Genomic DNA, 106,317 nt, shown 5'->3' with positions numbered 1-106,317 from the left:
TGGAAAATAATCTGGCCGCCTTTCGCGCATGCCGGCCATCGTACATGCGGGCCTTGCGGAACAAGGAACGGGACGGCTGGAGCGGCCCCGATCCCACTTATAATCGCGGGTTTTGATGACGCGTATTTTGTCCATTTTAATGCCTAGCCGCTCCGCCGCCGCCAACCCGCCGCCTTCGGGCGCCCTGCCGGCCGCCTCCCGCTCGCGCGGCTGCCCCGCATGCTGAAGCGATTCGGCAACCCGGACGTCGCGAAGGCCGTCGCGAATCTCGTCTGGCTGGGGCTCGAACGGCTCACGCAGATCGGCGTCGCGATCGCGATCAGCGGTCTTCTGGCCCGTTATTTCGGGCCGGACGTGTTCGGCAAATGGCAGTATGCGAATACGCTTCTCCTCGTACTGGCGCCGCTCACCTGGGTGTGCGGCGCCGAAATCCTGGTTCCGACCATCGTCCAGCGCCCGCCCGCGCAACTGGGCGCGGTGCTCGGCAGCGCCTTCGTGCTGCGCATCGGCGTGTCCGCCGTCGCGCTCGTCGCGACCTGGATCGCGATCGGCGCCGGCGCGTTCGACCCGCTGGTCGGCGCGATGCTCGCGGGCCTCGCGGTCACGATGGTGTTCCGCGAGCCGTTCGTCGGCGTGATCAACGCGTGGCTGCAGAGCCTGACCTACAGCAAGCCGCAGCTCGTGACCAGCATGCTCACCGCGCTGGCGAAGGCGCTGCTCGTCTGGCTGCTGGTCCGCGCGGCCGCCGGCCCTGCCCGCTTCGCGTGGCTGTGGGCGCTGGAGGCCGCCGTGATCGGCTTCGCGCTGCTCCTCTACTTCCGCCATCGTAACGGCGGCGCGCTCGGCTGGACGTTCGACAAACCGCTGTTCAGGCACTTTGCCACCGCCGGCACCGTGTTCTGGCTCGGCCTGATCTGCATGTACCTGTTCCTGAAGCTCGATCGCCTGATGCTCGAGCGTCACGTGTCGTTCGCCGACCTCGGCCGCTACTCGGCGGCCCAGCAGCTCAACGAGAACTGGATCACGCTCGCGCTGATGCTCGCGCAGACCATCGCGCCCGCGTTCGTGTACCGCGTGCAGGACGTCGCGCGGCTGCGCCGCAACATCGTCCGGCTGATCGCGATGACCGCCGGCCTGATGACGGCCGGCGCGCTGGTGCTGGACGCGGCCGCGCCGCTCATCGTCGGCAAGGTGTTCGGCCGCGGTTACGAGGCGTCCGTCGACATCTTCCGCTGGGCGGTCTGGCTGTCCGTGCCGGCCGGCATCGAGGCGATAGGCAATCTTATCGTTCTCAAATATCAAGCAAAATTCGTGTTGCTGGCGAAATGGGTGCTCGCGCTCGCGATCGCCGCGCTCGTCAACGTGTTCGCCATCCCCCGGTTCGGCCTGTACGGCGCGCTCGTCGGGCTGGCGGCCGGCTATGTCGCCGCCGCCGCCGTTAATTTTTATTACATTCGTTTCAAGCTGCGCCCATGACGTCTCCCGATTGCCCGCCCCCGCTCGACGACGTGGCCGTGCTGATGCCGGCCTACAACGGCCACGACGACGTCGTGCGCACCCTCGCGTCGTTTCGCGAGGACGCGCCGGTGCACGTGCTGATCGTCGACGACGGCAGCACGCCGCCGATCGTGGCGCCCGACCTGCCCGGCCTTGCGGTCGAGGTGCTGCGCATGCCGCGCAACGGCGGCATCGAGCGCGCGCTCGAGGCCGGCATCGACGCGCTCGCGGCGCGCGGCTTCCGCTTCGCGGCCCGCATCGACGCCGGCGACCTCGCCGCGCCGCGGCGCCTCGCGAAGCAGCGCGCGTATCTCGATGCGCAGCCGCGCGTGGCCTGCGTCGGCATGTGGACCCAGGTCGTGTCGCGTGCCGGCGAGCCGCGCTTCATGCTGACCCCGCCCGCCGACCCGCGCACGCTGCGCCGCACGCGCTTCCTGCGCTCGCCGCTCGTGCATCCGTCGGTCATGCTGCGCATCGATGCCGTGCGCGAAGTCGGCAATTACCGCGCGAAGTATCGTGCGGCCGAGGATCTCGATCTTTTTTTACGGTTAATGCAACGCTACGATTGCGCGAACCTGCCCGAGCTCGGCCTCTACTACGAGCTCAACGAGGGCGGGATCAGCGCGACCAAGCGCCGCCGCCAGCTGATATCGACGCTATCGCTGCTGCTGCGGCACTTCAACGTGCTGAACCCGTACGACTGGGCCGGCCTCGCCAAGAACCTGCTGCATTTCGTGACGCCGTACCGTACGCTGCAGCGGATCAAGCAGACGCTGTTCGCGGCGCGGCCGTCCGCGTAGCCCGCCTCCGGCATTTTCGACGCTTTATTTTTTGCTTTTTTTCATGTCCGCTACCTCCTCGCTGCGCATCGCGCTCGTCTGCAACACGACCTGGGCGATCTACACGTACCGCCACGGGCTGATCCGTGCGCTCGTCGCGCGCGGCGCCGAGGTCATCGTGATCGCGCCGCACGACCGCACGGTGCCGCTGCTCGAGCAGATGGGCTGCCGCTACGTCGCGCTCGCCGTCGCGTCGAAAGGCACGAGCCCGCGCGAGGATCTCGGCACGCTTGCCGCGCTGGTGCGCCATTACCGCGCGCTCCAGCCCGATCTCGTGTTCCATTACACGATCAAGCCGAACATCTACGGGTCGATCGCGGCGTGGCTCGCGCGCGTGCCGTCGATCGCGGTCACGACCGGCCTCGGCTACGTGTTCATCCAGAAGAGCCGTGCGGCGAGCGTCGCGAAGCGCCTGTACCGGTTCGCGTTCCGCTTTCCGCGTGAAGTCTGGTTCCTGAACCGCGACGATCTCGCGACTTTCACCGACGAGCAGTTGCTCGCGCACCCCGAGCGCGCGCGGCTGCTGCACGGCGAAGGCGTCGATCTCGACCAGTTCGCGCCGGTGCCGCTGCCCGCCGGCCGTGGCCCCGTGTTCATCCTGATCGGCCGGCTGCTGTGGGACAAGGGCGTGCGCGAATACGTCGAGGCCGCGCGCGTCGTGCGGGATCGCTACCCGGACGCGCGCTTCCAGCTGCTCGGGCCGCTCGGCGTCGACAATCCGAGCGCGATCGGCCGCGCGGACGTCGACGCGTGGGTCGGCGACGGTGTCGTCGAGTATCTCGGCGAGGCGCACGACGTGCGCCCGCACATCGCGGCGGCCGACTGCGTCGTGCTGCCGTCGTACCGCGAGGGCGTGCCGCGCACGCTGATGGAAGCATCCGCGATGGGCCGCCCGATCGTCGCGACCGACGTGCCGGGTTGCCGCGACGTCGTCGCCGACGGCGAAACCGGCTTCCTGTGCCGCGTGCGCGACAGTGCGAGCCTCGCGGAGCAGCTGATCCGCATGATCGAACTCGGGACCGCCGGACGCGACGCGATGGGCGCGCGCGGCCGCCGCAAGGTGAGCGCGGAATTCGACGAGCAGCAGGTCGTCGAACGCTACCGGCAGACCATTCATACATTGACCGGCATCACACTCTGAAGGAGCGCATCAGCATGACCGCTAAAGGCACCATCCTCGTTACCGGCGGTGCGGGCTATATCGGCTCGCACACGGCCGTCGAGCTGCTCGACAACGGCTACGATGTCGTGATCGTCGACAACCTCGTCAACAGCAAGGCCGAGTCCGTCCGGCGCATCGAGCGGATCACCGGCAGGACGCCCGCGTTCCATCAGGTCGACGTGTGCGACGAAGCCGCGCTCGCGAAGGTGTTCGACGCGCATCCGATCACGGGCACGATCCATTTCGCGGCGCTCAAGGCGGTCGGCGAATCGGTCGCGAAGCCGCTCGAGTATTACCAGAACAACCTTGGCGGGCTGCTCTCGGTGCTCAAGATCATGCGCGAGCGCAACGTCCGGCAGTTCGTGTTCAGTTCGTCGGCGACCGTGTACGGCGTGCCGGAGCGCTCGCCGATCGACGAATCGTTCCCGTTGTCGGCCACCAACCCGTACGGCCAGTCGAAGCTGATCGCCGAGCAGGTCCTGCGCGATCTCGAGGTATCGGACCCGTCGTGGCGCATCGCGACGCTGCGCTACTTCAACCCGGTCGGCGCGCATGCGAGCGGGCTGATCGGCGAGGATCCGGCCGGCATCCCGAACAACCTGATGCCGTACGTCGCGCAGGTCGCGGTCGGCAAGCTCGAGAAGCTGCGCGTGTTCGGCTCCGACTACCCGACGCCGGACGGCACCGGCGTGCGCGACTACATCCACGTCGTCGATCTCGCGAAGGGGCACATCGCCGCGCTCGACGCGCTCGCGAAGCGCGATGCGAGCTTCGTCGTGAACCTCGGCACGGGCCAGGGCTACAGCGTGCTGGAAGTCGTGCGCGCGTTCGAGAAGGCGTCGGGCCGCCCGGTGCCGTACGAACTCGTCGCGCGCCGCCCGGGCGACATCGCCGAGTGCTACGCGAATCCGCAGGCCGCGGCCGACCTCATCGGCTGGCGCGCGACGCTCGGGATCGACGAGATGTGCGCCGACCACTGGAAATGGCAGGAGGGGAACCCCCGCGGTTTTGTATAATCCGCTGTCCATTTTTCGAGCGATCCCATGCTCAGCTTCGCGTCCGGCTTCATCGTCTCCCTGCTCGTCACGTTGTTCATCGTGCGCTATGCGCATCTGCACGAGAAATTCTCGGTCGACAGCGACCTGGCCGGCGTGCAGAAATTCCACGTACGGCCGGTGCCGCGTGTCGGGGGCATCGGAATCCTCGCCGGGGTCGTCATTGCCGCGCTGCTCGTGTCGCGGCGCTATCCGACGATCGCCGGCAGCATTCTCGGGATCGTCGCGTGCGGGATGCCGGCGTTCCTGTCGGGCCTCGTCGAGGACCTGACCAAGCGAGTGTCGCCGCGCGCGCGGCTGCTCTGCACGATGGGCGCGGCCGCGCTGGCGTTCTGGCTGCTGGGCATCGCGGTCAAGCGGATCAGCGTGCCGCCGCTCGACTTCCTGCTCGGCTACGTGGCCATTTCGGCGTTCATCACGGTGCTCGCGGTCGCGGCGCTGGCCAACGCGATCAACATCATCGACGGCTTCAACGGCCTCGCGTCGATGGTCAGCTTCATGATGTTCGCGTCGCTTGCGTATGTCGCATTCCACGTCAACGATCCGGTCGTGATGTCGGCGTCGATCATCATGATGGGCGCCGTGCTCGGCTTCTTCCTGTGGAATTTCCCCGCCGGGCTGATCTTCCTCGGCGACGGCGGCGCGTATTTCATCGGCTTCATGCTCGCCGAACTCGCGATCATGCTCGTGATGCGCAATCGCGAAGTGTCGGCGTGGTATCCGGTGCTGCTGTTCATGTATCCGATCTTCGAGACGTGTTTCTCGATCTACCGGAAGAAGTTCATCCGCGGGATGTCGCCGGGGATTCCGGACGGCGTGCATCTTCATATGCTCGTGTACAAGCGGCTGATGCGCTGGGCCGTCGGGACGAAGCATGCGCACGACCTCACGCGGCGCAATTCGCTGACGTCGCCTTATCTTTGGCTGCTGTGCCTCGTTGCGGTGATTCCGGCGACGCTGTTCTGGCGGCACACGGTGCATCTGTTCGTTTTTGTCGTGCTGTTCGCGCTGACGTATGTGTGGCTTTATCTCAGCATCGTCAGGTTCAAGGTGCCGCGGTGGATGGTGGTGAGGAAGGAAAGGCGCGGGCAGTGAGTCCAGCACCCAAAACGAAAAAAGCGCCTCGCGGGGCGCTTTTTTCATGCTCGGGGCCAACGTGGGCGGCGTCCGCGAGCGCTCATTCGTTCGATACGGCTCGCGCCTTTGGCACGCTCTGCAGCACCGGCGCGACGGTCGTCTGATATTCCGGCACCCAGCGCCGCAGATCCCGCCGCACCTCGTCGTCGCTCAGCACGCGGTGCTGCATCAGCCACGGCAACAGCTCGTCGAGCAGATGGTCCGGCACTTCCCGGGCCCGCGCGATCCGCAGCTTCGGATGCGGCGTGCGCGTGGTCGTCTCGTCATCCGCGAGCAGTTCCTCGTAGAGTTTCTCGCCCGGACGCAGCCCCGTGAATTCGATCCGGATCTGCCCTTCCGAGAAGCCGTAGAGACGGATCAGATCGCGCGCGAGATCCACGATCTTGACCGGCTCGCCCATGTCGAGAATGAAGATCTCGCCGCCGTGCCCCATGCTCGACGCCTGCAGCACGAGTTGCGACGCTTCCGGAATCGTCATGAAGAAGCGCGTGATCTCGGGATGCGTGACCGTCACCGGGCCGCCCTTCGCGATCTGCTGCTGGAACTTCGGGATCACGCTGCCGGCGCTGCCGAGCACGTTGCCGAAACGCACCGTCTCGAACTGCGTGCCTTCGCTCGTCTGCTGCAACGCCTGGCACGCCATCTCCGCGAGCCGCTTGCTCGCGCCCATCACATTGGTCGGATTGACGGCCTTGTCGGTCGAAATCAGCACGAAATGGCGCACGTTGTGGCGGATCGCCGAGCGGGCGACGCGATAGGTGCCCAGCACGTTGTTGCGCAGCGCCTGCCACGCGTTGTGCTCCTCCATCAGCGGCACGTGCTTGTACGCGGCCGCGTGGAAAACGATATGCGGCGCATAGCGCGACATTACCTGGTCGAGCAGCAGCGAATCCTTCGCATCGCCGATGATCGGTACGACAGGCTGGTCGGGGAAGCGCTCGCGCAGTTCCTCAGCGAGCCGGTACATCGCATATTCGGAAAGATCGAACGCAACCAGTTGCGCCGGCTTGAAGCGGAGGATCTGCCGGCACAGCTCGGAACCGATCGAACCGCCCGCGCCGGTTACCATCACGACGCGGCCGCGCAGCAGCGCCTCGACGTGCGGCGTGTCGATCGTCACGGCATCGCGTCCGAGCAAGTCCTCGAGATCGATATTGCGCACCTGCGACAGGAACCCCTGCCCCGGCATCAGCGCGGTCAGCGACGGCAGCACCATCGCCTTCACGCCGGCGCGCACACACAGCGTCGCGACGCGGCGCTGTGTTTCAACGGATGCCGACGGAATCGCGATGATCGCGTATTCGACCTTCATCGCATCGGTCCAGTGCTTCAGGTCGTTGAACGAGCCGAGCACTTTGTAGCCGTAGATCTCGCGCCCCTGCTTGGTCGGATCGTCGTCGAGGAGGCCCACCAGACGCCATTCCCCCGAACGCGACAGTTCGCGCGCGAGGCTCGCGCCGGCCGTGCCGGCGCCGAGCACGAGCACCGGCTTGCCCTGCCCGACGAGCCCGCCGTACAGGTAGAACTCCTTCGTTGCGCGGTACAGCGCGCGGGCGCCGCCCATCGCGAGGAACAGCATCAGCGGCGACACGAGCAACACCGAACGCGGGATGATCGGCGACGGCTGGAACATCACGGCGCCGATCATCACGATCACGCCGCCGCCAATCACCGCCTTCGAAATCCGAACCAGGTCCGGAAGGCTCGCGAACACCCACAGGCCGCGATACAGGCCGAACACATGGAACATCAGCGCGTAGACCGGCAGCACCCAGACGAGCGCCGTCAGCGCGCCGCCCATGAAATCGGACGGAACGCTGCCGTTGAATCGGACGAGATAGGCGAACAACCACGCGGCGGTAACCGCCGTCAGGTCAAACAGGAAAGCGCTCAGCGAAAGCCATGATGCTTTGGATCGCAACATCGGCAGGAAACCTCAAGAGTTATTTTCGGCGGCCGACTGAAACCGGCGCCAGCGCATGTCGATTATCAGTCCGATACATGCCAGGACGCCGTACCACGCGAAGAACGACAGCCACTGCTGCAGTTCCGGGCGGCCCTTTGCCCACACGGCGACGATTATGCCTGCGAGCATGATGAGGTACCAATAAAGAGCGGTCCGGCGGTGACCTACGCCCGCCCGGACCATCCTTTGATAATAATGCTCCCGGTGCGCTTGCCAGAACTTTTCGCCACGTAACAGACGTCTCAAAAGTGTTACAGATGCGTCGGCGATAAAGGGCGCGAACACCAGCGCCGGGAACCAGATCGGCCAGACGCCGGCCCGCCAGCCCCAATAGCCGAGCGCACCAGCCAGGAATCCGAGCGGAATCGAACCCGCGTCGCCGAGAAACAGCCGGGCCGGATGGAAGTTCAGCAGCAGAAAGCCGAGTGCGGCGCCGGCGACGGCCGAGCCGGCCACGGCCAGATCCGGTGACGGCATCGGGCCGGTCAGCGCGGCAACCGCATATGCGCCGAAGCCGAACAGCGCCATGCCGCCCGCGAGGCCGTCGGCGCCGTCCATGAAGTTGTACAGGTTCGTCAGCCAGACCATCGCGAAGCCGATGCCGACCAGCAGCCACCACGGTGCGTCGGCCGGGAACACGGCGATCAGCGCGACGACCGCCGCGAGGTGCGCCGAGAACCGCACGCGGGCGGGCAGCCCGCGCCGGTCGTCGATCTGCGACATCGCGGCGAGTCCGGCGGCGGCGATGGCGATCAGCCACAAGTGCGGCGCCAGCGCGAGCAGCGCAACGACGCAAACCGGGACGATGCCCCATCCGCCGACGCGCGGCGTCGGCAGTGTATGGAGCGAACGGTCGTTCGGAATGTCGGTGGCAAGGCGCCACGCGAGGCCGGTCGCGAGCAGCATGCGCAGGATGGCCGTGGACGCGACGGCTGCGGCCAGCGCCACCGCGGCCGCTTCGGGCCACGTGGATATCGGGAGAAACATGGCGATTATTGTTGTGTGTCGCGCGAACGATACCATGCGGCCGTCGCTTCGAGGCCTTGTCTTGTCGTATAAGGCGGATGCCAGTCCAGTACGCGCGTGATCCGACCCGTATCGAGCTGGAGGCTGCCGGTCAGACGGTCGATCGCCGCACGGCGGCCGGTCAGTGCGCCGAGCGCCCGCAGCACGGAAGAAGGGACAGCGATCAGGCGCGCCGGCTTGCCAAGCGCATCGCCGACCAGGCGCAACAGGCCCGTGACCGACGGCGCGTCGTCGTCGGCGACGTGGAAGCATTCTCCGGCCGCGCGCGGATCGATCGCGCATCGCAGCAGTGCGTCGGCCAGGTTGTCGACGTAGACGATGCTGCGGCGTGCCGGGATGGAACCGAGCGGCAGCGGCATCCCGCGCGCAACCGCGTCCATCATGCGCAGGAAGTTCGCACGCACCGCCGGACCGTAAACCAGCGGCGGCCGAACGACCACGACGTCGAGCCCGTTCGACGCACCGAACTGTGCCAGCTGCCGCTCCGCGCGCAGCTTCGAGCGGCCGTAGGCATCCTGCGGGTCGGGACTCGCCGCTTCCGACAGCGGTACCCCGCCGTCGCTCTCGCCGACCGCCTTGATGCTGCTCGCGTAAACGATGCGGCGCACGCCATGCTGGCGCGCGGCTTTGGCGAGACGCAAGGTACCGGCGACGTTGGTCGCGTCGAATGCGGCGTCGGGGTCTGGCGACTCGTCGCGCATCACGTGCACGCGTGCCGCGAGATGAATGACGCAGTCGGCGGCAAGATCCGCTGGCCATCCCTCGTCGAGGCCATCGAAATCGGTTGCGTCGTGCACCCATTCACACACGCCTTCGATGGTTGCGCCCGGACGCCTCACCAGGGCGGTCACGGTATGTCCGGCCTCCAGCGCGCGGCGGCATACCGCGCGGCCGACGAAGCCGTTCGCACCGGTCACGACGAGATGACTCACCACAGCCTCCAGCCGAAACGGTTGTAGAACTTGAACGCGGATGCCGCGAACATGCGGATGTGCGCGAAGCCCTTGCGAGACGCGCCACCGCCGTGATGGATCACTCGGACCGACGGCACATACGCGACGCGCGCGACATCGTGCGTGCGCAGGCTGAGATCGTAGTCCTCGAAGTAGAGGAAATAGCGCGGGTCGAAACCGCCCAGTTTTTTCAGCACTTCCGTGCGGAACAGCATGAAGCAGCCGCTGACGATGGGTGGATCCCAGACGATGTCGTGATCGTTGATCACGTCGCGCATTTCGTAGTGGGAGAGGCGGTCATGGAAAAGCTGCCGGATACGAGCAGGCAAAAAACCCCGCGCGAAAAGATCGAATAAGACCGGGAAACGGCGACACAAATACTGAATGTCCCCTCTCTCATCGCCGATGCGCGGCGTCAGCAATCCGGCGTCCGGATGCGAGTCGAGAAAGTCAAGCGCTTGGTCCAATGCATCGGGAGCCATGTCGATATCGGGATTGAGGACGAGATGATAGTCACCCCCAACCACGCCGATCGACAGATTATGTCCCCGTGCATAACCGATGTTGCCGTGACCTGTCAGCACGCTGCATTCAAGGCCCGCGTCAAGAAAGGTATTTCGAGTGGCTGTCAGTGTTGCCATGTCCCCACCGTTGTCGATCAGAAATACACGAACGGCAAGCCCAGGGCGCTTCTCGCGCAATTCGCGGCATGCGACGAGCAGGCTCGAGAAGGTCTGCACGAGCATCGCCGCATCGGAGTGAAAGGTCACTACGGAAATCGACAGTACCTCGTCTTTCGACGTAGGCGAACGGGGGAGAAGAGACTCGGAGGAAGGAGAAACCACGTTTTAGCAGGATCCATGAGGCCACGGGCAAGTGTGCCACATTCGTCGCCCCCTTGAGGTGGACATGTCCAATTTTCACAAGCCTGCCTGCCCGGGAGCCAACACGTTGACTCTCGTCCCGCGCGTATCCGGTGCCATTAAATCCGCCCTGCCGATGTCCACCACGGGACAACACGACATCCGTCAAGAGACGGTCCTGACGCAGGTCAGACATCGTAGCGGAAAACCGTGACGCTTGAATTTGAGCCGGTGATTGAACAGATCTGGACTTCCCCGCCATGTTCACGACAAGCCACTCACTATTTGATCGATGTGAATTTCCTTTCCAGTCTTTCCCACCAACTCAATGTTATCGGTCAACCACAATGCTCGCCGCCGTCATTTCGCATCGACTTTCCGGAAAATATATTTCGGGATACTTTACAATTCACCACTGAAGCATTCAGCGAGTGTTACTTCGCCAGAAGCATCAACACCTGCGGTCGACAGCAACATCCGCATAGGTGAGCTTCGGATCGACGTCCGGGATGAACGAGAAGATCATTCGCTCAGGACTGACCGCATCTGTCGAATTCCCTTCAATTGCGGGCCGGAATCTTCGACTCAATTCACCACCGTTCACGTAGAAGCCATTTCTCGCCACGAGGATAGGCCTGCCCCCATTCGGCCGCCGGATGACACGTGAGCGAGACTCTCCGGATTTCATCAGGGAAGCGACTACTCAGCCAATCGGCTGTCCGACACGCTCAAACAATGCGATGCCGAGCAACTCCGGACGCTGCTCACGTAACGCGCCGTAACGATTCGTTGCTAACCGGCCAACTCTCAGCTCGATCACCCGTAGACTGTTTATACAATGCACCGTTCGAGCACGATACGCGCCTGGCAGGCCGTCGGTATATGATTGCGCAGCTTGATTGATACAACGAAGCCGGCCGATTTCCGAATCGAGTCCATCCGATTCGTCGAAGGTCCAGGCTCGCCCCGCTACTCGATTACCCATTCTCGATTCGCCTCATGTCCAACGCAGCGTCGGTCACCGCCTCCGTCCAACCCACCTTGATTGTCGTGCTCGGCATGCACCGCAGCGGGACAAGCGTCCTTACGCGAGCGATGGAAACGCTCGGTGCCGATCTTGGTTCGCGGTTGATGCCAGCGGCGGCAGGAATCAACGACAAGGGGTTCTTCGAAGACCTCGATATCAACGAGATTAATATCGAGGTCATGCACGCGGCCGGTTATGACTGGGACACCATGGCGTCGATCGACTTGAGTGCGATCGACAGCCGTCGCTTGGCCGAACTTCGCGTCAAGGCCGCCTCCATCCTGCGCGCCAAGTGCAGCGGCCGAGTTTTCGCACTCAAGGACCCGCGCATCGCTCGACTGTCAGCGTTTTGGCAACCGATTTTCGCCACCCTTCAATCTCGCGTCGTATACGCCATAGCCGTACGCAACCCGATCAGCGTCGCGCATTCCCTGTCGAAGCGCAACGGCTTCGCTGACGAGAAGACTCACATCCTCTGGCTTGCCCATACGGTGGACGCGCTCGAAGCAACCATAGGCAGCACCCGGACGCTCGTCAGTTACGACACACTGCTAAACGCACCGCGTCAAGAACTGGAACGGATATCGTCCGAACTGGGATTGCCTTTGGTCGAATCCAAAATCGATTTGTTCGAACAGGAATTCCTCGATGAGGATCTTCGACACACGCGATTTGTCGCTAAAGATCTCGAACTACTGCACTCGTTGCCGCGGCAGGTTAAGGTGTTGTTCGCGTCGCTCGACGAATCCGTGCGAAACAAGCTCCCCCTGGACAATCCTGTGCTCGTCACGGCATTGGAAAGTGCACGTGCCTACCTCGACGACATCGCGCCGCTTCTACGCTATGAATGGCAGCTCGACAGACAGCTCCGCGCAGCACTGGACACAGCACGCGTGAACGACGAAGCGCTTCGGAACCGAACACACGAACTCGAAACACTGAAGGTGACGCTGACCTCGCTTGACGAGAGAGTCCGTGTATCCGAACAGCAGCAGTTGTCACTTACCGATTCACTTCACCGTACAAGCTCGGAGCGGGACGATTTGCGTCTGGAACGCGACAATGCACACTTGGAACGGGAGGACGCCTACCTCCAACGGGACGACGCCTACTTGCAACGGAATGATGCACACCGGGCACTGGCGACTGCCGAGTTGGAAAAGGTTCGGATGAAAACGGAAATCGACCGCCTGCACCGGTCACAGGCGGATATCCTTGCCTCCACGAGTTGGTACGTCACTGCACCGCTTCGCGCGGTCGGCCGCCTCCTGAAGCGGCGGTAGGTCGCCCACCGTCGACGCCCCCTACCCAGTTCGTCGGGCGATCGAGAGCTGCGAATCATGCTTCCTCAGACTCGGCCGTGATAAGCAAGGCCATTTGCGAACAGTTGCAACACTAGCACCATTGTGACATTTCCAGGAGCGTCGACTGTCCTCGCGTCGGAACCGCCTCCGACAACGCGCCCACGCCGTCATATCGGGGGCACGCCGCCAGATTTCACCGGCTCATGTCACACGAGGCGTAAGGTAAAATACGCAGCCTCACCGCTGTGTACCGCAGTTGATCCAGCCCCACGGAAACAATAGGCGTTATCTCGACGCTATCGCCTGAGAGTATCGAATGAATCCGGCCAAGTTCCGAATCGTCCTGCTTGACACGAAATATCGCAACCCGAACCATTACATCTATCTTGCGGTGCTGGGCGCACTTAAGCGCCATCCAGACGTGGAATTCGTGGCAAAAGCCGATCCTGTCGAAGCCATGTCTATCGCCGTCAAGAACCGATGCAATCTGTTTATTGCGTTCGATGGAGAAGAACTGGATACGACGTTGTGCGCACAACTCGGCCGGGCCTGTGGGCGGGCCGTTCTGTGGGTAACTGAAGATCCATACGAGATTAAGGTCAATGTTCGGAATGCCGAGCACTTCGATCTGGTGTTCACGAACGATTCAACCAGCGTTGACGAATACGGCGTCAAGGGCCATCATCTGCCACTCGCCGGCGCAACCGAATTTCATTCGATCCCTGTCTGCCCGGTCGATCATCCGTTACGGTATGAACTGTTTTTCGCCGGAACGGCATGGCCAAACCGAAGCGCTTTCCTTCGCTCGATCCTCAAGCGCTTTCCAACCGACTGGAAGTGCAAGATCGCGTTGCCCACGAACCAGTTCCTGCCACCGCATGGCGTCGATCTGCCGGAAAGCGCCCTCTCATGGCGCACCTCACCGGTCGACTTTGCGCGATTCGTCAATCGCAGTGCCATCACCCTGATGCTGCCTCGCGTTTTTTCCGCGTCAGGCGGACGAGAATTCGCGGAAACACCGCCACCACGCCTGTTCGAAGCCGCTCTGGCTGGCGGCGCACAAATGATTCACGAGTCGCTGGCGGAAGTCGACCATTCTTTCGAACCCGGCAAGGAAGTCATCCTTTTCTCGTCGGAACAGGATTTTCTGGAGAAAGCGACCGAACTCGTCAACAACCGACCGTACCGCAACACGATCGCCGAGGCGGCTCGCAAACGCGCACTTGAGCAGCATACGTACGACTGTCGAATCCATACGATGTTGATCCGCGCGGCCGCACTGCCGATCAGGCCTGTCACATCGAAACAGGATAAAACTCACACGCTGCTCTTGGTCACCCACAACATTCCTAGCCGCGGAAATTTCGGCGGAGTGGAAGTCTATCTCGATCGTCTAAAGCAATCGTTGGGAGGACACTGGAAGATCCTGTTTTACGCACCGGAAATGCGTGGGCGAAAAAATTCGGTCCGTGTACTTTCGGGTAGCTACGAAGAACTCGCGCGTTACGAGTTCAGCGCCGGCTACTCGCCCGCGCTACTTATATGCGATGAACGTGAACGTGCATTCCGCGAAGTGCTCCGCGATCACGGCGTCGATCTGGTCCATTTCCATCACTTCGTCGGACACACCCCGTCGCTCGTCCATGTTGCAAAGCATCTCGGCATTCCGACCGCATTCACGGCGCATGACTTCTTCGGCGCCTGCCACGAATTCAACCTGCTGTCGTACAAGCAGGAGTTTTGTGGCGCCCCCGACGTCTCGATTTCGCAATGCGATGTTTGCCTGAAGAGCAAACACAATATCGCCAGCGGATCGCAGGCCGTACGCCGGAATTTCTGGAACGACGTGCTGCGCCATCTGGACATGCTTGTATTCAATACCGAATATAGCCGGCAAACATTCGCGCGAATCTATCCAGCCGTCCGACAGCATCCGAACACGCGCATCCTGCCGGTCCCGATCCCCGACGGCAATATCCAGCGACAACACCGTGCGGCACGACCCCTGAAGATAGCGCTTCTTGGTAATCTCACCTTCCAGAAGGGTGGCGACGTGCTCGCCCGAGTGCTGCCCTCGCTCGCAACCGCTCCCGTCGAATTTCATATATTCGGGCGCGTGGATCCGCAGTACGAGTGGCTGTCGAACCAGAACAAGCACAAGAACATCATCGTTCACGGTGCGTACGACGCCGGCAAATTACCCGCCGCCCTTCGTGAATGCCAAGTATCCCTTCACGTTTCGATCTGGCCTGAAACGTACTGCCTTACCTTGTCCGAGGCATGGCAGTTCGGGCTGGTACCGATCGTAGCGGACATCGGTGCCCTAGGCGAACGCGTCACACACATGGTGAACGGTATCAAGATCAAGCCGAACGACGAAGGCGCACTCATCGATTCGATCCACGCCCTCGCAAACGCGCCGGACCTGCTTGAGTCGCTGCGGAGCGGCGCAACCGAAGAAAACTACTCGCAACTTTCCCGGCATGCCGAGTTGCTTCGCAAGGAATATTCGGCGTTGCTCGACGATACGCCTGGCGCACTAGCGAAGGATGTCCCGCTGACACACCCTCCGATTCGCGAGTTGGGCGTCGTTCTCGCATCGCCCATCTGGCAGATCGGAACCGCGCAATCGATCATCGGCCCGTCCTATCTGGCACAGATTCGACGTCTGCATCATTTCTACAGGACAAACGGACTTCGTCCGACCGTGCGCATCCTGGCCAATCGCATTCGAACCTCGCGGTGATCTACGCAATGAACGTACTCATTTCTGGCGCATCGCCTGACTCCGTCAATAACAACGCCACCTTACGCGGCTACGTTGCCAACGGGTTCGAGGGTCTACCCGGTGTGACGAGTGTTCAAGCATGTTCGCTCGAAAGCACCGCAACACTTGCACGTTCGACCCACCCCGATCTGATCGTCGTGTTCGGTTCGTGTATGCCTTCCGTTTGCCACTACCTCGATCTGAAGCAAGTCGCACTCGACACGGGCGCATGCGTTGCCTTCTGGCTGCATGACGACCCATATGAGTTTGACTATTCACAGAAGATCATTCCGCTTGCGGATATCGTGTTTTCGAACGACCGCTGGAGTTCAACACACTACGACCATCCGAACGTACATCATCTGCCACTGGCCGCGGATCTTGATGCTCATTTCCAAGAGCCAGGGCAAACGAAGTCTCGCGACGTATTCTTCTGCGGCGTCGGCTTTGCGAATCGCATCCAACTGCTGCGAGACTGTGCGAGCTCTCTTCGCGGATTCAAAGTGGAGGTCCTGGGTGCCGAGTGGCCAGACGATTTGCCCTTTGCAGACAATCGTCGAATACCGAACACTGACCTTCCGAAACTGCACGCAACGTCCCTCGTCACATTGAATATGGGCCGCCGGTTCGATCTGGCCAACGAGCGCTTCAAGTTGGACGCATCGACGCCCGGCCCTCGCACGTTCGAAGCCGCCGCCGCCGGCACCGTACAGTGCATGTTTGTCGAAGGATTCGAAATCGACGACTACTACAGCGAACAGAACGGGGAAATCCTATTGTTCGATTCGCCCGTGGAACTTCGCCGACATATCGAAATGCTGCGAGATGACGCAAAGCGGGCAACGGACATTGCACTAGCCGCGCAACAACGAACCCGCCGCGATCACACCTACAGAAACCGCGCCGAAACCATACTGTCTCTAGTCGCGCTCACCGTTGCACACCAGGCTCGATCAGTACCCGATTGAGCCCTTTTCAAGGATGACCGTCATTTGAAGTGAATCCACGGTCTGAATGAGACACCGCCGTCGCTATCCAGCATTGCAACGGTCTTCGTGGGGAACCTTCCCGAACCTGGTCGGACTCCAGCGCGGAGGGCCGAATAGCAGCGGATGTGGCAAGGTTCCCGCGCCCCTCCTCACCTTACTCGATAGCGCTTCTTTCGATATAACTCGCCAGTCTCATCCGCGCATTGCGTGTGCTGGCCCAAGCGTCGAAGTTTTCCACTTCGCCCAGCAACTCGAGCGATGCCTGATCGAGGCGCTCAACGTAATGAACGAGCGGCGCCACTGTATCGAGCGGATCTTCCTTCAGCCCCAGCAGCGCCCTGCTTGCCCTGAACTGCCGGCTGAAAGTCAGCATGCCGGCGACGATTTCGCTCGATATGTCACGCTGTCGCGGCATCGGATTTCGTCCCGGGTCTTCGACCGAACCGACTTGGCCATCTAATGCAGGTTCGTAACCAATCACCGCATCATGCGGCGCCGAGAAGAACAGCTCGACCGCCACACGGTTCGCATATACCTTGGCGAGACGTGCAGAGTCGATCGACGTTCGCGACAGCAGCGCGCTCATTCGCATCGTCCGTTCGCGTGCCCGCGTTTGCTCCGAGTCGTTCAGGCAGAAATAGTAGCCATGCAATTCAATATCCATTAGACCCTGCAGTGCACGTACGAGCATCTCTTGCGCGGTGCCGTTCCATCCGACATCGACGACGGCGACCCGCATGTGCGGTCTGATACCGAGTTCCACTAGATACTGAAATAATCCGCGACGATTACGGCGACACACGCGCAGGATGTCCGCGCGGCACGCGCGCAGCAGCCCCCGCACCTTCTGTAGGTTGCTATCGTCAACGACAACATTCGCGCCGAGCCCGATATCATTCATCACGGTGTCGGCGGGCGGTGTCACGCCAATCCGCTCGAACACCTCGATCGGTCGCAGACCGTGTGCACCAGCGATGAAGAAATCGGTCAGCTCGTCGAAATTCGCTTCGTTCGCGGCGGCCGTCGCAAATGCGACGCGCGACCCCTTGAAGTACGAGAATGGTGGCAGTACCTTTTCATTCAGGTCGCGCGCCATACGCTCGAGCACGTAACCGTCACGCGATACGAACAGCACGTGGTCGATGCGGTCCTGCCGCGACCGATCCACGATCCAATCGAGGAAACCGACAGCACCCGGCCCGCCGTAACGCAATCCAAGATCACCGAACGTGCCAACCGACGGCCCATCCAGGATCACTCGGGGCAACCCGCTTCCTAGTGAAGCAAGTGGCGTCGACAAGTCGACCTTGCTCGCCACGACCGTATCGACGTAATGAAACGTCGAGAAGCCGCGCTCCTGCGCCCGGGTGATGTCCGACATCGGGTTGTCACCGATGTGCAGGATGCGTGCAGGCGCGACGCCCAGCTCTCGAGCCACGATGTCGAACAGCGCACCGCGATCGCGTTTCGTCGCATTACGCTCCGATGACACGAACACGCCCGACGGACGCAGCCCGTGACGGCGGAACAGTTCATCGAAGAATGCACGTGGCAGGTACATGTCCGATGTGATCACGACCGGCTTGTCCGCGATGGCCGCGTTGAACACCTCAATCAGGCGCGGGTTCGGGACCGTGACGGTGAGTTCGAGATCAAGTTCGGCGTCGCGCAGCGTCGCGGCGGGCACGCCGACAGCGTCGAAACACGCGTAGATCCCGTCGAGCGTGATCTCCTCGTCCCCGGCTTCGTGCATTCGTTGAAACGCACGTTGTTGCGCCTGCTGGCGAAGCGCACGGAAATTCGCAATGCCGTACCGGTGTCCGAGCAGGTCAAAGACGTCTTCCGGATCGCGCAGCAGACGCACGAACAGCGTGTCGAAAATGTCGAACGAAATTGCCTCGGCAGAGGCGATCGAATCTTGCAGTCGGGTCAGCGGCAGATCAGGCAAGGCGCTATCAAGATTTTTGAGTTCCATGAAAGATCCTAATCGCGCTTACGCTACGGGAATCACGAAGTTGACATCCTGCTGATCCAGATTCGGGTTGTGAAACGGATCGAACATATAGAAGTCGGGATGCTTGAGGTACAGGCGTTCCTTGTCGCGCGCGAGGCGCTTGACTTTCTGCGCATTCGCGTCGTCGCGCCCCCGGCTCAGCGATTCGTAGTGAATCAGCTCGACGCCCGGACAGACGACGTTGTACAAACCGGCCTTGACGAGACGGAAGCACAGGTCGACGTCGTTGTATGCGACGGGGAATGCCTCATCGAATCCACCGATCCGGTCGAATTTTTCACGGCTCAACATCAGACACGCGCCCGTCACGCCAATCCAGTTGTACTCAAGCAGGTTCCGCGCGAAGTAGCCGGGAGAATCGGCGTGCTCCAATAGAAACGCGTGATTCGGACCGTCCGCGAGATTCACTAGGCCGGCGTGCTGCACCTGGCGTCCTCCCGGGTAGATTAGCTTCGCGCCGACGGCTCCAATGTGACTGAGCTGTGCATATCCGAGCATGTCAGAAAGCCACGTTTCGCTAACGACTTCGGTGTCGTCGTTCAAAAACACCAGAAATTCGCCGACCGATTCGCGAACACCCACATTGTTGATCTCGGAATAATTGAACGGCACGTCGTGACGAAGCACTTTCACGCCTTGCATCTGGGACATATCGCCAAATGACCGGAGTGTGTCCGCATCCCTCGATCCGTTGTCGATCAAGATGATTTCGAATTTGCGGTACGTTGACTTGTTCCTAATCGACTCAACGCACCGCTTCAATACATCGCCATTGTCCTTACTCGGAATGACGATTGAGATCGTCGGTTCGCCGCTGTACGCATAGCTTGCACGAAAATATCCAGGCAACTGCCGTACCGGCTCCATCGTCCCGGTCAAGCCGCGGCGTTCTATTGCTGCCTGGCGGGCACGACGTCCGGCATCAACTGCGTAAGGCTTTGCGTTTAGGTCGGAGGCAACCGACGCAGGGATCACCCGCCAGTGATAGAGCACTTTCCGGACGTGACTGATCTTGTTCGCTTGCTCCGTGACGCGTAGCACGAAATCCCAATCTTGACTGCCGTCGAACTCCGAACGCAAACCACCGATGCGTTGCTGCAGCGACCGACGCACGCACGACACGTGGCACGTATACATCGTGCTCATCATCGTATCCGGGGACCAGTCCGGCTTAAAGAACGGCTGACCGTAAGTCCCGTCGGGCTCGATCTTATCCTCATCGCTGTAAAGGAAGTCGGGATCCTCTGAAGCAATGCATTTCGCAAGCTCGAATAGACAGTCGCACGTTAGTTCGTCATCGTGATCGAAAAACACGATGTAGTCGCCCTGCGACGCTTCCAGACCTGCATTGGTTGCGCCGGAAATACCACGATTGTCATCGAGCAGAATGATCTTGATGCGCGGGTCATCGAGCTTGGCGAGACGCTCACGAACGACTGGTGACGGACTCTTGTCGTCGACCAGCACCAGCTCCCAGTGCGGATACCACTGTGCGAACACTGAGCCAATCATCGCGTCGAGCAAGTCAGGCGGCGTATTGTAAAGCGGTACGACAATAGAGAACGTCGGCTGCACGGCGAGCGCAGCAATGCGGGCGTCAATATCGTCGGGCTTGCGCGGCGGGATGTATACGTAACCACCCGCTGTGCCGGATAGATCGTACCGCCCACCGCGAGCGTCCGCGTCGCCCCCGCCCGTTGGTGTGTATACGAGATACTGGCCTTCGGAATAGCGTGCATGATCGGAAACGTTAACGTGCGCCGTGCTCGCGGCCCGTCTCGCGCGCAGAAAACGCAGACGCGCCGACATGCGGTGTGGCGTCGCGGCCCACCATGCGGCCTTCAGCATCTTGCGAACCGTCGTGCGAAGGCTGGGCGGCATCATCACGACCATCGCGCGCACCTTGAGGAATGCGCGCCACATCGTGCTGGCCCGAATAGTGTTCAACTCCTGTTCGGTTCGCATCGCACTCGCCTGCCATTCTTGCTTGCGAACCTCGGTTGCAGCCATTTCCTGACGCAACTCGTCAACCGCCAACACAAGCTCGTCGAGTTCGTGGCCCAGCTTGTTCAACACAATTTCGCGACTCTCTGACGAGGCAGTCGGACGCTGCTGCAACGTCGACGGAATATCGACACGGCCGCGTCCACGAGCAATCTCCTTAATCGATTCGATGCGTGCAGTGCTCTGGTCGATCACGTGCTGCTGTTTGCGCATCGCATTCACATGCTCGCTGAGTTGCGCACCCAATCGCCGCGCTTCGTCGGATTTTTTTGCGAGGTCGCGTGCTGTCTCGTGCAGCCGCTCCTCCAACTGCGCAACGGCCGCATCGCGCTCCTCAATCTGGTTGTTTGCGACCGCTAACTGATCGTGTGCGACATCCAACTGCTGATGCACCGCACCCAACTGGCTGTTTGCAGTATCCAGCTCTCGATGTGCCGCACCCAACTGGCTGTTTGCAGTACCCAGCTCTTGATGTACCGCACCCAACTGGCCATGCACAACGTCCAGCTGGTAACGAAGCGATACCGCCGCGCCCAAGCGAGCATACATCCGACGAATACTCTCCCGATCACTTTCAGCGGCCTCGATCAGCGGCCGTATTCCATCGGGAATTTCGGCGCCTGGACACAGCACGCCGAGTCCATGACCGTGAATGAATTCGAACGACGGAAAGCACGTCCGCAACTCTTCCCAGTAACGCCATACGCCAAAATCGCGCTCCCGCACATTGGTATCGTGAAAGAGCACGACACCACGTTCCGATAGCTTCGACTTCCACGTCGAATAGTCCTCGACGACATCTTCGTAGCGATGACGCCCATCCACATGAAGCAAGTCGATCGTGCCGTCGCCAAACCCGGAAAGCGCTTCGTCGAAACGTGCCCGTATCAGACGTGAGAAATCACCGAACTCCCTCGTTTGCACGGCACTGAGCGTATCGAACACGCTTGCGCCATAGAACCCCGCATGCTCGTCGCCCTGCCACGTGTCAATTGCGTAGCACGAGGTTGGCAGATCAAGTTGCTGAATTGCTTGGCAGAACGCGAGAAACGAAAAGCCCGTGTGCGTTCCGAGCTCAACGACAGTTCTGGGCTTCAGGACATCGATGAGCCAAAAGGCGAACGGTGCATGTTCGAGCCACGCGGATTCAACGACGTGTCGTGGCGTCCAGAACGAGACGGGCGAAATGCACGCGGAGGAACCTGAACTTAGGGCGGCGTCACGCGGCTTGACGGGTAACTCACGAGAATCAGGCATGTTTACTTTTTGCATAACTTACTATGGCGAAATCGGAAGACCGAGCGGGTCGTCATGCGCAAAATCCCGCTACGTATCAGCCCGCCATCTCCACTTCATAAACGGACAGAATTTCTTCGACCCCACCAAACGCACGCACCTGTCCGCGCTCCATCCAGAGTACCTTGTTACATACTTTCCGGATCTCACTGTTCGAATGCATCGCGAGCACGACGATTTCGGCTCGGCTGTGCAGATCGGCGAGACGCGTTTCCGCCTTATGCATGAACGATGCATCGCCCACGCCCATGACTTCGTCGAGCAACAGAATCTCGGCATCAACCGACGTCGACACAGCAAAGGCGAGTCGCATCTTCATCCCGCTCGAATACGTGCGAATCGGGAGATCCAGATAGTCGCCCAACTCACTGAACGCAGCGATGTCACTCTGCTTCTCGCGAATTTCCGCATCCGTCATGCCCAGCAACAAGCCTCGCAGACGGATGTTTTGCATGCCCGTCGAGTTCTCGTCCATGCCAAGGCTGATGTCGAGCAGCGGCACGACCTTGCCCTCACGCGACAACGTACCGGCCGTCGGAGGATAAATACCCGCCATTGCTCGCAGCAGCGTCGACTTCCCTGCGCCATTGTGCCCAATGAGTCCGACGCGGTCCCCGCGTTCAAAGCGAAAACTAAGGTCGTCGAGCGCACGTACCACGATGACCCCGTCGTTACCCTCAGCAATCCGGTTGCGCCGCCCCATGCGAAGCACCTGCTTCTTCAGCGAACGGCCCTGCACGTCGTAGATCGGCAGATCCAGTGTCACGTTCTTCAATTCGATGTGTGCCATGTCGTCCTCTTCAGATCCAGTACGGCAGACGTTTCAGATAACGACCTGTCATCAGCAGCGCGATCGGCCATCCGACGAGCGCCATGCCAACGGTCACTTCCCATGTCAACGCGCTGGGCATTTGTCCGATCAGCGGACCGCGCACGACATCGATCAGGTACGCAAGCGGATTCCATTCGACGATGAACGAAAACCGGTTCAGCGCATTGGGACGGAAGATAATGGGCGTGACGTAGAAGGCGACTTGAAGCAGCGCACCGATAATCTGTGGGAGATCGCGAAAGCGTGCCGACAACAGACTTGTCAGCATTGCGATCCACATCGCATTCAGCAGGTAGACGAACAACCCGGGAATGAACATCGGCAGCGTCTCCCAGTTCTTTACACCAAAAATGACCAGAAGACCAATGATGATGACAAAGTTATGAGCCAGTACGATCAGGTTCCGCCACACGACTTGAAGAATGTAGATTAGCTTTGGGGTGGGGACCTGACGGATATAGGACCCACTATTGATATATGCAACGCTCCCCTCCTGGATCGTCTGCGAGAACAACCCCCACAGCACGATGCTCGATGCGAGGAACGGCAGATATTCATTCATCTTCTGCCCGAACAACGTGCCATAAACAACGCCGAGCGAAGTAATCATCACGCCCATGCTGATCGTGAGCCAGAACGGCCCGACCCGCGAGCGCGCGTAGCGCTGCCGGATTTCGAGCCAGCCGAGCAGCGTCCACAACCGCCAGGACGCAATGCTCTGTTTGAGGTCAGCAAGTGAAAGAGTCAGCATGCGAGCTTTCTAATTGAGTGAAGATTGAAAAACAGCGTCCCATGCGCGTCATAGCGCGCCGGTACGACCGGTCAGGCCGTGCCAGATCCCCAGCAGCGACAACCGCAGGTGCGCGAGGCGAGGTTGCATGAACAGCGCGTAGATCGCAAGCCGGACCGGCATCTTGACGAGTTCCGTCGACTTCCAGCTCCATGGCACATAGGCGCGCCGAATCAGCGCGATCGCATTGCGGAACAGATAATAATGCCGAACCGGGCCGTGGCCGGGATAGCTTCGTCCGAAAACCTTGACCGGCTCGCCGCCCAGTTCATGCGTCAGCCGCAACGCCGGAGCCCCGAGCACGGAATAGCCTTTCGCCCGCGCCCGGACACACCATTCGAGATCGACGAAGTCGATGAACAGCGCGTCGTCCATCGGGCCGATGTCACGCCACACGTCGAGATTCACGCACGATCCCGACGTGATCAGGAAGTCGACGTCGATCGGTTGCACCCCTTCCGGCTGAATGCGGCGCAGCTTCAGGTAGCCGAAGCGGACGAACGGCGCCACACCGCCCAGTCGCGCATCCTCGTACGCGGGCCCGACCAGCGCCACGCGACGATTGCGCATGCGCTCGGCTGCCAGCGTCCGGGGCAACTCAATCAGCAACTCGTCCGAGGGTTCGCTGTCCTGATCGAACAGCAATGTCGACCGGCAGCCTGTTTCGATCAGCCGTTCGATGCCCTGGTTGAGCGCCGTCGCAATGCCGAGGTTCGCGCCGTTTGCGATGTAGTCGACGCGCGCGTCGAGCCCAAGCGCAGCCGGCGTGGACACGCTCTCCGTGTTGTCGACCACGACGCACGGCCATACTTTGGCAAGTCGATTCGCGCGCGCCACGCAACCGTGATCCGGTCGATAGAACACGATCACGACACCGGTGCGCTCCTGATGCGGGGGATGCGGGTCCAAGTTACTCACTCAGGCACAGCTTCAGCGCATCGGCCCAGTCCGGCAACCGCAGCCCGAACGTCTCGGTCAGCTTGTCGTGCGACAGTCGGGAATTGGACGGGCGCTTGGCAGGCACCGGATAGTCGCTCGCCGGGATCGGCACGACCTTGGGCGCACGCTCGCCCAGCGCATTCGCGAAGATGGCTTCGGCAAAGCCGTGCCACGAAGTCGCCCCGGCCGACGTGAAATGGTAGACGCCGGAACGCTGCGTCCACCAGTCCGCGCCCTCGGCCGCCAGCGCCTGAGCCACGATATGCGACGTTGCCGTTGCAATGGTTTTCGACCAGGTCGGCGCGCCGATCTGGTCCGCGACCACACGCAATTCCGGACGCTCACTGCCGAGCTTCAGCATCGTCAGCAGAAAGTTCTTGCCGCGCCGCCCGTAAACCCAGCTCGTCCGCAAGATCAAATGCGCACACCCGGTCGCAGCGATCGCCTGTTCGCCCTCGAGCTTGGTCAGACCATAGACGTTCTGCGGGTTGGTCGCATCCGTTTCGACATAGGCACCCTCTTTGGTGCCGTCGAACACGTAGTCGGTCGAATAATGAACCAGCGCCGCGCCGATGCGGGCTGCTTCCTCCGCAAACGCGCGCGGCACATCGGCGTTCAGCCGACGTGCCGCATCGACGTCCGTCTCCGCCTTGTCGACCGCCGTATACGCGGCCGGATTCACGATGATCGACGGCTTCAGCTCGCGAACGACGCCGCGCACCCGATCAAGATCGGACAGATCGAGCATCGAACGGTCACATGCCACGACGCGCCCCAGGCCTTGCAGCGAGCGCAGCAGTTCGAACCCGACCTGCCCGTTCACACCCGTCACGAGAATCGTCGGTTCAGGTTTCACACCCACCTCACGCATAGACTTCGGCTTCGCTCAAACGCTTGCCGGCCGCATCCTTCGCGGCCAGCAGCGGTTCGAAATCGATCGGCCACTCGATCCCGATTTCGGGATCGTTCCAGACGATGCTCCGCTCGTGCTCGGGGAACCAGTAATCGGTCGTCTTGTAGAGGAACTGCGCGGCCTCCGACAGCACGACGAACCCGTGCGCAAAGCCGGGCGGCACCCACAGTTGTCTATGATTGTCGTTCGACAGCACCACACCGACCCACTTGCCGAAGTTCGGCGACTGCTTGCGAATATCGACCGCGACGTCGAACACCTCGCCCTCGACGACGCGCACGAGCTTCCCCTGCGCGTGCTGGATCTGGTAATGCAGCCCGCGCAGCACGCCCTTCGACGAGCGCGAATGGTTGTCCTGCACGAATTCGATGCCGGGTTCGACCTGCTCGGCGAATTCCTTCCCGTTGAAACTTTCGTAGAAGAACCCGCGCGCGTCGCCGAACACTTTCGGCTCGATGATCTTGACTTCGGGCAGCGCCGTCGCCGTTACTTGGATGGCCATGCGACTTGATCCGTGAGAATGTTCTTGAGGTACTGCCCGTACGCGTTTTTCGAGAGCGGCTGTGCCAGCTTCAGCACTTGCTCCGCGTCGATCCAGTTGCGGCGGTAGGCAATCTCTTCCGGGCACGCGACCACGAGACCCTGCCGCTTCTGCAGCGTCGCGATGAAGCTGGCCGCCTCAATCAGCGAATCGTGCGTGCCGGTATCGAGCCACGCATAGCCGCGCCCCATGATCTCGACGTTGAGCGCACCGTCCTTCAGATACCGCGAATTGACATCGGTGATTTCCAGCTCGCCACGCGGCGACGGCTTGATGTCGGCCGCGATGTCGCACACCCGGTTGTCGTAGAAATACAGGCCGGTCACCGCGTAGTTCGAACGCGGCTGCGCCGGTTTCTCTTCGATCGACAGCGCGCGGAACGACTTGTCGAACTCGACGACGCCATAACGCTCCGGATCGTGCACGTGATACGCGAACACCGTCGCGCCGGCTTCCTGCGCGTGCGCACGCTCGAGCTGCTTCGCGAGATCGTGGCCGTAGAAGATGTTGTCGCCGAGGATCAGCGCCGACGGATCGTTGCCGACGAATTCCTTGCCGATGATGAACGCCTGCGCGAGGCCGTCGGGCGACGGCTGCACCGCATACTGGATGTTCATCCCCCACTGGCTGCCGTCGCCGAGCATCGACTCGAAGCGCGGCGTGTCTTGCGGCGTCGAGATGATCAGCACGTCGCGAATGCCTGCGACCATCAGCGTCGACAGTGGATAGTAGATCATCGGCTTGTCGTACACCGGCAGCAGCTGCTTCGAGACGACGTGTGTGATCGGATACAGCCGAGTGCCCGAACCGCCCGCGAGAATGATGCCTTTACGTGCCATCGCAAGTCTCCTCAAGCGCGTTTCGCGTAGTTGGTTTCGACCCACTTGCGGTACTCGCCCGACGCGACTTCGTCGGCCCAGACCTGATTGTCGAGATACCAGTCGACGGTCTTCGCGAGGCCGGTCTCGAACGTTTCCGCCGGCTTCCAGCCAAGTTCGCGCTCGAGCTTGCGCGCATCGATCGCATAGCGGCGATCGTGGCCCGGGCGATCCGTCACGTAGGTGATCTGGTCGCGATACGAACCGGCCGCCTTCGGGCGCGCCTTGTCGAGCAGATCGCACAGCGTATGCACGACCTCGAGGTTCTTCTTCTCGTTCCAGCCGCCGACGTTGTACGTCTCGCCCGGCACGCCGCGCGCGAGCACTTCACGGATCGCGCTGCAGTGGTCGCCGACATACAGCCAGTCGCGCACGTTCTGGCCGTCGCCGTACACGGGCAGTGGCTTGCCGGCGAGCGCATTCGCGATCATCAGCGGGATCAGCTTCTCGGGGAACTGGTACGGGCCGTAGTTGTTCGAACAGTTCGTCGTCAGCGTCGGCAGGCCGTACGTATGATGGTACGCGCGCACCAGATGGTCCGAGCCTGCCTTCGTTGCCGAATAGGGGCTGTTCGGCGCATAGGGCGTCGTCTCGGAAAACTGCGGATCGGTCGCCGACAGCGACCCGAACACCTCGTCGGTCGACACGTGCAGAAACCGGAATGCCGCCTTGTCGGCGTCGTTCAGGCCGTTCCAGTATTGGCGGGTTGCCTCCAGCAGCGTGAACGTGCCGACGACGTTGGTCTGCACGAAATCGGCCGGGCCGTGGATCGAGCGGTCGACGTGGCTTTCGGCTGCGAAGTGCAGGACCGCGCGCGGCTTGTGCTCGGCGAACAGTGCGTCGAGCGCGGTACGATCGCAGATGTCGACGCGTGCGAACACATGGTTCGGATTTCCGTCCAGCGACTGCAGCGTACGGAGGTTGCCTGCATAAGTCAGCTTGTCGACATTGAGCACTGCCTCGTCGGAATCGCGCAGCCAGTCGAGTACAAAGTTGGCACCGATAAACCCTGCGCCGCCCGTAACCAGAATCATGAGGTTCCCTCTCGTAGTGCGCGGCCCGCACTATCGGGCGCTGGCCGCGTCAAATTTGTCAGTATTGTGTTCGGTACATCAGACCGGGAATTTTAACCGTTCAACATGTCCGCCAAAGTCATGAAATGCTAATTTTGTTCGGGAAAACGACAATTATAGGGAGCCGCGCGGCGCAAAAGCCATGCTGCTAACAACTTGATACAGCGCTCCGCACCCTTGCCGGCAACGGAATTTCCCACCAAATCAAGCGAATTTCCGAGAACATCGACCCAAAAATCACGCTGAATTCCGATTATTTTTCTTTTTTCCGGGAAACCCGCAGGATCCGCCTCTCATGACCCGCACCCCCATCGCCATCGGCGACATCCAAGGCTGTCATTCAGCTTTCCAGTCGCTGTCCGAAAAGCTTTCAGCCCCCGCCGACACCCCGCTCTGGATCGCCGGCGACATCGTCAACCGCGGCCCCGACTCCCTTGCCGCGCTGCGCGTGCTGGTCGACCTCGGCCCGCGCGCGACCGTCGTGCTCGGCAACCACGACCTCCATCTGCTCGCGGTGTCAGCCGGCATCCGCACCGAACGCCCGGGCGACACGATCGGCGAAATCCTCGACGCCCCCGACGCCGACGCGTTGCTGGACTGGGTCCGCCACCGCCCGTTCGCGCACTTCGAAAACGACATGCTGCTCGTGCACGCGGGCGTACTGCCGCAATGGGACACATCGCTCGCGCTCGAACTCGCTGACGAACTCCAGCGGGCACTGCGCGCCCCCGACTGGCGCGACACGCTTCAAGGCCTGTACGGCAACGAACCGAATCAATGGAGTCCGAACCTGAAAAAACGCGACCGGATGCGTGTCGCGTTCAACGCGTTCACGCGCTTGCGGTTCTGCACGCCCGATGGCGCGATGGAGTTCAAGGCGAACGGCGGCCCCGACAGCGCGCCACCGGGCTACCTGCCGTGGTTCGACGTACCGGCGCGCCGCACCGAAAACGTAACGGTCGTGTTCGGTCACTGGGCCGCGCTCGGCCTGATGCTGCGCGACAACGTCGTCGCGCTCGATTCGGGGTGCGTATGGGGAAATCAGTTGTCGGCCGTGCGACTGACGGCCGACCCGGCACAGCGTACGGTCACGCAGGTGCAGTGCGACGCGTGCCGCACGCCGGGCGGCGAATGACCCGCACGCGCGGCGTGCGGGCGGAATGAAGCATCACCCCTCCCGCCCCGGCACCGGCTCCTCGGCCGCCGCCTCACCCGCCGCACCGCCACCGAGCTCGGTCGCCGGATACGCATGCTTCGCCAGCTCCGCGAGCGACTCGGCCGACGGCTTGCCGACCTTCTCCTGCAACGTCGCCAGCGCGGCGGCGATCGCATCGCGGGCCGCCGCCGACGTCGTGCGCCGATCACCGCCCGGCGCGATCGGCTCGCACACGTAGAGATGCGCGACGAGCGGGCCGCCGCGCAACACCATGTCGAGCGACGTCCCGAGCGACAGTTCGCCCGTGTAGGCCGGCGCGACCGACTGCCGCCGCTGCGCGTCCTCGTACATCAGGCAGACCGGCTGCACCGCGCAGCCGGCCGACACCGCGGCCTGGAACAGGTTCGCATGGAACGGCAGCAGCGCCTGCCCGTCCGACGTGGTGCCTTCCGGAAACACGCACATCAGCCCGCCGCCGCGCAGGCGCTCGGCCATCTCGTGCATGATCCGCATCGCCTCGGTACGCTTCTCGCGCTGCAGGAACACGGTATCGAGCTTCTCGGCGAGCCAGCCGACGACCGGCCACTGCCGCACCTCGGCCTTCGACACGAACGGCGTCGGCCGCCATGCGTTGATCGCGTAGATGTCGAGCCACGACACGTGATTGCCGACCACGAGCGCGCTCGCGTCGAGCCGCGCGCCGTCGTTGTGGACGACGAGGCGCATTCCGCAGATCCGCAGCATCTTGAGCGACCAGCGGCGCGTCATTTCGGCGCGGCGCGCGGGCGTGACATGCGAAAAGCGCAGCGCGACGATCGCCATGCCGCGCAGCAGGTGAAAGACGAGACGCAGCTTGCGAAGAGCGGTCATGGCGAAGATCCGGCTGGGTTCAGTGACGCTCGAACGCGACCTGCCCCGCCACGAGCGTCGCACGCACGCAGGCCGGCAGTTCGTAGCCGAGGAACGGCGAGTTGTGGCCCTGGCTCTTCAGCACGCGCGGCTCGACGCGCCAGTGCGCGCGCGGGTCGAACACGCACAGGTCGGCCGCGCCGCCTTCGGCCAGGCGGCCCGCCGGCAACTGCAGCACGTCGGCCGGCGCGGCCGTGATGCGGCGCAGCGCCTGCGCGAGCGGCGTGCCGGTTTCATCGGCCCACTTCACCGTCAGCGACAACAACAGTTCGAGCCCCGTCGCTCCGGGTGTCGCCTCGGCGAACGGCAGCAACTTCTCGTCGTCGTCGACCGGCGTGTGATCGGAGCAGATCGCATCGATCGTGCCGTCGGCGAGCGCCGCGCGGATCGCTTCGCGATCGCGCTCGCCGCGCAGTGGCGGGTCCAGCCGGAACTGCGAATCGAAGTAGCCGATGTCGACGTCGATCAGGTGCAGGTGGTTCACGCCGACGTCGCACGTCACGGGCAGCCCCTCGGCCTTCGCTTCACGCACGAGCGCAAGGCCGGCCGCGGACGACAGGCGCGCAAGGTGCACGCGCGCGCCCGTCACGCGCATCAGTTCGAAGATCGTGTGCAGCGCGATCGTCTCGGCCGCGACCGGCACGCCGGACAGCCCGAGCCGCGACGCGAGCGCGCCGCTCGCGGCGACGCCGCCGCGGCCGATGAACGCATCGAGCGGACGCAGCCACGTCGTGTAGCCGTAGGTGCTCGCGTATTGCAGCGCGCGCAGCAGCACCTGCGTGTCGCGCACCGGCACGTTCGCATGCGTGAAGCCGACGCAGCCCGATTCGGTCAGCGCGACCATCTCGGTGATCACTTCGCCCTTGAGGCCGACGGTGAGCGCGCCGAGCGGATGGACGTTCGCCTGGTGCAGGTTGCGGGCACGGAACTTGAGCATCTCGACGAGGCCCGGCTCGTCGAGCACGGGGTCGGTGTCCGGCGGGCACACGAGGGTCGTCACGCCGCCCGCGACGGCCGCGGCCATCTCGGACGCGAGCGTCGCCTTGTGCTCGTAGCCGGGCTCGCGCAGCCGCGCGCACAGGTCGACGAGACCGGGGGCGACGATCAGGCCCGACGCGTCGATCGCCTTGTCCGCGTCGAAACCGGCCGGTGCCGCACCTGCTGCCGCGAGCGCGGCGATCTTGCCGTCCGCGACGAATACGTCGGCCTGCCGCTCGGTGCCGGCGACCGGGTCGATCAGCGTGCCGCCTTTGATATGAATCTTCATGCGCTGTCTGTAAATGCGTTGATTGCGTGAATAAGGATGCGCGAAAGCGGGCTCAGTCGCTGTTGCCGGCGACGATGCCCATCACCGCCATCCGCACGGCGATGCCGAACGTGACCTGGTTGAGGATCACCGACTGCGGGCCGTCGGCGACCTGCGAGTCGATCTCGACGCCGCGGTTCATCGGGCCCGGGTGCATCACGATCGCGTCGGGTGCGGCGAGCGCGAGGCGCTCGGGCGTCAGGCCCCACGTCTTGAAATATTCCTGCGCGGACGGCAGCAGCGCGCCGCTCATCCGCTCGTTCTGCAGGCGCAGCATGATGATCACGTCGACGCCCTTCAGGCCTTCGTCGAGGTTGTGGAACACCTTCACGCCCATCTGCTCGAGGCCGCCCGGCAGCAGCGTGCGCGGGCCGATCGCGCGCACTTCCGGCACGCCGAGCGTGGTGAGCGCGTGGATGTCCGAGCGCGCGACGCGCGAATGCAGGATGTCGCCGACGATCGCCACGCGCAGCTTCGTGAAGTCGCGCTTGTAGTGACGGATCGTGTACATGTCGAGCAGGCCCTGCGTCGGGTGCGCATGACGGCCGTCGCCCGCGTTGATCACGTGCACGTGCGGCGCGCAGTGCTCGGCGATCAGGTACGGCGCGCCGCTCGACGCATGGCGCACGACGAACAGGTCGGCATGCATCGCCGACAGGTTGTTGATCGTGTCGAGCAGCGACTCGCCCTTGCTCGTCGACGACGCGTTGATGTTCAGGTTCAGCACGTCGGCCGACAGGCGCGTCGCGGCGATCTCGAAGGTCGTGCGCGTGCGCGTCGAGTTCTCGAAGAACAGGTTGAACACCGACTTGCCGCGCAGGAGCGGCACCTTCTTCACCTCGCGGTCCGTCACGCTGACGAACTGCTCGGCCGTGTCGAGGATGTGGTTGACGATCGAGCGCGGCAGGCCCTCGATCGACAGCAGGTGTTTCAACTCGCCGTTTTTCGTGAGCTGCGGGTTGCCCTTCAGGAAACCGTAGCGGAACCGCTCGGGGCTCGCGGCCGCGGCGGGATTGCCGGTGCGGCCAGTGGTGTCGGTGGTCATGGTGTGCGTGATTCCAACTATGCAAACGGGCCGCGGTACGAACCGGCGGCCCGGGATACGGTTGCGCGGTTCGCTCAGGCGCCGTGCGCCTCGATGCGCAGCGTGAGCTGCGCGGCTTCGTCGCGCGCGAGCACGAGCGTCGCATCGGTCGGCACGTCGACGGTGCCGCCCGCGAAACGCGCGGCGACCGGCAGTTCGCGGCCGCCGCGATCGGCGAGCACCGCAAGCTCGACCGCGGCCGGACGGCCGTAGTCGAACAGTTCGTTGAGCGCGGCGCGCACGGTGCGGCCGGTGTACAGCACGTCGTCGACGAGCACGATGCGCGCGCCGTCGACCTCGAACGGCAGCGACGTGGGGCTCGCCTGGCTGTGCAGCCCCTTCTTCGCGTAGTCGTCGCGATGCAGCGCGACGTTCACGACGCCGAATCCCGGCGCGCCGAGATCGCGCGCGAGGCGCTCGGCGAGCCAGGCGCCGCCGCTGTGAATGCCGGCGAGCCGCGGGCCGCCCGGCTCGGCGAAGGCCGTGCCGTATGCGTCGCGGATCTGATCGAGCAGGACGCGGTAGAGCGCGTCGGCATCAATGGTGCTCATGGTCGGACAATTGATCGAGATACTGTTGAAGGATCACGCGCGCGGCCTCGGCATCGAGTATCTCGGCGCGTGCGCGGCCGCGCACGTTGCGCTCGCGCAGCCCGGCCTCGGCCTCGACCGACGAATAGCGTTCGTCGACCCACGTGACGGGCAGCCCGAAGCGGCCGTTCAGCTGGTTGCCGAAACGCTTCGCCTGCTGCGTCATGTCGTGCGGCGTGCCGTCCGGATGCATCGGCAGGCCGACGACGAGCGCGTCCGGCCGCCATTCGGCCAGCAGTTCGCCGACCGCCTTGAAGCGGTGCTCGCGGTTCAGGTTGGGAATCACGACGAGGGCGCGAGCCGAGCGCGTCAGCGCATTGCCGATCGCGACGCCGATCCGCTTCTCGCCGTAATCGAACGCCAGGAGCGTCGCATCGCGCGCGCTCGCGCCGCTCATGCGTGCCCTGCTTCGCCGGACAGCATCGACGAGCTGACGCCGAGCAGGCCAAGTGCGGCTTCGAAACGCTCCTCGGCCGGCGTGTCGAACACGATGCGCGGATCGGCGGCGACCGTCAGCCAGCCGTTGCGGGAAATTTCTTCCTCGAGCTGCCCGGCGCCCCAGCCGGCGTGGCCGAGCGTCAGCAGGAAGCGCTTCGGGCCGGTGCCCGTCGCGACCGCCTCGAGCACGTCCTTCGACGTCGTCATCTCGAGCCCGCCCTCGACCGACATGGACGAGTTGTAGTTCGCGCCCTCGACCGGCTCGTGCAGCACGAAGCCGCGCTCGGTCTGGACCGGGCCGCCGAAGTACACGGGAATGTGCAGCAGCGGCTCGATGTCGAGCTTCAGGTCGATGCGGCTGAACAGCGATTCGAGGTCGATGTCGGTGGGCCGATTGATGACGAGGCCGAGCGCACCGCGCTCGCTGTGATCGCAAAGATAGACCACCGTTCCTGAAAACGTCGGATCCGCCATGTTCGGCATGGCGATCAGGAACTGGTTGGTGAGATTGATGCGATCGGAAGGCTTTGACATGGTTTGAATTTTAGCAAAGACGCCGCGGCCTGACCGGGCCGCGATCAACAAGCAACGCCGCACGACGCTGGCAACGACGCGCGCGGATCACATGGCACTCTAACACGCGCGCGGGCGCTGTCGGCAGCGTGTTGCCGGCCCGCGTGGCAAGGGCTGCCGCCGCGGTCGCGCCCCGTTGCGCATCAGGTCCGGGCGAGCGCCGCGCCGAGCGCCTCGGACGCCGCGGTCAGGTCCGGCGGCGCCACCCCTGCGGCGATCTTCAGCAGCGCGCCGCGCAGCAGGTCGGATGCCCGGCCGTGCGCGTCGAGCCCGCCGTCGGCGAGCGGCAGGCCGTGTGCGGCACGGCGCCACGCGAGCCCGAGCGTGTCGGCCAGCAGCGCCGCGTGACCGAGCCCGAGCGCCCATGCGGCCGTACCGACCCGGTAGGCGGCCGCGGATGCGCGCCATGCGGCCCCCGCATCGGCCGCACCCGCATCGACGGCCAGATCGGCCATCGACGCGTCGGCCGTCTGCAGGAAATCCTCATACGCATGCGCGTTGACGGTCACGACGCCGAGCATGCGGGTGGGTGCCGCCGCGACCGCCTCATGCTCGGCCTGCGCCGCGCCGGCTTCCCACAGCGCCTCGGACGCGGGCGTGCCGGCGACGTGCCAGTCCACGGTCAGCCCATAGTCGTGCAGCACGTCGACGAGCGCGACGTCTTCCGCGGCCGCGCCGAACAGCGCGAAATCGCGCCACAGCAACGCAACCGTCTCGCGCACGAGCGCCGGCGGCGCGCTGCGCCTGCCCTGCGCGTGCTCGCCGAGCAGCAGGTTGGTCCGTGCGAGGAAACGCTTCAATTCGGGCGCGGCGCAGGCGCGCAGTGCGCGCAGGCACGCGGCGGCGAGTCGCCAGAAGTCGTACGGCGCGTCGTCGGCCAGCGCGGTCAGGGTCGTGTCGAGCTCGTCGAGCGCCGCGTCCGGCGTGCCGTGCGGCGCGCGCAGCACGCCGAGCAGCGCCTGCTCGTAACGGGCCCGCGCGCGGCTCGCGAATGCGTCGGGCAGCGCGCGCAGCGTCGCCGGCGGCATCGCGCGCCCGACGAGTGCCAGCGCGTCGAGCGGCACGCTCGCGTGCAGGTCGGCCGAGCTTTGCGCACGCAGCGCACGGAAATGGTCGAACAGGACGGGCGAGCAGGCCAGCTCGCGCAGATTGTGGCGCCCGACCGCCGCGCTGAAGTCGCGCAACGCGAGGCGCCAGGCGGCGCAAGCCGGTTCGGCGGCGGCGAGCGGCGCCGCGGCGGCGAGTTGCCCCGCGAATCGGGCGGCCGGCAGCCAGCCGGCCTCCGCCAGCACGGCGGCAGCGGCCGACAGCGGCGCGGCCGCGTCGTCGCGACGCTCGAATGCGTCGGCGGCCGCCGCGAGCCACGCGTCGGCCGCGCGCACGGCCCCGCCGCGCGGGTTGGGTAATGCGTCAGGGTGGGGAACGTTCGCCGGATCGGCCGTCATGGACACGCGCGCCTGTCATCGTCAAGTCGCTCGCGCCGGCCGCGGTGCGCAAGCACCGGGCAACCGCGAGGCCGCAGCCGGGTGTCCGTTGGCCGAGGTCCGGTCAGATCTGGACCATCTCGAAGTCTTCCTTGCGAGCGCCGCACTCGGGGCACGTCCAGTTGATCGGGACGTCTTCCCAGCGCGTGCCCGGGGCAATGCCCTCTTCGGGCAGCCCGGCTTCTTCGTCATAAATCCAGCCACAAATCAGGCACATCCAGCTCTTGTATTCCATCTTAAGCCGCGTCGGGAAAAGTCGGTAAATTCGGGAGCCATGATGGTACCGTGTCGGGGCCGGACTGCCTAGCAATCGCGCTGGAGTACGGCGACTACGTTGCGCTGCGCTAAAAAATCCGTCGTGCGGGCCGGATTCCGCCGCATAATGGCTGGAAAGTGCGGCCTGCCGGGCAACACAGGGCCCAAACGCCCACTTCGCCTCGCCGTCCGCAGTTCCGTCGCTTCCCCGTTTTTTTCTTGCCCCATTTTTACATGTCCAGCAACGCCCCTCCGATCGTCCTCACCTTCGGCCTGTCCGATCCCACCGGCGGCTCCGGCCTCCAAGCCGATCTGATGACACTGGCGAGCATGGGCTGCCACGGCGTGTCCGTCCTGACGGGCTATACCGTGCGCGACTCGGCCGCCTGCGACGAAGTGACCGGTCTCGATCCCGATGTCGTCGCCGCCCAGGCGCGCATGCTGCTCGAGGACATGCCGGTCGCCGCGTTCAAGATCGGCGCGGCGACGCGCGCGGAAGTCGTGAGCGCGATCGCCGAAGTGGTCGCCGACTACGACGGCGTGCCGCTCGTGCTCGCGCCGGACTTCACGCTCGACGACGAACACGTGCTCGCCGCCGACGACCTGCGCGAATCGATCGCCGACCTGCTCGCGCCGCAGACGACGCTGCTGGTCGCCGACCACGCGACGCTGATCGCGCTCGCGCAGCCGGACGGCGATGCCGAGGCGCCGAATCTCGACGCGGCCGTGTCGCACCTGCTGTCGCAGGGCTGCGAGTACATCCTGTCGTCGGAGACGGGCTCGCACCGGCTCGTCAACACGCTGTACGGCGAGGAAGGCCAGCTTCGCGAAGACATGTGGGATCGCTCGCCGCACCGGTTGATGGGCATCACCGATACGCTCGGCGCGGCGATCGCGGCACTGCTCGCGAATGGCCAGGAGCCGCCCGAAGCGGTGCGCGAGGCGCAGGAATACCTGTACCAGGCCGTGCGCGACGCGTTCCGGCCCGGCATGGGCGCGTACCTGCCCGACCGGTTCTTCTGGGCCCGCAGCAACGATGAGGAAGGCGGGCGCCCGGTGACGGAAAGCAGCAAAAGCTCGCCGCGGATCGCCCGGCATTGAACCCGCACGGCGGCCCTGCGCCGCCGTTGCACCCGGCTCACCCTCGCGCCGGGGCGGCAGGTCCGCCCCCAAATGTCCGCCCCTTTTTGCGCGCACATAAAAAAAGACCCGCATCGCTGCGGGTCTTTTTCTTTGGCTGGAGCGCGCATCGCTGCGCGCCCCGGACACCATCGACCGAAGTCGATTACATGTCCATGCCCATGCCGCCCATGCCGCCCGGCATGCCGCCCGGCATCGGTGCGTCTTCCTTCGGCAGTTCTGCGACAGCTGCGTCCGTCGTCAGCAGCAGGCCAGCAACCGAAGCTGCGTTCTGCAGTGCGGTGCGCGTGACCTTGGTCGGGTCGACGACGCCGGCTTCAACCATGTCGACGTACTCGCCCGTTGCTGCGTTGTAGCCGTAGTTGCCCGTGCCTGCAGCCACTGCCGCCACCACGACGCTCGCTTCTTCGCCGCCGTTCGTGACGATCTGGCGCAGCGGCTCTTCCATTGCGCGCAGCACGATCTTGATGCCGGCGTTCTGGTCGGCGTTCGCGCCGGTCAGGCCTGCGATCGCGGTGCGAGCGCGGATCAGCGCAACGCCGCCGCCTGCCACGATGCCTTCTTCCACAGCTGCGCGCGTTGCGTGCAGTGCGTCTTCGACACGTGCCTTCTTTTCCTTCATTTCGACTTCGGTCGCAGCACCGACCTTGATCACTGCCACGCCGCCGGCCAGCTTGGCCACGCGCTCTTGCAGCTTTTCACGGTCGTAGTCCGACGTCGCTTCTTCGATTTGCGTGCGAACTTGCTTGACGCGCGCTTCGATGTTCACGGCTTCGCCTGCGCCGTCGATGATCGTCGTGTTTTCCTTGCCCACTTCGATGCGCTTCGCCTGGCCCAGTTCTGCCAGCGTTGCCTTCTCGAGCGTCAGGCCGGTTTCTTCCGCGACGACTTGACCGCCGGTCAGGATCGCGATGTCTTCCAGCATCGCCTTGCGACGATCGCCGAAGCCCGGCGCCTTGACCGCAACGGTCTTCAGGATGCCGCGGATGTTGTTGACGACCAGCGTTGCGAGCGCTTCGCCTTCGACGTCTTCAGCGATGATCAGCAGCGGACGGCCAGCCTTCGCGACTTGCTCGAGCACCGGCAGCAGATCACGGATGTTCGACACCTTCTTGTCGTGCAGCAGCACGAACGGGTTGTCGAGGACGGCGACTTGCTTGTCCGGGTTGTTGATGAAGTACGGCGACAGGTAGCCGCGGTCGAACTGCATGCCTTCGACGACGTCGAGTTCGTCAGCCAGCGACTTGCCGTCTTCGACGGTGATCACGCCTTCCTTGCCGACCTTGTCCATCGCTTCAGCGATGCGATCGCCGATCGACGTGTCGCTGTTCGCCGAGATCGAGCCGACCTGTGCGATTTCCTTGTTCGTCGTGCACGGCTTGCTGATCTTCTTCAGCTCTTCGACAGCCGCTGCGACTGCCTTGTCGATGCCGCGCTTCAGGTCCATCGGGTTCATGCCCGATGCGACGTACTTCATGCCTTCGCGAACGATCGATTGCGCGAGGACGGTTGCCGTCGTCGTGCCGTCGCCTGCGTTGTCGCTGGTCTTGGAAGCGACTTCCTTGACCATTTGCGCGCCCATGTTCTGGAGCTTGTCCTTCAGCTCGATTTCCTTCGCGACCGACACACCGTCCTTGGTGACCGTCGGGCCGCCGAAGCTGCGCTCGAGCACGACGTTGCGGCCCTTCGGACCCAGCGTGACCTTGACTGCGTTGGCGAGAATGTTCACGCCTTCGACCATCTTCGAACGGGCGGAATCGCCGAATACGACGTCTTTAGCTGCCATCTTCTAACTCCTTGAATTCTTGGGAATATGTACCGTCGGTGGACGCTTACTGCGCGTTGACCACGGCCATGATGTCTTCTTCGCGCATGACCAGCAGTTCCTGGCCGTCGACCTTGACGGTCTGACCAGCGTACTTGCCGAACAGCACGCGATCGCCGACCTTCACGTCGAGCGCGATCGCCGCGCCCTTGTCGTCGCGCTTGCCCGGGCCGACCGCGAGGATCTCGCCTTGATCCGGCTTCTCAGCAGCAGCTTCGGGGATCACGATGCCCGAGGCGGTCTTGGTTTCCTGATCCAGGCGCTTGACGATCACGCGATCGTGCAAAGGACGAAGGTTCATATTCACTCCTCTCTTGACTGAGATTGAAGAACGCTTAGGGAATCTGCCCGGCGGGTCGCCCGGCAGAGAATTGTTAGCACTCTCGTGCAGCGAGTGCTAATTATATGGACGGGTTTTGACAAATTCAAGAAGGGGAGCCGGAGGTTTTTTCGTGCGGGGCAGACCGGCGAGAAAACGGGGATAAATCAAAAAAGATCATTCAAAACAATCACATACACGTCAACCTCGCACACCGGGAGCGGACGGGATACGGGATATCCCGACCATCGCCCCAATTTGACACGGGGCAGGCACCGAGTTCCCGCGGTCGTCCGGTATCGCATGAAAAGGGCCGCTCGGACGCCAAGGAGGCCGGGACAGAACGCGAGATCGTCACATGTCCGGACAGCCGGCGACCGGCTGGAACGTCCGGCCGTCGGTCTCGACCGTCGCGCCCAGCCGGCGCGCGAGCCCTTTCGCGCCTTCGCGCATCACGACGTCGTGATTCCAGGCGAACAGCGGGCGCGCGACCGGCTCCAGCCAGTTCATCCAGCGCTCGCGCGCGCGGATGTGCCAGTCGTAGCGCACGACGGTGCGCGTGCCGTCGCCGGCGAACGACCAGCGGCCGTCGCCTTCGATCGCGCCGCTCGCGCGGCCTTCGAGCACATGCAGCCGCTCGACGCGCAGCACGCGCATGTCGAAGGTCAGCCGGTACGGCAACGCGCCTTTCCACGTGTAGCGCTGCAGCGCGCCGACGCCGCGCGCATCGCCGGGTTCGATCTCGACGGTCCGCACGGCGCTCTTCCACCAGTCGGGCCAGCGATCGACCTGGTAGATCGCGTCCCAGACCGCCGCGAGCGGCGCGTCCACGCGCCACGTCGTCGAAAACCGGTATTCCGCCATGCTGCCTCCGGCATGAGTCGTCGGGATCAGGAATCAGGGGGAGAAAAAGCGGGCGGGAAACGCGACGTCGATCTCGACGTCGTCGAGCGTGACCGTCTCGAGCGGCGCGCCGTCGTCGTCCGCGAAGCTGACCACCTTCAGCGGAAAGCCGTCCTCGGTGTCCAGCCACAGACGATAGCGATGCACGCCGTCGACCACGTGCGCGGGTGCGCCCGTCACCGACACGCGCAGCGTGGTGCGGCCGCCGACGGTTTCCTGGCCCTCCGTCACCGTCGCACCGCCCTGCTGCAGCGCATGCACGTTGCGCAGCAGCACGCCGACGTCCGACCGGTCGACGCGATGGCCGCTGCGATTGCGCAGGAGCGGATTGGACGGCGACAGCGTCAGCGCGGGCAGCGCATGCTCGCCGAACGGGCGCAGCCGGACCTTGCCGTCGCCGGGATCGTACGCGAGCACCGCGCCGTGATGCGGCGACACGAAGTCCATCCGGACGAAACCGGGTTTCAGGTACGCATAGTGGAATTCGGCGTGCTCGCCGCTTCGCGCCGACGAGCGGATCGTCGCGCGGTACGAGTGGACCTGGTCGAAATGCGTCTGCGCGACGGTCACGGGGTCGGCTGTCATGCTCGCTCCTATCAGGCTCGCGGCCAGCAACGCGGCGATCATGGCGCCGCCTCGACGTCGAGCACGCCTTCCATTCCGCGCTCGCGATGACTGCGCAAGAACAGCAGCCGATGCGTGCAATAGTAGGCGAAGCGGCCGGGCGCCGTCGGCGTGAAGCGCAACGTGCGCGGCGTTGTGCCAAGTTCGGTGCGCACCGCGATGCCGGCCTGCGGCGCGTCGATCGCGAAACTGTGCGGCACGACGCCCGGTTCGGCCGATACGGTCAGCTCCACCGGCACGTGCGCGCGGACGATCACGTGGTTCGGGCGAAAGAAATAGCTGCCGCCGACGATCGCCACCCGCTGCACGCCGTCGGCGTCGACCGGCACGCGCACCGGGGCATCGCCGTCCGCCCGCGCGAGCCCGGCGCATGCCGCGAGCGCCACCGTCACCATCGCCACCTTCGCGTTCATCATTGGCTCCCTGCCGATACCGCGTGCATCATCCCTTCCACGCGTCGGTCGGCCCGCCGAGCGCGCCGCATGCCTCGATCGCGAGCTCGCGCAGGCGTCGTTCGTCGGCGCGCCCGGAGAGCGCAAAACCCATGCCGCGATCCGACCAGAAATACGTATGGCGGCCGTCGGCCGACATCGCCTGGGGCGCGAAACGCCGCGCGTCGTAAGCCGTCATGTAGAGCGTCACGCGCTTGCCGTCCGCGCGCTGGTACATGAGTTGCGCCGCCGGCCCCGCGTCGCCCGGCAGCAGCCGGCCGCCCAGCAATGCATAGCCGTATTCGTCGAGCGACGGCGCGCGCACGGGCCGCCCGAGACGCGCGGACAGCCACGCGGCAAGGCGCGCCGGATCGCGTGCGTCGACCTCGACCGGATGCTCCCGCTCGGCCGCGTACACGGCGTAAGCGACGTCCGCGCGTGCGGCGAATGCCGGCTCGGCGCCGAACGTCGTCCAGCCCGCGTGCAGCGCGATGCCGATCACCAGCCCGGCCGCCAGCCCCGCGAACGCATAGGCAAGGCCACGCCAGCGCGGCGCGCGCCGCTGCACGAACAGCGCGGGTGCGGCAGCCGGCAGCGGGAACAGCGCGTGCAACGCATCGCGCTGCGCGCCGTAATGCGCGAACCGGTCGGCCTCCCGCGGATCGGCCCGCAGCCGCTCGAGCACCTCGCGGCGCTCCTGCCCGGACAGCTCGCCGTCGAGCAGCGCCGACAGCAGCTGGGCCGACACGGCATCGTCCCGATCGTTCGAAGGTTTGCGCGGATCGTCGTCGTCCATCATGTCTTCCCGATCACCCGTAACGCGGCCGCGCCGTGCGCCGGCGGCTCGCCGGACAACAGCGCACGCATCTGTTCACGCGCCCGTGACAGCCGCGACATCACCGTCCCCACCGGCACGCCGAGCACCTGTGCGGCGTCGCGGTAACTCAACTCCTCGAGCGCGACCAGCAGCAGCACCTCGCGCTGCTCGACCGGCAGCCTGTACAGCGCGCGCTGCACGTCGCGCAGCAGCAGGCCGCCGATCTCGTCGTTCGGCGCGGCCATCGTCTGCCATGGCGCGGTCGCATCGTCGACCGCGATCTCGCGCCGCGCGCGCAACTGGTCGATGAAGCGGTGGCGCAGCAGCGTCAGCAGCCACGCGCGCAGGTTGCCGCCGTCACGCGGCGGCCGGTTCAGCGCGCGCTCGAGCGTGTCCTGCACGAGATCGTCCGCCCAGGCCCGATCGCCCGTCAGCGCGCGCGCATACCGGGTGAGATGCGGCAGCCACACCAGCAGGTCCGATTCGTAGCTCATCCGGATGCCTTGCGCGTCGCCGCGCCGTCAGCCCGTCAGTCCGTTCTCAGGGGCGCGCAACGTGCCACATGCCGCCGACGCCGTCACCGCCCGCGTCACCGGCCTTGTGGTCCATCTTCCAGCGGTATAGCGGACGGCCGCGGTACGCCCATTGCTTCTTGCCGTCGTCGCGCGTGACGAGGCTCAGTGCGCCCGACGCCTTGTCGTATCCGTCGGCGAGCGCCGGCGGCCAGTTGGCCGCGCAGGTGCCGGTGCACGTGCTCTTGCCCGGCGCGTCGTGATCGAACACGTACAGCGTCATGTGATCTTCGTCGACCAGTTTCCCGTCACCGGCCTGCGGCGGCTCGGCGGCCGCGGGCCGCACGATCGCGGCCATCAGCGCGATGGCGAACAGCATCGTCTTCATTCCCGTTCTCCTTGGCATGGCATCGCGGCACGGCGGCGCCGGACGGGACGTCGACTACGTCATGACCATTATCCCGCTGTCCGGCTGCGCCGCGACTCGGTAAGTAAACGGACGAATCCGGCCGGTTATTCCATTCCGCCCCGCAATTCAGTGCCATTCCTCCCGTGAGACAGACCGGGAACCCCAAAAAAAAACGCGGCATGACATTGCTGTCATGCCGCGTTGTGCGACCCGTTGCGCGCGGCAGGCGATGAACCGTCGCCGCGCGCGCCGGCCGGTTACCTCGGCAATGCGCCCGTCACCGCCTGCAGCAGCGTCGACACCGGTGCGAGCGGGTTGTTCGCCGAGTTGTTGCCCGAGTGCGGCGTGACCGACAGGCTCGGCGTGGAACCCAGCGCCGTGCCCAGCGTCGTGCCGGCCGCATTGACGACCGTCGCCGTCGCGTTGCCGCCCGTCGACAGCAGCGAACCGGCTGCCCCCGCCGTGCTGCCCGCCGCGCTCGCGCCCGAGCCGAGCAGGCTGCCGCCCGCTGCAGCCGTCGAACCGGCCGCGCCCGACAACGCGCCGGCCGCCTGCCCGAGGGCCGCCGGACCGTTCGCCAGGGCCCCCGTCACCGAACCGAGCGCACCGGTCAGCGCGGCGGCCGGGTTGCTGCCGCCGGTCAGGCCGCTGACGAGGCTCGTGATCGGCGCGATCGGGCTGCTGCCGCCTGCGCCCGACAGCGTGCCGACGACCTGGTTCACGACGCCCTGCACCGGCGCCAGCGGGTTCGTGCCGCCGAGGCTGCCGAGTGCGCCCGTCACCGAACTGACCGCGTTGCTCAGTGCGCCGGCCGGGTTGCTGCCGCCGAGCGTACCGACCACCTGGTTCACGACGCCCTGTACCGGCGCCAGCGGGTTCGTGCCGCCGAGGTTGCCAAGTGCGCCCGTGACCGAGTTGACCGCGTTGCTCAGTGCGCCGGCCGGGTTGCTGCCGCCGAGCGTGCCGACGACCTGGTTCACGACGCCCTGTACCGGCGCCAGCGGGTTCGTGCCGCCGAGGTTGCCGAGTGCGCCCGTGACCGAGTTGACCGCGTTGCCCAGTGCGCCGGCCGGGTTGCCGCCCGTCGGCAGCGCGTTTTGCAGGCCGCTGACGAGGTTCGTGATCGGCGCGATCGGGCTGCCGCCGCCGGCGCCCGACAGCGTGCCGACGACCTGGTTCACGACGCCTTGTACCGGAGCCAGCGGGTTCGTGCCGCCGAGGCTGCCGAGCGCGCCCGTCACCGAGTTCACAGCGTCCGTCAGTGCGCTGGCCGGGTTGCCATTGCCGAGCGTGCCGGCGAGTTGCGTGACGGCGCCTTGCACCGGGGCCAGCGGGCTCGACGCGCCACCGATGTTGCCGAGCGTACCCGTGATCGTATTGACCGCGTTGCTCAGCGCACCAGCCGGATTGCCGCTGCCCAGCGTGCCCGTGACCTGGTCGACGACGTTCTGGATCGGCGCCAGCGGGTTCGTGCCGCCAACGTTGCCGAGTGCACCCGTCACCGTGCCGAGAGCGCCGGTCAGTGCGCCGGCCGGGTTGCCGCCGCCAACGTTGCCGAGTGCACCCGTCACCGTGCCGAGAGCGCCGGTCAGTGCGCCGGCCGGATTGCCGCCGCCGACGCTGCCGAGCGCACCCGTCACCGTGCCGAGAGCGCCGGTCAGTGCGCCGGCCGGGTTGCCGCCGCCAAGCGCACCTGTTACTTGATTCACCACGCCCTGAACCGGCGCCAGCGGATTCGCGCCGCCGCCGACGTTGCCCAGTGCGCCCGTCACCGTACCGATTCCGTTACTCAGCGTACCCGTCGCCGTATTGAGCGCGCCGGTCAGTGCAGCAGCGGGGTTGCCGCCACCGAGCGCTCCCGTCACTTGATTGACGACACCTTGAACCGGCGCCAGCGGGTTCGACCCGCCACCGACGTTACCCAACGCACCCGTGACCGTACCGAGGGCGCCGGTCAGCGCGCCGGCCGGGTTGCCACCACCGAGCGCCCCCGTCACTTGATTGACGACACCTTGAACCGGCGCCAGTGGGTTCGACCCGCCACCGACGTTACCCAACGCACCCGTGACCGTACCGAGGGCGCCGGTCAGCGCGCCGGCCGGGTTGCCACCACCGAGCGCCCCTGTCACTTGATTGACGACACCTTGAACCGGTGCCAGTGGGTTCGCCCCGCCACCGACGTTACCCAACGCACTCGTGACCGTACCGAGAGCACCAGTCAGCGCGCCGGCCGGGTTGCCACCACCGAGCGCCCCCGTCACTTGATTGACGACACCTTGAACCGGTGCCAGCGGGTTCGCACCGCCGCCGACGTTACCCAGCCCGCCCGTCACCGTGCCGACCGCATTGCTCAACGTCCCCGTCGCCGTATTCAGCGCGCCGCTCAATGCACCGGCCGGGTTGCCGCCACCGAGCGCTCCCGTCACCTGGTTCACCACGCCTTGTACCGGCGCGAGGGGCGTCACCGCGCCGCCACCGCCGCCGAGCGCGCCCTGCAGCGCGTTCACCGCGCCCGACAACGCCTGCGCCGGATTGCCCAGCGACGTCTGAATCGCGCCGGCCCCACCCGTCGCAACGGTGACCGAACCCAGCGGCGACGTGCCGGTCGCGGCCAACCCGATCGATACGCTGTTGGTCGGCGGATTCACGACGACTTGCGGAATCGGCAGCGCATCGAGCGGCCCGGCGACAGCCGAACCGGAAACCAGTACCCCGAACACCGTCGTGACCGACAGCGCCACACCCGTCAATTTAAAGTTTTGTCTCATCCTTACCCCATCTCGTTGGCACTACGTTGATAAAGCATGGGGATGGATTGCACGAAGTGTGCCATCCGGATAAAACGGATTGATTCGTTGGCCTATTGCAAGCCAATAACGGTTTTATATGGATTTCTGGGTAAATAAACGGGTCGCGCAGCCGCAATCATCTGACGATAAATGTGTCAGGAGCGCGGATGTAACGTAACGTTTGCGAGGCCGGAAGTAACGTGTTCCGGTACATCCCGGGTCACATCGGAACGTCCGTTGCGAAACGTCGCCGGATGACCCAGACGGACCGCCTGTGCTTCGCATTTCATCTTCATGAAAATGCATTAATAAATCGCGTGTTTTCTGTTTTGCTTATTTCGCGATTTCTTTCCGCTCAATTGCGCGGATCCTTTCCGGCTGCAAGACTTCACACAATACGGACAGCCGAATGAAAAACTATGACGGCCGCACACGCGGCGGCCGTCGTATCGCAACGGGTTCAGCCGAAGCGCGCGGGCCGGTACGGATGGGGATCGATGAAGGTCGGGGCGCCCGTCATCATCTCGGCGAGCAGACGCCCGGTCGCGGGGCCGAGCGTGAGCCCGTGGTGACAGTGGCCGAACGCGAACCACAGATGACGATGGCGCGGCGCAGGCCCGATCACGGGCCGCATGTCGGGCGTGCACGGCCGCATCCCGAGCCACGGCGCCGGATCGAGCCGCTCGCCGATGCCGAACGCGTCGCGCGCCAGCGGCTCGGCACGCGCGAGCTGCACGCTGGTCGGCGGCGCGCCGCGCAACGCGATCTCGACGCCGGTCGTGAGCCGCAGGCGGCCGCCTTCCATCGGCGCGACGACGAAACCCTCCTCGGTATCGCACACGGGCACGTTCAGCGGCGCGCGGGTCGGCCGGTAATGCATGTGATAGCCGCGCTTCGCGCGCAGCGGAGTCCGGTAGCCGAGCGGCGCGAACACGTGATCGGACCACGGCCCGAGCGCAACCACGGCCGAACGGGCCGCAATCGGCCCGTGCTCGGTATCGACCTGCCAACCGTCGCGCACCTGCGCGAGCGTCGTCGCGTCGCCGCGTACGAACGTGCCGCCGTCGCGCTCGAACAGCCGCGCGTACGCCTTCGTGAGGCCGCCGGGGCTCGACACCGTCTTCGGGTCCTGCCAGTGGAATGCGCCGCAGAACGCGTCGCCGATGCCGGGCTCGCGTTCGCGCAACGCGCGCGCGTCGAGCACACTCATCCGCAACCCGTGCGCGTCGGCTACCCGCTGCTGCGCGCGCGTTTCCGCGTCGAACAGCGCGGGCGAACGGAACGCCTCGATCCACCCGCCGTCATGTACGAGCGGCTGCGCGTCGGTGCGCGCGAGCAGCGCGTCGTGCTCGACGACGCTCGCCGCAACGAGCGGCAGCATGTCGCGTGCGGCGGCCGCGAGCCGCTGCGGCGACGATTCGCGCCAGAAACGCGCAAGCCAGCCCGCATACGCAGGCAATGCTTTGTAGTCCCAATAGAGATCGACCGAGCGGTTGCGTGCGTAGCGCAGCAGCGTGCCGAGCCGGCGCGGGAACGCGTACGGCACGACCGACGAGCGCTCGATCAGCCCCGCATTGCCGTGGCTCGTTTCCTCGCCGGGCGCGCGCCGGTCGACGAGCGCGACACGCAGCCCGCGATCCTGCAGATGCAGCGCCGACGACACGCCGACGATGCCGGCCCCCAGAACGATGACGTCGAAATCCATGCTTCCCCGTACTGCGTCGAGATTCGGTGCGACGCGCGCCGGCACCGCGGCCGGCGCGCGGCCTGGCTTACTTCGCGACGATGTCGCGCTTGAAATACTTCTGCGACAGCGCGCTCAGCGTGCCGTCCTTCTTCAGCGCGTCGAGCGCGCCGACGATCTTCGCCTGCAGCGCCTTGTCGCCCTTGCGCAACCCGAAGCCGGTGCCTTCGCCGAGCGTCGCGGGATCCTTCAGCGGCTCGCCGACGATCTGGTAGTCGCGGCCGGCCGGCTTGTCGAGGAAACCGTCCTGCGCGGTCTGCGCTTCCTGCACGGCCGCGTCGAGACGACCGGCGACGAGATCGGCATAGATCTGGTCCTGGTCCTGATAGGACACGACGTCCACGCCCGCATTGGCCCAGTGCGCCTTCAGGAAATCCTCCTGCGACGAGCCCTGCAGCACGCCAACGTGCTTGCCGCGCAGGCTCGCGGTATCGGGCCGCAGCGGCGAGCCGCGGTGCGCGACCATCACGATCGGCACCACGTAGATCGCCGGCGTGAAATCGATGCTCTGCTTGCGCTTCGCGGTGATGTTCATCGCCGAATTGATCGCGTCGAACTTGCGCGCCTGCAGTGCCGGGATCAGCCCGTCGAACGCATTCTCGACCCACACGCACTTCATGTTCAGCTTCGCGCAGACGGCATTGCCGACGTCGACGTCGAAACCCTGCAGCTGGCCGGCCGGCGTCTTGCTCTCGAACGGCGGATAGGCGGCTTCGATCCCGAAGCGCAGCGTGGTCTGTTCCGCGTGGGCGGTGACGGCCGCGCACGCAAGCGCCGCGACGGCGCAGAGGGAAAGCTTCCAGTTCATGACGATGTCCTTCGATTCCGGATTGAGGCGATGAAGACCGTTCGCGCGACGCCGTCGCCGGGCGCCGGATCGGCATGCGATGCATGCCGGCCGCCGGGCGGCAACATGTCGGTCCGCACGTGAAATATAGACTCTTAGTCTACTATAGACTATAGGGGATACGATAATCGCAGCCTCGCTGCTGCCCATCGAGATTCCGTCGATTCCGAAAAATGCCTTTGATTCATCGATGTTTTTTCGACTGACAGCGGCCCGGGCCAGCTCCGAAAAGAAAAATCCACCCGACTTCTTTTGTCTATATTAGACTTTTAATCCATCACGAACACCGCCGGACGACCGCTTTCGAGACTGTCCTGTCCGGCCCCGACCGGAGAAGTTCCATGACGCAACCCGCCCCGACCCTGCCGCTGACCGTCGACGAAGCCGCGGTGCGCGCGGCGCTGCCGTCGCTCGACGTGCTCGGCACGCTGCGCCGCATGTTCGCGTCGCTCGCATCGGCCCGCGCGGTGCAGCCGCCGCAAACCCTCACGCTGTTCCCCGAGCAGGCCGGCGATTTCATCACGTATCTCGGCGCGCTCGCCGACGAGCAAGTGTTCGGCGCGAAGCTGTCGCCATACGTCGTGACGGGCGGCAAACCGATCGTCACGGCGTGGACCGCGCTGATGTCGATGCGCACCGGCCAGCCGCTGATGTGGTGCGACGCGGGGCTGCTGACGGTCGAGCGCACGGCCGGCACGACGGCGCTCGCGGTCGACTGCCTCGCGCCGCGCGATGCGCGCCGGCTCGCCGTGATCGGCGCGGGCGCGGTGGGCCTCGCACATCTGCGCCATACGGCGGCATTGCGCGACTGGGCATCGATCAGCGTCCATTCGCCCGCGCTCGCCGGCGACCCGGCGCTGCAGGCGACGCTCGCGCGGATCGATCCACGCGCCCGTGCGGCCGCCAGCGTCGAGGCGTGCGTGCGCGACGCGGACGTCGTGATGCTGTGCACGTCGTCGGGCACGCCGGTGCTCGCCGACGGCATGCTCACGCGCCCCGCGCTCGTCACGTCGATCAGCACCAACGTCGCGCGCGCGCACGAGATCCCGCCGGCATGGTTGCCCGACATGGACGTGTACTGCGACTACCGGCACACGACGCCCGCGAGCGCGGGCGAGATGCAGATCGCGGCGGCCGGGCACGGCTGGACGCCGGAGCGGATCGTCGGCGACCTGCCCGCGCTCGTCGCAGGCACCTGCGCGGCGCCGTCGCGCACGCGTCACGCGTTCTTCCGCTCGATCGGCCTCGGGCTCGAGGACATCGCGATCGCACACGCGCTGTACATGCATCTGACGCGCGCATGAGCGGCACGCGCGCGCGGGGCCGATACAATGGCGCAACCGCCGCGGCGGCAGCGCGGGGGCGCACGGGCGAGCTGGTCGACGGCACGCCGGCGCGCCGTGCCGACGCACCGCCCGGCCCCCGCTCACCCGAGATGGCGATTCCGATGCGCAAGAAGCAATCCCCCGTCAAAGACCTGCTGCTCACCCGCTACGCACCGATCGCCGACGGCATCGCGGCGCTGTTCTTCCCGTACGCGGAAGTCGTGATCCACGACCTGCACGACCAGACCGTGCTGTACCTCGCGAACAACCTGTCGAAGCGCGAGGTCGGCGACGATTCGGCGCTCGAGGAAATCGATCATTCGGCGCGCGAGCGCGTGATCGGCCCGTACGAGAAACTGAACTGGGACGGCCGGCGCATGCGTTGCGTGAGCAACGTGCTGTTCGACGACGAAGGCCGGCCGGCCGGGATGATGTGCATCAACTTCAACATCGCGGTGTTCGACGACGTCCGCGCGACGCTCGACGTGTTCATCAAGGGCGCGGGCATCGTCGCGCAACCGGACGAGCTGTTCCGCGACGACTGGCAGGAGCGCATCAACACGTTCCTGCACGGCTGGCTGCGCGAGCGGCAGGTCGGCCTGAACGGCCTCACGCGCGAGCACCGGCGCGAGCTCGTCGAGGCGCTTTATGCGGAAGGCGCGTTCCGCGGCAAGAGCGCCGCGAACTACGTCGCGAACGTGCTCGGGATGGGGCGCGCGACCGTCTACAAGCACCTGAAGCATCTGAAGGAAACGCAGGGCGACGTGTGAGCGACGTGTGCTGCGGGCGTGGTTGCTTGGTCGCCTGGTCGCTTGGTCGCCTGGTCGCTTGGTCGCTTGGTCGCTTGGTCGCTTGGTCGCTTGGTCGCTTGGTCGCCTGGTCGCCTGGTCGCCTGGTCGCCTGGTCGCCTGGTCGCCTGGTCGCCAAGCTTGCGGCCTTCACTGCTCCCCGCTCGCCGTTCGCCGTTCGCCGTTCGCCGTTCGCCGTTCGCCGTTCGCCGTTCGCCGTTCGCCGTTCGCCGTTCGCCGCTCCCCGTTCACCGTTCACCGCTCCCCGTTCACCGCTCCCCGCTCCCCGTTCACCATCACTGACATCAGCCCCGCTACCGGTTCGCGCGGTCCGTGACTATGCTTCGTGATACGTCAGGGGCCGGCCCGTTCCACGCGGGCCAGCCCACGGCGAAGCGTCGAAGCACAAAATGCTATAGTCCCGGTTACATTTATTTGCCGCCCCGGACCACCCATGACGACCACCCCCGCCCCGACTGCCCGCCCGATCCTGACCGTCGAAATCTGGTCCGACCTGATCTGCCCGTGGTGCTGGATCGGCAAGCGCCGCTTCGACGAGGCGCTCGCCGCATTCGCGCACGCGGAGCACGTCGACGTCGCGTTGCGTGCGTACCGGCTGATGCCGGGCCAGCCGGTCGAACCGGTGGAGGCGATGCTCGCCGGCAAGTACCGGATGTCGCCCGCGCAGGTCGACCAGATGTTGCGCCAGGTGACCGACGCGGCAGCGAGCGTCGGGCTGAGCTACGACCTGCCCGGCACGTTCGTCGGCGACACGCTCGACGGCCATCGGCTCGTGAAGCTCGCGGAAGCCACCGGCCGCGCCCATGCGCTGACCGAGCGCCTGTACCGCGCCTATTTCTGCGAGCACGGCTCGCTGTTCGACCATGCGGCGCTGATCGACTTCGCGGTCGAAGCGGGGCTCGAGCGCTCGGCCGTCGAAGCCGTGCTGCGCAGCGATGCATACCGTGACGAAGTCGAGGCCGACATCGCGCGCGCCGCGCAGATCGGCGGACGCGGCGTGCCGCTGTTCGTGTTCGGCGGCCGCTACGCGGTATCGGGCGCGCAGCCGGCCGACGTGTTCGCGCAGGCGCTCGAGCAGGCATGGCGCGACGGCGCCATCGTCGAATTCGCCGGCGACGACGCCGCCGCATGCGGCCCCGACGGCTGCGAACTCCCGCCGCGCGGATAACGTCCGGCGCGGCGCGACACGCGCCGCCGCTACGCGTCGCTCCTGCCACAAACCGGCAGGAAGCGCACGCGAACGACGTCTACAATTCAGCCTTTCAAATAACGATCTGAGAGAAGGCTGCCAGCCCATGACCCACGGGATCCACGGCGAGAAGCGCTGGTACGCGCTGATCGTCCTCTGCCTCGGCGTGCTGATGATCGTGCTCGACAGCACGATCGTGAACGTTGCGCTGCCGTCGATCAGCACCGACCTCCATTTCACCGAGACGGCCCTCGTGTGGGTCGTCAACGCCTACCTGCTGACGTTCGGCGGCTGCCTGCTGCTCGGCGGCCGGCTCGGCGACCTGTACGGCCAGCGGCGCATGTTCCTCGCGGGCCTCGTCGTGTTCACGCTCGCGTCGCTCGCCTGCGGCCTCGCGCAATCGCAGACGATGCTGATCGCCGCGCGCGCGGTGCAGGGCTTCGGCGGCGCGATCGTGTCGGCCGTGTCGCTGTCGCTGATCATGAACCTGTTCACCGAGCCAGGCGAACGGGCGCGCGCGATGGGCGTCTACGGTTTCGTCTGCGCGGGCGGCGGCAGCATCGGCGTACTGCTCGGCGGGCTCTTGACGAGCACGCTGTCGTGGCACTGGATCTTCCTGGTCAACCTGCCGATCGGCATCGCCGTCTATGCGATGTGCATCGCGCTGCTGCCGCGCCTGCGCGCGCCGGCCGGCGCCGCGCGGCTCGACGTCGCGGGCGCGATCACCGTGACCGCGTCGCTGATGCTCGCGGTCTACGGGATCGTCGGCGGCAACGAGGCCGGCTGGCTGTCTACGCAAACCGTCGTGCTGATCGGCGCGGCCGTCGTGCTGCTCGCGCTGTTCGTCGCGATCGAGGCGCGCGTCGCGCATCCGCTGATGCCGCTCACGCTGTTCGCCGCGCGCAACGTCGCACTCGCGAACGTGATCGGCGTGCTGTGGGCGGCCGCGATGTTCGCGTGGTTCTTCCTGTCCGCGCTCTACATGCAGCGCGTGCTCGGCTACGGACCGCTGCAGGTCGGGCTCGCGTTCCTGCCGGCGAACCTGATCATGGCCGCGTTCTCGCTCGGGCTGTCGGCGCGGATCGTGATGCGTTTCGGCATCCGCGGCCCGATCGCCGCCGGCCTGCTGATCGCGGCGTGCGGCCTCGCGCTGTTCTCGTGCGCGCCGGCCGACGGCAGCTTCGTCTGGCACGTGCTGCCGGGCATGACGCTGCTCGGCATCGGCGCGGGCGTCGCGTTCAATCCGGTGCTGCTCGCCGCGATGAGCGACGTCGATCCGGCCGATTCCGGGCTCGCGTCGGGCATCGTCAACACCGCGTTCATGATGGGCGGTGCGCTCGGCCTCGCCGTGCTCGCGAGCCTCGCGGCCGCGCGCACCGATGCGCTCGCGGCGGCACACGCCTCGCCGCTCGACGCGCTGAACGGCGGCTACCACGCCGCGTTCGCGGTCGGCGCCGCATTTGCGGCCGCGGCCGGGCTGCTCGGCCTCGCGCTGCGCATCCGCCGCCAGGACGCCGTTGCGGGCGCCGGCCCCGCGATGCATTGACGGCCGTCCGGCCTGAATCGGGGAGAGTTCCGCCCCTCCGCGCCGCACCCGATGGCCCGCCATCGGCGTCGCAATCCGGCAACGCCGGCACGCCACCCCGCCCGGCCCGGCGCCTGTTCAAACGTTCGTTTGACGCGCCGCGAACGGCCCGTCCGGCGGGCCTCCCCGGCCGATTTTTAACGTAGTCGTACACCGAAGCGCCACTTTTGCGACAATGGCAGACTTTGATGCGCGCGCCGCGGCCGCGCGCCGCCGCCGAACGCCGCATAACCGCCTGCTTCCGATGTCGCTTCCCCATATCGATCTGCTGTACTCCCTGTCCGGCCTGTTCGTCGGCGTTCTCGTCGGCCTGACGGGCGTCGGCGGCGGTTCGCTGATGACGCCGATCCTCGTGCTGCTGTTCGGCGTCCACCCCGCGACGGCGGTCGGCACCGACCTGCTGTACGCGGCCGCGACCAAGGCCACCGGCACCCTCGTCCACGGACTGAAGGGGTCGATAGACTGGCGCATTACCGGCCGGCTCGCGGCCGGCAGCGTCCCGGCCGCGGCCGTCACGCTGTGGCTGCTGCACACGCACGGGATGAACTCTCCCGGCACCGCGCGAATGATCCAGCTGGTGCTCGGCATCGCGCTGCTGCTCACGTCGCTCGCACTGATCTTCCGGCCGCAGTTGACCGCGCTCGCCGCGCGCAACCCGCTCCCGCCGAATCCCGCGCGCACGTTCTGGTCGACCGTGCTGACGGGCGCCGTGCTCGGCGCGCTCGTGTCGATGACGTCGGTCGGCGCCGGCGCGATCGGCGTCACCGTGCTGTTGCTGCTGTACCCGCTGCTCGCGACCGCGCGCATCGTCGGCTCCGACATCGCGCACGCGGTGCCGCTCACGCTCGTCGCCGGCATGGGCCACTGGCTGCTCGGCTCCGTCGACTGGTCGATGCTGCTGTCGCTGCTGCTCGGCTCGCTGCCCGGCATCGTGCTCGGCAGCCTGTTGTCGGCGCGCGCGCCCGAGCGGCTTCTGCGCAACCTGCTCGCCTCGACGCTCGTCGCGGTCGGCGTGCGGCTCGTGCTCGCGTAAGCGGCACGGCTGCCGCCCACCACGGCAGACATCGCCGTCTTCCCGCCCCTGATGGAAGAGATCGGCACGATTTGTCGGTGGAGAATTTCCGGCAAATCCTCGATACAGGGACGTGCATCCCCTTTCGAGGATCAAGCCGCTGCGAATGTCACGCGGATCCGACAACGCCCCGTCGGTCGACGACTCACGGGCACCGTGGAAGATCACAGCATCGCGAGCCGCATGCGCGATGTGATGCATGACCGGCAGCACGCGACGCCGGCACCCCCGCCGCAAAAAACAGCCCGACCGGCCTACGCCGATCGGGCTGTCGTCCATCCGGGGCCTCGCGAACTCGGGCCGCCCGGCCCACGGCCGGGCAGCGCAAGTCGCTCGCGATCCTTACTGCCCCTGCTGCTTCAACTGTTGCTGCTTCATCTGCTGCGTGCGCGCCTGCAGTTTCAGCACGCGCTGCAGCGCGGTACGGTTCGCGAGGATCCCGTCGTAGAAGTTGCCGAGATCGCCCTTCAGCGCGGTCCGCGACGCGTCGTTCAGGTAGATCATGTGGCCCGACGGATAGTTCTTGATCGTCAGGTTCTGCGCCTTGAGCGTCGGATCGAGCGGCATCTGCGCGAGCGTCAGCTCGGTCTGGTGGAACGGCGTGACCGCATCGAAGTAGCCGTTCGCCGACAGCACCTTCAGGTCCGGGTTCACGCTCATCGTCGCCGCGAGGTCGCCGGCCGTGTACAGCGTATTGCCGCCGCCCCTGTTCGCGCCGGTCGGGTCGGTGTGGCTGAAGTCCCAGTTGTTGAAGACCTGGTCGTTCAGGTCCACGAACGACGACGTCGACGTGTACTTGAGGTCGGTGTTGATGTAGCTGTTCCACAGCACCGTGTAAGCACCGCCGACGTTCGTGATCGACGGATCGTTGCTGCCCGAGTTCGGCAGGATGTACGGCGCGATGCCCTTGCCCGTGAAGTTCGCGCGACCGTCGTACTGGCCGATCTGCGTGCCCGGCACGAGCGTCAGGAAGAACGTGTACGGCGGGTTGTCGTCCGACGACGGCACGTTGCCGAGCGCGGCCGGGTTGCCGAACGTCTGGATCAGCGACGTCGGATCCGTGCCGATGTACGAACCCATCTGCTGCGCGGTCTGCAGGTTCAGGTTCAGCCGCACGTTCACGAAGCCGCCGTCCTGCGGGTTCGGCTTCTGCGCGAGCGGCGCGAGCGTGTTGTCCGCGTAGTTGCGGGCCTGCACCATGTATGCGTCGAGATCGGTCGGCGTCGGGTTGAGCGTCGTCTTCTTCCAGTAGAACGCGTCGGCCGCGAGTGTCGGGAAGGTACCCGGCGCGGACAGCGCATTCGCATAGTCGAGGATCGACGACTGCAGCGTGATCCCGTTCAGGTCGATGCCGTCCTCATGCAGCACCCACGACACGACCGCGCTGCGCGCGGTGCCGTACGACTCGCCGTACAGGAATTTCGGCGAGTTCCAGCGCGAGTACTTGGTCAGGTAACGCTGGATGAAGCGGTCGATCGAGCGCGCGTCCTGGTCGGTGCCCCAGAAATCCTTGTTCTTCGCCGGGGCGATCGCCGCCGAGTAGCCGGTGCCGACCGGGTTGATGAACACGAGGTCGGTGCGGTCGAGCAGGCTGTCCGGGTTGTCGAGCAGCTTGTACGGGGCCGGCGGCGTGAAGTTCGGGAACGACGACTGCAGGCGCTTCGGCCCGTACGAGCCGAGCAGCAGGTAGACCGACGACGAACCGGGGCCGCCGTTGTAGAAGAACGTGACCGGACGCGGCTTCGACGGGTCCGGATTGTCCTGCGTGTACGCGACGTAGAACATCTTCGCGTTCGGCGCCGACGTGATCGGGTCGATCGTGGTCAGGTGCCCGGTGGTGGCCGTGTACTGGACGGTCTTGCCGCCGATCGTGACCTGGCGGTGCACGACTGCGGCCCCTTCGGTCGAATCCGTGACCGCGTCGTTCGGCCCGGTGCCGTACACGTCGTTGTCGACGTACGGCTGGTCGGCCGGGACGGCGGCCGTTGCATTGGTGCTCGCCGACGTGCTGCCGTTCGACGTCGTCGCGGCTGCCGCGGTAGCGGCGGTCGGGCCCGACCCGTCGTCGCCGCCGCATCCCGTGACGAGCAGCGCCGCGGCCGCGGCTGCGGCGAGCGGCACGCTCAGCGTCGTTCCAAATAGCGCGAAACCGTCTTTCAAGGACTTCAGTGTCGTCATTATTGCCTCTCGAACAGAACGATAAATACCGCCGGTCGCAAAGGATCATTTGCGCCGGCGCTCCGCACCGGGAGCGCATTCGTTTTGCGATGCACCCCGAGTTTTTTACCGGATCGGCGAATACCGACCGGCATGATTTACCCCACCCATATTCCGCGATCGCGCAATGGAATCAATTCCATTGCAAACGACGATTCAATAATGCGCGGCACTGCGAATTCGCCCTCGCCATCCGCACGCGCGAGAAACCGCAAGCAAAAGCAGCCCCTGCAAAGGCTGCCAGACAAGGCGCCTTCGCTTCGAACAGACGAACGATTCCCTCGGCGAAATGCCGGTCAATCGCGAAAGGGCGACCAACCGCAACTCGAGCCGATTTAATAAAATCGAAAGGATCGATTAACTATACGGAAAGGAATATTGTCTTTACGGGAATTTATTAAATTAAGTTAAAATATCGGCGCATAATAGATTCCGGATTTTCCGCCGTAAAGCGATAATTTGTTACAGCGCATGCCGTTCGAACCAAGTGCAATGCGGGACCGATTCCAGCGGCTGAAAATAAAAAAGCCGGACGAGCGTCCGGCTTCCGTATCGCGGTGGGGCGGGTGCCGTCAGAGCGGCACATCGATCGCGCCCGCGCCGGCCGTGATCGCGTTCGCGCCGGGGGACGCCGAGATCGGCGGCAGGTTCGCGCTCGTCAGCGCCGGCGCGGCGCCCGGCGTGCCGCCGCGCGGCAGCGTGCGGACCACCTGTGACGGCGGCAGCGCGGCACCGTTCTTCAGGTGCCGCCACATCAGGTTCAGCGCCTGCAGGTTGTAGTAGTGGACCGGCACGAAGCGCGTGTCGAAGCCCGCGACGGGCAGGAACGCATCGAAGTGCTGCCCGTTCGTCACCTCGTAGAACACGAGCTGGCTGCGGCCGCCTTCACTGATGCCGTTCTGCGCGACGTACGCGCGCGACGCGTGATTCACGGGCACGAGCGCGTCGCTGCGGCCCTGCACGATGATCGCCGGCTTGCCCTGCAGGTTCGCGTTCACGCGCACCGCATCGACATTCGCCGGCATGTCGAGCATCCCGTTGGTCCACAGCTGGCGCAGGCACAGCGCGCCCGCGAAACTCGCGTCGGGCGTCGCGAGCCGGTGGTCGACACCCGCGCCGGTGTTGAACACGAGATTGACGCCTGCCGTCGGCGGCACGCCGTTGCCGAGGCCGAACACGGCCGGCATCGGCGACGCGGCGGGCGGCGCCACCGCGCCCGTCGCCGCATTGGTGGTCGCGAAGCTGAAATTGCACAGGTTGTCGGTCACGCGCGAGCGCGTGTACGCGTTCGCATAGGTGACCGCGATCGCCGGAATCGCCTGCGAATCCCACATCGGCGCCTGCAGCAGGTCGGAATCCGCGAGATAGCCGGCCGCGTGCAGTTGCGCGAGCGCGTCGGCGGCCTGGCTCTGCGTATCGGCCCCCGACACGAACCCGGCCGCGGCGAGCGTCGCGCAGCGCTGCGTGCGGATCGACTGCGTGGTGGCGGCCGGCAGCGCGCTCAGGTACGGCGCGCCCGCGAGCGACGACGACGCGGCCGCACACGGCTCCAGCAGGTTCGCGAGCGTCGCGTAGTCGGCCAGCGGCCGGCCGAACGACGGCACCGGCTGGCCGCCCTCGCGCACGACCGCGTTCGGCGCCATCCGCACGTTGACTTGCGGCTCGCCGACCACGACCGCGGTAATCCAGCGGCGCGTGTCCTGCTCGGCCGCCGCGAGCGCCGCGCCGCCGCCGTTGCTGACGGACGCGGCGATCGTCGTGATGTCGCCCGGGCGGTAGCGCACGCCGTGATGCGAGCTGTCGACGAGCGGCCCGAACTGTTCGTTGAGCGCCCAGTACGCGAATTCGACCGCCTGCAGCGTCGCGTGCCCCCAGTCCTGCTCGGGATTCTGTTGCGAATGCGCGTGCTTGAACGCGTAGCGGTTCGGGAAGCGGCTGTTGAACGCGGCCAGGTCGCTGCTCGTCACATTGGCGGTAAAGAGACTGGCATTGCCGGCGAGCACCGCGTCGGCGAGCGTGCCGTCGATCAGCGTGATCGTGTCGGTGCCGAGCTCGTGCGCGCCGTTGCCGCCGCCCTTGTCGTTGTACGCGACCGCGCAGCCGCGCTTGAGGCCCCACTCGCCGGCCGCCGAGATCGCGCCGTACACACCGCGCGAACCGGACGACGTCGCGGTGACGATGCACGGCTGCGCGGGATCGAAGCTCGCGGGCACCTGCACGAGCAGCGTCACGTTCTTGCGGCCGCTGCCGTCGTCGGAATACGCGAGATATTCGGTGCCGGGAATCTTGCCTTCGCCGAGCGTGTCGTTGCCGTCGAGGTCGACGTTCGGTCCCCAGAAGCGGCCGTAGCCGCCGTTGGCGCTCATGTCGACGAGCGCGCGGTAGTTCGACCAGATCGCGAGCCGGCGCAGCTCGGCGCTCGTCGGCCGCGACGGATTCGCGAACGCCGGCGCGGTGGCGGCGGCGAGGCCCGTCTTGCCGAGACCGGCCGTCAGCAGGTCGTCGCCCGTACCGTCGTAGGCGGTGGTGCGCACGCTGCCGGACACGAACCCGGGCAGCCGGTTGCGTTCGGACGACTCGTCGTCGTTGCAGGCGCCGAGCATCGTGACCGCGGCCAGCGCCGCGCCCCAAAGAATCCGACTGCCCCACCCGTGCGTTGTCATTGCCGCCCTCTCGATATCGTTATCGGTGCGCCGCTGCGTCGTGCCCGGCTCGCGGCCTGTCGAGAAAACGCCGGGCCGCCCAAGGTTTTCCGCCCCGAAGGAAGTTTCCTTGGGGGACGCCCGCTCGGGGGCCTGGCGCGAAGCGGCGGGCCCGGGGGCATTCGAAAGTGCAAACGGGCCCCGGCACGCCGGGGCCCGCGTGAAAGCGGGCGCGCGGCGCTGGCGCGCCGCCGCCCGGCATCATTGCTGCTGAACCGTCAGCTTGTTCGTGACCGACGTCACGCCCTTCACGCCCTTCGCCGCCTCTTCCGCCTTGTCGATCTGTGCCTGGTCGGGCACCGTGCCCTCCAGCGAGATCGCGCCGCCCTTCGAGCGCACGACGATGTTCGCCACGTCGATGCCGCCTGCCTTCGTAATGGCCTTGCGCACCGCATAGCCGAGCTGGCGGTTGGCCTTCTTCGCGGTCTTGGCCGCCGCCTTCGGCGAGCTCGCTGCCGCGGCCGGCGCTTCGGTCGCCGCCGCATCGCTCGACTGCGCGTACACGCTGCCCGTCAGACAGGCCGCCACGGCCGCAACACCCAACGCTCTCAACACGATCGACTTCATGCTATCTCCTTGTAACTCCGGAACGGCCGTGCACAGTACGGCCGGATACCCCCAAAGGCAGCCGGCCCGCGCGCGAACGGGCGGGACGGCCGATGATTTCCACGGCGATGCGAGAGAGGCGACACGGGCCGGCGGCCGGCGCGCGCGTATGCGGGCCGGCCGGGCCGGACAGCCGCCGGCCGGGCGCGCCCGGTCTCATAACGTGCCGGGTCGCGCGCGAATCGGGCGCGGCTGCGTCGCACAATGTAATCCAGCGCCCGCGGAAGCGCAAAGCTTTTGACGCGTGGCCGCCCGCCAACCGCCCGCGCGCGCGCGTCCGCCGCCGCGCGACGGCGCCGGACTCGCGCACGCCGGGCGAAACCGGGTACCATCGCCGCCAGAACGCGCATCGCATGCCTTGTCCGCGACGGCCGTCATCGCTGCGTCACGCCCGTATCATTCGCCGACTCCATGAAGCCAGCCCGCCCCCGCCCGCCCCGCCGCATCCTCGCCCGCTTCGTCGCGGTGTCGTGGCGCGACCTCGCGCTGTCGATCGGCCCCACCGTGCTGCTCGCGGTCGCGGCGGTCTGGTTCGCGGTCAAGCTGATCCAGCCGGCGCCGCCGTCCACGCTCGTGATTTCGTCCGGCCCGCCCGGCAGCACCTACTGGAACGCCGCGCAGAAATACAAGGCGATCCTCGCGAAGAACGGCGTCACGCTCGACGTCCAGTCATCCGAAGGATCCGCGCAGAACCTCGCGCGGCTGTCGAATCCGGACGCGCCGGTCGACGTCGGCTTCGTGCAGAGCGGCATCGGCCCGAAGGAGCGCGATGAACACCTGGTCTCGCTCGGCAGCATCGGCTACGTGCCGCTCGCGATCATGTACCGCGGGCCGGTGGTCGCACGCCTGTCCGACTTCAAGGGCAAGCGGCTCGCGCTCGGCGCGGAAGGCAGCGGCGCGCGCGAATTGAGCCTGGCGCTACTGAAGATGAACGGCATCGTGCCGGGCGGCTCGACCGAGCTGCTGCCGACCGCCGGCGAGGACGCCGCGGCCGCGCTGCTCGACGGCAAGATCGACGCCGCGTTCCTGTCCGGCGACTCGACGCAGATCCCGGTGATGGCGAAGCTGTTCCGCGCGCCCGGCGTGCACGTGTACTCGTTCACGCAAGCCGAGGCCTACGCGCGGCGCTTTCCGTACCTGACCGCGATCACGCTGCCGATGGGCGTCTACGATCTCGGCCTCAACCTGCCGCCCGCCGACATCCACACGGTCGCGCCGACGATCGAGCTGGTCGCGCGCGATACGCTGCACCCCGCGCTGTCCGACCTGCTGATCGAGGCCGCGCGCGAAGTGCACGGCCACGCGACGATCCTGCAGCACGCGGGCGAATTCCCGTCGGCCGTCACGCGCGGCTTCCCGCTGTCCGACGACGCGGGGCGCTATTACAAGTCGGGCAAGTCGTTCCTGTACCGGCGGCTGCCGTTCTGGGTCGCGAGTCTCGTCGACCGGCTGCTCGTCGTCGTGGTGCCGCTGATCGTCGTGCTGATCCCCGGGCTGCGGCTGGTGCCGTCGCTGTACGGCTGGCGCGTGCGTTCGCGCATCTACCGCTGGTACGGCGCGCTGATCGCGCTCGAGCGCCGCGCGCTCGGCGAGCATACGGCCGAAGAGCGCGTCCAGCTGCTCGACGAACTCGACGACATCGAGGAAGCCGTGAACCGGATGAAGATGCCGCTTGCGTACGCGGGGCAGTTCTACGTGCTGCGCGAGCACATCGGCTTCGTGCGCGAGCGGCTCACCGCGCACGATCACGACGTCGCATCGGGCACGCCGGGCACACCGGGCGCCGGCGGCCGTGCAGCGGCGCGCGGCGGCGCGGCGGCGCCGGCCGGCGAGCCCCCCCGGGCGACTCCCGGTTCCGCATGAGCGGCCGATCCGCGATCATTGCTGCATCCGCGCGGTTGCATCCGCGCGCCGCCACGTAACATGAAGGCCGCCGCCAGGCGCGCACGCCCCACCCTCTGGAGATCGCCATGACAACCGGCCTCGACACTGCCCAGCCTGCCTGGTTCTTCGACTTCGTGTCGCCGTTCTCCTACCTGCTGCTCGAACAGCACGACAAGTGGCCCGACGTGCCGTTCGACCCCGTCGCCGTGTCGCTGCCCGACCTGCAGCGCCACTGGGGGCAGCGCCCGAGCGCCGACGTGCCGGCCAAGCGCGTGTTCACGTACCGCCACGCGCTGTTTCGCGCCGAACAGCTCGGCATCCGCTTCAAGATGCCGCCCGCGCATCCGTTCGACTCCGACAAGGTGCTGCGCCTCGCGATCGCGCTGCGCGCGGACATCGCGACCGTGCTGGAAATGTTCCGCTTCATCTGGCACGACGGCAACGATCCGTCGACGCCGGACGGGTTCGCGGCGCTGTGCGAGCGCGTCGGCGTCGGGCATGGCGACGAGCTGATCGAATTCGAAGAGACGAGCGCGCAGTTGCGCCGCAACACCGACGACGCGATCGCGCTCGGCGTGTTCGGCGTACCGACCTTCTGGATGAACCAGCAGCTGTTCTGGGGCGAGGACGCGCTGCCGATGGTGCTGTACTGCGCGCGCACGCCGAACTGGCTCGAGTCGCGCGAGGTCAAGCGGATCAGCGTGCTGCCGAAGGGGCGCACGTGATGGCCGGTATCACGCACGGCAACGTGCGGCTGCGGTAAGGTTACGCTTCTCCCGAATCACCGCTCGCCGATGGAAGACGACGATCGTACCGCCTCGCTCGATATCTGGCTCGTGCGCGTATTGCGCACGCTGCTGCTCGAGCGCAGCGTCACGCAGGCCGCGCTGCGGCTGAACCAGACCCAGCCCGCGATCAGCACCGCGCTGCGCAAGCTGCGCGAGACGCTGAACGACCCGATTCTCGTGCGCGGCAAATCCGGGATGGTGCCGACCGAGTACGGCGCGTCGCTGCTCGGTGCCGCGTCGCGCGCGCTGCGCGAGGTCGACTTCATCGCGACGCCGCACGGCGACTTCGATCCATCGTCCGCGCGGCGCACGTTCCGCGTCGCCGCCCCCGACTACCTGAACGATTTCTTCATGCCGACGCTGATCGAGCGCTTTCGCGACGCGGCGCCGCATGCGCATCTGGAAATCGACTCATTGAATCCCGCGCTCGATCACGCGGAGGCGCTCGAATCGGGCGCGCTCGATCTCGTGATCGGCAACTGGCCGAAGCCCGACCCTCGGTTCGCGCGCCAGGACCTGTTCTCCGACACGATCGTGTGCCTGATGCGCGACGCGCATCCGCTCGCCCGCGAACCGCTCACGCGCGAAGCGTACGCGTCGGCCGCGCACGTCGCGCCGACGCCGTACACCGGCGACAAGCGCAACGCGATCGAGATCGGCCTCGCCCGCGCCCGTCTCACGCGACGGATCGTGACGACACTGCCGTACTTCGGCATCGTGCCGCAGGTGCTGCTGCAGTCGGACCTGATCTTCACGACGACGCGCCGCTTCGCGACGCACTACGCGCAGCTGCTGCCGCTCGTCGTCGTCGCGCCGCCCGTGCCGTTCCCGCGCATCAAGAGCTACCTGCTCACGCACCCGCACCCCGATCGCCCGACCGACATCGCGTGGCTGTGTGCGCTGATGCAAAGCGTGTCCGACGAGCTGACGGCCGCACGCGGCCGCAAGCGCTGAAGCGGCGCTGAACCCGCGCGGAATCGCCCGCGCACGATCACGCGGCGCGGCCGCTCAGGCCGTGCAGAAGGTTTCCTGCAGATGGGTCCAGCGCACGACGCCTGCCGCGTCGCGCGCGAACACGGCGGTCGCGCGACGCGCGGGCAGTTCGCCCGACGCCGCCTGCTGCGCTTCGAGATAGGTAAGCACCGCATGCGACGCGTCTGCCGCGAGCACGCGGATGTCCGACAGTGTGATGCGCAACCCCGGCTTCGCGCCGCCGAGCTTCGCGAACAGCGCGCGCGTGTCATCGCGGTCGAACGCGCGACCGTCGGTCATGATCATCGTGAATTCGGCGGAGAAAGGCGCGAGCAGCGCATCGAGCGCCGCGGGGGAAGTATCGGCGCCGGACAGCCAGCGCTCGATGACGACGAGGCTCGCATCGAGCGCATCGAGATAGACCTGATGATCGGACATGGTACCTGCACGAAAGGGCGCGCGGCCCGCTGCCGCGCGATCCGTGCAGTGTAGGCAAAAACGCGCGGACGTGGGTCGGGCGTGCCGGCCCTCATCGTTACCGCGCGCAGCGCGCGTCGTCGCGCAAGCGCCCCGCCGCGGCTGCCTTCGCGTCGGCCACCGGCATGCCCGAGCGGGCCTGCAGCAGTTCCGCGCAGACGGCCACCGCGATCGCGCCGGGCGCCTTGTCGACGATGCCCGCGACGCCGATCGGACATACCATCTCGGTGAGCCGCGCCGGATCGACGCCGCGCGCGGCGAGCCGGCGCTCGAACTTCACGCGCTTGGTACGCGAACCGATCATCCCGAAGTACGCGAAGTCGCGCCGCCGCATGATCTGCGCGGCGAGCGAGAAGTCGAGCGCGTGGTTGTGCGTCATCACGAGGAAGTACGCGCCGGGCGGCGCCGCGTCGACGACGGCCTCGGGTATGTCGGTCGGCTCCGGCTGCACGTTCGGCGGACATTCGTCCGGGAACAGCTCGTCGCGCGTATCGACCCACTGCACGACGCACGGCAATGCGCCGAGCAGCGTGACGAGCGCATGGCCGACGTGCCCCGCGCCGAACAGCACGATGTGCATCGGCGCGGGCGTCCCGGTCGCGCGGTTGCGCTGGCCGGTACCCTGCGCGAATGCCGGGGTCGTCGCGGTGCGAAACGAACGTGCAGGCCCGTTCATCTCAACCTGCCTGACCGGCGCGCGCAGCACGCACCGCAGTGATCGCGCGCAGGATCGACTCGCCGGTGGCCGGCGCGTCGAGCGGCGGATTCACCCGGTAGTCGCCGATCGCGGCAATCGCGTCGCGCACCGCGAAGAACACCGAGAACGGCAGCAGCAGCGGCGGTTCGCCGACGGCCTTGGAACGATGGATGCTGTCCTCGACGTTGCGGTTCTGGAACAGCCGCACGTTGAATTCGGGCGGCGTGTCGTTGACCGTCGGGATCTTGTACGTGGACGGCGCATGCGTCATCAGCTTGCCGCCCTTGTTCCACCAAAGCTCCTCGGTCGTGAGCCAGCCCATCCCCTGGATGAACGCGCCTTCGACCTGGCCGATGTCGAGCGCGGGGTTCAGCGATGCGCCCACGTCGTGCAGCGCGTCGACGCGCAGCGTGCGCATCTCGCCCGTCAGCGTGTCGATCACGACCTCCGACACGGCCGCGCCGTACGAGTAGTAATAGAACGGCCGGCCCTGCAGCTTCGACTGATCCCAGTACAGCTTCGGCGTCGCGTAGAAGCCGTCGGACCACAGCTGCACGCGCGCGAGATACGCCTTCGCGATCACCTCGCCGAACGGCACGCTCGCGCCGCCGATCCACACGAAGTCGTTGCCGAACCTCACGTCGGCCGCATCGACCTTGCCGTCGCCGAACTGCTTCGCCGCGAACGCCGCGAGGCGCTCGCGCAGCTGGCGCGCCGCGTCCTGCGCGGCCTTGCCGTTCAGGTCGGAGCCCGTCGACGCAGCCGTCGCGGACGTGTTCGCAACCTTGCTCGTGTCGGTCGCCGTCACACGGATCCGGCCGAAGCGGATGCCGAGCTCGTGCGCGACGACCTGCGCGACCTTCGTATTGAGCCCCTGCCCCATCTCCGTGCCGCCGTGGTTCACGAGCACCGAGCCGTCGGTGTAGATGTGCACCAGCGCGCCGGCCTGGTTGAAGTGCGTGACGTTGAACGCGATGCCGAACTTCACCGGCGTGAGCGCGATGCCCTTCTTCAGCACCGTGTTGCGTGCGTTGAATTCGCGCACGCCCGCGCGCCGCGCGCGGTAGTCGCTCGTCGACTCGAGTTCGCCGAGCAGTTCGTGCAGCACGTTGTCCTCGACCGTCTGCCCGTAAGGCGTCACGTTGCGCTCGGTCTTGCCGTACAGGTTCGCGTAGCGCACGTCGAGCGGATCGCGGCCGAGCGCGCGCGCGACGTCGTCGAGGATGTACTCGATCGCGAACGCGCCCTGCGGGCCGCCGAAGCCGCGGAACGCGGTGTTCGACTGCGTGTTGGTCTTGCCGCAGTAGCCGGCGATGTCGACGTCGCCGAGCCAGTACGCGTTGTCGAAGTGGCACACCGCGCGCGTCATCACCGGGCCCGACAGGTCCGCCGAGAAGCCGCAGCGCGACGTCATGTCGAGCGCGACGCCGTCGAGGCGGCCGTCGTCGTCGTAGCCGACGTCGAAGCGGTAGTGGAAGTCATGCCGCTTGCCGGTGATCATCATGTCGTCGTCGCGGTCCGGACGCAGCTTCACCGGACACAGCAGCTTCCACGCGGCGAGCGCCGCGCAGCATGCGAACAGGCCCGACTGCGATTCCTTGCCGCCGAACCCGCCACCCATCCGGCGGCATTCGACCAGCACGTTGTGCGACGCGACGCCGAGCACGTGTGCGACGAGGTGCTGCATCTCGCTCGGGTGCTGCGTCGAGCAGTACACGTGCATCCCGTCGTCGTCCTTCGGCACCGCGTACGCGATCTGCCCTTCCAGGTAGAACTGCTCCTGGCCGCCGAGCAGCATCTCGCCCGACTCGCGGTGCGGCGCGGCGGCGAGCCGCGCGGCCGCGTCGCCGCGCGCGAGTTTCAGCGGCGGGATCACATAGGTTTCGGCCTGGCGCGCTTCCTGCGCGGTCAGGATCGCGGGCAGCTCCTCGTAGTCGACCTGCGCGCGGCGCGCGGCGAGCCGCGCGGTTTCGTGCGACGTCGCGACGACGATGAACATCGGCTGGCCGACGAACTGCACGATGCCTTTGGCGAGTACCGGATCGTCGTGGATGATCGGGCCGCAATCGTTGACGCCGGGGATGTCGTCGGCCGTGAACACGGCGACCACGCCGGGCGTCGCGCGCACCGCGTCGAAGTTCATCGACACGATCTTCGCGTGCGGCTTCGCGGACAACCCGAGCGCAGCGTGCAGTGTGCCCGCGACGAGCGGGATGTCGTCGGTGTAGGTCGCGCGCCCGCTCACGTGCAGGTGCGCGGATTCGTGCGCGCGCGAGACGTGCACCTGCGCGGCGTCGGCCTGCGGGTCGAGGGTGTTCAGGAACGGTTCTGCTTGCTGGTTCATGTTCGGTGTTCTCCCTCGTCAGACGCGCGCCGCGTCGTTGGAAACTTCGGCGGCCACTTCACGCACGTTCAGCGCCTGCGGCGGCAGCGGGTCGTGCGGGCGCGTCTCCAGCCAGAATCGGTACATCAGGTTCTTCGCGGTATCGAGGCGATACGCGCTCGTCGCACGCATGTCGGTGAGCGGCTGGTAGTCGCGCTCGAGCGCCTGCATCGCGGCCTGCGCGGTGGCTTCGTGCCACTGCGCACCGTCGAGCAGGCTCTCCGTATGCGTCGCGCGCTTCGGCGTCGCGGCCATCCCGCCGAACGCGATGCGCGGCTCGCGGATCAGCTCGCCGTCCGCGATGAACGCGAACGCCGCGCACACCGCCGAAATGTCGGAGTCGAAGCGCTTCGACAGCTTGTAGGTGCGGAACTGCAGCTTCGCGCGCGCGCCGGTGCGGGTCGGCACCTTCAGGCCGACGACGAATTCGTGCGGCGCCATGTCCTTTTGCTGATAGCCGGTGTAGAGCGCCTCGAGCGGCAGCTCGCGCACCGTGTCGCCGCCGCGCAGCACGACCCGCGCGCCGAGCGCGATCAGGCCCGGCATCGAGTCGCCGATCGGCGAGCCGTTCGCGACGTTGCCGCCGATCGTCCCCGCGTTGCGGATCGGCAGCGACGCGAAGCGCTTCCACATTTCTGTCAGTTCCGGATACGTGCCGGCGAGTGCCGCATAGCCGTCCTCGACCGTCACGCCCGCGCCGATCTCGATCCAGTCGTCGCCGTGCACGATTTGCTGCAGTTCAGCGATCTGGCCGACGTAGATCAGGTCGTCGAGGCGACGCATCTGCTTGGTGACCCACAGGCCGATGTCGGTGCTGCCGGCGAGCAGCCGTGCATCCGGGCGCTCGACCTTCAGCGCGGCCAGCGCGTCGAGCGTGCGCGGCGCGGCGAAGCGCGCGCCGTCGAGCGTCGTGTAGTCGAACGTGTCGTCACGCTTGAGCGACGCGAGCGTGCGGGCCAGCGCGGCCGTATCGACCGGTGCCGTGGGCGCCGGTGCACCGAACATCTGCACGGCCGCATCGACGATCGGGCGATAGCCGGTGCAGCGGCACAGGTTGCCGGTGAGTGCATCGGCAATCTCGGTGCGCGTCGGCACGTCCTTCGCCTTCGCGCACGTGCCGGCGCAGCCTTCGTGGCCGTGCTTCTCGTACAGTGCCCACATCGACATCACGAAACCGGGCGTGCAGAACCCGCATTGCGAGCCGTGGCAATCGACCATCGCCTGCTGCACCGGATGCAGCGAACCGTCCGGCTGGCGCAGGTCTTCCACCGTCAACAGGGCCTTGCCGTCGAGCGTGGGCAGGAACTGGATGCAGGCATTGACGGCCTTGAACGCGACCGTACCCGTGTCGGTCAGCTCGCCGACGACGACCGTGCACGCGCCGCAGTCGCCTTCCGCGCAGCCTTCCTTGGTGCCGGTGCAATGCGCATCCTCGCGCAGGTACTGCAGCACGGTGCGGGTGACGTCCGCGCCGCTGACTTCGCGGACCGCGTGACGATGGTAGAAGCGGATCGGCTCACTCATGTCTCTATCGTTCTTCCGGTGGGGGCAAGGCGGCCTGCGCGGGGCGCTCGACCGACGTTTCTCTGACAGTTTGCACGCTATCACCGTCAAATTCCGCAACCCATAGCCCATCACGCATGGGGCCCATATAACTGCCGCGATATGCGCGCCGCGGCCGCCCGGCAGGCGTCGGGCGCCTTGCCCGGCCTGGGTTCCGTCCTGCCCGCAGCGGTCCGTCAGCCATTCTTCGACGATGAAAATGGGTCGCGATTAACTAAATGGTACCTGCGTGAAAACCGGTTCCATGGGAAAATCCCGATTCCGTTTTTCGCCGCTTTCCGCTCCGTTTCGTCCATTCGATCCGACCCCATGTCTACCGATTCCGCCACACCGCCGCGCAGCGGGTTTGCCGTCACGGTGCAAATCGTGTCCGTCGTCTGTTTCACGTTCATCTGCTACCTGACCATCGGCCTGCCGCTCGCGGTGCTGCCGGGCTTCGTCCATGACGACCTCGGCTTTTCCGCGATCGTCGCGGGCGGCGCGATCAGCGTCCAGTATTTCGCGACGCTCGCGTCGCGCCCGCTCGCCGGGCGCTTCGCCGATACGCTCGGGCCGAAGCAGACGGTGCTGCGCGGGCTGATCGGCTGCGGCGTGTCGGGCGTGCTGCTGCTCGTCGCGCTGCTGCTGGCCCACTGGCCGGTCGCGAGCCTCGTGCTGCTGGTCGCGAGCCGGCTCGTGCTCGGCGTCGGCGAGAGCCTGTGCGGCACCGGTGCGATCCTGTGGGGCATCGGGCGGGTCGGCGTCGCGCACAACGCGAAGGTGATCTCGTGGAACGGCATCGCGACCTACGGGGCGCTCGCGCTCGGCGCGCCGGTCGGCGTCGCGATCGCGCACACGCTGAATCCGGCGCTGATCGGCGTGATCGTGATCGCGCTCGCCGCGATCGGCTTCTATCTCGCGCGCCTGATCGCTTCCGTGCCGCTCGTGCACGGCGAACGGATGTCGTATGCGAGCGTGTTCACGCGCGTGCTGCCGCACGGCCTCGGCCTCGCGCTCGGCTCGGCCGGCTTCGGCTCGATCGCAACCTTCGTCACGCTGTACTACGCAGCGCGCCACTGGCCGAACGCCGCGCTGTCGCTGACCGTGTTCGGCACGCTGTTCATCGGCGCGCGGCTGCTGTTCGCGAACACGATCAAGACTCACGGCGGCTTCCGCGTCGCGATCGTGTCGTTCGCGTTCGAATGCTCGGGCCTCTTGCTGCTGTGGCTCGCGCCCGTGCCGCACGTCGCGCTCGTCGGCGCCGCGCTGACCGGCTTCGGCTTCGCGCTGATCTTCCCGGCGCTCGGCGTCGAGGCCGTGGCGCTCGTCCCGCCGGCGAGCCGCGGCGCGGCGCTGTCCGCGTATTCGGTGTTTCTCGACCTGTCGCTCGGCATCACGGGCCCGCTCGCCGGCTATGTGGCCGGTGCGTTCGGTTATCCGCAGGTGTTCCTGTTCGCGGCAGTGGCCGCGGCGGCCGGCGTCGCGCTGTCGACGGTGCTGTACCAGCGGCAGGCGCGGCTCGCGGGGAGCGGCGCCGCGGCTTGAGTGGTGCTGCCGCGCGCGCAACGCCGTTCAACGCAGCAACACGTTGAAGTCGCGCAATACGTGGACGGCTTGAGGATGACGCCGGAACGGAACGGCGTCCCGGAGCGAGAGCTTGGGTCCGGCACGATCGAAGAGCACGAGCGCTTCCGACGTGTTCAGATGGCGCGACATGTACAGGAACCCGTCGACCCGCCGCTGATGCCGGTGGACGGCCAGCGACCACTGCTGCGGAACGTCGTACGGCGCGATCGTCGACAACGCACCGTCGCCGCCAAGGTTCTTCAGCGGCAAGCCATGCAGGACGGCCACGGCCAACGGCGCACCGTCGAATGAAAGCACGTAGCGATCGAGCTCGGTCGTGACGAGCGGGAAACCGCCCAGCACCAGATCGGCGACTTCGTCGTGCAGCACCGTCTCCGCGAATGCGCAATGCAGATCGAAACCGAAATAGCTGGTGCCGAACCGCCGCCGCGGCCGCGGATCGTCGAAGCGGTTGCCGCCGGACTTGCCGAAGTACGGCTCACCGGTTGCGAATCGCGAGATCCGGACCAGCGCCGCAGGCGCCACCTCGCGGATCTTGAGCGTCGCGCTCGCGAAATGCTTCCCCGGCACCGTCAACACCCGCGCCTCCTAGCGTCCCGCAAACGCTGCGGCCGCACGCTCGACCTCGTCAAGCTTCCCGCGCGACAGCGCGACCAGCGGCGTGACGTTGCCGAGTGACGCCTTGGGTGTCATGAAGAACTGCCATTTGCTCCATCCCGGCAAGGCTCCGAGACGCTGGGTCACCTTCCCGAGCGTCTTGCGATCGATGTCGCCCGCCAGATAGAACGCCGGGTAGTACTGCGCGGCGCCGACATCGACCGTGAAGATGCGCCCCGACGCCACCGCCTTGCTGAGCGCCTGCCGCGTCATGCCGAGCTCCGTCCAGATCCGTGCGGCCGGCAACAGCGTGCCGTCGGCAACCAGCGCGTGTCGTTCGGCCTGCGCATGCCGCTCCAGATCGGCGACGGCGACACCGGCGCGCGTAGCCACTTCCCCCTTCTTTCGTCGGGACGGCTTCCTGTCGCGCGTCGCGGCGGCCGCGATACCGAACGTGATCGTGCCGGCCAGATCGATGACCTGCGCGATGCCTACCTTGAACAGGTGCCCAAGTTGCTCGTCCGACAGCCTGAGCAGCGCACGGGCGCGATCCGGCCCGAGCATGGTTGCCGCGCCGACGGCGCTGCGCAGCGCCTCCTCGGTCTCGATATCGAGAATCGCGGCGGAACCTTCGAGCGCGTGAGCGTGCGTGACCATCATCACCTCCTGATGCAACAGGAGGATCAAGCCTAGTCCCGAATCGAAATCAAGTCAACCAAGTCAACTTTTCGGCGCGATATCCGGACAGTGCCATACGACGTCGGTCAAGCCGTGCGCAGGAACAACCGGCGCGTCAGGTCGAACGCAACGAGATTGCCGGCCAGCACGAGCAGCAGCCCGATCACCGCGAGCGGCGACCACTGGTAGCCCTCGAAGACCGTCGACACGGCCAGCGCGACGATCGGGAACAGCACCGTGCAGTACGCGGCGCGCTCCGGCCCGATCCGCCCGACGAGCGTCAGGTACGCGGTGAACCCGATCACCGAGCCCGGCACGGCCAGATAGACGAGCGCGCCGAGATAACGCGGGCTCGGGTCGATCATGAACGGCAACCCGGCCACCGCACTGCCGACCGTCAGGATCGCCGCGCCGATCAGCATCGCCCAGCCGTTGGTCGCGAGCGGATGCAGCCCCATCGATTGCATCCGGCTCGACAACAGGTTGCCGGCCGAGAAGCACATCGTGCCCGCGAACGCGATCGCGAGGCCCGTCCAGGTCGCGTGATCGTCGAGGTGGCCGGCCATCTGCTGCCAGAACAGGCAGGCGATGCCGGTCAGCCCGAGCAGCGCGCCGGCAATCGCGGACGGCCGCAGCGGGCGGCCCATGAACAGCCGGCCGTTGATCGAATTCAACAGCGGCGCGGTCGAGAAGATCACCGCGACGAGGCCGCTCGGCACGACCTGCTCCGAGTAGTAGAAGCACAGGAAATTCAGGCAGAACAACGCGAAGCCCTGCGCGACGAGGTAGCGCCACGCCTCGCGCGGCGGACGCACCGGCCGGCGCATCACGCGCAGCAGCGCGAACAGCACGGCGGCCGCGAGCCAGAAGCGCCACGCGATCGACACGGGCGGCGGCACGGCGCCGAGCTGCCATTTGATCGCGATCCAGGTGGTGCCCCAGATCAGCACGGTGACGAAATAAAGCGACAGGTTCATGGCGGCAACGAAGCGAAACGAGTGAAACGGACTCAGACTGTGCCGCCGCCCCGTCCGCGCGGATTGTCCGGAATTGCGGTCTTTTTCGCGCGGCCGCACGGCGCGTCGCGCGCGCGCTTATACTCGTCGCACCATGAGTCCGCCCCTGTACGCCCCGCCCGCCGATCACGCCGCCGCCCTTGTCGGCGGTGCGATGCCGTTCGGCCTGCAGTCGGTGTGCCGCACGCTCGCCGAGGCGAACGCGACGCTCGAGCGCTTCACGTGGCTCGGCGATCATCTCGCGATCGCCGAATGGACGCGCATCACCGACGAAAGCGAGACGATCTACGAACAGCCGGGCCACCACACGCTGTCGTGCTATCTCGACGGCGGCTACCGGACGGAGCGCGAACGCGTGCCGCGCTACGGCGCGCCGAGCCTGCTGTGCGCGCTGCCGGGTGACCATGAATCGCGCTGGTGGGTGCGCGGCGAGATGCACTTCATCCACCTGTACTTCCTGCCCGAGCACTTCACGCAGCGCGCGATCCGCGAACTCGATCGCGAGCCGCGCGAGCTGAAGCTCGCCGACCGCACCTATTTCGAGGATGCGCGCGTCGCGGCGCAGTTCCGTTCGCTTGCGCTGGAGCGCTGGGACGATGCCGACGGGCGGCTGCGCGTGAACGAAGCCGCGCACGACGTATTGAGCCTGCTGCTGCGCGGCCAGAGCACGACGCGCACCGACGTGCCGTTCCGCGGCGGACTCGCGCCGGCCGTGCGCCGCCGCGTGCGCGACTACATCGACAGCTACCTGTCGCAGCCGCTGACGCTCGGCGAACTGGCGGAGGTCGCCGCGCTGTCCGAATACCATTTCTCGCGGATGTTCCGGCTGTCGTTCGGCCGCGCGCCGCACGCGTGGGTGGCCGAGCAGCGGCTCGCGCGGGCGCGCCTGCTGCTGCGCACGACGGCGCTGCCGCTCGCGCAGGTCGCGGCCGAATGCGGCTACGCGAACGCCGGCCACTTCAGCCATCGCTTTCGCGACGCGCACGGCACGACGCCGAACGCGTACCGGCGCGCGATGCAGGGCGGCTGAGCCCCGCGCGCACCTTCAACGTGCCGGCTGGCGCAGCGCGCACCCGGCACGCATCACTGTCTCCCTGCTTACGCGCCTCGCTGCGACAATTCCTGCTCGAGCGCGGCCACGCCGGCCGGCAGGTCCACCGGCACCTTCAGGTCGATCATCGTGCGGCCGAACGCGTGCAGCGTGCGGAACAGGTTGTGTTCGCGACACTGTTCGCCCATCTGCCCGATCCGCACGATCGGCAGCCCGAACGAGCCCGAGATCTCGACCTGGTACTGCTTCGAGATATGGCCGCACACCATCCCGGGCGTGAGCCCTTCGGGCGTCTCGATCCCGACCACCGAATTGAGCCGGCAGTCCTTCGGCGCATAGAGCGCGAGCCCCATCGCCTCGACGCCCGCCTGCAACGCGAGCGAGCAGCGTAGGTGGCGCGCGAAGCGGCTTTCGAGCGTCTCCGCGCAGACGAGCCGCAGCGCCTCGTGCAGCGCGAGCACGCCCGACACCGGCGCCGTGTAGTGGTAGCCCGCGTTGTGCCAGAAGTTCTCCGCGAGCGCCATGTCGAGGCACCAGTGCGCGTTCGGTTCCGGCCGCTGCTTCATCCGGTCCCACGCGGCGTCCGAGAACGCGATCAGCGATACGCCGGGAATCGACGACAGCCCCTTCTGGCCGCCCGTGATCACCGCATCGATGCCCCACGCGTCCATCTCGAGCGGCATCGTCGACAGCGTGCACACCGCGTCGACGACGACCAGCGCGCCGGCCGCCTTCGCGAGCGCCGCGATGTCGCGCAGCTCGCGGTTCCACACGGTGTTCGACGTCTCGCCCTGCACGATCGTGACGATCTCGGGCCGCTCGCGCGCGATCGCGTCCGCGATCTCGTCGAGGCTCGCGACCGAGCGGTCGGCCACTTCGAGCGTGGCGACGTCGGCGCCGACGCGCGTGGCCATCTCGGCCATCCGCGCGCTGAAGAAGCCGTTGCGGATCGACAGCACGCGCGTGCCGCGCCACGCGAGGTTCGAGATCGCCATTTCCATCGCGGCGGAACCGGGGCCGGCGACGCCGAGCACCCACTTCGTGCGGGTCTGGAACACGTAGCGCGCCATCTCCTTCACCTGCTCGATGATCTTCGCCATCGTCGCGCCGAGGTGGTTGATCACGATCGTGTTCGCCTTCGCGACGGCGGCCGGGATCGGGACCGGGCCGGCCCCCATCATCAGCAGCGGTTCTTCGGGCAGGATCGCGTCAAGCGGCACGACGACGGGACAGGGAATCGGCGAGTAATCGATGGACATGGCTGGTAAAAGAGGAACGGAGAAAACGCTCGGACGTCGTTCGCCGCACGGCACGGCGAACTGATCGATCATTCCGCGTTCCGCGCCCGTGCGCAAGAGGCACGCGCGCCCGGACAGCGTGACGCTGGCCCGGTCGACGGACCGGGCCAGCCTGCCGCGCCCGCGCCGCACGACCGGGTTTCGTATTGCCGCGGCATTGCCGGCCGCATGCGAAACGCTTCCAACGGACGGTCGGTGCCCGCGATTTTCTCCGGCAATATTGAGATGCGCATCCTGACGCCCGAGTTCAGCATGCCGCACGCATCTACCGGAATACCGGTCACCACGATAAAAATCGCGCGACTGGCATCGACACACGAAAACCAGACCGGCACAAAAACATCCACTATCGCAGCATCTATTGGTGAGCGATTTCACCCATTAGCGCGCGACGCCGCATCCAGACCGCATCAACATATTGATTTATATGAGTAATATTAAAATACAAGGCGGACCTTCCGAATACACGCCGGACTAACCCAGGCGCATGCCAGCGCCGCCGATCCGTTAAATCGATACCCGCGATTTCGATTTTACGCAAGCCGCCCCTTTTCTCAGGTTGACGATATCGCTTCCGTAATGAACAATCGTCTGCAGAATCGAAAACCGATTTTTCGAGACGAACGAGACCCGGGGGTTGCGCGACGGTTTTCCAGGTCGTTTGACGAAAAATCCCAACCAAAATCAATCAACCGGGCCAGAAATTCGCGAGCCATGAACCAGATTCAGACCATGCGTGTGTTCGTCTGCGTCGCCGAGCAGCAGAGCTTCCGGCGCGCGGCGCACCATCTAGGCGTGTCCAACGCGCTCGTCACGCGCTCGATCGCGATGCTCGAGTCTCACCTGAACACGCGGTTGATCCACCGCACCACGCGCAACCTGTCGCTGACCGAGGCCGGCCTGCGCTACCTCGACGGCTGCCGTGCGCTGCTCGAGGAATTCGACCACCTCGAGGCATCCGTCGCGCACGCCGTGCGCGAGCCGGCCGGCACGCTGCGCGTCGTCGCATCGGGCCTGCTGTCGCCGCTCGCGCTGACGCCGCTCGTCAGCAGTTTCCGGCACCGCTACCCCGAATTGCGCGTGCAGCTCACCGTCGCCGAGGGGCCGCTCGACGTGCTCGATTCGGGCTACGACGTCGGCATCGTGACCGGCAACCGGCTCGACGGCAACCCGACGCTGATCGGCCACGCGCTCACGCCGAACCCGTTCGTCGCTTGCGCGGCGCCCGCCTATCTCGAACGGCGCGGCGAGCCGCGCGCACCCGACGACCTGCCGGGCCACGACTGGGTCGCGCTCGCGCCGCACCAGCATGCGCCCGCGTGGCGGCTGGTCGGCCACGACGGCGTCACGCATTCGGTCACGGTGCGCCCGACCTGCACGGTCAACCAGCTGGCGCTCGTGCACGCTGCAACCGTCGCCGGGTCCGGCATCGCGGTACTGCCCGAGCCGAGCGTCGCCGACGCACTCGCCACCGGCACACTGGTGCGGCTGTTGCCCGCTTACCGGATCGACGACCCGGACGCGCAGCTGTCGCTCGTCTACCCGAACCGCCAGTACGTGCCGGCCCGCACGCGCAGCTTCGTCGAGCATGCGCTCGAGCATTTCGGCGCGCAGACGGCCCGCGAGCGGACCGGCTACGGCTTCCTGCACACGCCCGATCGCGCCGAGATCGTCGCGGGCCGGCAGACTGGCCTGCAGTAAACTGCACGCGACAGCCATCGGAGGTGCAGCGTGCGCGTGATCCTGTTCAGCAGCCGGCAGTACGACGACGAATCATTCACCGCCGCCAATCGGTCATTCGGTTATCGGCTGCACTTCCAGCCGTCGCACCTCGACGCGGAAACCGCGATCCTCGCGCACGGTTATGAGGTCGTCTGCCCGTTCGTCAACGACACCGTCGACGCGGCCGTGCTCGAACGGCTCGCCGACGGCGGCACGCGCCTGATCGCGCTGCGCTCGGCCGGCTTCAACCATGTCGACCTGGCGGCCGCCGAGCGGCTCGGCATCGCCGTCGTGCGGGTGCCCGCGTATTCGCCGCATGCGGTCGCCGAACACGCGGTCGCGCTGATCCTCGCGCTCAACCGCCGGCTGCCGCGCGCGGTCGCACGCACGCGCGAAGGCGACTTCTCGCTGAACGGCCTGCTCGGCTTCGACCTGCACGGCAAGACCGTCGGCGTGATCGGCACCGGCCTGATCGGCCGCGTGTTCGCGAAAATCATGATGGGCTTCGGGATGCATGTGCTCGCACATTCGATGCCGCCGTACGACGACGAACTGATCGCGTACGGCGCGCGCTACGTCGAGCTCGACGAACTGCTGCACCATGCCGATATCATCAGCCTGCACTGCCCGTTGCTACCGTCGACGCACCATCTGATCAACGCGCAGACGCTCGCGCGGATGAAGCACGGCGCGATGCTGATCAATACCGGCCGCGGCGGCCTGGTCGACGCGCCGGCGCTGATCGACGCGCTCAAGAGCGGCCAGCTCGGCCATCTCGGGCTCGATGTCTACGAGGAGGAAAGCGGCCTCTTCTTCGAGGATCACTCCGACCTGCCGCTGCAGGACGACGTGCTCGCGCGCCTGCTGACGTTCCCGAACGTGATCGTCACGTCGCACCAGGCGTTCTTCACGCGCGAGGCGCTCGCCGAGATCGCGCACACGACGCTGCTGAACATCGAGGCGTGGCACGCCGGCACGCCGACCAACGTCGTCACGACGGGGCGCTGAGCCACGTCGTTCCGCACGGCGTTGGCGGAGCGTTGGCGCGGCGCCTGAGCGCACGCGATCCATCAACGATTCGTCAATTTATTTCGACTGATGTAACGCCGCGCGCGCGGCGTCTGCTATCGTTGCGCCGACCTCTCCCTGCTTCTGCCGCTCATGCGTTTCGACGACTCCGCCATTGCCGCGGTCTACCGCGCCATCTTCGAACGGCGCGACATGCGCCACTTCACGCCGGCACCCGTCGATCCGGCCACGCTCGCGCGGCTGCTGCGCGCCGCGCACCACGCGCCGAGCGTCGGCTTCATGCAGCCGTGGCGCTTCATCCGCATCACCGATCCCGCGCTGCGCACCGCGATCCATGCGCTGGTCGAGGCCGAGCGCCGCGCAACCGCCGACGCGCTCGGCGAGCGGCAGGACGAATTCATGCGGCTGAAGGTCGAAGGCGTGCGCGAATGCGGCGAACTGCTGGTCGTCGCGCTGACCGACGACCGCGAGCGCCACGTGTTCGGCCGCCGCACGCTGCCGGAGATGGACCTCGCGTCGGCCGCCTGCGCGATCCAGAACATGTGGCTCGCCGCGCGCGCCGAAGGGCTCGGGATGGGCTGGGTGTCGCTGTTCGATGTCGACGCGCTGCGCACGTTGCTCGGCATGCCGACCGGCGCGAAGCCGATCGCCGTGCTGTGCGTCGGGCATGTCGACGCGTTCTATGCGAAGCCGATGCTCGAGGAAGAGCGGTGGGCCGCGCGGATGCCGATCGAGGCGTGCCTGTTCGAAAACGGCTGGGATGCGTCGGCGGCCGGGGTCGCCGAGGGCAACGCAGCATCCGGCGCGACCGGCGGATCGTCGCCGTCGCCCGAGGTTGCCGCACCGGACGACCGCTTCGGCTCGACACCCGCCGGCGCCGTGTCCGACCGCTGACGGGACGCACGAAGCGCGGAACGGCCGCTTCGCCGGTCTTGCTCCGACCCGATATTACGCCTCGCTCTCGCTCTCGACTTCGCCCTTGCCTTGCCACCGAGCGCTGAGCGCTGAGCACTGAGCACTGAGCACTGAGCACTGAGCACTGAGCACCGAGCACCGCCAAATCCCACACTTTGGGCGCGCCTTGGCCGTCACCCGTCGCACGCCGGCAACAACCATGTTGACCCCGAGCGTAGGGGTTTTCACTGAAGTAGAATCGCGGCTGATATCTCCTCGCCTCGCCCCTTCCGCGCATGCCGCGCCGATCTCGGGCCGCGGCCTTTTCCGTAGCCCACCGCGATGCCATTACCTCTTTTCGCCCTTGCCGTCGCCGCATTTGGAATCGGTACCACCGAGTTCGTGATCATGGGGCTGCTGCCCAACGTCGCCCGCGACCTCGGCGTGTCGATCCCGGCCGCCGGGATGCTCGTGTCGGGCTACGCGCTCGGCGTGACGATCGGCGCGCCAATCCTCGCGATCGTCACCGCGAAGATGCCGCGCAAGCGCGCGCTGATGGGCCTGATCGGGCTGTTCATCGCGGGCAACCTGTTCTGCGCGATCGCGCCCGGCTATGCGGTGCTGATGGCCGCGCGGGTCGTCACCGCGTTCTGCCACGGCGCGTTCTTCGGGATCGGCTCGGTGGTCGCGAGCAACCTCGTCGCGCCGAACCGCCGCGCGCAGGCGATCGCGCTGATGTTCACCGGCCTCACGCTCGCGAACGTGCTCGGCGTGCCGCTCGGCACCGCGCTCGGCCAGGCGTACGGCTGGCGCGCGACGTTCTGGGCCGTCACCGGCATCGGCATCGCCGCGGCCGCCGCGCTCGCGGTGTGCCTGCCGAAGCACCTCGCGATGCCCGACACCAGCATCACGCGCGAATTCAGCGTGCTGAAGCACCCGCAGGTACTGATGGTGCTCGGCATCAGCGTGCTCGCGTCGGCGAGCCTGTTCAGCGTGTTCACGTACATCACGCCGATCCTCGAGGACGTGACGGGCTTCTCGCCGCGCCAGGTCACCTACGTGCTGCTGCTGTTCGGTCTCGGCCTGACCGTCGGCGGCACGCTCGGCGGCAAGCTCGCCGACTGGCGCCGGATGCCGTCGCTGATCGCGACGCTCGCGCTGATCGGCATCGTCCTCGCGCTGTTCGCGGGCACGATGCACCTGCCGTTCGCGGCACTCGCGACGATCTTCGTCTGGGGCATCCTCGCGTTCGCGATCGTGCCGCCGCTGCAGATCCTGATCGTCGATCGCGCGAGCGACGCGCCGAACCTCGCGTCGACGCTGAACCAGGGCGCGTTCAACCTCGGCAACGCGACGGGCGCGTGGCTCGGCGGGATGGCGATCGGATCCGGCGTGTCGCTCGTGAACCTGCCGTGGGTCGGTGCAGCGATGGCGGTCGCTGCACTCGCGCTCACGCTGTGGTCGGCGTCGCTCGAACGCCGCCCGGTGAGCGGGCCGACCGGATACGTATGACGCGCGCGCGGCGGCGACGCGCGGCGGCACGGCGCGCGTCCGCGCCCGCGCGCCGCCGCGATCGTTGCGCACGCAACCCCATTCGATCCTGACGGCCTTCATGGACCTTTCAGGGGCCACGGTGTAGCATCGCGGCCGATGAAAGCCATTCTCAATCGTGATTTCCTCGCGCTGATCCTGAGCGTCGCGGTGGTCGGTCTCGGCACCGGCGCCACGATGCCGCTCACCGCGCTCGCCTTGACCGAAGCCGGACACGGCACCAACGTCGTCGGCATGCTGACGGCCGCGCAGGCCCTGGGCGGCCTCGCGATCGTCCCGTTCGTCACCGCGCTCGCACGGCGCATCGGCGCGCGCCGCGCGATCGTCGTGTCGGTCGTGCTGCTCGCCGCGGCCACCGCGCTGATGCAGTTCACGTCGAACCTGATCGTGTGGGGCGCGCTGCGCGTGCTGTGCGGCGCGGCGCTGATGCTGCTGTTCACGATCGGCGAGGCATGGGTCAACCAGCTCGCCGACGACTCGACACGCGGCCGCGTGGTCGCGATCTACGCGACCAATTTCACGCTGTTCCAGATGGCGGGCCCGGTGCTCGTCAGCCAGATCGCCGGCGCGACGCGCATCCGTTTCGCGCTGTGCGGCGCGCTGTTCCTGCTCGCGCTGCCGGCGCTCGCGACGATCCGGCGCGCGCCGCTCGCCGGCGACGACGCACATCACGCAGCGCACGACAGCTGGTTCGCCGTACTGCCGCGCATGCCCGCGCTGATCATCGGCACGGGCTTCTTCGCGCTGTTCGATACGCTCGCGCTGTCGCTGCTGCCGCTCTATGCGATGGATCACGGCGTCGCGAGCGCGACCGCCGTGCTGCTCGCGTCGATCATGCTGTTCGGCGACACCGCGATGCAGTTCCCGATCGGCTGGCTCGCGGACAAGCTCGGCCGCGAACGCGTGCACCTCGGCGCGGGCTGGATCGTGCTCGCAGGCCTGCCGCTGCTGCCGTTCGTGATCGCGAACCCGTGGCTATGCTGGCCGCTGCTGTTCGTGCTGGGCGCGGCGGCCGGCAGCATCTACACGCTGTCGCTCGTCGCGTGCGGCGAACGCTTTCGCGGCGCGGCGCTCGTCACCGCGAGCTCGCTCGTGTCGGCGTCGTGGAGTGCCGCGAGCTTCGGCGGTCCGCTGGTCGCCGGCGCATTGATGGAGCAACTCGGCAGCAACGCGCTGATCGGCGTGCTGGTCGTGTGCGTCGCCGCATTCGTCGCGGCAGCGCTGTGGGAACGACGCGCCGCGTTGCAGCGCGCGGTCTGACGCTGACGCTGACGCTGACGCTGACGTTGGCGTTGGCGTTGGCGTTGATGCCGATGCCGATGCCGACACCGACGCGCACGCTGGCGCAGACTCAAACACCCTGACGCTGAAACGCGTGCGCAGCATCACCCACCAGCACGCATCGACGCACGCGCGCGCCCCGCCGACAAAACGAAAACGGCCCACTTAATGCGGGCCGCCCTGTCCTTCCGGACTACGCGCTACATGTCGCGCCGCGATCCGTCACGCGCCCCGCGCGGGAAGGATCTTGCCGGCACAGGTGCCGAAGCCGACGCGATAACCATCGCCCTGGCACCACCCGGCGAGCGTGAGCTCGTCGCCGTCCTCGATGAACGCGCGGCTGCCGCCGCCGTTCAGCGCGAGCGGCTCCTTGCCGTTCCACGTCAGTTCGAGCAGGCTGCCGAACGAATCCTTCGTCGGCCCGCTGATCGTGCCCGAACCCATCAGGTCGCCCACGCGCGTGTTGCAGCCCGCGACCGTGTGATGCGCGAGCTGCTGCGCCATCGTCCAGTACATGTGCCTGAAGTTGGTGCGGCAGATCGACGTCGCTTCGGCCGCACCTTCGGCGCGCAGCGTCACTTCGAGCGCGATGTCGAATGCATGCTTGCCCGCGTGCCGCAGATACGCGAGCGGCTGCGGCGACTGTTCGGGCTGCGCGACGCGAAACGGTTCGAGCGCGTCGAGCGTGACGATCCAGGGCGAGATCGTCGTCGCGAAGCCCTTCGAGTTGAACGGGCCGAGCGGCACGTATTCCCACTGCTGGATGTCGCGCGCGCTCCAGTCGTTCAGCAGCACCATCCCGAAGATGTGCGCTTCGGCATCCTCGCACGCGATCGGCTCGCCAAGCGCATTGCCGCGGCCGACGATGAAGCCCGTCTCCAGTTCGATGTCGAGCTTGCGGCACGCGCCGAACACCGGACGCTCCTGGTCGGGCAGCTTCAGCTGCCCGTTCGGGCGCCGCACCGGCGTGCCGCTCACGACCACCGACGACGCACGGCCGTTGTAGCCGATCGGCATCTCCGACCAGTTCGGCAGCAGCGCATTCTTCGGATCGCGAAACATCGAGCCGACGTTGGTCGCATGCTCCTTCGACGAATAGAAATCGGTGTAGCCGGGAATGTCGACCGGCAGGTGCAGCGTCGCGTCGCGCTGCGCGACGAGCGCTTGCGCGCGCAACGCGGCGTCATCGCGCAGTCGCGCGTCGTCGCGCGAAAACAGCGTCGACAGCTGCACGCGCACGCCGCGCCACGCATCGCGGCCGAGCGCGATGAACGCATTGAGCGTCGGCGCGGCGAACACGTCGGCGCCGGCCGGCAGCGTCACGAGGCCCGCACGCGCGAGCGCGGCGAGGTCGACGATCTGGTCGCCGAGCGCGACGCCCGCGCGGCGCGCCGGTTGCTTCGCATCGCTGAAGATCCCGAACGGCAGGTTCTGGATCGGGAAATCGCAGGCGGGATCGTTCGCCGTCTCGACCCAGCTCTTGCGAGCCGGGTCGAGCGTCGCGCGCCAGTCTTGGGTATCGCTCATCGTTGCTCCGGATTGAAGTGTTTCCTGATGCCTTGCCAGCATTCGAAGTAGTCGGCCTGCAGCTGCGCCGTGTCGAGCGCATAGCGCGTCGGCCGGATCAGCGTGCGGGTTTCGAACATGAACGCCATCGTCGCGTCGACCTTGTGCGGCTTCGTCGTGTCGCTCGCCGACGCCTTCTCGAACGTGTCCGCGTCCGGCCCGTGGCCCGACATGCAGTTGTGCAGGCTCGCGCCGCCCGGCACGAAGCCTTCGGCCTTCGCGTCGTACGCGCCGTGCACGAGCCCCATGAACTCGCTCGCGACGTTGCGGTGGAACCAGGGCGGGCGGAACGTATCCTCGGCCGCGAGCCAGCGTGGCGGGAAGATCACGAAGTCGATCGTGTCGACGCCCGGCGTGTCGCTGGGCGACTGCAGCACGAGGAAGATCGACGGATCGGGATGGTCGAAGCTGATCGAGCCGATCGTGTTGAACAGGCGCAGGTCGTATTTGTACGGCGCGTAGTTGCCGTGCCACGCGACGACGTCGAACGGCGAATGGCCGATGTCCGCGCGCCACAGGCGCCCGTTCAGCTTCGCGACCAGCTCGAACGCGCCTTCGCGATCCTCGTACGCGGCCTGCGGCGTGAGGAAATCGCGCGGGTTCGCGAGCCCGTTCGAACCGATGGGGCCGAGGTCAGGCAGGCGCAGCAGCGCGCCGAAGTTCTCGCAGATGTAGCCGCGCGCATCGCCGTCCGGCAGCGCGACGGAAAAACGCACGCCGCGCGGAATCACCGCGATCTCGAACGGCTCGACGTCGAGCCGGCCGAATTCGGTCGCGATGAAGAGCCGCCCCTGCTGCGGCACGATCAGCAGCTCACCGTCGGCGCTATAGAAAAAGCGGTCCTGCATCGAGCGGTTCGCCGCGTACAGGTGGATCGCACAGCCGTTCATCGCGGCCGCCGAACCGTTGCCGGCCATCGTCACGAGCCCTTCGACGAAATCGGTCGGCTCGACCGGCATCGGCAGCGGATCCCAGCGCAGCTGGTTCGGCGGCGTCGGCGGCACGTCGGCCGAGTCGCCGAATTCCGACACGAGCCGCTGCGGGCCCGTGAACGGCTCGAACGGCCGGTGCACGGCCGCCGGCCGGATCCGGTACAGCCACGAGCGGCGGTTGTGGCTGCGCGGTGCGGTAAACGCGGTGCCCGACAGCTGCTCCGCATACAGCCCGTACGGCGCGCGCTGCGGCGAGTTGCGGCCGTGCGGCAGCGCGCCGGGCAGCGCCTCGGTCGCGAATTCGTTCGCGAATCCGCTCAGGTAGCCGGCGGTCGCCGGTTTCGACAGGTCAAGCGTCATCGTTTCCTTTCTCCATCAATTCAAGGCGGCGTTCGGCGCCTGCGCCCCGCTGCGCCGCGTGACGCCGGCCAGGCCCAGCACGAACAGCGCCGAGCACAGCACGGGCACCGCGGCCGCATGGAACAGCGCGCCGTTGGTCCAGTTGAGCGCAATCAGTTGTCCGCCGACGAGCGGCCCGAGCACCGAGCCGATCCGGCCGATGCCGAGGCTCCAGCCGATGCCGGTCGAGCGCAGCGACGTCGGGTAATACTGGCCCGCGAGCGCGTTCACGGCCGGCTGCCCGCCGACCACGCAGAACCCGCCCGCGAACACGACGAGCAGCAGCCACGGCAGCGCATGCGCGACCGAGCCGATCAGCCCCACCGACACGGCCGCGCATGCGAAGCACGCGAACAGCACGCGCACGAAGCCGTAGCGTTCGATGAACCAGCCGAGCGACAGCGTGCCGATCACGCCGCCCGTCTGCAGCACCGTGCCGACGATCACCGCCGTGCCCGGCGAATAGCCCGCGTCGCGCATCACCGTCGGCAGCCAGTTCGACAGGAAGTACAGGTCGATCAGGTTCATGAAGCTGATTGCCCACAGCAGCAGCGTGACCGGCAGGCGGCCATGACGGAACAGCTCGGCGACCGGCGCGCCGCTCGCCGCGCGCTCGCGCACGACGAGGCGCGTGGTCGCGTCGATGCCGGCCTGCGGCGCGAAGCGCGCGAGCCAGTCGCGTGCCTGCGCGTCGCGCCCTTTCAGCACCAGGAACTGCAGCGATTCGGGCAGCCGCGCGAACATCGCGAGCGTCAGCACCAGCGGCACCGCGCCGCCGACGAAGAACACCGAGCGCCAGCCGAGCGCCGGAATCAGCGCGGCGCTGATGAAGCCGCCGAGCGCGGCGCCGAGCGTGAAGCCGCACGACACGATCATCATCCGCTTCACGCGATGGGCGGCCGGGCTGAACTCGCCGACCAGCGCCATCGCGTTCGGCATGATGCAGCCGAGGCCGAGGCCCGTGACGAAGCGCAGCGCCATCAGCACCGGGATCGAACCCGCGAACGGCGTCGCGAGCATCGTCACCGCGAAGAACAGCGTCGAGCCGATCAGCACCGGGCGCCGCCCGATCCGGTCGGCCAGCACCGACAACCCGAGCGCGCCGAGCAGCATCCCGAACAGGCTCGCGCTGAACACGGGCCCGAGCGCCTGCTTCGGCACGCCCCATTCGGCGATCACGCTCGGCGCGACATACCCCATCGCCTGCGCATCGAAGCCGTCGATCACGAGGCACAGCCCGCACAACACGAGCAGCATCCAGTGAAAGCCCGGGCGATGCGTGTCGTCGATCACGCGCTCGACTTCGAGCACGCGCGCGTCGGCCGGCGCCGCGCTCATTGCGCCGCCTCGGCGGCCGGATGCACGGGCGGCGTCACGCCCTGACGCGCGAGCGCCATCGCTTCGCGCAGCACGTCGGCGTCGCCGATCTGGTTCGCGAGCAGCAGGATCAGCTTCGCGTTGACGAGCTGGCTGTCGGCGTCCGACAGGTCGCGATGCATGTCGATCAGCGCTTCGTAGAACGCGTCCGGATCGGCCAGGCGCGGGCGGGTGTCGAGTCGGGGCATGACGGGTGTCTCCGGTATCGTTGTCGTGGTCAGTGCGCGGTTGCGCGTGCGCAGGTCGCGCGCGCCAGTGCGTCGGCGATCGCCTGGCGCTCGAGCGTGCGCATCCGTGCGCAGACGTGCTGGTCGGGACGCAGCAGGTAGAACGTGCCGGGCTTCGCGTCGTAGCGTTGCGCGACGAGACCGTCGACGTCCTCCACGACGTCGACGCCGGCCACCGGTTGCGCATGCCCGGCCGGCACGACCAGCACCGGCCGGACCGGCAGCGCGAGGCCGTCGAGCGCCTGCGCGAGCGCGGCGGCGTCGCCGGGCAGCCCGAACAGCATGCCCGCGAAACCGTCGCCCAGATGCCGCAGCAGCCAGCCGGACGCACCCTGCGCGCGCACCGGCGCATCGGCCGCCGCCGCGCCCGGCCGCATCGCGCACCCGAACGCGTCGCCGTTGCGGTCCGGCGTGTTCAGCGGCGAATCGGTCAGCACGGCAGGCACCGACAGGCGGCCGCTGTTCACGAGCTTGCGCGCGAATTCGCAGTCGCGCGCAAGCTTCAGCGTCGCGTCGCGGAACACGCGCGATACCGCGCTCTTCGGCGTGATGAAGTCGGTCGAGCGCGTCGAATTGCGGATGTTCTCGTCGGCCGCGAACTCGCGCTCGCTCGCATAGGTGTCGAGCAGGCGGTCGTCAGCGCGACCGTCGAGCACGAGCTTCAGCTTCCACGCGAGGTTGTCCGCGTCCTGCACGCCGCTGTTCGCGCCGCGCGCACCGAATGGCGACACGCCGTGCGCGGAATCGCCCGCGAACAGCACGCGGCCATGACGGAAACTGTCCATCCGCTGGCAGCGGAACGTATAGACGCTCACCCATTCGAGCTCGAACTCGACGTCCGGCCCGAGCAGCGCGCGCACGCGCGGGATCACGCGTTCCGGCTGCTTCTCGGCGACCGGATCGGCGTCCCAGCCGAGCTGGAAGTCGATGCGCCACACGTTGTCGGGCTGACGGTGCAGCAGCACCGACTGGTTGCGGTGGAACGGCGGATCGAACCAGAACCAGCGTTCGGTCGGGAATTCCGCCTTCATCTTCACGTCGGCGATCAGGAAGCGGTCCTTGAACGTGCGGCCGCGGCTCTCGAGGCCCATCGCCGCGCGCATCGGGCTGCGCGAGCCGTCGGCCGCGATCACGTATTGCGCGCGCAGCGTCTCGATCCCTTCCGGCGTCTCGACGGTGAGCGTCGCGTGTTCCGCCGACTGCGCGACACCCGTCACCTTGTGCTTCCAGCGAATCTCGAGGTTGGGCAGCGCGAACGCGCGCTCGGCCAGATAGCCTTCGACGTAGTACTGCTGCAGGTTGATGAACGCGGGACGCGCGTGGCCTTCCTCCGGCAGCAGGTCGAACGCATACAGCTGTTCGTCCTGCAGGAACACCTTGCCGACATGCCAGCTCACGCCCTTGTCGACGAAGCGCTCGCCGCAGCCGAGCCGGTCGAAGATCTCGAGCGTGCGCTTCGCGAAGCAGATCGCGCGCGAGCCCGTCGACAGCGTGTCGTCGTCGTCGAGCAGCACGACCGGCACGCCCTGCTGCGCCAGGTCGATCGCGGCCGACAGGCCCACCGGGCCCGCGCCGACGACGATCACCGGGTGGAGGGTCGCGTCATCGCCGGCGGCGCGCGTCGCGCGCGGCCGGTAGTCGAACTTCAGCGTCTGGTAATCGATGCTCATGGTCGCCATCCGCTCCTCAACCCTGCCGTGCGCATGCCGGCGCGCGCAGCGTCGTTCCGCTCATGCCCGTTGCCCGCCGCCGCCGCGGCCCGCCCTGTTCCGTCCACTTCCTGTCAACCGCCACGTCTCGCTCCTTGCTTCCTGTTGATCCGATTCGGGAAACGGCACCGCTGCGGGCGCCCGAACGCCGCTTTTCTTGATCGGCGACACATTCTTGGATTTACGAATAGTAAAACCAATTACGAATAGTGAAATCAACGTAAACCCTAGCCGCCAGTTCCGGAACGGGATAACCATATGAGCGAAACGCCAAGCCGAGCCGGGCTCGCGCTGCTAATATCGAGAGATGAGGCGGCCCTTTCGGCCGCCATTTTTTCCTTCCCACGCCGATGATTCCGCCCAACATTCCCGAGCTGGTCGTCCGTGCCGGGCAACTGCCGTATCTGCGGGAACACCTTGCGCTCGCCGAGGGCGGCACCGCGTGCGCCAATCTGCCGGAGCGCACGCTTGCGAGCGCCTATGAACCGATCTACGACGTGACGATGCCCGGCGCGCCGCAGTCGACGTCGTTCGCGGACGCGATCGAGCGCTACGGCGACGAACTCGGCTTCCAGGCCGTCACGCTGGTCACGGGCACGCCGCACGACCCGGTCGATTCGGCCGTCGACGACCAGACGCTCGTCGCGATCGACCGGCTGTCGCGCGCGCTGCACGCGATCAACTTCTTCGGCGCGCAACGTCACGGGCTGCTGTTCCTGCGCGTGCACGAACGGCTGCTCAAGAGCGTGAAGTACGACCACGGCAAGCATTTCTCGTCGGTGCTGCAGCGCTTCGGGCTGCCGACCGAGCGGGTCGTGATCGAGCTGCCGGCCGTCGCGGTCGCGCACAAGACCTTCCTCGGCTACCTGACGCGCAGCTACCAGCATCACGGCTTCAAGGTCGCCGACAAGCTGCCCGACCCGGGCCGGATCCTCGCGGTCGAATCGGAGATGGCGCGGCCCGACTACATCAAGATGGATGCGGGCATCGCTCTGCGCGACGGGATGGTGAAGGCGCTGGTCGCGTATGCGCAGCGCGTGCGGATTCCGCTGATTTTCGACGGCGTCGTCGACGAGACGCAGTGCGAGCTGCTGCGCCAGCACGACGTGCGGTTCATGCAGGGGCCGGTGTTCGCGAAGGTCGTCACGGCCTGATTGGCGGTGTGGCTGCCGGCGCGCGGGGAGCGCCGCGCAGGATCGTGGATTCGATTCAGCGAGCGGGTTGCGGCGGGGATCGGGATGTCGGCGCGCCTATTCGCGTGCCCGGACACCCCAGCGACGCGCCGCGCGCAGGGCCCGTTTCAGACCGTCTGCCCGAGCCGCTGCGCGAGCGCCTTCAGCTTCGGCCCGACCTGCGTGCGGAACACGTCCTCGTCCATCGACGACGCAGGCCCGCTGCAGCTCAGGATCAGCCAGCGCCCCTCGCGCGGCTCGCGAAACGGCACGGCGGCCGCGTTCACGTCCATGTGCCACGCGCGGAACGAATAACAGCATCCGCCCGCGGAGAATTCGGCCACCGCGTCCTGTGCGGCCGCGACGAGCGCATCCGCGTCGGCCGCGCCGCCCGCCGCCCGGTGCAGATCCGCATAGAGCGCGCGGCGCACGTCCTCCGGCTGCACGGCCAGGTACGCGCGGCCCATCGAGCTCGTCAGCATCGACAGCCGCGAGCCGGGCGCCAGCCCGAGCGTCAGCGCCGTTTCGCTGCGGATCGTCTCCAGATAGATCATGTCGAGCCCGTCCCGGCAGCCGAGCGACACGGCCGCGCCGATCTCGCGCGCGAGCGCCTGCATGTGCGGCCGCGCGAGATCGAGCGTCCCCGAGCCGGACAGCAACGCGTAGCCGAGCGACAGCACGCCGGCGTCGAGCGCATACTTTCCGAGCGTCTCGTCGTAGCGCAGGTAGCCGAGCACGGTCAGCGTGTAGGCGAGCCGGTTCACCGTCGCCTTCGGCAGCCCGGTGCGCTCCGCGAAGTCGCGATTGCCGAGCATCGTCTCGCCGGGCCGGAATGCGCGCAGCAGGTCGAGCCCGCGCGCGAGCGCAACGACGAACTTGCGTTCGTCGATCGTGGTTTCGTCGATGGTTGAAAGCGTCATCTGATGCTACACTGGGTTCGTTTTGCAAAACATTGTTCCGCACAGCGGAACTTGAGTCAAGCGAACTTTAGACATCGGGCCAGGCGGCGAAGCGCCAACCCGGGGCCGATCGCAAAGCATGGGGCCCGAGCCAGCGCTGAAGCACCGACTCGGGCCGACCGCGAAGCCGACAGGAGATGAAACGATGGCTGCTGCAACTTTTCATTGGGACGATCCGCTGCTGCTCGACCAGCAACTGACCGAAGAAGAGCGGATGGTGCGCGATGCCGCGCACGCGTACGCGCGGGACAAGCTCGCGCCGCGCGTGACCGAAGCGTTCCGCCACGAGCGCACCGACGCCGAGATCTTCCGCGAGATGGGCGAGATCGGCCTGCTCGGCCCGACGATTCCTGAAGAATACGGCGGCCCCGGCCTCAATTACGTGAGCTACGGGCTGATCGCGCGCGAAGTCGAGCGCGTCGACTCCGGCTACCGCTCGATGATGTCCGTGCAGTCGTCGCTCGTGATGGTGCCGATCCACGAATTCGGCTCGGACGCGCAGAAGCAGAAATACCTGCCGAAGCTCGCGAGCGGCGAATGGATCGGCTGTTTCGGGCTGACCGAGCCGAACCACGGCTCCGACCCGGGCAGCATGGTCACGCGCGCGAAGAAGGTGCCCGGCGGCTATTCGCTGTCCGGCGCGAAGATGTGGATCACCAACTCGCCGATCGCCGACGTGTTCGTCGTGTGGGCGAAACTGGAAGAAAACGGCAAGGACGCGATCCGCGGCTTCATTCTCGAGAAGGGCTGGAAAGGCCTGTCGGCGCCGGCGATCCACGGCAAGGTCGGGCTGCGTGCGTCGATCACCGGCGAGATCGTCCTCGACGAGGTGTTCGTGCCCGAAGAGAATCTGATGCCCGACGTGAGCGGCCTGCGCGGCCCGTTCACGTGCCTGAACTCCGCGCGCTACGGGATTGCCTGGGGCGCGCTCGGCGCAGCCGAGTCCTGCTGGCACACCGCGCGCCAGTATGTGCTCGACCGCAAGCAGTTCGGCCGCCCGCTCGCCGCGAACCAGCTGATCCAGAAGAAGCTCGCCGACATGCAGACCGAAATCACGCTCGGCCTGCAAGGCGTGCTGCGTCTCGGCCGGATGAAGGACGAAGGCACGGCGGCCGTCGAGATCACGTCGATCATGAAGCGCAACTCGTGCGGCAAGGCACTCGACATCGCGCGGCTCGCGCGCGACATGCTCGGCGGCAACGGCATCTCGGACGAATTCGGCGTCGCGCGCCACCTCGTGAACCTCGAAGTGGTGAATACGTACGAAGGCACGCACGACATCCATGCGCTGATCCTCGGCCGCGCCCAGACGGGCATCCAGGCATTCTTCTAATCATTCGGATGCACGGCGCGGCGCCGCTTGCGTCGCATCGTCGCCGCTGAAACGACACGGCCCGCCCGGCATCGCTGCCGGGCGGGCCGTTTTCATCGACGCGCGTTCGTCACGCGCCGCCGATGCGGCAGCCGCTCCTTACTTGTTCGGCTGCGGCGTGAGGCGCAGGTACGGGCGCACGGCGTTGAAGCCCTTCGGGAAGCGTTTCTTCAGCTCTTCCGGATCCTGCAGCGACGGCACGATCACGACGTCGTCGCCGTCCTTCCAGTTGCCGGGCGTCGCGACCTTGTAATTGTCGGTCAGCTGCAGCGAGTCGATCACGCGCAACACTTCGTCGAAGTTACGGCCGGTGCTGGCCGGATAGGTGATGGTGAGCCGCACCTTCTTGTTCGGGTCGATCACGAACAGCGAGCGCACCGTCAGCGTTTCGTTCGCGTTCGGGTGGATCATGTCGTACAGCTGCGAAACCTTGCGGTCCGCGTCGGCGATGATCGGGAAACCGACCACGGTCGACTGCGTTTCGTTGATGTCGTTGATCCAGCCCTTGTGCGATTCGACGCCGTCGACCGACAGCGCGATCACCTTCACGTTGCGTTTCTCGAATTCGCCCTTCAGCTTCGAGGTCAGCCCGAGTTCAGTCGTGCACACCGGCGTGTAATCGGCCGGGTGCGAGAACAGGACACCCCAGCTGTCGCCCAGCCACTCGTGAAACTTGATGGGGCCCAGGCTCGATTCCTGCTCGAAATCCGGTGCGATGTCGCCAAGACGCAGACTCATGATGTTCCCTCCTCGAACGATGCTGGTTGAAACCGCGCGCTGGATGGCGCGGGACAGTCCATCAGCTTACGGGAAGCAATGAGACATGCGAACGATTATTACGTTTGATATTCATACTTTTTTGTCATTTTTGCCGGGTGGCGGCGCGGCACGAATGGCGCCCAGGGAAACTTTTCGTATCGTCTGAAGCTCTGTTGACGATTACGAGTCGTTTACCATGCAGTCTTGCACTGCCGCCGTTTATTTGTCCCGGCTCGCCAGCGGGCAGGCGTTTCGCTAGGATGTGAACCTGCAGCATGACAGCATGAAGGGAGTTGCAATGTCGGAAATCAACAAGGAGAAACTGATGTCGGATATCAAAACCGTTCTCGCGGACGCCGAGGATCTGCTCAAGCAAGCGGCGAGCAGCACGGGCGACCGTGCGGCCGAACTGCGCGAAAAAGCCCTGTCGCGCCTGAAGCAGGCCAAGGAAAAGGCAACCGACGTCCAGGTCGTGGTGGTCGAGAAAGGCAAGAAGGCCGCGCGCGCGACCGACGACTACGTGCACGAGCATCCGTGGACGTCGATCGGCGTCGCTGCCGGCGTCGGTGTGCTGATCGGCCTGCTGATCAACCGCAAGTAACGCGCTCGGCGCCGTTCCGCCCCATGCGCCGCCCGGTGCGGCACATGGGCGCCGAAGCCGGCCGGCGGTTCGCCGCCGGCCAGCTTTGACCTAGACGCTCACTGCGCGCGCAAGCGCCTTATTCATGACGACAGACACCCACTCGCAGCCGTCCGGCCAGGGACCGTTGCGCCGCTTCGTCGGCTCCGCGATCGGCCTGCTGCAGACGCGCCTCGAACTGGTCGGCATCGAACTCGCCGAGGAGAAGGAACGCCTGATGGGCGTGCTGTTCCTCGGGCTCGCGGCCATGATGCTCGCGACGATGGCGCTCATCAGCCTGACCGTGCTCGTCACGATCGCGTTCTGGGACACCTACCGGTGGCAATCGCTCGCGGTCATCACCGCGCTGTACGCGATCGCCGGTATCGCATGTGCGCTGAAGGCGCGCACGGGCCTGCGCGAGGCGCCGACCGTGTTCGAAGCAACGCTCGCCGAGCTCGAGAAAGACCGCGAGGCTTTCCGCGGCAAGCCGTGAACGCAGTCGCGTTCACCCCTCTCACCTACTTCGCCGACGCGCCATGAGCCAGAACGTCACGGGCCACTCGCCCCGCCCCCATTCGTCGCGATCGAAGTGGAGCGCGTCGCAGCATCGCGCGCTCCGCAAGGAATTGCTGATCCTGCGATCCGAGGTCGAGCGGCTCGAGCTTGCCGAAGCCGCCGCCGAAATGCGCCACGCCGTCACGCGCTTCAGCTGGCTCAAGGTGTTCATCCCCGGCCTGTCGAGCGGCAAGTTGAGCCAGTCCGCCAAGAACCTGAACGCGAACCTCGGCCAGCTCGTCAACCAGTATCCGATGCTGAGTTCGCTCGCGTCGCTCGTGCTGGCGAAACCCATTCGATCGCTGCTGCGCGCGAGCGCGGGCCCCGCGCTGAAGTGGGGCACCGTCGGCTTCGCCGCGTGGGAGTTCTACCGGATCTGGAAACAGTCGCGCGATGAACGCGCAATGGCCGCGAACGACGACTGATACGCAACGACGGGCGTGCGCGGCCATCCGGCGGTGTGCGTTTTCCGTACGTGATCGGATGATCGGGTAATCGGGCGATCAGCGCACGCCCCAGCATGTCCGCTCCAGTGTCTCGGTCACTGCGTCGCTCGATCCCGTATTGCCTTTCGTGCCGTCCGAACGCAGCGTGAATGCGCCGCATGCATCGGCGCGCATCGGGCCTGCCTCGAGCGGGTTCGCAACGAGTTCGTAGACGACCTGTGCATCGTCGCCGACCGATCGCTTCAACCCCACGCGGTAAATCGCCCGCCCGTCCGGCGGTGCCTGTGCGTATGCGTCCGGCAACGTCTGCGGCGCCGGGCCGTCCAGCGTTTCGAGATATTGAGCGGCGCGATACAGCGCGGCAACCGCGGACGCACGATGCATGCGCGCGACATGTTCGCGATGCGACGGGACGCCCCACGCGGCCAGCACGGCGACGATCGCAAGCACGATCATCAGTTCGAGCAACGTGAACGCCGCCGACCGGCGCAGCAATCCAGGCGCTTTCATCGATGCACCGCCGCGACGCGACGCCAGCGCTGCGCCACGATGCGTCCGTCGCGCAGCGCGACCTGGCTCTGCAGCCAGACTACGCTCGACGCATGGCCGCCGACACCACGCGCGGTGACGAGGTAAGCACGACTCCCTTGCGGACCGACGCCTCGCCAGGCTTCGATCAGACAACGCGGCGGCTGGGCCGCCATCGGCCAGGAGGCGAACGGCGCGAATGCATCGTCGACACCCAGCGCGGGCGTACGCCGCCATGCATCCGGCTCGCCGGGTGATAGCGGTTCGTCCATGTACGGCGCCCCGCCGCGAAGCAATCGCGCGGTACAGGCGGCCAGTGCTGCGTCGGCCGCGTGAAATGCAATCAACCGGTCCGACAATGCACGCGCGCGGCGCGATTCCGTCAGCGCGGATTCGAACCATGTGCCGGTCAGCGCAGCGACCGCCGCGCCGACCGCGATCACGGCAGGCAATGCAAGACCCGCGTCGCGACGCCAGCCGCGGCTGGCGGATGGAAAGCATGCGCGCGTCGTTCTTCCGCTCAGCATGAGGCCCTCACCGCTTGCTGTGAGTCGAAGAAAGCAACGATGCGCCCCCTTGCTCGGCCGGCCGCGATTCGCATCGCAAGCTCGCCGACGAATCCGGTTGCATGGATCATCGCACTACCTCGTGGTCCTGCGCCGCGTCGCGGACGGGATCCGCGAATGCGACCGCGGCATTGCGCAACGCGACGATTCGATGCAGCACCAGATGCGCGCGATCGTCCCGCGAAACGGCCGTGCGACCGTCGCAATCGACATGACGCGCGGGCCCGTCAATCGGTTCGCCACGCGCCCGCACGCATACGTGCACGGCGACGACATCGCGCCAGTCGCCGGCACCCATCGCTTCCGCGTCGACGAACCGCGCGCCTGCGCGACGCAGGTAACGGACCCGCAGTTGATCGATGCCGGACACGACGGGTTGCGGCGTACCCGGGCGCCCGCTTCCCTCGCAGTACAACTCCGGCTCGCCCGTCGACGGGCTGACATGCGCGTCGAAACGGTTTTCCACGAGCGGCCGCTCACCGGGAGCGCCGACACCCTGCCCGAGACAATCCGACACCTGCGCACCGACCGTCGGCCACGTCGACACGGCATCGCCGACATACCGAACCAGCACCGCATCCGACGCTGCGCGCACGGCTTCGCAGCGCACCTGCGCGCCATCGCCTCGCACGCGCCCCGCGGAACAACCGAACACCGGCGGCAGCGACGATGCCCCTTCGACATCGAGCGGACGAAACCCGGCCATCTGGATCTGCTGGCCGATCAGCATCAGCGCGGTCGCGGCCGCATCGCGCATCCGGAACCCGTCTTCCGCGCGCTGCTGCGCGATGCGCTGGGCGTGGTACAGCGCACCGGCCGCGGCAAGCACGAGCAGGCCGACGGTCATCGCGATCAGCACTTCGAGCAGCGTATGCGCGCGGCTGCGGCGATCAGCGTTCGTCCGCATCGGCATGGGCCTCCCGAAACGGTATCCGCACGCACGACGCCGGCTTGACCGTCGCCCCCGCACCTTCACATCGCGTGGAAGTCGCCGCGTAGGCGTTGGTGTCGCGCCAGCCGACCACCACGTAGCGGACACCGGCCGGCCCATCGTCGAGCGTCATCGTGCCGCCGGGCAGCGATGCAGCCGCGAGCGCCGCGATGCCGTCGTCGGCGCCCGTCGCCGCGCGCCGGCGCTCGATGCGAGCGTCGGCCAGCCACAGCGCGCGTTCACGCCAGATCGTCGCCCGCTGCGCGCGCGTCATCGCGAGCTGACTGCCGGCCACGGCCAGCATCACGGTTGCGAGCAACGCGATGGCCAGCACCGCTTCGAGCAGCGACGTGCCGCGCATCGACTTGCGCGCGCACTTCATGCCGCGTCGCAACGACCGGCGACGACGCGTGCCCGACCGCCCGCCGCGATCCGGATGCAGCGCGACACGCGTGCGTCGTCGCCGGACAGCGCACGCTGCGGACGCAATTCGAAACGCCGGATCCCGCCGATCACCTGGCCTGCCGACGGCGCAAATGCCAGATCGTGCGCCGCGCCCGCGATAGCGACGTCGGCATCGCGCGGATAGCGCCGCAGCACGCGCGGCTGCCCGTCGAACTGCCCGCTGACGATCCAGCCGCACGACCATTCCGCCGGATCGCACCGCTCGCCGGGCCGCACGCAGTCGCCATCGCGCCCGGCCCTGCACAGCGTGACACGCACGCCGAGACGCGTCGCCTCGGTGCGCGCGAACGACAGCGCACCGAGCAGCGCGAGCGCGCGGGCCTCCACGCGTTCGCGCATGCGCCACTGATCGAATGCGGGCGCGGCGTAAAGTCCGATCGCGGCTGCCAGCGCGATCGCGACCATCAACTCGACGAGCGTGAAGCCGCCGCATCGCATGCGTTTTTCAACACCCTGCCGGTGCAGTCCCATCGCGATCGCCCTCCGTCAACGTGATGCGTCGACTGTAGCGACGCGAGCGAACGCGCGCCATTAGCCGAACGGCCGACTGGCGACATGCGATCGCAGCCGACACAATCGGCGCGAACTGAACCCACGGAGAAGACGATGAACGGACGCAGCGCGTCAGCGCTTACGCGGAGGCTTGGAGGGGGACGCGCGACGGAACTCTTCGATCACGTCGGCAAATTCGGAAACGTCCTCGAACCGGCGGTAAACCGATGCGAAACGGACATAGGCGATCGTATCGAGGCCGCGCAGCTCGTTCATCACGAGTTCGCCGAGCTTCTCGCTACGCACTTCACGCTCGCCGGTTGCGAGCAGCTGATATTCGATGCGGGCGACCGCCGCGTCGATCGCGTCAGCCGCAACCGGCCGCTTGCGCAGCGCGAGTTGCATGCTGGCGACGATCTTGCGACGGTCGAATTCCGTGCGGCTGCCGTCCTTCTTCACGACGGCCGGCAGGTTCAGCTCGACCCGTTCGTACGTCGTGAAGCGCTTGTCGCAAGCCGAGCAACGACGGCGCCGACGAATCGCGGCGCCATCTTCGGACACGCGCGAGTCGACGACCTGCGTGTCCTCATGCCGGCAGAACGGGCAGCGCATGCCGGATCAGCGATAGACCGGGAAACGCTTGGTCAGCTCGGCCACTTGCGCGCGCACGCGCTCGATCGTCGCTGCATCTTCCGGGTTCTCGAGCACGTCGGCGATCAGGTTGCCGACCTGCTCGGCTTCCGCCGTGCCGAAGCCGCGCGTCGTCATCGCCGGCGAACCCAGGCGGATGCCGCTCGTCACGAACGGCTTTTCCGGATCGTTCGGGATCGCGTTCTTGTTCACCGTGATGTGCGCCGCGCCGAGCGCCGCTTCCGCTGCCTTGCCCGTGATGTTCTTCGCGCGCAGGTCCACCAGCATCACGTGGCTTTCCGTGCGGCCCGACACGATCCGCAGGCCACGCTTGACCAGCGTTTCAGCCAGCACGCGTGCGTTCTCGACGACCTTCTGCTGATATTCCTTGAACTCCGGCGACAGTGCTTCCTTGAACGCCACCGCCTTGCCGGCGATCACGTGCATCAGCGGGCCGCCCTGGATACCCGGGAAGATTGCCGAGTTGATCTGCTTCTCGTACTCGGCCTTCATCAGGATCACGCCGCCGCGCGGGCCGCGCAGGCTCTTGTGCGTCGTCGTCGTGACGAAGTCCGCGTGCGGCACCGGGTTCGGGTACACGCCCGCGGCGATCAGGCCGGCGTAGTGCGCCATGTCGACCATCAGGTACGCGCCGACCGACTTCGCGATCTTCGCGAGACGCTCGAAGTCGATCTTCAGCGCGAATGCCGATGCACCCGCGACGATCAGCTTCGGCTTGTGCTCGTTTGCCAGCTTCTCGGCCGCGTCGTAGTCGATGTCTTCCTGTTCGTTCAGGCCATAGCTGACGACGTTGAACCACTTGCCCGACATGTTCACCGGCGAGCCGTGCGTCAGGTGGCCGCCATGCGCGAGGCTCATGCCCATGATCGTGTCGCCCGGCTTGAGCATCGCGAAGAACACGCCCTGGTTCGCCTGCGAACCCGAGTTCGGCTGCACGTTCGCGGCTTCCGCGCCGAACAGCTGCTTCACGCGGTCGATCGCCAGCTGCTCGACCACGTCGACGTACTCACAGCCGCCGTAGTAGCGCTTGCCCGGATAACCTTCCGCGTACTTGTTCGTGAGCTGCGAGCCCTGTGCGGCCATCACGGCCGGGCTCGTGTAGTTTTCCGACGCGATCAGCTCGATGTGGTCTTCCTGGCGGCGGTTTTCCTGCTCGATCGCTGCAAAGAGTTCGGGATCGACGTTCGCGATGGTGCTTTGGGCTCTGTCAAACATACGGTTTCCGTTAAGTGTGTACAGGTTGACCGGGGCGGCCGAGTACATTGCGCTGCTGGCGGAACCAGCTCGACGTGGCGGAAGAATCCGTATGACGCGAGACGGGACAGCCACCGGCGATGCACGCAACGGCGCACAACGGCTGCCCAGGCGAACGGCAAAAACGGCGCCCCGCGCTTCACGGTGGGATGCTCCACCTTGAACCCGAAGGGTTCTATCGCCAGTCACGCAGGGGTGATGAGCGCGTTAGTTTATTGGATGCGTCATGAATAGGCAACCGCGCGGCAGCGGCCCCGAAACAATAAGGGCCAGACTTTACGCACCCGTGCCGACGCGCTTTGGCGCCTTGCCGCGGTGCGGCAATCTCAGTAGGCTTGCGGGATACTATCCGCTACTTTGTTACCGACCAGGAGCAGCAATGATCGTGTTCGTCACAGGCGCGTCCGCCGGCTTCGGCGCCGCAATCGCCCGAGCCTTCGTCAACGGCGGCCATCGCGTCGTCGCAACCGCGCGCCGCAAGGATCGTCTCGATGCGCTCGCGGCCGAACTCGGCGAGGCACTGCTGCCGCTCGAGCTCGACGTGCGCGACCGCGCCGCAGTAGAAGCCGTGCCGGCCGCCCTTCCCGCCGAATTCGCGGCGCTCGACGTGCTCGTCAACAACGCCGGTCTCGCGCTCGGTGTCGAGCCGGCCCACAAGGCCAGCCTCGACGAGTGGCAAACCATGATCGATACGAACTGCTCGGGCCTCGTGACCGTCACGCACGCGTTGCTGCCCGGCATGATCGAGCGCGGCCGCGGCCATATCTTCAACCTCGGTTCGGTGGCCGGCACCTATCCGTATCCGGGCGGGAACGTATACGGCGCAACCAAGGCTTTCGTCAGACAATTCAGCCTGAACCTGCGCGCCGACCTGATCGGCACGCCGTTGCGCGTAACCGACATCGAGCCAGGCCTCTGCGGCGGCACGGAATTCTCGAACGTCCGCTTCCGCGGCGACGATGCGAAAGCGGCGAACGTCTACCAGAACGTCCAGCCGCTCACGGCCGAGGACATCGCCGACACGATCTACTGGATCGCGACGCGCCCCGCGCACGTCAACATCAACACGATCGAGATGATGCCGGTCGCCCAGGCTCCGGCCGGCCTCACGATCCATCGCGGCTGACACGACGGGCGCAGCCGCGGGCCCGCCTCCGGCCGGCCCGCGGCATGCTACGCCGTACTACATTCCGTTACGAATCGGTTACGAATCCGTCCTCGGCCTTCCGGTAAAATGCGCGCCATGACTCAGCCTACCCGCTCCCCGGACGCGCACTCCGGCTTCACCTGGCCGGTACGCGTGTACTACGAGGACACCGACGCAGGCGGCATCGTCTTCTATGCCAACTACCTGAAATTCTTCGAGCGCGCTCGCACCGAATGGCTGCGCGCGTGCGGCATCGACCAGCGTCGGCTCGCCGACGACACGGGCGCGATCTTCATCGTCCGCAGCACGTCGCTCGACTACCGCGCTCCGGCGCGACTCGACGACACGCTGACGATCACGAGCCGGCCCGGACGCATCGGCCGCGCCTCGGTGGAATTCACGCAGGAAGCATGGCGTGGCGACACGCTGCTCGTCGCCGGGCACATCCGCCTCGGCTGCGTCGAACAGATCGGCATCCGGCCCGCGGCGATCCCGCCGGTCGTGCTCGACGCGCTGCAACGCGGGCCCGTCATCGACGCCGGGCAGACTGCCGTACTGTCAACGAAGCTCGGATGAGCACCGTTTAGACAAGGCCCATGAACTTGCCTTCCTGAATCGATACTAAGCAAGGTTCGGCGCCAGGCCAGGCCGGCGCGCCGCGCCACACGCATACCGTGCGCCCTCGCCGGACACCCCCGAAGGGACGTTACTCAAACCTCTATGAACACTTCTCAAGACCTGTCGATCATTTCCCTCGTCCTCAACGCGAGCGTGCTGGCCCAGGCCGTGATGGGGCTGCTGTTGCTGCTGTCGCTGATGTCGTGGACCTTCATCTTCCGCAAGTGGTTCGCGATCCGCCGCGCACGCGCGCAGACCGAACGCTTCGAAAGGGATTTCTGGTCGGGCGGCGACCTGCAGGCGCTGTATCAGAGCGCGGCCAACAACCGTCACACGATCGGCGCGCTCGAGCGGATCTTCGAATCGGGGATGCGTGAATTCCTGAAGGCGAAGGAAAAGCGCATCAGCGACCCGGGCCTCGTGCTCGACGGGGCACGCCGCGCGATGCGCGCGTCGTTCCAGCGCGAAATGGACGTACTCGAAGCGAACCTCGCGTTCCTCGCGTCGGTCGGCTCGGTCAGCCCGTACATCGGCCTGTTCGGCACCGTCTGGGGGATCATGAACTCGTTCCGCGGCCTCGCGAACGTGCAGCAGGCGACGCTCGCGAACGTCGCGCCGGGCATCGCCGAGGCGCTCGTCGCCACCGCGATCGGCCTGTTCGCCGCGATTCCGGCAGTGGTCGCGTACAACCGCTACGCGCACGACATCGACCGCCTCGCGATCCGCTTCGAGACCTTCATCGAAGAGTTCTCGAACATCCTGCAGCGCCAGGCCCAGTAAGGAGCACGCCATGGCAGGAAGCCCCATTCGATCCAGCATGCGCGGCGGCCGCTCGCGCCGCGCGATGGCCGACATCAACGTCGTGCCGTACATCGACGTGATGCTGGTGCTGCTCGTGATCTTCATGGTCACGGCACCGCTCGTCGCCCCGTCGATCATCAATCTGCCGACCGTCGGCAACGCAGCACCGCAGGAACAGACGCCCCCCGTCGTCGTCAACATCAAGGCCGACCGCACGATGAGCGTCAAGTACAAGAGCGACGCCGGCGCGACGCAGGAAGACACGATGACCAAGGCCGAGCTCGACAGCTTCATCTCGGCCCGGCAGGCCGATCATCCCGACCAGCCCGTCGTGATCGCGGCCGACAAGACCGTGCAGTACGATGCGGTCATGACCGTGATGTCGGACCTGAAGGCGCGCGGCGTCAAGCGCGTCGGCCTCCTCGTCAAATCGCAATGAACCGGCAGCAATCCACGCGCGGCAACGCCTACCCGTCTCAGCCCCCGCGCGAGCGCGGCACCTGGCGCGCGTTCGCGCTCGCCGCGCTGATGCACGTGCTGCTCGCGCTGTTCCTCTATCACGGCGTGCAGTGGCAGAACAGCACGCCGGCCGGCTCCGAGGCCGAGCTGTGGACCGAGGTGCCCGACGTCCCCGCGCCGCGGCCCGTCGTCACGCCCGCGCCGCCCGCAAAGCTCGCACCGCCCCCTCCCCCGGTCCGGGACGAGCAGGCGGACATCGCGCTGCAGCAGAAGAAGCGACAGCAGGAAGCGGCCGCGCGCGAAGCGCTGCTCGAGCAGCAGCGCCGCGCGCAGCAACTGAAGGCCCAGCAAGAGGAAACCCGGCGCGAGCAGCTCGCGGCCCAGCAGGCTGCCGCGCTCGCCGCGCAGAAGGCCGCCGAGCGCGAACGGCAGAAGCAGGCGGACAAGCTCAAGCAACAACAGCTCGTGGAGCAGCAGAAGCTCGAACAACAGAAACTCCAGCAGCAGAAACAGCAGCAACAGAAGCAGGCGCAGCTGGAAGCGCAGCAGGCAGCGAAGGCCAAGGCCGACGCGGCATCGAAGGCGAAGGCGGAAGCCCAGGCCAAGGCGAAGGCTGAAGCGACGGCGCGCGCGAAGGCCGACGCGGCAGCGAAGGCGAAGCTCGACCGTGAGCGCAACGCGCGCCTCGCGCAGATGCAGGGCATGTCCGGCGCCGGCGAAGGCGGCGGCGAGGGCCTCGCGAAAAGCGGCACCGGCACGGGCTCCGGCGGCAATGCCGCATCGCCCGGCTATCCCGACAAGGTGCGTCGCCGCGTGAAGCCGAACATCGTCTGGGGCGGCGAGCGCGCGGGTCTGACGACCGTCGTCGCGATCCGCTGCACGCCGTCGGGCGACGTGCTCAGTGTTTCGATCCGCCGTTCGAGCGGAAATTCGGGGTGGGATCAAGCCGTGGTCAATGCGATCCAGTCGTCGGTCCCATTGCCGCCCGATTCTAACGGTCGTACCCCGTCCGACATTACGATTACCTTCAAGGCGGCGGAGTGATCGCAAATGCGCTTACACTCCGTGCGTCGCTGCCGGACGGGAACGAATCGGGTATTTTTACTGTCTCTGCGGTTGCGCAGCGATCCAAGTCACATGGGAAGCAAGAAGCATGAGTTTGATGACGAAACTAGGTTTCAGGGCACTCGTGGCCTCGTGTCTGATTGCGGCCGGCGGCGCCGCTAACGCGCAGGTCAACGTGCTGATCACCGGCGTCGGTTCGACCCAGTTCCCCATCGCCACCGCGAACTTCGCGAACGAGGCAGGCCTGCCGCAGCAGGTCACGTCGATCGTCCGCTCCGACCTCGCCCGTAGCGGCAAATTCACCAACATCGACGCGGGCAGCACGCCCGTGCCCGAGACCGCATCGGTCGATCTCGGCGCATGGAAGGCCAAGGGCGCGAATGCGTTCGTCGCCGGCAGCGTGAACCGCGAAGCGAACGGCCAGTACAAGGTGAACTTCATCCTGTACGACACCGTGAAGCAGCAAAGCCTCGGCGGCCTGTCGCTGACGGCCACCGACACCACGCTGCGCACGGCCGGCCACAAGATCGCCGACTACATCTACCAGAAGCTGCTCGGCGTGCGCGGCGTGTTCGCCACGCGCCTGTCGTACGTGATCAAGACGGGTAACCGCTACCAGCTGCAGATCTCGGATTCGGACGGCCAGAACCCGCGCATCGCGCTGTCGAGCACCGAGCCGATCATCTCGCCGTCGTGGTCGCCGAGCGGCACGAAGGTCGCGTACGTGTCGTTCGAGCGCAAGAAGCCGATCGTCTACATCCATGACCTGCCGACCGGCCGCCGCTACATCGTCTCCGACCAGAAGGGCAACAACAGCGCGCCGGCGTGGTCGCCGGACAGCAACACGCTGGCCGTTGCCCTGTCGCTGACCGGCAATACGCAAATCTATACGGTCAATGCAACCGGTGGCGGTCTGCACCGGCTCACGCAGAGCAGCTCGATCGATACCGAGCCGTTCTACTCGCCGGACGGCCGCTGGATCTATTTCACGAGCGATCGCGGCGGCGCGCCGCAGATCTACCGGATGCCGGCGCAAGGCGAAAGCGCCGGCGCGGCACAACGCGTGACCTTCACCGGCAGCTACAACACCAGCCCGCGCATCAGCCCGGACGGCAAGCTGCTCGCCTACATCTCCCGCACGGGTGGGGGGTTCAAGCTGTACGTTCAGGATCTGCAATCCGGGGCGGCGAACGCCGTCACGAATACCAATCGCGACGAATCGCCGAGCTTCGCGGCAAATGGCCAGTACCTTCTCTACGCGACCCAGTCGGGTGGTCGTAACGTGCTGGCAGCAGTGCCCTCCGACGGCAGCGCGCCGCCGCAAATCCTGTCCGTCCAGGGCGGCTCCGTTCGTGAGCCGTCGTGGGGGCCCTTCATGCAATGACCACAAGGAGAGTAACCATGATGTCGAATAAAGCTCGTCTGGCCCTGGCCGTGATGATGATCAGCGCGCTCGCAGCGTGCAAGTCGGGTGTGAAGCTCGACGACAAGGCCAACGCAGGTGCGATGAGCACGCAGCCGAGCGCCGACAACGTCGCGCAAGTGAACGTCGATCCGCTGAACGACCCGAACAGCCCGCTCGCAAAGCGCAGCATCTACTTCGACTTCGACAGCTATTCGGTGAAGGACGAGTACCAGCCGCTGATGCAGCAACACGCTCAGTACCTGAAGAGCCATCCGCAGCGTCACGTGCTGATCCAGGGCAACACCGACGAGCGCGGCACGAGCGAGTACAACCTCGCGCTGGGCCAGAAGCGTGCGGAAGCTGTCCGCCGCGCGATGGCACTGCTCGGCGTGAACGACTCGCAGATGGAAGCCGTGAGCCTCGGCAAGGAAAAGCCGCAAGCAGCGGGTCACGACGAAGCATCGTGGGCGCAGAACCGTCGCGCCGACCTCGTCTACCAACAGTAAGTAACGGAAGAGTTGCCGTATGACGCACCGTGTATCCTGGCTGCGCATCGCCGCAGCGTTCTGCGTCGTCGGCGCGGCGTGGTCGGCCGCGCCGGCGCACGCCGGCATGTTCGACGACAACGAGGCGCGCCGCGCCGTGCTCGATCTGCGCAGCAAGAGCGACAACCTGTCCAGCCAGCTGTCGGCCGCCCAGCGTACGATCCTCGATCAATCCGGCCGTATCGACCAGCTGAACCAGCAGGTCGCGACGCTGCGCGGCGAGAACGAGGATCTGACGAACCGGCTGACGACGCTCGAGCGGCAGCAGAAGGAGTACTACCAGGATCTCGACACGCGGCTCAAGAAGTTCGAGCCGCAACAGGCGACGATCGATGGTGTCGAAGGCACCGTGCAGCCGGGTGAAACGGATGCGCTCAGCGCGGCGCAGCAGCAATTCCGCAACGGCAACTTCAAGGCTGCCGCGGCCTCGTTCCGCGGCTTCATCGCGAAGTACCCGCAGAGCCCGTACCAGCCGACCGCGCAGTACTGGCTCGGCAATGCGCAATACGCGCTGCGCGACTACCGCGGCTCGACCGCGACGTGGCAAGCGATCGTGAGCAAGTATCCGCAGCATCCGCGTGCGGCCGACGCGCTCGTCGCGATCGGGACGAACCAGCTCGAGCAAGGCCAGAAGGCGGCCGCGAAGAAGACGTTCGAGCAGGTCGTGTCGCAGTACGCCGGATCGAACGCTGCGCAGACCGCGCAGGGCAAGATCGAGAGCATCAAATAAATTACCGTGTCGAATTGTTGACAGCCCTTAAATTCGCCGATATAATCTTTTGCTCTTTGGGTCGTTGAGCAAGTTGTCAGCGCAACGGACCAACCGGTTTCAAGAACGTGGGGTGGTAACTCAGTTGGTTAGAGTATCTGACTTTTAATCAGAGAGTCGAGGGTTCGAGTCCCTCCCACCCTACCAACTATCTTTGATAGTGCAATAAAAGCCTCCCGAGTGGAGGCTTTTTTGCGTCTGCTTCCCGCAGTATTGCGTGCTGCCGGTCTTACGTGCCCCGCTGCGCGCGCCGCCAGCGCCCGGGCGTCGTGCCGAGCACCGCGCGAAACGCCTTGCCGAACGCAGCTTCGGACTGATAGCCGACCGCCTGCCCGATCTCCGCCTGGCCGCGCTGCGTGTCCTGCAGCAGCGCGCATGCATGCATCATCCGGATCTGCGCGACGAACGCGCCGACGCTCATCCCGGCCTTCTCGCGGAAATGCCGCGCATAGGTCGCGCGCGACATCGCTGATGCCGCGCCGAGCAATTCGACCGTCCACGCTTGCGCCGGCGCCTGCAGCACGGCCTGGACCGACGGGCCGAGCCGCGCATCGGCAGCCAGCGCGAGCCAGCCGGCCGGCACGCGCGCATCGCGGCCGTACGCACGCAACGCGTAGGCGAGCAATGCCTGCCCCAGCGCGTTCACGATCGCGCGCGCACCCGGCTGCGCGCTCGATGCCTCGGCACGCAGCACGCTCGTCAGCAGTTGCAGCGACGCGGGCCCCGACGCCGCGCGCAGCCCGACATGCAGCACCCGCGGCAACGTACGCATCAGCAATTCACCGGCGCCGCGCGCATAAATGAAGCGCCCGCAGAGCAGGTCGACGCTCGCATCGGCCGGATCCGCGGAATCGCGATTCGACTTGACCGGCAGCACCGCGCCGCCGGCCGCGCCCGGTTCGCGCAGCGACGCGACCGGCGGCCGCGCGCCGCCCCCCCCGACATCGGACAAATCGTGCGCGTCGCCCGCCGGCAGCAGCACGAAGTCGCCGTCGGCCAGCCGCAGCGTGCGCCCGTCGGCCGTGCGCAGCCGGCACGTTCCGGACAGCAGCAGGTGAAACGCCGCCTCGCCGGGCGGCAACGGATCGTGCGGCATCGCGAACGGGCCGTCGAGCAGGCAGCGCACGTCGAGCTCGACATGGCTGCGGCCCAGCGACAACAGTTGACTCAATGCGTCCATGAGACGTTTGCGCTAAAAATTGACACTCTAGCGTATCGAAACCCTCAGCGCGAACGCTCAGAATAAGTCCTGCATCGCCCGAGATCGCGGCATCCGCCGCCTGATCCACCTCTTCTCGAAAGGACGCATCATGCTGAACTGGAACGAATACCGGAAGGAACTCACGACGCGCATCGGCGACATCGCGAAGCTCTCGCCCGACACGCTGGCCGGCTACAAGGCGCTGTCCGGCGCCGGCGCCAAGACAGGCCATCTCGACGCGAAGACGCGCGAACTGATCGCGCTCGCGGTGGCCGTCACGACGCGCTGCGACGGCTGTATCGCGGTGCACACGGCCGAAGCCACGAAGCATGGCGCAACCAAGGAGGAAGTGG

98 protein-coding genes, 1 tRNA gene and 1 riboswitch (1 of these 100 cut by a window edge) are annotated in these 106,317 nt (G+C 66.4%); of the genes, 41 read left to right on the top strand and 58 right to left on the bottom strand.

Going from position 1 to position 106,317, the window contains the following annotated elements; all coding sequences use genetic code 11:
- The first annotated feature begins 219 nt into the window (after nucleotides 1-219).
- Genes U4012_RS06600 through U4012_RS06580 form a run of 5 tightly spaced genes read left to right on the top strand, consistent with a single transcriptional unit; the run spans nucleotide 220 to nucleotide 5,648 of the window.
- On the top strand, nucleotides 220-1,476 hold the full coding sequence (locus U4012_RS06600; protein ID WP_321797082.1) for an oligosaccharide flippase family protein: 1,257 nt from the start codon (nucleotides 220-222) through the stop codon (nucleotides 1,474-1,476).
- Nucleotides 1,473-2,297: a glycosyltransferase gene (locus U4012_RS06595; RefSeq protein WP_321797080.1), complete on the top strand. Its 825-nt coding sequence runs from the start codon at nucleotides 1,473-1,475 to the stop codon at nucleotides 2,295-2,297. The genes U4012_RS06600 and U4012_RS06595 overlap by 4 nt, the downstream gene beginning before the upstream one ends.
- 43 nt (nucleotides 2,298-2,340) lie before the next feature.
- Nucleotides 2,341-3,477: a glycosyltransferase family 4 protein gene (locus U4012_RS06590; RefSeq protein WP_321797077.1), complete on the top strand. Its 1,137-nt coding sequence runs from the start codon at nucleotides 2,341-2,343 to the stop codon at nucleotides 3,475-3,477.
- A 14-nt stretch (nucleotides 3,478-3,491) separates the two neighbouring features.
- Nucleotides 3,492-4,514, top strand: a complete 1,023-nt coding sequence (galE, locus tag U4012_RS06585) for a UDP-glucose 4-epimerase GalE (protein WP_044846276.1) — start codon at nucleotides 3,492-3,494, stop codon at nucleotides 4,512-4,514.
- Nucleotides 4,515-4,541: 27 nt separating this feature from the next.
- On the top strand, nucleotides 4,542-5,648 hold the full coding sequence (locus U4012_RS06580) for an MraY family glycosyltransferase (RefSeq protein ID WP_044846277.1): 1,107 nt from the start codon (nucleotides 4,542-4,544) through the stop codon (nucleotides 5,646-5,648).
- Nucleotides 5,649-5,730: 82 nt separating this feature from the next.
- Here the strand turns inward: U4012_RS06580 and U4012_RS06575 are convergent, their stop codons facing one another.
- The 4 genes from U4012_RS06575 to U4012_RS06560 are packed head-to-tail and all read right to left on the bottom strand — an operon-like array spanning nucleotide 5,731 to nucleotide 10,480.
- Nucleotides 5,731-7,614, bottom strand: a complete 1,884-nt coding sequence (locus tag U4012_RS06575; RefSeq protein WP_321797074.1) for a nucleoside-diphosphate sugar epimerase/dehydratase — start codon at nucleotides 7,612-7,614, stop codon at nucleotides 5,731-5,733.
- A gap of 12 nt (nucleotides 7,615-7,626) precedes the next feature.
- Nucleotides 7,627-8,643 carry an MraY family glycosyltransferase gene (locus U4012_RS06570; RefSeq protein ID WP_044846279.1) on the bottom strand — a complete coding sequence of 339 codons (1,017 nt, stop codon included), beginning with the start codon at nucleotides 8,641-8,643 and terminating at the stop codon, nucleotides 7,627-7,629.
- A 5-nt stretch (nucleotides 8,644-8,648) separates the two neighbouring features.
- Nucleotides 8,649-9,614 carry an SDR family oxidoreductase gene (locus U4012_RS06565; protein ID WP_321797072.1) on the bottom strand — a complete coding sequence of 322 codons (966 nt, stop codon included), beginning with the start codon at nucleotides 9,612-9,614 and terminating at the stop codon, nucleotides 8,649-8,651.
- The gene (locus U4012_RS06560; protein ID WP_321797070.1) at nucleotides 9,611-10,480 is read right to left on the bottom strand and encodes a glycosyltransferase family 2 protein; all 870 of its coding nucleotides are present in this window, start codon (nucleotides 10,478-10,480) and stop codon (nucleotides 9,611-9,613) included. The genes U4012_RS06565 and U4012_RS06560 overlap by 4 nt, the downstream gene beginning before the upstream one ends.
- 1,017 nt (nucleotides 10,481-11,497) lie before the next feature.
- Here U4012_RS06560 and U4012_RS06555 point away from each other — a divergent pair.
- From U4012_RS06555 to U4012_RS06545, 3 genes are all read left to right on the top strand, one after another.
- Nucleotides 11,498-12,808: a hypothetical protein gene (locus tag U4012_RS06555; protein WP_321797068.1), complete on the top strand. Its 1,311-nt coding sequence runs from the start codon at nucleotides 11,498-11,500 to the stop codon at nucleotides 12,806-12,808.
- 337 nt (nucleotides 12,809-13,145) lie between these two features.
- Nucleotides 13,146-15,575: a glycosyltransferase family protein gene (locus U4012_RS06550; protein WP_321797066.1), complete on the top strand. Its 2,430-nt coding sequence runs from the start codon at nucleotides 13,146-13,148 to the stop codon at nucleotides 15,573-15,575.
- An 8-nt stretch (nucleotides 15,576-15,583) separates the two neighbouring features.
- Nucleotides 15,584-16,564, top strand: coding sequence for a glycosyltransferase family protein (locus U4012_RS06545; protein WP_321797064.1), 981 nt, complete (start codon nucleotides 15,584-15,586; stop codon nucleotides 16,562-16,564).
- Nucleotides 16,565-16,739: 175 nt separating this feature from the next.
- Here U4012_RS06545 and U4012_RS06540 read toward each other — a convergent pair whose 3' ends face one another.
- The 9 genes from U4012_RS06540 to rfbB form a co-directional block, all read right to left on the bottom strand.
- Nucleotides 16,740-18,560: a hydrolase gene (locus U4012_RS06540; RefSeq protein ID WP_321797061.1), complete on the bottom strand. Its 1,821-nt coding sequence runs from the start codon at nucleotides 18,558-18,560 to the stop codon at nucleotides 16,740-16,742.
- Between the two features lie 18 nt (nucleotides 18,561-18,578).
- Nucleotides 18,579-21,860: a glycosyltransferase gene (locus tag U4012_RS06535; protein ID WP_321797059.1), complete on the bottom strand. Its 3,282-nt coding sequence runs from the start codon at nucleotides 21,858-21,860 to the stop codon at nucleotides 18,579-18,581.
- Nucleotides 21,861-21,936: 76 nt separating this feature from the next.
- Nucleotides 21,937-22,689: an ABC transporter ATP-binding protein gene (locus U4012_RS06530; protein WP_124667223.1), complete on the bottom strand. Its 753-nt coding sequence runs from the start codon at nucleotides 22,687-22,689 to the stop codon at nucleotides 21,937-21,939.
- 10 nt (nucleotides 22,690-22,699) lie between these two features.
- The gene (locus U4012_RS06525; protein ID WP_124667222.1) at nucleotides 22,700-23,482 is read right to left on the bottom strand and encodes an ABC transporter permease; all 783 of its coding nucleotides are present in this window, start codon (nucleotides 23,480-23,482) and stop codon (nucleotides 22,700-22,702) included.
- A gap of 48 nt (nucleotides 23,483-23,530) precedes the next feature.
- Nucleotides 23,531-24,439 (bottom strand): glycosyltransferase family 2 protein, encoded by a 909-nt coding sequence (locus tag U4012_RS06520; protein ID WP_321797054.1) that lies wholly within the window; start codon nucleotides 24,437-24,439, stop codon nucleotides 23,531-23,533.
- Nucleotides 24,432-25,331, bottom strand: coding sequence for a dTDP-4-dehydrorhamnose reductase (gene rfbD, locus U4012_RS06515; RefSeq protein WP_321797052.1), 900 nt, complete (start codon nucleotides 25,329-25,331; stop codon nucleotides 24,432-24,434). The genes U4012_RS06520 and rfbD overlap by 8 nt, the downstream gene beginning before the upstream one ends.
- Entirely contained in the window at nucleotides 25,324-25,875 is a 552-nt protein-coding gene (gene rfbC, locus U4012_RS06510; protein WP_044846286.1) for a dTDP-4-dehydrorhamnose 3,5-epimerase, read from the bottom strand. The genes rfbD and rfbC overlap by 8 nt, the downstream gene beginning before the upstream one ends.
- The gene (gene rfbA, locus U4012_RS06505; protein ID WP_044846287.1) at nucleotides 25,860-26,753 is read right to left on the bottom strand and encodes a glucose-1-phosphate thymidylyltransferase RfbA; all 894 of its coding nucleotides are present in this window, start codon (nucleotides 26,751-26,753) and stop codon (nucleotides 25,860-25,862) included. Before rfbA ends, rfbC begins: the two co-directional genes overlap by 16 nt.
- 11 nt (nucleotides 26,754-26,764) lie before the next feature.
- Nucleotides 26,765-27,826: a dTDP-glucose 4,6-dehydratase gene (rfbB, locus tag U4012_RS06500; protein WP_321797048.1), complete on the bottom strand. Its 1,062-nt coding sequence runs from the start codon at nucleotides 27,824-27,826 to the stop codon at nucleotides 26,765-26,767.
- A gap of 334 nt (nucleotides 27,827-28,160) precedes the next feature.
- Between rfbB and U4012_RS06495 the strand changes: the two genes are divergently transcribed.
- Nucleotides 28,161-29,000 (top strand): symmetrical bis(5'-nucleosyl)-tetraphosphatase, encoded by an 840-nt coding sequence (locus U4012_RS06495; RefSeq protein ID WP_321797046.1) that lies wholly within the window; start codon nucleotides 28,161-28,163, stop codon nucleotides 28,998-29,000.
- Nucleotides 29,001-29,033: 33 nt separating this feature from the next.
- Here U4012_RS06495 and U4012_RS06490 read toward each other — a convergent pair whose 3' ends face one another.
- The 8 genes from U4012_RS06490 to U4012_RS06455 all read right to left on the bottom strand — a co-directional run bounded on the left by U4012_RS06490 (nucleotide 29,034) and on the right by U4012_RS06455 (nucleotide 35,640).
- Nucleotides 29,034-29,891: a lysophospholipid acyltransferase family protein gene (locus tag U4012_RS06490; RefSeq protein ID WP_321797043.1), complete on the bottom strand. Its 858-nt coding sequence runs from the start codon at nucleotides 29,889-29,891 to the stop codon at nucleotides 29,034-29,036.
- A gap of 19 nt (nucleotides 29,892-29,910) precedes the next feature.
- Nucleotides 29,911-31,197: a dihydroorotase gene (locus U4012_RS06485; protein WP_321797041.1), complete on the bottom strand. Its 1,287-nt coding sequence runs from the start codon at nucleotides 31,195-31,197 to the stop codon at nucleotides 29,911-29,913.
- A gap of 52 nt (nucleotides 31,198-31,249) precedes the next feature.
- On the bottom strand, nucleotides 31,250-32,281 hold the full coding sequence (locus U4012_RS06480) for an aspartate carbamoyltransferase catalytic subunit (RefSeq protein WP_044846292.1): 1,032 nt from the start codon (nucleotides 32,279-32,281) through the stop codon (nucleotides 31,250-31,252).
- Between the two features lie 74 nt (nucleotides 32,282-32,355).
- Entirely contained in the window at nucleotides 32,356-32,871 is a 516-nt protein-coding gene (gene pyrR, locus U4012_RS06475) for a bifunctional pyr operon transcriptional regulator/uracil phosphoribosyltransferase PyrR (RefSeq protein WP_321797037.1), read from the bottom strand.
- Entirely contained in the window at nucleotides 32,858-33,307 is a 450-nt protein-coding gene (gene ruvX / locus U4012_RS06470) for a Holliday junction resolvase RuvX (protein ID WP_124488742.1), read from the bottom strand. Before ruvX ends, pyrR begins: the two co-directional genes overlap by 14 nt.
- Complete coding sequence (locus U4012_RS06465) at nucleotides 33,304-33,882, bottom strand: YqgE/AlgH family protein (protein WP_044846295.1); 579 nt, start codon at nucleotides 33,880-33,882, stop codon at nucleotides 33,304-33,306. The genes ruvX and U4012_RS06465 overlap by 4 nt, the downstream gene beginning before the upstream one ends.
- A 182-nt stretch (nucleotides 33,883-34,064) precedes the next feature.
- Nucleotides 34,065-35,366 carry a hypothetical protein gene (locus tag U4012_RS06460; protein ID WP_321797033.1) on the bottom strand — a complete coding sequence of 434 codons (1,302 nt, stop codon included), beginning with the start codon at nucleotides 35,364-35,366 and terminating at the stop codon, nucleotides 34,065-34,067.
- 103 nt (nucleotides 35,367-35,469) lie between these two features.
- Entirely contained in the window at nucleotides 35,470-35,640 is a 171-nt protein-coding gene (locus U4012_RS06455) for a rubredoxin (RefSeq protein ID WP_004186709.1), read from the bottom strand.
- A 254-nt stretch (nucleotides 35,641-35,894) separates the two neighbouring features.
- On the opposite strand from U4012_RS06455, the gene U4012_RS06450 reads away from it, so the two are divergent.
- Nucleotides 35,895-36,761 (top strand): hydroxymethylpyrimidine/phosphomethylpyrimidine kinase, encoded by an 867-nt coding sequence (locus U4012_RS06450; protein ID WP_059466951.1) that lies wholly within the window; start codon nucleotides 35,895-35,897, stop codon nucleotides 36,759-36,761.
- A 184-nt stretch (nucleotides 36,762-36,945) separates the two neighbouring features.
- On the opposite strand, the gene groL is transcribed toward U4012_RS06450, so the two are convergent.
- The 11 genes from groL to U4012_RS06395 form a co-directional block, all read right to left on the bottom strand.
- Complete coding sequence (groL, locus tag U4012_RS06445) at nucleotides 36,946-38,586, bottom strand: chaperonin GroEL (RefSeq protein ID WP_044846298.1); 1,641 nt, start codon at nucleotides 38,584-38,586, stop codon at nucleotides 36,946-36,948.
- Nucleotides 38,587-38,632: 46 nt separating this feature from the next.
- A complete protein-coding gene (gene groES / locus U4012_RS06440; RefSeq protein ID WP_014897904.1) occupies nucleotides 38,633-38,926 on the bottom strand; it encodes a co-chaperone GroES in 294 nt (97 codons plus the stop codon).
- A 372-nt stretch (nucleotides 38,927-39,298) separates the two neighbouring features.
- The gene (locus tag U4012_RS06435; RefSeq protein WP_321797029.1) at nucleotides 39,299-39,808 is read right to left on the bottom strand and encodes an SRPBCC family protein; all 510 of its coding nucleotides are present in this window, start codon (nucleotides 39,806-39,808) and stop codon (nucleotides 39,299-39,301) included.
- 33 nt (nucleotides 39,809-39,841) lie between these two features.
- Nucleotides 39,842-40,474: a LolA family protein gene (locus U4012_RS06430; protein ID WP_124522837.1), complete on the bottom strand. Its 633-nt coding sequence runs from the start codon at nucleotides 40,472-40,474 to the stop codon at nucleotides 39,842-39,844.
- Nucleotides 40,471-40,884 (bottom strand): quinol oxidase, encoded by a 414-nt coding sequence (locus tag U4012_RS06425; protein ID WP_124523360.1) that lies wholly within the window; start codon nucleotides 40,882-40,884, stop codon nucleotides 40,471-40,473. The genes U4012_RS06430 and U4012_RS06425 overlap by 4 nt, the downstream gene beginning before the upstream one ends.
- Before the next feature lie 28 nt (nucleotides 40,885-40,912).
- Complete coding sequence (locus U4012_RS06420; protein ID WP_415749081.1) at nucleotides 40,913-41,698, bottom strand: anti-sigma factor family protein; 786 nt, start codon at nucleotides 41,696-41,698, stop codon at nucleotides 40,913-40,915.
- Nucleotides 41,698-42,213, bottom strand: coding sequence for a sigma-70 family RNA polymerase sigma factor (locus U4012_RS06415; RefSeq protein ID WP_044846302.1), 516 nt, complete (start codon nucleotides 42,211-42,213; stop codon nucleotides 41,698-41,700). Before U4012_RS06415 ends, U4012_RS06420 begins: the two co-directional genes overlap by 1 nt.
- A 46-nt stretch (nucleotides 42,214-42,259) precedes the next feature.
- Nucleotides 42,260-42,619, bottom strand: coding sequence for a hypothetical protein (locus U4012_RS06410; RefSeq protein WP_124488735.1), 360 nt, complete (start codon nucleotides 42,617-42,619; stop codon nucleotides 42,260-42,262).
- Nucleotides 42,620-42,897: 278 nt separating this feature from the next.
- Nucleotides 42,898-45,408, bottom strand: coding sequence for a hypothetical protein (locus tag U4012_RS06405; protein WP_321797022.1), 2,511 nt, complete (start codon nucleotides 45,406-45,408; stop codon nucleotides 42,898-42,900).
- A gap of 481 nt (nucleotides 45,409-45,889) precedes the next feature.
- Nucleotides 45,890-47,134, bottom strand: a complete 1,245-nt coding sequence (locus tag U4012_RS06400) for an FAD-binding oxidoreductase (RefSeq protein WP_321797020.1) — start codon at nucleotides 47,132-47,134, stop codon at nucleotides 45,890-45,892.
- 67 nt (nucleotides 47,135-47,201) lie between these two features.
- On the bottom strand, nucleotides 47,202-47,981 hold the full coding sequence (locus U4012_RS06395; protein WP_044844134.1) for an ABC transporter substrate-binding protein: 780 nt from the start codon (nucleotides 47,979-47,981) through the stop codon (nucleotides 47,202-47,204).
- Nucleotides 47,982-48,361: 380 nt separating this feature from the next.
- On the opposite strand from U4012_RS06395, the gene U4012_RS06390 reads away from it, so the two are divergent.
- The 5 genes from U4012_RS06390 (at nucleotide 48,362) to U4012_RS06370 (ending at nucleotide 53,961) form a co-directional block, all read left to right on the top strand.
- The gene (locus U4012_RS06390; protein WP_044844133.1) at nucleotides 48,362-49,324 is read left to right on the top strand and encodes an ornithine cyclodeaminase family protein; all 963 of its coding nucleotides are present in this window, start codon (nucleotides 48,362-48,364) and stop codon (nucleotides 49,322-49,324) included.
- A complete protein-coding gene (locus tag U4012_RS06385) occupies nucleotides 49,321-50,115 on the top strand; it encodes a transcriptional regulator (RefSeq protein WP_321797018.1) in 795 nt (264 codons plus the stop codon). Before U4012_RS06390 ends, U4012_RS06385 begins: the two co-directional genes overlap by 4 nt.
- Nucleotides 50,116-50,587: 472 nt before the next feature.
- A complete protein-coding gene (locus U4012_RS06380; protein ID WP_124488730.1) occupies nucleotides 50,588-51,322 on the top strand; it encodes a DsbA family oxidoreductase in 735 nt (244 codons plus the stop codon).
- A gap of 127 nt (nucleotides 51,323-51,449) precedes the next feature.
- Nucleotides 51,450-52,889 carry a DHA2 family efflux MFS transporter permease subunit gene (locus tag U4012_RS06375; protein WP_321797015.1) on the top strand — a complete coding sequence of 480 codons (1,440 nt, stop codon included), beginning with the start codon at nucleotides 51,450-51,452 and terminating at the stop codon, nucleotides 52,887-52,889.
- Nucleotides 52,890-53,172: 283 nt separating this feature from the next.
- On the top strand, nucleotides 53,173-53,961 hold the full coding sequence (locus U4012_RS06370; RefSeq protein ID WP_044844146.1) for a sulfite exporter TauE/SafE family protein: 789 nt from the start codon (nucleotides 53,173-53,175) through the stop codon (nucleotides 53,959-53,961).
- A 381-nt stretch (nucleotides 53,962-54,342) separates the two neighbouring features.
- On the opposite strand, the gene U4012_RS06365 is transcribed toward U4012_RS06370, so the two are convergent.
- From U4012_RS06365 to U4012_RS06355, 3 genes are all read right to left on the bottom strand, one after another.
- The gene (locus U4012_RS06365) at nucleotides 54,343-56,178 is read right to left on the bottom strand and encodes a S10 family serine carboxypeptidase-like protein (protein ID WP_321797012.1); all 1,836 of its coding nucleotides are present in this window, start codon (nucleotides 56,176-56,178) and stop codon (nucleotides 54,343-54,345) included.
- Nucleotides 56,179-56,789: 611 nt separating this feature from the next.
- A complete protein-coding gene (locus tag U4012_RS06360; protein WP_321797010.1) occupies nucleotides 56,790-58,880 on the bottom strand; it encodes a D-(-)-3-hydroxybutyrate oligomer hydrolase in 2,091 nt (696 codons plus the stop codon).
- A gap of 240 nt (nucleotides 58,881-59,120) precedes the next feature.
- On the bottom strand, nucleotides 59,121-59,486 hold the full coding sequence (locus tag U4012_RS06355) for a BON domain-containing protein (RefSeq protein ID WP_044844127.1): 366 nt from the start codon (nucleotides 59,484-59,486) through the stop codon (nucleotides 59,121-59,123).
- Between the two features lie 450 nt (nucleotides 59,487-59,936).
- Between U4012_RS06355 and U4012_RS06350 the strand changes: the two genes are divergently transcribed.
- From U4012_RS06350 to U4012_RS06340, 3 genes are all read left to right on the top strand, one after another.
- On the top strand, nucleotides 59,937-61,388 hold the full coding sequence (locus tag U4012_RS06350) for a TAXI family TRAP transporter solute-binding subunit (RefSeq protein WP_124488726.1): 1,452 nt from the start codon (nucleotides 59,937-59,939) through the stop codon (nucleotides 61,386-61,388).
- A 107-nt stretch (nucleotides 61,389-61,495) separates the two neighbouring features.
- Nucleotides 61,496-62,134, top strand: coding sequence for a 2-hydroxychromene-2-carboxylate isomerase (locus tag U4012_RS06345; RefSeq protein WP_044844125.1), 639 nt, complete (start codon nucleotides 61,496-61,498; stop codon nucleotides 62,132-62,134).
- Nucleotides 62,135-62,203: 69 nt separating this feature from the next.
- Nucleotides 62,204-63,151 carry a LysR family transcriptional regulator gene (locus U4012_RS06340; RefSeq protein ID WP_044844124.1) on the top strand — a complete coding sequence of 316 codons (948 nt, stop codon included), beginning with the start codon at nucleotides 62,204-62,206 and terminating at the stop codon, nucleotides 63,149-63,151.
- Nucleotides 63,152-63,205: 54 nt separating this feature from the next.
- Here the strand turns inward: U4012_RS06340 and U4012_RS06335 are convergent, their stop codons facing one another.
- From U4012_RS06335 to xdhA, 4 genes are all read right to left on the bottom strand, one after another.
- Nucleotides 63,206-63,607 (bottom strand): polyketide cyclase, encoded by a 402-nt coding sequence (locus U4012_RS06335; protein WP_044844123.1) that lies wholly within the window; start codon nucleotides 63,605-63,607, stop codon nucleotides 63,206-63,208.
- Nucleotides 63,608-63,704: 97 nt separating this feature from the next.
- A complete protein-coding gene (xdhC, locus tag U4012_RS06330; RefSeq protein ID WP_321797005.1) occupies nucleotides 63,705-64,322 on the bottom strand; it encodes a xanthine dehydrogenase accessory protein XdhC in 618 nt (205 codons plus the stop codon).
- Between the two features lies 1 nt (nucleotide 64,323).
- Nucleotides 64,324-66,687, bottom strand: coding sequence for a xanthine dehydrogenase molybdopterin binding subunit (gene xdhB / locus U4012_RS06325; RefSeq protein WP_321797003.1), 2,364 nt, complete (start codon nucleotides 66,685-66,687; stop codon nucleotides 64,324-64,326).
- Between the two features lie 18 nt (nucleotides 66,688-66,705).
- Entirely contained in the window at nucleotides 66,706-68,250 is a 1,545-nt protein-coding gene (gene xdhA / locus U4012_RS06320; protein WP_321797001.1) for a xanthine dehydrogenase small subunit, read from the bottom strand.
- A gap of 348 nt (nucleotides 68,251-68,598) precedes the next feature.
- Between xdhA and U4012_RS06315 the strand changes: the two genes are divergently transcribed.
- Nucleotides 68,599-69,813 (top strand): MFS transporter, encoded by a 1,215-nt coding sequence (locus U4012_RS06315; RefSeq protein WP_321797000.1) that lies wholly within the window; start codon nucleotides 68,599-68,601, stop codon nucleotides 69,811-69,813.
- Between the two features lie 27 nt (nucleotides 69,814-69,840).
- On the opposite strand, the gene U4012_RS06310 is transcribed toward U4012_RS06315, so the two are convergent.
- From U4012_RS06310 to U4012_RS06300, 3 genes are all read right to left on the bottom strand, one after another.
- Nucleotides 69,841-70,434 carry an RES family NAD+ phosphorylase gene (locus U4012_RS06310; RefSeq protein ID WP_321796999.1) on the bottom strand — a complete coding sequence of 198 codons (594 nt, stop codon included), beginning with the start codon at nucleotides 70,432-70,434 and terminating at the stop codon, nucleotides 69,841-69,843.
- Nucleotides 70,435-70,443: 9 nt separating this feature from the next.
- Entirely contained in the window at nucleotides 70,444-71,109 is a 666-nt protein-coding gene (locus U4012_RS06305) for a hypothetical protein (protein WP_321796997.1), read from the bottom strand.
- A gap of 107 nt (nucleotides 71,110-71,216) precedes the next feature.
- Nucleotides 71,217-72,107, bottom strand: a complete 891-nt coding sequence (locus U4012_RS06300) for a DMT family transporter (protein WP_044844117.1) — start codon at nucleotides 72,105-72,107, stop codon at nucleotides 71,217-71,219.
- 133 nt (nucleotides 72,108-72,240) lie between these two features.
- On the opposite strand from U4012_RS06300, the gene U4012_RS06295 reads away from it, so the two are divergent.
- Nucleotides 72,241-73,176 (top strand): AraC family transcriptional regulator, encoded by a 936-nt coding sequence (locus U4012_RS06295; protein WP_321796996.1) that lies wholly within the window; start codon nucleotides 72,241-72,243, stop codon nucleotides 73,174-73,176.
- A 68-nt stretch (nucleotides 73,177-73,244) separates the two neighbouring features.
- Here the strand turns inward: U4012_RS06295 and U4012_RS06290 are convergent, their stop codons facing one another.
- A complete protein-coding gene (locus U4012_RS06290) occupies nucleotides 73,245-74,456 on the bottom strand; it encodes a pyridoxal-phosphate-dependent aminotransferase family protein (protein ID WP_124488721.1) in 1,212 nt (403 codons plus the stop codon).
- Between the two features lie 207 nt (nucleotides 74,457-74,663).
- On the opposite strand from U4012_RS06290, the gene U4012_RS06285 reads away from it, so the two are divergent.
- The 6 genes from U4012_RS06285 (at nucleotide 74,664) to U4012_RS06260 (ending at nucleotide 80,951) form a co-directional block, all read left to right on the top strand.
- Nucleotides 74,664-74,930 carry a hypothetical protein gene (locus tag U4012_RS06285; protein WP_321796995.1) on the top strand — a complete coding sequence of 89 codons (267 nt, stop codon included), beginning with the start codon at nucleotides 74,664-74,666 and terminating at the stop codon, nucleotides 74,928-74,930.
- Between the two features lie 279 nt (nucleotides 74,931-75,209).
- Nucleotides 75,210-76,196 (top strand): LysR family transcriptional regulator, encoded by a 987-nt coding sequence (locus U4012_RS06280; protein ID WP_044844114.1) that lies wholly within the window; start codon nucleotides 75,210-75,212, stop codon nucleotides 76,194-76,196.
- Nucleotides 76,197-76,226: 30 nt separating this feature from the next.
- Nucleotides 76,227-77,225, top strand: coding sequence for a 2-hydroxyacid dehydrogenase (locus U4012_RS06275; protein WP_321796994.1), 999 nt, complete (start codon nucleotides 76,227-76,229; stop codon nucleotides 77,223-77,225).
- A 153-nt stretch (nucleotides 77,226-77,378) separates the two neighbouring features.
- Nucleotides 77,379-78,140, top strand: coding sequence for a 5,6-dimethylbenzimidazole synthase (gene bluB / locus U4012_RS06270; RefSeq protein ID WP_321796993.1), 762 nt, complete (start codon nucleotides 77,379-77,381; stop codon nucleotides 78,138-78,140).
- 342 nt (nucleotides 78,141-78,482) lie between these two features.
- On the top strand, nucleotides 78,483-79,652 hold the full coding sequence (locus tag U4012_RS06265; protein WP_124551394.1) for an MFS transporter: 1,170 nt from the start codon (nucleotides 78,483-78,485) through the stop codon (nucleotides 79,650-79,652).
- A 138-nt stretch (nucleotides 79,653-79,790) separates the two neighbouring features.
- Nucleotides 79,791-80,951 (top strand): MFS transporter, encoded by a 1,161-nt coding sequence (locus tag U4012_RS06260; RefSeq protein ID WP_124488715.1) that lies wholly within the window; start codon nucleotides 79,791-79,793, stop codon nucleotides 80,949-80,951.
- Between the two features lie 243 nt (nucleotides 80,952-81,194).
- Here the strand turns inward: U4012_RS06260 and fahA are convergent, their stop codons facing one another.
- From fahA to U4012_RS06235, 5 genes are read right to left on the bottom strand one after another with little or no spacing between them, the layout of a single operon-like run.
- Nucleotides 81,195-82,499, bottom strand: a complete 1,305-nt coding sequence (fahA, locus tag U4012_RS06255) for a fumarylacetoacetase (RefSeq protein ID WP_321796992.1) — start codon at nucleotides 82,497-82,499, stop codon at nucleotides 81,195-81,197.
- Nucleotides 82,496-83,830: a homogentisate 1,2-dioxygenase gene (hmgA, locus tag U4012_RS06250; protein ID WP_044844108.1), complete on the bottom strand. Its 1,335-nt coding sequence runs from the start codon at nucleotides 83,828-83,830 to the stop codon at nucleotides 82,496-82,498. Before hmgA ends, fahA begins: the two co-directional genes overlap by 4 nt.
- Nucleotides 83,831-83,845: 15 nt before the next feature.
- Entirely contained in the window at nucleotides 83,846-85,207 is a 1,362-nt protein-coding gene (locus tag U4012_RS06245; RefSeq protein WP_321796991.1) for an MFS transporter, read from the bottom strand.
- The gene (locus U4012_RS06240; protein WP_044844106.1) at nucleotides 85,204-85,434 is read right to left on the bottom strand and encodes a DUF2783 domain-containing protein; all 231 of its coding nucleotides are present in this window, start codon (nucleotides 85,432-85,434) and stop codon (nucleotides 85,204-85,206) included. The genes U4012_RS06245 and U4012_RS06240 overlap by 4 nt, the downstream gene beginning before the upstream one ends.
- Nucleotides 85,435-85,463: 29 nt before the next feature.
- Nucleotides 85,464-87,152: an FAD-dependent oxidoreductase gene (locus tag U4012_RS06235; RefSeq protein WP_321796990.1), complete on the bottom strand. Its 1,689-nt coding sequence runs from the start codon at nucleotides 87,150-87,152 to the stop codon at nucleotides 85,464-85,466.
- Between the two features lie 380 nt (nucleotides 87,153-87,532).
- Between U4012_RS06235 and U4012_RS06230 the strand changes: the two genes are divergently transcribed.
- On the top strand, nucleotides 87,533-88,336 hold the full coding sequence (locus tag U4012_RS06230) for an EAL domain-containing protein (RefSeq protein WP_321796989.1): 804 nt from the start codon (nucleotides 87,533-87,535) through the stop codon (nucleotides 88,334-88,336).
- A gap of 146 nt (nucleotides 88,337-88,482) precedes the next feature.
- Here the strand turns inward: U4012_RS06230 and U4012_RS06225 are convergent, their stop codons facing one another.
- Nucleotides 88,483-89,274 carry an IclR family transcriptional regulator gene (locus U4012_RS06225; protein ID WP_044844103.1) on the bottom strand — a complete coding sequence of 264 codons (792 nt, stop codon included), beginning with the start codon at nucleotides 89,272-89,274 and terminating at the stop codon, nucleotides 88,483-88,485.
- Nucleotides 89,275-89,458: 184 nt separating this feature from the next.
- Between U4012_RS06225 and U4012_RS06220 the strand changes: the two genes are divergently transcribed.
- Complete coding sequence (locus U4012_RS06220; RefSeq protein WP_044844102.1) at nucleotides 89,459-90,646, top strand: acyl-CoA dehydrogenase; 1,188 nt, start codon at nucleotides 89,459-89,461, stop codon at nucleotides 90,644-90,646.
- A 138-nt stretch (nucleotides 90,647-90,784) separates the two neighbouring features.
- On the opposite strand, the gene U4012_RS06215 is transcribed toward U4012_RS06220, so the two are convergent.
- The gene (locus U4012_RS06215) at nucleotides 90,785-91,423 is read right to left on the bottom strand and encodes a peroxiredoxin (protein ID WP_034182833.1); all 639 of its coding nucleotides are present in this window, start codon (nucleotides 91,421-91,423) and stop codon (nucleotides 90,785-90,787) included.
- A 319-nt stretch (nucleotides 91,424-91,742) separates the two neighbouring features.
- On the opposite strand from U4012_RS06215, the gene U4012_RS06210 reads away from it, so the two are divergent.
- The 3 genes from U4012_RS06210 to U4012_RS06200 all read left to right on the top strand — a co-directional run bounded on the left by U4012_RS06210 (nucleotide 91,743) and on the right by U4012_RS06200 (nucleotide 93,046).
- Nucleotides 91,743-92,045 carry a DUF883 family protein gene (locus U4012_RS06210; RefSeq protein WP_044844101.1) on the top strand — a complete coding sequence of 101 codons (303 nt, stop codon included), beginning with the start codon at nucleotides 91,743-91,745 and terminating at the stop codon, nucleotides 92,043-92,045.
- Nucleotides 92,046-92,169: 124 nt separating this feature from the next.
- Nucleotides 92,170-92,559, top strand: coding sequence for a phage holin family protein (locus U4012_RS06205; RefSeq protein ID WP_044844100.1), 390 nt, complete (start codon nucleotides 92,170-92,172; stop codon nucleotides 92,557-92,559).
- 43 nt (nucleotides 92,560-92,602) lie between these two features.
- A complete protein-coding gene (locus U4012_RS06200; RefSeq protein ID WP_124488708.1) occupies nucleotides 92,603-93,046 on the top strand; it encodes a DUF3318 domain-containing protein in 444 nt (147 codons plus the stop codon).
- A gap of 78 nt (nucleotides 93,047-93,124) precedes the next feature.
- Here the strand turns inward: U4012_RS06200 and U4012_RS06195 are convergent, their stop codons facing one another.
- From U4012_RS06195 to glyA, 7 genes are all read right to left on the bottom strand, one after another.
- Nucleotides 93,125-93,577 (bottom strand): type IV pilin protein, encoded by a 453-nt coding sequence (locus U4012_RS06195; RefSeq protein ID WP_321796986.1) that lies wholly within the window; start codon nucleotides 93,575-93,577, stop codon nucleotides 93,125-93,127.
- Entirely contained in the window at nucleotides 93,574-94,122 is a 549-nt protein-coding gene (locus U4012_RS06190; protein WP_321796984.1) for a hypothetical protein, read from the bottom strand. The genes U4012_RS06195 and U4012_RS06190 overlap by 4 nt, the downstream gene beginning before the upstream one ends.
- A gap of 106 nt (nucleotides 94,123-94,228) precedes the next feature.
- A complete protein-coding gene (locus tag U4012_RS06185; RefSeq protein WP_321796982.1) occupies nucleotides 94,229-95,068 on the bottom strand; it encodes a PilW family protein in 840 nt (279 codons plus the stop codon).
- The gene (locus tag U4012_RS06180; RefSeq protein ID WP_321796980.1) at nucleotides 95,052-95,474 is read right to left on the bottom strand and encodes a hypothetical protein; all 423 of its coding nucleotides are present in this window, start codon (nucleotides 95,472-95,474) and stop codon (nucleotides 95,052-95,054) included. Before U4012_RS06180 ends, U4012_RS06185 begins: the two co-directional genes overlap by 17 nt.
- On the bottom strand, nucleotides 95,471-96,028 hold the full coding sequence (locus U4012_RS06175; RefSeq protein WP_321796978.1) for a GspH/FimT family pseudopilin: 558 nt from the start codon (nucleotides 96,026-96,028) through the stop codon (nucleotides 95,471-95,473). The genes U4012_RS06180 and U4012_RS06175 overlap by 4 nt, the downstream gene beginning before the upstream one ends.
- A 153-nt stretch (nucleotides 96,029-96,181) precedes the next feature.
- Nucleotides 96,182-96,661, bottom strand: coding sequence for a transcriptional regulator NrdR (gene nrdR, locus U4012_RS06170; protein ID WP_006760615.1), 480 nt, complete (start codon nucleotides 96,659-96,661; stop codon nucleotides 96,182-96,184).
- A 6-nt stretch (nucleotides 96,662-96,667) separates the two neighbouring features.
- Nucleotides 96,668-97,915 carry a serine hydroxymethyltransferase gene (gene glyA, locus U4012_RS06165; RefSeq protein WP_044844095.1) on the bottom strand — a complete coding sequence of 416 codons (1,248 nt, stop codon included), beginning with the start codon at nucleotides 97,913-97,915 and terminating at the stop codon, nucleotides 96,668-96,670.
- 137 nt (nucleotides 97,916-98,052) lie between these two features.
- Nucleotides 98,053-98,153: riboswitch (ZMP/ZTP riboswitch) on the bottom strand.
- Between the two features lie 180 nt (nucleotides 98,154-98,333).
- Here glyA and U4012_RS06160 point away from each other — a divergent pair.
- From U4012_RS06160 to U4012_RS06120, 9 genes are all read left to right on the top strand, one after another.
- Nucleotides 98,334-99,080, top strand: a complete 747-nt coding sequence (locus U4012_RS06160; RefSeq protein WP_044844094.1) for an SDR family NAD(P)-dependent oxidoreductase — start codon at nucleotides 98,334-98,336, stop codon at nucleotides 99,078-99,080.
- 108 nt (nucleotides 99,081-99,188) lie between these two features.
- On the top strand, nucleotides 99,189-99,677 hold the full coding sequence (ybgC, locus tag U4012_RS06155) for a tol-pal system-associated acyl-CoA thioesterase (protein ID WP_044844093.1): 489 nt from the start codon (nucleotides 99,189-99,191) through the stop codon (nucleotides 99,675-99,677).
- A 144-nt stretch (nucleotides 99,678-99,821) separates the two neighbouring features.
- Entirely contained in the window at nucleotides 99,822-100,499 is a 678-nt protein-coding gene (gene tolQ / locus U4012_RS06150; protein WP_010091489.1) for a protein TolQ, read from the top strand.
- A gap of 10 nt (nucleotides 100,500-100,509) precedes the next feature.
- Entirely contained in the window at nucleotides 100,510-100,959 is a 450-nt protein-coding gene (gene tolR, locus U4012_RS06145; RefSeq protein WP_124487921.1) for a protein TolR, read from the top strand.
- The gene (gene tolA / locus U4012_RS06140; protein ID WP_257768356.1) at nucleotides 100,956-102,023 is read left to right on the top strand and encodes a cell envelope integrity protein TolA; all 1,068 of its coding nucleotides are present in this window, start codon (nucleotides 100,956-100,958) and stop codon (nucleotides 102,021-102,023) included. The genes tolR and tolA overlap by 4 nt, the downstream gene beginning before the upstream one ends.
- 109 nt (nucleotides 102,024-102,132) lie before the next feature.
- Nucleotides 102,133-103,428 carry a Tol-Pal system beta propeller repeat protein TolB gene (gene tolB, locus U4012_RS06135; RefSeq protein ID WP_044844090.1) on the top strand — a complete coding sequence of 432 codons (1,296 nt, stop codon included), beginning with the start codon at nucleotides 102,133-102,135 and terminating at the stop codon, nucleotides 103,426-103,428.
- Nucleotides 103,429-103,445: 17 nt separating this feature from the next.
- Nucleotides 103,446-103,955: a peptidoglycan-associated lipoprotein Pal gene (gene pal / locus U4012_RS06130; protein ID WP_044844089.1), complete on the top strand. Its 510-nt coding sequence runs from the start codon at nucleotides 103,446-103,448 to the stop codon at nucleotides 103,953-103,955.
- A gap of 19 nt (nucleotides 103,956-103,974) precedes the next feature.
- The gene (ybgF, locus tag U4012_RS06125) at nucleotides 103,975-104,724 is read left to right on the top strand and encodes a tol-pal system protein YbgF (RefSeq protein ID WP_044844088.1); all 750 of its coding nucleotides are present in this window, start codon (nucleotides 103,975-103,977) and stop codon (nucleotides 104,722-104,724) included.
- A 109-nt stretch (nucleotides 104,725-104,833) separates the two neighbouring features.
- Nucleotides 104,834-104,910 (top strand) — tRNA-Lys (locus U4012_RS06120).
- Nucleotides 104,911-104,992: 82 nt separating this feature from the next.
- On the opposite strand, the gene U4012_RS06115 is transcribed toward U4012_RS06120, so the two are convergent.
- The gene (locus U4012_RS06115) at nucleotides 104,993-105,943 is read right to left on the bottom strand and encodes an AraC family transcriptional regulator (RefSeq protein ID WP_321796961.1); all 951 of its coding nucleotides are present in this window, start codon (nucleotides 105,941-105,943) and stop codon (nucleotides 104,993-104,995) included.
- Nucleotides 105,944-106,073: 130 nt separating this feature from the next.
- Between U4012_RS06115 and U4012_RS06110 the strand changes: the two genes are divergently transcribed.
- Nucleotides 106,074-106,317, top strand: the 5' portion of a protein-coding gene (locus tag U4012_RS06110; protein WP_124487932.1) for a carboxymuconolactone decarboxylase family protein. The gene runs 86 nt beyond the window's last position; the window shows 244 of its 330 coding nt (coding positions 1-244); the start codon lies at nucleotides 106,074-106,076; its stop codon lies beyond the right edge, outside the window.

This window comes from Burkholderia sp. BCC1988 (assembly GCF_905339895.1).
GTDB lineage: Bacteria > Pseudomonadota > Gammaproteobacteria > Burkholderiales > Burkholderiaceae > Burkholderia.
This window is presented reverse-complemented; position numbering and strand designations above follow the sequence as displayed.

Bases quoted from the DNA above. Each gene is read 5' to 3' on its own strand.
- U4012_RS06600 (WP_321797082.1), top strand. From the start codon at position 220: ATGCTGAAGCGATTCGGCAACCCGGACGTCGCGAAGGCCGTCGCGAAT.
- U4012_RS06595 (WP_321797080.1), top strand. From the start codon at position 1,473: ATGACGTCTCCCGATTGCCCGCCCCCGCTCGACGACGTGGCCGTGCTG.
- U4012_RS06590 (WP_321797077.1), top strand. From the start codon at position 2,341: ATGTCCGCTACCTCCTCGCTGCGCATCGCGCTCGTCTGCAACACGACC.
- galE (WP_044846276.1), top strand. From the start codon at position 3,492: ATGACCGCTAAAGGCACCATCCTCGTTACCGGCGGTGCGGGCTATATC.
- U4012_RS06580 (WP_044846277.1), top strand. From the start codon at position 4,542: ATGCTCAGCTTCGCGTCCGGCTTCATCGTCTCCCTGCTCGTCACGTTG.
- U4012_RS06575 (WP_321797074.1), bottom strand. From the start codon at position 7,614: ATGTTGCGATCCAAAGCATCATGGCTTTCGCTGAGCGCTTTCCTGTTT.
- U4012_RS06570 (WP_044846279.1), bottom strand. From the start codon at position 8,643: ATGTTTCTCCCGATATCCACGTGGCCCGAAGCGGCCGCGGTGGCGCTG.
- U4012_RS06555 (WP_321797068.1), top strand. From the start codon at position 11,498: ATGTCCAACGCAGCGTCGGTCACCGCCTCCGTCCAACCCACCTTGATT.
- U4012_RS06550 (WP_321797066.1), top strand. From the start codon at position 13,146: ATGAATCCGGCCAAGTTCCGAATCGTCCTGCTTGACACGAAATATCGC.
- U4012_RS06545 (WP_321797064.1), top strand. From the start codon at position 15,584: ATGAACGTACTCATTTCTGGCGCATCGCCTGACTCCGTCAATAACAAC.
- U4012_RS06540 (WP_321797061.1), bottom strand. From the start codon at position 18,560: ATGGAACTCAAAAATCTTGATAGCGCCTTGCCTGATCTGCCGCTGACC.
- U4012_RS06535 (WP_321797059.1), bottom strand. From the start codon at position 21,860: ATGCCTGATTCTCGTGAGTTACCCGTCAAGCCGCGTGACGCCGCCCTA.
- U4012_RS06530 (WP_124667223.1), bottom strand. From the start codon at position 22,689: ATGGCACACATCGAATTGAAGAACGTGACACTGGATCTGCCGATCTAC.
- U4012_RS06525 (WP_124667222.1), bottom strand. From the start codon at position 23,482: ATGCTGACTCTTTCACTTGCTGACCTCAAACAGAGCATTGCGTCCTGG.
- rfbD (WP_321797052.1), bottom strand. From the start codon at position 25,331: ATGCGTGAGGTGGGTGTGAAACCTGAACCGACGATTCTCGTGACGGGT.
- rfbC (WP_044846286.1), bottom strand. From the start codon at position 25,875: ATGGCCATCCAAGTAACGGCGACGGCGCTGCCCGAAGTCAAGATCATC.
- rfbA (WP_044846287.1), bottom strand. From the start codon at position 26,753: ATGGCACGTAAAGGCATCATTCTCGCGGGCGGTTCGGGCACTCGGCTG.
- rfbB (WP_321797048.1), bottom strand. From the start codon at position 27,826: ATGATTCTGGTTACGGGCGGCGCAGGGTTTATCGGTGCCAACTTTGTA.
- U4012_RS06495 (WP_321797046.1), top strand. From the start codon at position 28,161: ATGACCCGCACCCCCATCGCCATCGGCGACATCCAAGGCTGTCATTCA.
- U4012_RS06490 (WP_321797043.1), bottom strand. From the start codon at position 29,891: ATGACCGCTCTTCGCAAGCTGCGTCTCGTCTTTCACCTGCTGCGCGGC.
- U4012_RS06485 (WP_321797041.1), bottom strand. From the start codon at position 31,197: ATGAAGATTCATATCAAAGGCGGCACGCTGATCGACCCGGTCGCCGGC.
- U4012_RS06480 (WP_044846292.1), bottom strand. From the start codon at position 32,281: ATGACCACCGACACCACTGGCCGCACCGGCAATCCCGCCGCGGCCGCG.
- pyrR (WP_321797037.1), bottom strand. From the start codon at position 32,871: ATGAGCACCATTGATGCCGACGCGCTCTACCGCGTCCTGCTCGATCAG.
- ruvX (WP_124488742.1), bottom strand. From the start codon at position 33,307: ATGAGCGGCGCGAGCGCGCGCGATGCGACGCTCCTGGCGTTCGATTAC.
- U4012_RS06465 (WP_044846295.1), bottom strand. From the start codon at position 33,882: ATGTCAAAGCCTTCCGATCGCATCAATCTCACCAACCAGTTCCTGATC.
- U4012_RS06460 (WP_321797033.1), bottom strand. From the start codon at position 35,366: ATGACGGCCGATCCGGCGAACGTTCCCCACCCTGACGCATTACCCAAC.
- U4012_RS06455 (WP_004186709.1), bottom strand. From the start codon at position 35,640: ATGGAATACAAGAGCTGGATGTGCCTGATTTGTGGCTGGATTTATGAC.
- U4012_RS06450 (WP_059466951.1), top strand. From the start codon at position 35,895: ATGTCCAGCAACGCCCCTCCGATCGTCCTCACCTTCGGCCTGTCCGAT.
- groL (WP_044846298.1), bottom strand. From the start codon at position 38,586: ATGGCAGCTAAAGACGTCGTATTCGGCGATTCCGCCCGTTCGAAGATG.
- groES (WP_014897904.1), bottom strand. From the start codon at position 38,926: ATGAACCTTCGTCCTTTGCACGATCGCGTGATCGTCAAGCGCCTGGAT.
- U4012_RS06435 (WP_321797029.1), bottom strand. From the start codon at position 39,808: ATGGCGGAATACCGGTTTTCGACGACGTGGCGCGTGGACGCGCCGCTC.
- U4012_RS06430 (WP_124522837.1), bottom strand. From the start codon at position 40,474: ATGATCGCCGCGTTGCTGGCCGCGAGCCTGATAGGAGCGAGCATGACA.
- U4012_RS06425 (WP_124523360.1), bottom strand. From the start codon at position 40,884: ATGAACGCGAAGGTGGCGATGGTGACGGTGGCGCTCGCGGCATGCGCC.
- U4012_RS06420 (WP_415749081.1), bottom strand. From the start codon at position 41,698: ATGGACGACGACGATCCGCGCAAACCTTCGAACGATCGGGACGATGCC.
- U4012_RS06415 (WP_044846302.1), bottom strand. From the start codon at position 42,213: ATGAGCTACGAATCGGACCTGCTGGTGTGGCTGCCGCATCTCACCCGG.
- U4012_RS06410 (WP_124488735.1), bottom strand. From the start codon at position 42,619: ATGAAGACGATGCTGTTCGCCATCGCGCTGATGGCCGCGATCGTGCGG.
- U4012_RS06405 (WP_321797022.1), bottom strand. From the start codon at position 45,408: ATGAGACAAAACTTTAAATTGACGGGTGTGGCGCTGTCGGTCACGACG.
- U4012_RS06400 (WP_321797020.1), bottom strand. From the start codon at position 47,134: ATGGATTTCGACGTCATCGTTCTGGGGGCCGGCATCGTCGGCGTGTCG.
- U4012_RS06395 (WP_044844134.1), bottom strand. From the start codon at position 47,981: ATGAACTGGAAGCTTTCCCTCTGCGCCGTCGCGGCGCTTGCGTGCGCG.
- U4012_RS06390 (WP_044844133.1), top strand. From the start codon at position 48,362: ATGACGCAACCCGCCCCGACCCTGCCGCTGACCGTCGACGAAGCCGCG.
- U4012_RS06385 (WP_321797018.1), top strand. From the start codon at position 49,321: ATGAGCGGCACGCGCGCGCGGGGCCGATACAATGGCGCAACCGCCGCG.
- U4012_RS06380 (WP_124488730.1), top strand. From the start codon at position 50,588: ATGACGACCACCCCCGCCCCGACTGCCCGCCCGATCCTGACCGTCGAA.
- U4012_RS06375 (WP_321797015.1), top strand. From the start codon at position 51,450: ATGACCCACGGGATCCACGGCGAGAAGCGCTGGTACGCGCTGATCGTC.
- U4012_RS06370 (WP_044844146.1), top strand. From the start codon at position 53,173: ATGTCGCTTCCCCATATCGATCTGCTGTACTCCCTGTCCGGCCTGTTC.
- U4012_RS06365 (WP_321797012.1), bottom strand. From the start codon at position 56,178: ATGACGACACTGAAGTCCTTGAAAGACGGTTTCGCGCTATTTGGAACG.
- U4012_RS06360 (WP_321797010.1), bottom strand. From the start codon at position 58,880: ATGACAACGCACGGGTGGGGCAGTCGGATTCTTTGGGGCGCGGCGCTG.
- U4012_RS06355 (WP_044844127.1), bottom strand. From the start codon at position 59,486: ATGAAGTCGATCGTGTTGAGAGCGTTGGGTGTTGCGGCCGTGGCGGCC.
- U4012_RS06350 (WP_124488726.1), top strand. From the start codon at position 59,937: ATGAAGCCAGCCCGCCCCCGCCCGCCCCGCCGCATCCTCGCCCGCTTC.
- U4012_RS06345 (WP_044844125.1), top strand. From the start codon at position 61,496: ATGACAACCGGCCTCGACACTGCCCAGCCTGCCTGGTTCTTCGACTTC.
- U4012_RS06340 (WP_044844124.1), top strand. From the start codon at position 62,204: ATGGAAGACGACGATCGTACCGCCTCGCTCGATATCTGGCTCGTGCGC.
- U4012_RS06335 (WP_044844123.1), bottom strand. From the start codon at position 63,607: ATGTCCGATCATCAGGTCTATCTCGATGCGCTCGATGCGAGCCTCGTC.
- xdhC (WP_321797005.1), bottom strand. From the start codon at position 64,322: ATGAACGGGCCTGCACGTTCGTTTCGCACCGCGACGACCCCGGCATTC.
- xdhB (WP_321797003.1), bottom strand. From the start codon at position 66,687: ATGAACCAGCAAGCAGAACCGTTCCTGAACACCCTCGACCCGCAGGCC.
- xdhA (WP_321797001.1), bottom strand. From the start codon at position 68,250: ATGAGTGAGCCGATCCGCTTCTACCATCGTCACGCGGTCCGCGAAGTC.
- U4012_RS06315 (WP_321797000.1), top strand. From the start codon at position 68,599: ATGTCTACCGATTCCGCCACACCGCCGCGCAGCGGGTTTGCCGTCACG.
- U4012_RS06305 (WP_321796997.1), bottom strand. From the start codon at position 71,109: ATGGTCACGCACGCTCACGCGCTCGAAGGTTCCGCCGCGATTCTCGAT.
- U4012_RS06300 (WP_044844117.1), bottom strand. From the start codon at position 72,107: ATGAACCTGTCGCTTTATTTCGTCACCGTGCTGATCTGGGGCACCACC.
- U4012_RS06295 (WP_321796996.1), top strand. From the start codon at position 72,241: ATGAGTCCGCCCCTGTACGCCCCGCCCGCCGATCACGCCGCCGCCCTT.
- U4012_RS06290 (WP_124488721.1), bottom strand. From the start codon at position 74,456: ATGTCCATCGATTACTCGCCGATTCCCTGTCCCGTCGTCGTGCCGCTT.
- U4012_RS06285 (WP_321796995.1), top strand. From the start codon at position 74,664: ATGCGAAACGCTTCCAACGGACGGTCGGTGCCCGCGATTTTCTCCGGC.
- U4012_RS06280 (WP_044844114.1), top strand. From the start codon at position 75,210: ATGAACCAGATTCAGACCATGCGTGTGTTCGTCTGCGTCGCCGAGCAG.
- bluB (WP_321796993.1), top strand. From the start codon at position 77,379: ATGCGTTTCGACGACTCCGCCATTGCCGCGGTCTACCGCGCCATCTTC.
- U4012_RS06265 (WP_124551394.1), top strand. From the start codon at position 78,483: ATGCCATTACCTCTTTTCGCCCTTGCCGTCGCCGCATTTGGAATCGGT.
- U4012_RS06260 (WP_124488715.1), top strand. From the start codon at position 79,791: ATGAAAGCCATTCTCAATCGTGATTTCCTCGCGCTGATCCTGAGCGTC.
- fahA (WP_321796992.1), bottom strand. From the start codon at position 82,499: ATGAGCGATACCCAAGACTGGCGCGCGACGCTCGACCCGGCTCGCAAG.
- hmgA (WP_044844108.1), bottom strand. From the start codon at position 83,830: ATGACGCTTGACCTGTCGAAACCGGCGACCGCCGGCTACCTGAGCGGA.
- U4012_RS06245 (WP_321796991.1), bottom strand. From the start codon at position 85,207: ATGAGCGCGGCGCCGGCCGACGCGCGCGTGCTCGAAGTCGAGCGCGTG.
- U4012_RS06240 (WP_044844106.1), bottom strand. From the start codon at position 85,434: ATGCCCCGACTCGACACCCGCCCGCGCCTGGCCGATCCGGACGCGTTC.
- U4012_RS06235 (WP_321796990.1), bottom strand. From the start codon at position 87,152: ATGGCGACCATGAGCATCGATTACCAGACGCTGAAGTTCGACTACCGG.
- U4012_RS06230 (WP_321796989.1), top strand. From the start codon at position 87,533: ATGATTCCGCCCAACATTCCCGAGCTGGTCGTCCGTGCCGGGCAACTG.
- U4012_RS06225 (WP_044844103.1), bottom strand. From the start codon at position 89,274: ATGACGCTTTCAACCATCGACGAAACCACGATCGACGAACGCAAGTTC.
- U4012_RS06220 (WP_044844102.1), top strand. From the start codon at position 89,459: ATGGCTGCTGCAACTTTTCATTGGGACGATCCGCTGCTGCTCGACCAG.
- U4012_RS06215 (WP_034182833.1), bottom strand. From the start codon at position 91,423: ATGAGTCTGCGTCTTGGCGACATCGCACCGGATTTCGAGCAGGAATCG.
- U4012_RS06210 (WP_044844101.1), top strand. From the start codon at position 91,743: ATGTCGGAAATCAACAAGGAGAAACTGATGTCGGATATCAAAACCGTT.
- U4012_RS06205 (WP_044844100.1), top strand. From the start codon at position 92,170: ATGACGACAGACACCCACTCGCAGCCGTCCGGCCAGGGACCGTTGCGC.
- U4012_RS06200 (WP_124488708.1), top strand. From the start codon at position 92,603: ATGAGCCAGAACGTCACGGGCCACTCGCCCCGCCCCCATTCGTCGCGA.
- U4012_RS06195 (WP_321796986.1), bottom strand. From the start codon at position 93,577: ATGAAAGCGCCTGGATTGCTGCGCCGGTCGGCGGCGTTCACGTTGCTC.
- U4012_RS06190 (WP_321796984.1), bottom strand. From the start codon at position 94,122: ATGCTGAGCGGAAGAACGACGCGCGCATGCTTTCCATCCGCCAGCCGC.
- U4012_RS06185 (WP_321796982.1), bottom strand. From the start codon at position 95,068: ATGCGGACGAACGCTGATCGCCGCAGCCGCGCGCATACGCTGCTCGAA.
- U4012_RS06180 (WP_321796980.1), bottom strand. From the start codon at position 95,474: ATGAAGTGCGCGCGCAAGTCGATGCGCGGCACGTCGCTGCTCGAAGCG.
- U4012_RS06175 (WP_321796978.1), bottom strand. From the start codon at position 96,028: ATGGGACTGCACCGGCAGGGTGTTGAAAAACGCATGCGATGCGGCGGC.
- nrdR (WP_006760615.1), bottom strand. From the start codon at position 96,661: ATGCGCTGCCCGTTCTGCCGGCATGAGGACACGCAGGTCGTCGACTCG.
- glyA (WP_044844095.1), bottom strand. From the start codon at position 97,915: ATGTTTGACAGAGCCCAAAGCACCATCGCGAACGTCGATCCCGAACTC.
- U4012_RS06160 (WP_044844094.1), top strand. From the start codon at position 98,334: ATGATCGTGTTCGTCACAGGCGCGTCCGCCGGCTTCGGCGCCGCAATC.
- ybgC (WP_044844093.1), top strand. From the start codon at position 99,189: ATGCGCGCCATGACTCAGCCTACCCGCTCCCCGGACGCGCACTCCGGC.
- tolQ (WP_010091489.1), top strand. From the start codon at position 99,822: ATGAACACTTCTCAAGACCTGTCGATCATTTCCCTCGTCCTCAACGCG.
- tolR (WP_124487921.1), top strand. From the start codon at position 100,510: ATGGCAGGAAGCCCCATTCGATCCAGCATGCGCGGCGGCCGCTCGCGC.
- tolA (WP_257768356.1), top strand. From the start codon at position 100,956: ATGAACCGGCAGCAATCCACGCGCGGCAACGCCTACCCGTCTCAGCCC.
- tolB (WP_044844090.1), top strand. From the start codon at position 102,133: ATGAGTTTGATGACGAAACTAGGTTTCAGGGCACTCGTGGCCTCGTGT.
- pal (WP_044844089.1), top strand. From the start codon at position 103,446: ATGATGTCGAATAAAGCTCGTCTGGCCCTGGCCGTGATGATGATCAGC.
- ybgF (WP_044844088.1), top strand. From the start codon at position 103,975: ATGACGCACCGTGTATCCTGGCTGCGCATCGCCGCAGCGTTCTGCGTC.
- U4012_RS06115 (WP_321796961.1), bottom strand. From the start codon at position 105,943: ATGGACGCATTGAGTCAACTGTTGTCGCTGGGCCGCAGCCATGTCGAG.